101 protein-coding genes (2 of these 101 only partly in view) are annotated in these 112,154 nt (G+C 68.2%); 59 read left to right on the top strand and 42 right to left on the bottom strand.

Translation table 11 applies throughout. The features are described 5' to 3' along the window. The 5 genes from feoB to AC0IZJ_RS02270 form a co-directional block, all read right to left on the bottom strand. Window positions 1–1,152, bottom strand: the 5' portion of a protein-coding gene (feoB, locus tag AC0IZJ_RS02290; RefSeq protein WP_471846229.1) for a ferrous iron transporter B. It extends 720 nt beyond the left edge of the window; only the first 1,152 of its 1,872 coding nucleotides appear in the window; the start codon lies at window positions 1,150–1,152; the stop codon falls past the left edge of the window. Further along, complete coding sequence (locus AC0IZJ_RS02285) at window positions 1,145–1,405, bottom strand: FeoA family protein (RefSeq protein WP_457424529.1); 261 nt, start codon at window positions 1,403–1,405, stop codon at window positions 1,145–1,147. Before AC0IZJ_RS02285 ends, feoB begins: the two co-directional genes overlap by 8 nt. 80 nt (window positions 1,406–1,485) lie before the next feature. Further along, window positions 1,486–5,265: a response regulator gene (locus AC0IZJ_RS02280; RefSeq protein ID WP_471846227.1), complete on the bottom strand. Its 3,780-nt coding sequence runs from the start codon at window positions 5,263–5,265 to the stop codon at window positions 1,486–1,488. Continuing rightward, window positions 5,262–6,506 carry an urea ABC transporter substrate-binding protein gene (locus tag AC0IZJ_RS02275; RefSeq protein ID WP_471846225.1) on the bottom strand — a complete coding sequence of 415 codons (1,245 nt, stop codon included), beginning with the start codon at window positions 6,504–6,506 and terminating at the stop codon, window positions 5,262–5,264. The genes AC0IZJ_RS02280 and AC0IZJ_RS02275 overlap by 4 nt, the downstream gene beginning before the upstream one ends. Next, window positions 6,506–7,672 (bottom strand): response regulator, encoded by a 1,167-nt coding sequence (locus AC0IZJ_RS02270; protein ID WP_471846223.1) that lies wholly within the window; start codon window positions 7,670–7,672, stop codon window positions 6,506–6,508. Before AC0IZJ_RS02270 ends, AC0IZJ_RS02275 begins: the two co-directional genes overlap by 1 nt. Window positions 7,673–7,809: 137 nt before the next feature. Here AC0IZJ_RS02270 and AC0IZJ_RS02265 point away from each other — a divergent pair, with 137 nt between their 5' ends. The 12 genes from AC0IZJ_RS02265 to AC0IZJ_RS02210 all read left to right on the top strand — a co-directional run bounded on the left by AC0IZJ_RS02265 (window position 7,810) and on the right by AC0IZJ_RS02210 (window position 20,308). Beyond that, entirely contained in the window at window positions 7,810–10,167 is a 2,358-nt protein-coding gene (locus AC0IZJ_RS02265) for a hybrid sensor histidine kinase/response regulator (protein WP_471846221.1), read from the top strand. Continuing rightward, window positions 10,167–12,170: an ATP-binding response regulator gene (locus AC0IZJ_RS02260; RefSeq protein ID WP_471846219.1), complete on the top strand. Its 2,004-nt coding sequence runs from the start codon at window positions 10,167–10,169 to the stop codon at window positions 12,168–12,170. Before AC0IZJ_RS02265 ends, AC0IZJ_RS02260 begins: the two co-directional genes overlap by 1 nt. Then, window positions 12,167–13,270: an HD-GYP domain-containing protein gene (locus AC0IZJ_RS02255; RefSeq protein WP_471846217.1), complete on the top strand. Its 1,104-nt coding sequence runs from the start codon at window positions 12,167–12,169 to the stop codon at window positions 13,268–13,270. Before AC0IZJ_RS02260 ends, AC0IZJ_RS02255 begins: the two co-directional genes overlap by 4 nt. A gap of 105 nt (window positions 13,271–13,375) precedes the next feature. Then, window positions 13,376–14,113: a sulfurtransferase gene (locus AC0IZJ_RS02250; protein WP_471846214.1), complete on the top strand. Its 738-nt coding sequence runs from the start codon at window positions 13,376–13,378 to the stop codon at window positions 14,111–14,113. Beyond that, window positions 14,110–15,063 carry an alpha/beta fold hydrolase gene (locus AC0IZJ_RS02245; protein WP_471846212.1) on the top strand — a complete coding sequence of 318 codons (954 nt, stop codon included), beginning with the start codon at window positions 14,110–14,112 and terminating at the stop codon, window positions 15,061–15,063. The genes AC0IZJ_RS02250 and AC0IZJ_RS02245 overlap by 4 nt, the downstream gene beginning before the upstream one ends. Before the next feature lie 26 nt (window positions 15,064–15,089). After that, a complete protein-coding gene (locus tag AC0IZJ_RS02240) occupies window positions 15,090–15,866 on the top strand; it encodes an ABC transporter substrate-binding protein (RefSeq protein WP_471846210.1) in 777 nt (258 codons plus the stop codon). After that, window positions 15,866–16,642 (top strand): transporter substrate-binding domain-containing protein, encoded by a 777-nt coding sequence (locus AC0IZJ_RS02235; RefSeq protein ID WP_471846208.1) that lies wholly within the window; start codon window positions 15,866–15,868, stop codon window positions 16,640–16,642. Before AC0IZJ_RS02240 ends, AC0IZJ_RS02235 begins: the two co-directional genes overlap by 1 nt. Window positions 16,643–16,644: 2 nt before the next feature. Further along, the gene (locus AC0IZJ_RS02230) at window positions 16,645–17,337 is read left to right on the top strand and encodes an ABC transporter permease (protein WP_471846206.1); all 693 of its coding nucleotides are present in this window, start codon (window positions 16,645–16,647) and stop codon (window positions 17,335–17,337) included. Window positions 17,338–17,366: 29 nt separating this feature from the next. Next, window positions 17,367–18,020 carry an ABC transporter permease gene (locus AC0IZJ_RS02225; protein WP_471847125.1) on the top strand — a complete coding sequence of 218 codons (654 nt, stop codon included), beginning with the start codon at window positions 17,367–17,369 and terminating at the stop codon, window positions 18,018–18,020. Window positions 18,021–18,022: 2 nt separating this feature from the next. Then, a complete protein-coding gene (locus tag AC0IZJ_RS02220) occupies window positions 18,023–19,150 on the top strand; it encodes a succinylglutamate desuccinylase/aspartoacylase family protein (RefSeq protein WP_471846204.1) in 1,128 nt (375 codons plus the stop codon). 10 nt (window positions 19,151–19,160) lie between these two features. Then, window positions 19,161–19,931 carry an ABC transporter ATP-binding protein gene (locus AC0IZJ_RS02215; protein ID WP_471846202.1) on the top strand — a complete coding sequence of 257 codons (771 nt, stop codon included), beginning with the start codon at window positions 19,161–19,163 and terminating at the stop codon, window positions 19,929–19,931. 8 nt (window positions 19,932–19,939) lie between these two features. Then, on the top strand, window positions 19,940–20,308 hold the full coding sequence (locus tag AC0IZJ_RS02210; RefSeq protein ID WP_471846200.1) for a YbaN family protein: 369 nt from the start codon (window positions 19,940–19,942) through the stop codon (window positions 20,306–20,308). On the opposite strand, the gene AC0IZJ_RS02205 is transcribed toward AC0IZJ_RS02210, so the two are convergent. The 3 genes from AC0IZJ_RS02205 to AC0IZJ_RS02195 form a co-directional block, all read right to left on the bottom strand. Then, complete coding sequence (locus AC0IZJ_RS02205) at window positions 20,305–21,585, bottom strand: serine hydrolase domain-containing protein (RefSeq protein ID WP_471846198.1); 1,281 nt, start codon at window positions 21,583–21,585, stop codon at window positions 20,305–20,307. The two genes, AC0IZJ_RS02210 and AC0IZJ_RS02205, sit on opposite strands and share 4 nt — an antisense overlap. Further along, the gene (locus tag AC0IZJ_RS02200; protein WP_471846196.1) at window positions 21,582–23,633 is read right to left on the bottom strand and encodes a M3 family metallopeptidase; all 2,052 of its coding nucleotides are present in this window, start codon (window positions 23,631–23,633) and stop codon (window positions 21,582–21,584) included. Before AC0IZJ_RS02200 ends, AC0IZJ_RS02205 begins: the two co-directional genes overlap by 4 nt. 88 nt (window positions 23,634–23,721) lie before the next feature. After that, the gene (locus tag AC0IZJ_RS02195) at window positions 23,722–24,387 is read right to left on the bottom strand and encodes a hypothetical protein (protein ID WP_471846194.1); all 666 of its coding nucleotides are present in this window, start codon (window positions 24,385–24,387) and stop codon (window positions 23,722–23,724) included. A gap of 126 nt (window positions 24,388–24,513) precedes the next feature. Between AC0IZJ_RS02195 and AC0IZJ_RS02190 the strand changes: the two genes are divergently transcribed. Genes AC0IZJ_RS02190 through argG form a run of 3 tightly spaced genes read left to right on the top strand, consistent with a single transcriptional unit; the run spans window position 24,514 to window position 26,669 of the window. Beyond that, entirely contained in the window at window positions 24,514–25,074 is a 561-nt protein-coding gene (locus tag AC0IZJ_RS02190; protein ID WP_471846192.1) for a YaeQ family protein, read from the top strand. Further along, entirely contained in the window at window positions 25,071–25,337 is a 267-nt protein-coding gene (locus AC0IZJ_RS02185) for a GNAT family N-acetyltransferase (protein WP_471846190.1), read from the top strand. Before AC0IZJ_RS02190 ends, AC0IZJ_RS02185 begins: the two co-directional genes overlap by 4 nt. A gap of 15 nt (window positions 25,338–25,352) precedes the next feature. Beyond that, the gene (gene argG, locus AC0IZJ_RS02180) at window positions 25,353–26,669 is read left to right on the top strand and encodes an argininosuccinate synthase (protein ID WP_471846188.1); all 1,317 of its coding nucleotides are present in this window, start codon (window positions 25,353–25,355) and stop codon (window positions 26,667–26,669) included. A 3-nt stretch (window positions 26,670–26,672) separates the two neighbouring features. Here the strand turns inward: argG and AC0IZJ_RS02175 are convergent, their stop codons facing one another. Both AC0IZJ_RS02175 and murB read right to left on the bottom strand, forming a co-directional pair. After that, window positions 26,673–27,500, bottom strand: a complete 828-nt coding sequence (locus AC0IZJ_RS02175) for a DNA ligase (RefSeq protein ID WP_471846185.1) — start codon at window positions 27,498–27,500, stop codon at window positions 26,673–26,675. Between the two features lie 72 nt (window positions 27,501–27,572). Then, complete coding sequence (gene murB / locus AC0IZJ_RS02170; RefSeq protein WP_471846183.1) at window positions 27,573–28,658, bottom strand: UDP-N-acetylmuramate dehydrogenase; 1,086 nt, start codon at window positions 28,656–28,658, stop codon at window positions 27,573–27,575. A gap of 38 nt (window positions 28,659–28,696) precedes the next feature. On the opposite strand from murB, the gene AC0IZJ_RS02165 reads away from it, so the two are divergent. From AC0IZJ_RS02165 to ileS, 10 genes are all read left to right on the top strand, one after another. Continuing rightward, the gene (locus AC0IZJ_RS02165; RefSeq protein ID WP_471846181.1) at window positions 28,697–29,185 is read left to right on the top strand and encodes a YajQ family cyclic di-GMP-binding protein; all 489 of its coding nucleotides are present in this window, start codon (window positions 28,697–28,699) and stop codon (window positions 29,183–29,185) included. After that, the gene (locus AC0IZJ_RS02160) at window positions 29,178–29,834 is read left to right on the top strand and encodes a retropepsin-like aspartic protease family protein (RefSeq protein ID WP_471846179.1); all 657 of its coding nucleotides are present in this window, start codon (window positions 29,178–29,180) and stop codon (window positions 29,832–29,834) included. Before AC0IZJ_RS02165 ends, AC0IZJ_RS02160 begins: the two co-directional genes overlap by 8 nt. 69 nt (window positions 29,835–29,903) lie before the next feature. Further along, window positions 29,904–32,723 carry an XrtA/PEP-CTERM system TPR-repeat protein PrsT gene (gene prsT / locus AC0IZJ_RS02155; protein ID WP_471846177.1) on the top strand — a complete coding sequence of 940 codons (2,820 nt, stop codon included), beginning with the start codon at window positions 29,904–29,906 and terminating at the stop codon, window positions 32,721–32,723. Window positions 32,724–32,845: 122 nt separating this feature from the next. Next, entirely contained in the window at window positions 32,846–33,823 is a 978-nt protein-coding gene (gene xdp1 / locus AC0IZJ_RS02150) for an exosortase-dependent surface protein XDP1 (protein ID WP_471846175.1), read from the top strand. A 149-nt stretch (window positions 33,824–33,972) separates the two neighbouring features. Then, the gene (locus AC0IZJ_RS02145) at window positions 33,973–35,172 is read left to right on the top strand and encodes an acyl-CoA dehydrogenase family protein (RefSeq protein WP_471846173.1); all 1,200 of its coding nucleotides are present in this window, start codon (window positions 33,973–33,975) and stop codon (window positions 35,170–35,172) included. 15 nt (window positions 35,173–35,187) lie between these two features. Next, a complete protein-coding gene (locus tag AC0IZJ_RS02140; protein WP_471846171.1) occupies window positions 35,188–36,315 on the top strand; it encodes an acyl-CoA dehydrogenase family protein in 1,128 nt (375 codons plus the stop codon). Between the two features lie 46 nt (window positions 36,316–36,361). Beyond that, complete coding sequence (locus AC0IZJ_RS02135; RefSeq protein ID WP_471846169.1) at window positions 36,362–36,904, top strand: DUF3617 domain-containing protein; 543 nt, start codon at window positions 36,362–36,364, stop codon at window positions 36,902–36,904. After that, window positions 36,901–37,620 carry a pseudouridine synthase gene (locus AC0IZJ_RS02130; protein WP_471846167.1) on the top strand — a complete coding sequence of 240 codons (720 nt, stop codon included), beginning with the start codon at window positions 36,901–36,903 and terminating at the stop codon, window positions 37,618–37,620. The genes AC0IZJ_RS02135 and AC0IZJ_RS02130 overlap by 4 nt, the downstream gene beginning before the upstream one ends. Before the next feature lie 22 nt (window positions 37,621–37,642). Then, the gene (locus tag AC0IZJ_RS02125) at window positions 37,643–38,671 is read left to right on the top strand and encodes a bifunctional riboflavin kinase/FAD synthetase (RefSeq protein WP_471846165.1); all 1,029 of its coding nucleotides are present in this window, start codon (window positions 37,643–37,645) and stop codon (window positions 38,669–38,671) included. An 82-nt stretch (window positions 38,672–38,753) separates the two neighbouring features. Continuing rightward, window positions 38,754–41,576, top strand: coding sequence for an isoleucine--tRNA ligase (ileS, locus tag AC0IZJ_RS02120; RefSeq protein ID WP_471846163.1), 2,823 nt, complete (start codon window positions 38,754–38,756; stop codon window positions 41,574–41,576). Window positions 41,577–41,581: 5 nt separating this feature from the next. Here ileS and AC0IZJ_RS02115 read toward each other — a convergent pair whose 3' ends face one another. Beyond that, window positions 41,582–42,088 (bottom strand): DUF1269 domain-containing protein, encoded by a 507-nt coding sequence (locus tag AC0IZJ_RS02115; protein ID WP_471846161.1) that lies wholly within the window; start codon window positions 42,086–42,088, stop codon window positions 41,582–41,584. A gap of 100 nt (window positions 42,089–42,188) precedes the next feature. Here AC0IZJ_RS02115 and lspA point away from each other — a divergent pair, with 100 nt between their 5' ends. After that, on the top strand, window positions 42,189–42,680 hold the full coding sequence (gene lspA, locus AC0IZJ_RS02110; RefSeq protein ID WP_471846159.1) for a signal peptidase II: 492 nt from the start codon (window positions 42,189–42,191) through the stop codon (window positions 42,678–42,680). Window positions 42,681–42,771: 91 nt separating this feature from the next. Further along, the gene (locus AC0IZJ_RS02105) at window positions 42,772–44,277 is read left to right on the top strand and encodes a sensor histidine kinase (protein WP_471846157.1); all 1,506 of its coding nucleotides are present in this window, start codon (window positions 42,772–42,774) and stop codon (window positions 44,275–44,277) included. Between the two features lie 107 nt (window positions 44,278–44,384). Here the strand turns inward: AC0IZJ_RS02105 and AC0IZJ_RS02100 are convergent, their stop codons facing one another. Continuing rightward, the gene (locus tag AC0IZJ_RS02100; protein ID WP_471846155.1) at window positions 44,385–45,374 is read right to left on the bottom strand and encodes a quinone oxidoreductase family protein; all 990 of its coding nucleotides are present in this window, start codon (window positions 45,372–45,374) and stop codon (window positions 44,385–44,387) included. Between the two features lie 62 nt (window positions 45,375–45,436). Between AC0IZJ_RS02100 and AC0IZJ_RS02095 the strand changes: the two genes are divergently transcribed. The 8 genes from AC0IZJ_RS02095 to AC0IZJ_RS02060 all read left to right on the top strand — a co-directional run bounded on the left by AC0IZJ_RS02095 (window position 45,437) and on the right by AC0IZJ_RS02060 (window position 53,681). Continuing rightward, window positions 45,437–46,339, top strand: a complete 903-nt coding sequence (locus tag AC0IZJ_RS02095) for a DMT family transporter (RefSeq protein WP_471846153.1) — start codon at window positions 45,437–45,439, stop codon at window positions 46,337–46,339. Next, the gene (locus tag AC0IZJ_RS02090; protein ID WP_471846151.1) at window positions 46,339–46,929 is read left to right on the top strand and encodes an RluA family pseudouridine synthase; all 591 of its coding nucleotides are present in this window, start codon (window positions 46,339–46,341) and stop codon (window positions 46,927–46,929) included. Before AC0IZJ_RS02095 ends, AC0IZJ_RS02090 begins: the two co-directional genes overlap by 1 nt. A gap of 142 nt (window positions 46,930–47,071) precedes the next feature. Continuing rightward, entirely contained in the window at window positions 47,072–48,541 is a 1,470-nt protein-coding gene (locus tag AC0IZJ_RS02085; RefSeq protein WP_471846149.1) for a hypothetical protein, read from the top strand. A 45-nt stretch (window positions 48,542–48,586) separates the two neighbouring features. Beyond that, window positions 48,587–49,243, top strand: a complete 657-nt coding sequence (locus AC0IZJ_RS02080; RefSeq protein ID WP_471846147.1) for a hypothetical protein — start codon at window positions 48,587–48,589, stop codon at window positions 49,241–49,243. 21 nt (window positions 49,244–49,264) lie between these two features. Beyond that, the gene (locus AC0IZJ_RS02075) at window positions 49,265–49,942 is read left to right on the top strand and encodes a hypothetical protein (protein ID WP_471846145.1); all 678 of its coding nucleotides are present in this window, start codon (window positions 49,265–49,267) and stop codon (window positions 49,940–49,942) included. Between the two features lie 32 nt (window positions 49,943–49,974). Then, window positions 49,975–50,679, top strand: coding sequence for an SDR family NAD(P)-dependent oxidoreductase (locus AC0IZJ_RS02070; RefSeq protein ID WP_471846143.1), 705 nt, complete (start codon window positions 49,975–49,977; stop codon window positions 50,677–50,679). A gap of 60 nt (window positions 50,680–50,739) precedes the next feature. Continuing rightward, on the top strand, window positions 50,740–51,585 hold the full coding sequence (locus tag AC0IZJ_RS02065) for a Tim44 domain-containing protein (protein ID WP_471846141.1): 846 nt from the start codon (window positions 50,740–50,742) through the stop codon (window positions 51,583–51,585). A 98-nt stretch (window positions 51,586–51,683) separates the two neighbouring features. After that, complete coding sequence (locus AC0IZJ_RS02060) at window positions 51,684–53,681, top strand: S9 family peptidase (protein WP_471846139.1); 1,998 nt, start codon at window positions 51,684–51,686, stop codon at window positions 53,679–53,681. Here the strand turns inward: AC0IZJ_RS02060 and AC0IZJ_RS02055 are convergent. The 9 genes from AC0IZJ_RS02055 to rpsP form a co-directional block, all read right to left on the bottom strand. Beyond that, window positions 53,656–54,183, bottom strand: a complete 528-nt coding sequence (locus AC0IZJ_RS02055; protein WP_471846137.1) for a histidine phosphatase family protein — start codon at window positions 54,181–54,183, stop codon at window positions 53,656–53,658. The genes AC0IZJ_RS02060 and AC0IZJ_RS02055 overlap by 26 nt on opposite strands. Beyond that, window positions 54,183–54,944 (bottom strand): adenosylcobinamide-GDP ribazoletransferase, encoded by a 762-nt coding sequence (gene cobS / locus AC0IZJ_RS02050; RefSeq protein ID WP_471846135.1) that lies wholly within the window; start codon window positions 54,942–54,944, stop codon window positions 54,183–54,185. The genes AC0IZJ_RS02055 and cobS overlap by 1 nt, the downstream gene beginning before the upstream one ends. A 2-nt stretch (window positions 54,945–54,946) precedes the next feature. Further along, complete coding sequence (cobT, locus tag AC0IZJ_RS02045) at window positions 54,947–55,972, bottom strand: nicotinate-nucleotide--dimethylbenzimidazole phosphoribosyltransferase (RefSeq protein WP_471846133.1); 1,026 nt, start codon at window positions 55,970–55,972, stop codon at window positions 54,947–54,949. Between the two features lies 1 nt (window position 55,973). After that, on the bottom strand, window positions 55,974–56,963 hold the full coding sequence (locus AC0IZJ_RS02040) for a CobD/CbiB family protein (RefSeq protein ID WP_471846131.1): 990 nt from the start codon (window positions 56,961–56,963) through the stop codon (window positions 55,974–55,976). Between the two features lie 23 nt (window positions 56,964–56,986). After that, a complete protein-coding gene (locus AC0IZJ_RS02035) occupies window positions 56,987–57,673 on the bottom strand; it encodes a CoA pyrophosphatase (protein ID WP_471846129.1) in 687 nt (228 codons plus the stop codon). Between the two features lie 66 nt (window positions 57,674–57,739). Further along, on the bottom strand, window positions 57,740–58,093 hold the full coding sequence (gene rplS / locus AC0IZJ_RS02030) for a 50S ribosomal protein L19 (RefSeq protein ID WP_394480002.1): 354 nt from the start codon (window positions 58,091–58,093) through the stop codon (window positions 57,740–57,742). 135 nt (window positions 58,094–58,228) lie between these two features. After that, on the bottom strand, window positions 58,229–58,969 hold the full coding sequence (trmD, locus tag AC0IZJ_RS02025; protein WP_471846126.1) for a tRNA (guanosine(37)-N1)-methyltransferase TrmD: 741 nt from the start codon (window positions 58,967–58,969) through the stop codon (window positions 58,229–58,231). Between the two features lies 1 nt (window position 58,970). Beyond that, on the bottom strand, window positions 58,971–59,561 hold the full coding sequence (gene rimM, locus AC0IZJ_RS02020; protein ID WP_471846124.1) for a ribosome maturation factor RimM: 591 nt from the start codon (window positions 59,559–59,561) through the stop codon (window positions 58,971–58,973). 5 nt (window positions 59,562–59,566) lie between these two features. Next, window positions 59,567–59,824 carry a 30S ribosomal protein S16 gene (rpsP, locus tag AC0IZJ_RS02015; protein WP_457424633.1) on the bottom strand — a complete coding sequence of 86 codons (258 nt, stop codon included), beginning with the start codon at window positions 59,822–59,824 and terminating at the stop codon, window positions 59,567–59,569. A gap of 181 nt (window positions 59,825–60,005) precedes the next feature. Between rpsP and AC0IZJ_RS02010 the strand changes: the two genes are divergently transcribed. Further along, window positions 60,006–60,554, top strand: a complete 549-nt coding sequence (locus AC0IZJ_RS02010) for a GNAT family N-acetyltransferase (protein ID WP_471846121.1) — start codon at window positions 60,006–60,008, stop codon at window positions 60,552–60,554. A 73-nt stretch (window positions 60,555–60,627) separates the two neighbouring features. Beyond that, entirely contained in the window at window positions 60,628–61,059 is a 432-nt protein-coding gene (locus AC0IZJ_RS02005; RefSeq protein ID WP_471846120.1) for a TM2 domain-containing protein, read from the top strand. Here the strand turns inward: AC0IZJ_RS02005 and AC0IZJ_RS02000 are convergent. The 9 genes from AC0IZJ_RS02000 to murJ are packed head-to-tail and all read right to left on the bottom strand — an operon-like array spanning window position 61,053 to window position 69,014. Further along, a complete protein-coding gene (locus AC0IZJ_RS02000) occupies window positions 61,053–62,063 on the bottom strand; it encodes an inorganic phosphate transporter (RefSeq protein ID WP_471846119.1) in 1,011 nt (336 codons plus the stop codon). The genes AC0IZJ_RS02005 and AC0IZJ_RS02000 overlap by 7 nt on opposite strands. A gap of 12 nt (window positions 62,064–62,075) precedes the next feature. After that, entirely contained in the window at window positions 62,076–62,723 is a 648-nt protein-coding gene (locus AC0IZJ_RS01995; protein WP_458232531.1) for a DUF47 domain-containing protein, read from the bottom strand. A 59-nt stretch (window positions 62,724–62,782) separates the two neighbouring features. After that, window positions 62,783–63,139: a DMT family protein gene (locus AC0IZJ_RS01990; protein ID WP_471846117.1), complete on the bottom strand. Its 357-nt coding sequence runs from the start codon at window positions 63,137–63,139 to the stop codon at window positions 62,783–62,785. Window positions 63,140–63,159: 20 nt separating this feature from the next. After that, a complete protein-coding gene (folK, locus tag AC0IZJ_RS01985) occupies window positions 63,160–63,636 on the bottom strand; it encodes a 2-amino-4-hydroxy-6-hydroxymethyldihydropteridine diphosphokinase (RefSeq protein WP_471846115.1) in 477 nt (158 codons plus the stop codon). Beyond that, a complete protein-coding gene (pcnB, locus tag AC0IZJ_RS01980; RefSeq protein ID WP_471846113.1) occupies window positions 63,633–65,204 on the bottom strand; it encodes a polynucleotide adenylyltransferase PcnB in 1,572 nt (523 codons plus the stop codon). Before pcnB ends, folK begins: the two co-directional genes overlap by 4 nt. Then, window positions 65,201–65,869 (bottom strand): histidinol-phosphatase, encoded by a 669-nt coding sequence (locus AC0IZJ_RS01975; protein ID WP_471846111.1) that lies wholly within the window; start codon window positions 65,867–65,869, stop codon window positions 65,201–65,203. Before AC0IZJ_RS01975 ends, pcnB begins: the two co-directional genes overlap by 4 nt. Continuing rightward, window positions 65,866–66,552 (bottom strand): HdaA/DnaA family protein, encoded by a 687-nt coding sequence (locus AC0IZJ_RS01970; RefSeq protein ID WP_471846109.1) that lies wholly within the window; start codon window positions 66,550–66,552, stop codon window positions 65,866–65,868. Before AC0IZJ_RS01970 ends, AC0IZJ_RS01975 begins: the two co-directional genes overlap by 4 nt. A 42-nt stretch (window positions 66,553–66,594) precedes the next feature. Beyond that, entirely contained in the window at window positions 66,595–67,452 is an 858-nt protein-coding gene (locus AC0IZJ_RS01965; RefSeq protein WP_471846107.1) for a SirB1 family protein, read from the bottom strand. After that, complete coding sequence (murJ, locus tag AC0IZJ_RS01960; protein ID WP_471846105.1) at window positions 67,452–69,014, bottom strand: murein biosynthesis integral membrane protein MurJ; 1,563 nt, start codon at window positions 69,012–69,014, stop codon at window positions 67,452–67,454. Before murJ ends, AC0IZJ_RS01965 begins: the two co-directional genes overlap by 1 nt. Before the next feature lie 119 nt (window positions 69,015–69,133). Here murJ and rpsT point away from each other — a divergent pair, with 119 nt between their 5' ends. Further along, on the top strand, window positions 69,134–69,430 hold the full coding sequence (gene rpsT, locus AC0IZJ_RS01955) for a 30S ribosomal protein S20 (protein ID WP_056270726.1): 297 nt from the start codon (window positions 69,134–69,136) through the stop codon (window positions 69,428–69,430). 233 nt (window positions 69,431–69,663) lie between these two features. Here rpsT and AC0IZJ_RS01950 read toward each other — a convergent pair whose 3' ends face one another. Next, window positions 69,664–70,503 (bottom strand): alpha/beta fold hydrolase, encoded by an 840-nt coding sequence (locus AC0IZJ_RS01950; protein WP_471846102.1) that lies wholly within the window; start codon window positions 70,501–70,503, stop codon window positions 69,664–69,666. A 115-nt stretch (window positions 70,504–70,618) separates the two neighbouring features. Beyond that, on the bottom strand, window positions 70,619–70,966 hold the full coding sequence (locus AC0IZJ_RS01945) for a DUF3579 domain-containing protein (protein ID WP_471846100.1): 348 nt from the start codon (window positions 70,964–70,966) through the stop codon (window positions 70,619–70,621). 150 nt (window positions 70,967–71,116) lie between these two features. Between AC0IZJ_RS01945 and AC0IZJ_RS01940 the strand changes: the two genes are divergently transcribed. Together AC0IZJ_RS01940 and argF are read left to right on the top strand one after the other, a co-directional pair. Beyond that, window positions 71,117–72,322, top strand: coding sequence for an acetylornithine/succinylornithine family transaminase (locus AC0IZJ_RS01940; protein WP_471846098.1), 1,206 nt, complete (start codon window positions 71,117–71,119; stop codon window positions 72,320–72,322). Continuing rightward, window positions 72,319–73,281, top strand: coding sequence for an ornithine carbamoyltransferase (gene argF, locus AC0IZJ_RS01935; protein ID WP_471846096.1), 963 nt, complete (start codon window positions 72,319–72,321; stop codon window positions 73,279–73,281). The genes AC0IZJ_RS01940 and argF overlap by 4 nt, the downstream gene beginning before the upstream one ends. A gap of 62 nt (window positions 73,282–73,343) precedes the next feature. Here the strand turns inward: argF and AC0IZJ_RS01930 are convergent, their stop codons facing one another. Next, window positions 73,344–73,925: a PEP-CTERM sorting domain-containing protein gene (locus AC0IZJ_RS01930; protein WP_471846094.1), complete on the bottom strand. Its 582-nt coding sequence runs from the start codon at window positions 73,923–73,925 to the stop codon at window positions 73,344–73,346. A gap of 186 nt (window positions 73,926–74,111) precedes the next feature. On the opposite strand from AC0IZJ_RS01930, the gene AC0IZJ_RS01925 reads away from it, so the two are divergent. The 11 genes from AC0IZJ_RS01925 to atpE all read left to right on the top strand — a co-directional run bounded on the left by AC0IZJ_RS01925 (window position 74,112) and on the right by atpE (window position 85,528). Beyond that, window positions 74,112–74,561, top strand: coding sequence for a copper chaperone PCu(A)C (locus AC0IZJ_RS01925; protein WP_471846092.1), 450 nt, complete (start codon window positions 74,112–74,114; stop codon window positions 74,559–74,561). A 121-nt stretch (window positions 74,562–74,682) separates the two neighbouring features. Next, window positions 74,683–76,962 carry a hypothetical protein gene (locus AC0IZJ_RS01920; protein WP_471846090.1) on the top strand — a complete coding sequence of 760 codons (2,280 nt, stop codon included), beginning with the start codon at window positions 74,683–74,685 and terminating at the stop codon, window positions 76,960–76,962. Window positions 76,963–77,065: 103 nt separating this feature from the next. After that, on the top strand, window positions 77,066–77,917 hold the full coding sequence (locus AC0IZJ_RS01915; protein ID WP_471846088.1) for a peptidyl-prolyl cis-trans isomerase: 852 nt from the start codon (window positions 77,066–77,068) through the stop codon (window positions 77,915–77,917). Next, window positions 77,914–78,873 carry a HupE/UreJ family protein gene (locus tag AC0IZJ_RS01910; RefSeq protein ID WP_471846086.1) on the top strand — a complete coding sequence of 320 codons (960 nt, stop codon included), beginning with the start codon at window positions 77,914–77,916 and terminating at the stop codon, window positions 78,871–78,873. Before AC0IZJ_RS01915 ends, AC0IZJ_RS01910 begins: the two co-directional genes overlap by 4 nt. Continuing rightward, window positions 78,870–79,496 (top strand): putative 2OG-Fe(II) oxygenase, encoded by a 627-nt coding sequence (locus AC0IZJ_RS01905; protein WP_471846084.1) that lies wholly within the window; start codon window positions 78,870–78,872, stop codon window positions 79,494–79,496. The genes AC0IZJ_RS01910 and AC0IZJ_RS01905 overlap by 4 nt, the downstream gene beginning before the upstream one ends. Beyond that, entirely contained in the window at window positions 79,493–81,928 is a 2,436-nt protein-coding gene (locus tag AC0IZJ_RS01900; protein WP_471846082.1) for a spermine/spermidine synthase domain-containing protein, read from the top strand. The genes AC0IZJ_RS01905 and AC0IZJ_RS01900 overlap by 4 nt, the downstream gene beginning before the upstream one ends. Before the next feature lie 43 nt (window positions 81,929–81,971). Further along, window positions 81,972–82,748, top strand: a complete 777-nt coding sequence (locus AC0IZJ_RS01895) for a metallophosphoesterase family protein (RefSeq protein ID WP_471846080.1) — start codon at window positions 81,972–81,974, stop codon at window positions 82,746–82,748. Then, entirely contained in the window at window positions 82,745–84,196 is a 1,452-nt protein-coding gene (locus AC0IZJ_RS01890; RefSeq protein ID WP_471846078.1) for a protein kinase domain-containing protein, read from the top strand. Before AC0IZJ_RS01895 ends, AC0IZJ_RS01890 begins: the two co-directional genes overlap by 4 nt. A 105-nt stretch (window positions 84,197–84,301) precedes the next feature. After that, window positions 84,302–84,751, top strand: a complete 450-nt coding sequence (locus AC0IZJ_RS01885; RefSeq protein ID WP_471846076.1) for an Hsp20/alpha crystallin family protein — start codon at window positions 84,302–84,304, stop codon at window positions 84,749–84,751. Between the two features lie 22 nt (window positions 84,752–84,773). Then, the gene (locus AC0IZJ_RS01880; RefSeq protein ID WP_471846074.1) at window positions 84,774–85,190 is read left to right on the top strand and encodes an Hsp20/alpha crystallin family protein; all 417 of its coding nucleotides are present in this window, start codon (window positions 84,774–84,776) and stop codon (window positions 85,188–85,190) included. Window positions 85,191–85,285: 95 nt separating this feature from the next. Further along, entirely contained in the window at window positions 85,286–85,528 is a 243-nt protein-coding gene (atpE, locus tag AC0IZJ_RS01875) for a F0F1 ATP synthase subunit C (RefSeq protein ID WP_471846071.1), read from the top strand. Between the two features lie 21 nt (window positions 85,529–85,549). Here atpE and AC0IZJ_RS01870 read toward each other — a convergent pair whose 3' ends face one another. Beyond that, window positions 85,550–86,230 (bottom strand): cupredoxin domain-containing protein, encoded by a 681-nt coding sequence (locus AC0IZJ_RS01870; protein WP_471846069.1) that lies wholly within the window; start codon window positions 86,228–86,230, stop codon window positions 85,550–85,552. A 35-nt stretch (window positions 86,231–86,265) separates the two neighbouring features. On the opposite strand from AC0IZJ_RS01870, the gene AC0IZJ_RS01865 reads away from it, so the two are divergent. Next, the gene (locus AC0IZJ_RS01865; RefSeq protein WP_471846067.1) at window positions 86,266–86,592 is read left to right on the top strand and encodes a YkgJ family cysteine cluster protein; all 327 of its coding nucleotides are present in this window, start codon (window positions 86,266–86,268) and stop codon (window positions 86,590–86,592) included. Window positions 86,593–86,640: 48 nt separating this feature from the next. Here AC0IZJ_RS01865 and AC0IZJ_RS01860 read toward each other — a convergent pair whose 3' ends face one another. Then, window positions 86,641–87,858, bottom strand: coding sequence for a tetratricopeptide repeat protein (locus tag AC0IZJ_RS01860; protein ID WP_471846065.1), 1,218 nt, complete (start codon window positions 87,856–87,858; stop codon window positions 86,641–86,643). Between the two features lie 375 nt (window positions 87,859–88,233). Here AC0IZJ_RS01860 and AC0IZJ_RS01855 point away from each other — a divergent pair, with 375 nt between their 5' ends. Together AC0IZJ_RS01855 and AC0IZJ_RS01850 are read left to right on the top strand one after the other, a co-directional pair. Next, complete coding sequence (locus AC0IZJ_RS01855) at window positions 88,234–91,818, top strand: alpha-1,6-glucosidase domain-containing protein (protein WP_471846063.1); 3,585 nt, start codon at window positions 88,234–88,236, stop codon at window positions 91,816–91,818. Between the two features lie 11 nt (window positions 91,819–91,829). Further along, window positions 91,830–92,399 carry a PEP-CTERM sorting domain-containing protein gene (locus tag AC0IZJ_RS01850; protein WP_471846061.1) on the top strand — a complete coding sequence of 190 codons (570 nt, stop codon included), beginning with the start codon at window positions 91,830–91,832 and terminating at the stop codon, window positions 92,397–92,399. Here the strand turns inward: AC0IZJ_RS01850 and AC0IZJ_RS01845 are convergent. Next, complete coding sequence (locus AC0IZJ_RS01845) at window positions 92,393–93,085, bottom strand: hypothetical protein (RefSeq protein WP_471846058.1); 693 nt, start codon at window positions 93,083–93,085, stop codon at window positions 92,393–92,395. The genes AC0IZJ_RS01850 and AC0IZJ_RS01845 overlap by 7 nt on opposite strands. A gap of 198 nt (window positions 93,086–93,283) precedes the next feature. On the opposite strand from AC0IZJ_RS01845, the gene AC0IZJ_RS01840 reads away from it, so the two are divergent. Next, window positions 93,284–94,066 carry a substrate-binding periplasmic protein gene (locus tag AC0IZJ_RS01840; protein ID WP_471846056.1) on the top strand — a complete coding sequence of 261 codons (783 nt, stop codon included), beginning with the start codon at window positions 93,284–93,286 and terminating at the stop codon, window positions 94,064–94,066. A gap of 10 nt (window positions 94,067–94,076) precedes the next feature. Here AC0IZJ_RS01840 and pulA read toward each other — a convergent pair whose 3' ends face one another. Further along, on the bottom strand, window positions 94,077–96,767 hold the full coding sequence (gene pulA / locus AC0IZJ_RS01835; protein ID WP_471846054.1) for a pullulanase-type alpha-1,6-glucosidase: 2,691 nt from the start codon (window positions 96,765–96,767) through the stop codon (window positions 94,077–94,079). A gap of 115 nt (window positions 96,768–96,882) precedes the next feature. On the opposite strand from pulA, the gene AC0IZJ_RS01830 reads away from it, so the two are divergent. From AC0IZJ_RS01830 to AC0IZJ_RS01820, 3 genes are read left to right on the top strand one after another with little or no spacing between them, the layout of a single operon-like run. Further along, window positions 96,883–98,478 carry an alpha-amylase family glycosyl hydrolase gene (locus tag AC0IZJ_RS01830; RefSeq protein WP_471846052.1) on the top strand — a complete coding sequence of 532 codons (1,596 nt, stop codon included), beginning with the start codon at window positions 96,883–96,885 and terminating at the stop codon, window positions 98,476–98,478. A gap of 2 nt (window positions 98,479–98,480) precedes the next feature. Continuing rightward, the gene (locus tag AC0IZJ_RS01825) at window positions 98,481–100,352 is read left to right on the top strand and encodes a glycoside hydrolase family 13 protein (RefSeq protein WP_471846050.1); all 1,872 of its coding nucleotides are present in this window, start codon (window positions 98,481–98,483) and stop codon (window positions 100,350–100,352) included. 25 nt (window positions 100,353–100,377) lie between these two features. After that, complete coding sequence (locus AC0IZJ_RS01820; RefSeq protein ID WP_471846048.1) at window positions 100,378–102,210, top strand: glycoside hydrolase family 13 protein; 1,833 nt, start codon at window positions 100,378–100,380, stop codon at window positions 102,208–102,210. A 59-nt stretch (window positions 102,211–102,269) separates the two neighbouring features. On the opposite strand, the gene AC0IZJ_RS01815 is transcribed toward AC0IZJ_RS01820, so the two are convergent. From AC0IZJ_RS01815 to AC0IZJ_RS01795, 5 genes are all read right to left on the bottom strand, one after another. Next, window positions 102,270–102,938: a PEP-CTERM sorting domain-containing protein gene (locus AC0IZJ_RS01815; protein ID WP_471846046.1), complete on the bottom strand. Its 669-nt coding sequence runs from the start codon at window positions 102,936–102,938 to the stop codon at window positions 102,270–102,272. 109 nt (window positions 102,939–103,047) lie between these two features. After that, window positions 103,048–104,556 carry a 4-alpha-glucanotransferase gene (gene malQ, locus AC0IZJ_RS01810; RefSeq protein ID WP_471846044.1) on the bottom strand — a complete coding sequence of 503 codons (1,509 nt, stop codon included), beginning with the start codon at window positions 104,554–104,556 and terminating at the stop codon, window positions 103,048–103,050. After that, on the bottom strand, window positions 104,553–106,631 hold the full coding sequence (gene glgX, locus AC0IZJ_RS01805; RefSeq protein WP_471846042.1) for a glycogen debranching protein GlgX: 2,079 nt from the start codon (window positions 106,629–106,631) through the stop codon (window positions 104,553–104,555). The genes malQ and glgX overlap by 4 nt, the downstream gene beginning before the upstream one ends. 55 nt (window positions 106,632–106,686) lie before the next feature. After that, window positions 106,687–108,864: a 1,4-alpha-glucan branching protein GlgB gene (gene glgB / locus AC0IZJ_RS01800; RefSeq protein WP_471846040.1), complete on the bottom strand. Its 2,178-nt coding sequence runs from the start codon at window positions 108,862–108,864 to the stop codon at window positions 106,687–106,689. Continuing rightward, window positions 108,864–111,323, bottom strand: a complete 2,460-nt coding sequence (locus tag AC0IZJ_RS01795; protein ID WP_471846038.1) for a glycogen/starch/alpha-glucan phosphorylase — start codon at window positions 111,321–111,323, stop codon at window positions 108,864–108,866. Before AC0IZJ_RS01795 ends, glgB begins: the two co-directional genes overlap by 1 nt. A 353-nt stretch (window positions 111,324–111,676) precedes the next feature. Here AC0IZJ_RS01795 and AC0IZJ_RS01790 point away from each other — a divergent pair, with 353 nt between their 5' ends. Next, window positions 111,677–112,154: the beginning of an ABC transporter ATP-binding protein gene (locus AC0IZJ_RS01790; protein ID WP_471846036.1), read on the top strand. It continues 653 nt past the right edge of the window; only the first 478 of its 1,131 coding nucleotides appear in the window; its start codon is at window positions 111,677–111,679; its stop codon lies off the right edge, out of view.

Genomic DNA, 112,154 nt, shown 5'->3' with positions numbered 1-112,154 from the left:
GATCAGCAGCGCATAGACCGGCAGGCGCGCCGAGCAGGTCATCAGCGGCGCGATCATGATGGTGACGAGCCGGTCGCGCGGGTTGGCGATGGAGCGCGTGGCCATGATGCCGGGGATGGCGCAGGCAAAGCTGGACAGCAGCGGGATGAAGCTGCGCCCGGACAGGCCCACGCTGCCCATCAGCCGGTCCAGCAGCAAGGCCGCGCGGGGCAGATAGCCCGACTCCTCCAGCACGAGGATGAAGAAGAACAGGATCAGGATCTGCGGCAGGAAGACCAGCACGCCGCCCGCGCCGGCGATGACGCCGTCGACGATGAGGCTGTGGAACCAGCCGGCCGGGATGAGGTTGCCCACCTGCTGGCCCAGCCAGGCCATGCCGCCTTCAATGAGCGTCATCGGCGTTTCGGCCCAGGAGAACACCGCCTGGAACAACAGGAAGAGCAGCACCGCCAGGATGACCGAGCCCGCCACCGGATGCAGCAGCACGCGGTCGACGCGGTCGCCAGGGAGGGTGGGCAGTTCGTGGTCCAGGTCTAGCGCACGCAACCAGGTCTTGACGGTCACATGGTCATCAACCTGCTGCTCACCGGCCGGGGCGAGAAGGTTGCCTGCCCAGACCGCCGGTTTGTCCAGCAGCGCGCGCAACTCGTCCAGGCCTTCCTTGTGGATGGCGACGGTGCGCACCACTGGCAGGCCCAGCTGGGCCGACAGCGCCGCAGCGTCGACCTTGAGGCCGCGCCGCGCCGCCAGGTCGGCCATGTTCAGCGCCACGACCACCGGCAGGCCCAGGCGGCGCACCGCCAGCAGCAGGCGCAGGTTGCGGCGCAGGTTGGTGGCGTCCAGCACGCAGACGACGAGGTCGGGCCGCTTCTCGCCCTTGGCGCGGCCGGCCAGCACGTCGCAGGTGACGCGCTCGTCCGGCGAGCGCGGATGCAGGCTGTAGGTGCCGGGCAGGTCCAGCAGGCGCAGCGTCTTGCCGGCGGCTGAAATGACGCGGCCTTCCTTGCGTTCGACGGTGACGCCAGCGTAGTTGGCGACCTTCTGATGGCTGCCGGTCAGGCCGTTGAACAGGGCCGTCTTGCCGCAGTTGGGGTTGCCGACGAGGGCGACCAGCTTGCCGCCGCGGTGGACATGGATGACGCCTTCAACCATGACGTGGTGTCACGGCGATGCAATCGGCCTCGGCATGGCGCAGCGCAAACGTCGACTGCCCGACGCGCACGACCAGGTTGCCCGTGTCGTCGGCGCCCCGGCGCAGCACGCGCACCGCCTCGCCCGGCAGGAAGCCGAGGTCGGACAGCCAGGACGCCCACTCCGGCGAATGCGCGGGCGCACTGACCTGGCTGACGGTCAGCGCCTGCCCGGCAGGGGCGGCGGCAAGGCTGGAAGGCAGCGGCTCGGACATGGGGTCGGCTTCGCGGGCAGGCGTTTGATGAGAATGATTCTCATTGTATGTGCCGACATGCCCCGCAGCGCACGAAACTCTCAACGGGGATTGAGGCTGTGCAGCAGCAGGTCGCAGGCCTTCAGCGCCTTGGCGAAGTCCAGCCGGCCGATGGCCAGCGACAGTGTGGCGAAATCCGGCCCCAGCGCCTCGGCCTGCCCGGCCAGCTGCTCGCACGCCGCCACCGAGCGCATATTGCGCTCCACCAGCAGCAGGCGCAGCCGGCGCAGCGCCTCCAGCGGGTCTACCGCCTCTGCCGCGGCGGCCGGCACGCGCGGCGGCTGTAGCGCGGCAAGGGTCTCGTCGAGCTGGCGCTGCAATGTCTCGACGTCCGCCCCTTGCACGTCGGCCCGGGTGCGCACCGCCTGCTCCTGGGCGCCCGCCACGGCGGCCAGCGCGTTGGCACCGACGGCGCCGGCCAGCCCGCGCAAGGTGTGCAGCACGCGCACCACGTCGGGCACGGACGACTGCCGCAGGTGGCGGCGAAGCGTGTCCATCTCGGCCGGTGCGTCCTGCGCGAAGGAGGTGACCAGGCGGTCGTAAAGCGCCTGGCGCCCGCCCAGGCGCTGCAGCGCGGCGGCGCGGTCCAGCAGCAGCGGCGCCGGGACAGGCACGGCTGACGCCGTCGCATGCGACTGCCCGACATGGCGGCGCAGGCAGGCGACCAGCTGTTCCAGATCCACCGGCTTGGCGATGTGGTCGCGCATGCCGGCGGCCAGGCAGGCCTGACGGTCGGCGTCCATGGCATTGGCCGTCATGGCGATGACGAGGCTGGCGCGCCGGCGCTTGAGAATGCGCTGCGTCGCCTCGAAGCCGTCGAGGTCCGGCATCTGCAGGTCCATGAGGATGGCGTCGAAGGGCGGTTCGGTGACGGTGGCCAGGTGGGCGCCTTCGACGCCGCCGCCGGCCAGCGTGACGACGGCGCCCTCATCCTCCAGCAGCTCCTGCGCCACCTGCTGGTTGAAGCCGTTGTCCTCGACGACGAGCAGGCGCATGCCGGCCAGGCGCTGTGAGCCTCCCTCCGCGCGCGGCGGGCGTGCCTCGCTGCGCGTGGCCTCGGCCACGGCGTCCTGAAGCATCGACGCCGTCACCGGCTTGACGAGATAGCCGCCCAGGCTGGCGATCTCGTGCTCGCTGCGCTCGGCCAGCAGGTCACGGCCATGGGCCGTGACCATGATGATGACCGGCGCGTCGGAATCGTGGCTGTCGCGGATGCGGCGCGACGTCTCCCAGCCGTCCAGCCCCGGCATGCGCCAGTCCATCAAGACCAGGTCGTAGTGCGGTTCGCCGCGCTCGGCGGCCAGGTGCACCAGGGCCAGCGCCTGCTCGCCGCTGGCGGCCAGGTCGCAGTCCCAGCCCAGGCTGTCACCAATGCCCTGCAGCACCTCGCGGGCCATGGGGTTGTCGTCGACGATGAGGACTTTGAGGCCAGGCCGCGTCGTCAACGCGTCCTCGGCCCGGGCCGGCGCCTCGGGCAGCGTCAGCTCGAAGTGGAAGCGGCTGCCCTCGCCGACGCGGCTGTCCACACGCAGCTCGCCGCCCATCAGCGCCACCAGCCGCCGGCTGATGGCCAGGCCCAGGCCGGTGCCGCCGTAGCGCCGCGAGGTGGACTGCTCGGCCTGGCTGAAGCCGGTGAAGATGTGCTCCAGCTTGGCCGACGGGATGCCGATGCCGGTGTCGCTGACCTCGAAGCGGATGCGCGCCCGGCCCTCGCTGTCGCTCAGCAGCGTCACGCCAAGCACCACCTCGCCGTGCTCGGTGAACTTCAGCGCATTGCCGGCCAGGTTGAGCAGCACCTGGCGCAGCCGCGTCGTGTCGCCCACCAGCGCGGCCGGCAGGCGCGGATCGAGGCGGAACAGCACCTCGATGTCCTTGTGGCCGACGTTGGCCGACAGGATGACGGCCAGCTCGCGCATGAAATCGCTGAGCTCAAAGGGGTGCGGGTCCAGCTCCATCTTGCCGGCCTCGACCTTGGAGAAGTCCAGCACGTCGTTGATGACGGCCAGCAGCGCCTGCGCCGCCGTGCGCGCCTTGCTGGCGTAGTCAAGCTGGCGCGGGCTCAGATCGGTGCGCAGCAGCAGGTTGAGCATGCCCAGGGCGCCACTCATCGGCGTGCGGATCTCGTGGCTCATGTTGGCCAGGAAGTCGCTCTTGGCCTGGCTGGCAGCCTCGGCCGTGACGCGGGCGCGCACCAGCTCGATCTCGGCGCGGTGGCGCTCAGTCACGTCAATGAGCATCTGCACGACGTTGACGAGGCGGCCGCGCCGGTCGCGGATGGCGCTGGCGCTGCCGTCGACGAACAGCTCGCCGCCGCCCGGCAGCGCAAAGCCTCGCTCGAAGCGCACATGGTCCATGCGACCGCCGGCCAGGCGGTTCAGCTCGCTGCCGAGCAGGCGGCTGGAGCGGAAGTCCGGCAGGTCGGCCAGCTTGGCGCCGCGCAGCTCCTCGCCCGTGCGGCAGAGCATGGCCGTCAGCGCGGCGTTCACGTCAAGGATGGCCCCCTGCGCATCGCACAGTGCAATGCCCACCTGGCCGCGCTCGAACACACCACGAAAGCGCTGCTCGCTGTCGTTCAGCGCGCGCGTGCGCTGCTCGACGCGCGCCTCCAGCAACTGCTTCTCGACGACCAGCTGCTCGGTCATGTGGTTGAAGTTGCGAGCCAGCTCGCGAAACTCGGCGAAGCCACGCACCGGGGCCCGTTCGTCCAGGCCGCCCCCCGCGATGCGCGCCACGGCGCCGTTGAGCAGGCTCACCGGCTCCACCAGCCGGCGCCCCAGCAGCAGCGCGAAGCCCAGGGCGAGCAGCAGCGCGAAGCCGAGCGCCCCGAGCAGCCGGTTGCGCAACGCGTGCGCGGGCGCGAGGGCTTCGTCGGCATCCAGGTTGACGGAGATGCCCCAGTCCAGCGCCGGCAGATGCCGCCAGGAGGCCACCACCTCCACGCCCGCGTAGTTGCGCGTCAGCCCGCTGCCGCTCTCACCCCGCAGGCCGCGCAGGGCCGGAATGGCGTCAACGGCCTGGGGGTCCAGCGCAGGCAAGGCCGGTGCGAGCGGGCGGAGCAGCTCGCTGACGAAAAGGGCCTGGTCGCCGCTGCGCTGCACCAGCACGGTCTCGCCGCTCAGCGCCAGGCCGGCGCGGTCGGTTGCCACTCGGAGCAGCCGCGTGATGTCGAGCTGCAGCACGATGCTGCCCAGCACGCGGTCACCGTCGACGACGGCATGAACCATGAACATCGTCGGCGGTGTTTCGCCGTTCGGGCCGTTCGGGCCGTTCGGACTGCCGGGGCCACGCAGCCGCATCGTCGGCGTGAGCTGCACGTCCAGCCGGCCGATGGCGCGCCGGTGCGCCGCCAGCAGCTCGCTGCCCGCAAACGCGCCGCCGTCCAGCCGCGCTAGCTCCGGGCTGCTGCCGGCGAGTGGCTTCAGGGCGAAGCTGATGCGGCCGTCGGGCTGCACCAGCAGCAGGTTGACGTATTTGCCGGTGTCATACAGCTGCGCGTAGAAGGCGTGGCTGGCTGCGGGCACCTGGGTGGCGGCGGCATCGCGACGCTGGCCGAGCAGCTCGCGCGTGTCGGCCGCCTTGGCAACGAGCTGGGCGTCGACCTGCACCTCGTTGAGGTATTCGTTGATCTCGGTGACCTTCTTGCGCGCAATGGCAACCAGGCCTTCCGTGACGGTCTCGCGCAGGCTGCGCTCGAAGCTGCCGAGCTGCCACAGCCCCATCACGCCCAGGGGCAGCGCGGACAGCAGCACGAAGCCCAGCAGCAGCGCCGGGCCTATGCGCCAGGCCCGCCGCGCCGACTCTGCGGCCGGCGCGGCGATCAAGGCCGGCCTCCCGCCCGCGCCACGATGGCAGCCCAGTGCTCCGTCGACCGAAACGCCGGCCAGGGCGCCGGCCGGATGTGGCGCGGCACCTGCCACACCTCGGCCAGCTGCCCGTCGGGCTGCACCTGGGCGATGCGCAGCTGGCGCCACAGGTGGCGGGATTGAGCGTCCACCGCCGCATAACCATGCGGTGCGCTGACACTCTGCTGCAGCACATTGGCGTTGACCGCTGCGGTCTGCGTGCTGCGCAGCTCACGCACGGCGGCGGCCCAGAGCTGCACGCCGACATAGGACGACACCGCCGGGTCGCTGACCTGGGTGTCGGCCCCGTTCAACGCGCGCAGCCGCGCCAGGAAGGCCGTGTTGGCCGGCGCCGGCAGCGACTGCAGATAGCTCCAGGCGGTGAAGTGCCGGTCCAGCCGGCCGCCACCGTAGGCGCGCATCTCGGGCTCGGCGGCCGTGAAGGACAGCAGCGGCACGTCGGTCAGCGCGGCGGCGACCAGGGCGTCGAAGAAGGCGCCGTTGCTGTCACCGCTGAGCGTGCTGAGCACCAGGTCGGGCTGCAGTGCCTGCAGCTCGGCGATGACCGCCGCCACGTCGCGCGAGCCCAGCGGCACATAGCGCTCGCCCAGCACCTGGCCGCCGCCCAGCTGGATGAAGTCGCGCAGCATGGCGTTGACGCGCTGCGGGTACAGCGCATCCGTGCCGACCAGGTAGACGCGCCGACCAAAGCCCTGCATGGCCCAGTCGGTGGCCGGCAGCACCTGCTGGTTGGGCGTCGGGCCGGTGTAGATGATGTGGGCCGAGCGCTCCATGCCTTCGTGGGCCATGGGGTAGAAGAACAGGTGCTGCTGCGCTTCGACAACCGACTGCACCTTCTCGCGGCAGCCCGAAGACCAGCAGCCGAAGAGCGCGGCGGCATGCTGGTCCTTGATGAGCCGCGTGGCTGCGGCACCGGCAGTGGCGCTGGCGATGGAGCGGGTGTCTTCGATGCGCAGCTCCACCGGCCGGCCCAGCAGCCCGCCGCCCTGGTTGATCTCGTCCACGGCCAGCTTGACAGCGGCCACCAGCGGCCGCTCACTCGTCGCCAAGGGGCCGCTGAGGGCATGCACCAGGCCGATGACGATGGGGCCGTCTTCCTGGCCGACCCCCTCGTCGGCCGGCTGGCGCCACAGGTAGGCGCCCAGGCCCAGCGCCAGCAGCAGGATCAGCCCCCCCAGCAGCGCGAGCCGGAGCCGCATCAGCCCGCCGCGCGCCGGGCCTCGGGCGATATGAGCGGCAGCGTCAGCCGCACCGTCGTGCCGACGCCTGGCGTGGATTCGACCTGGATCTGCCCGCCCAGGGCGAAGGTGACGAGGTTGCGCACGATGTACAGCCCCGGCTCGCTGCGGTTGGACCCGAAGCGCGTCGAGAAGAAGGGATCGAAGACACGGCCCACCAGGCCGGGCGGGATGCCCACGCCGTGGTCCTGCACGACGATGGTGAGCTGGTCGGTGCCGAGCAGCCGCACGCGGATGTGGACCTCGCCGCCAGCCTCGCGGTAGGCATGCTTGACGGCGTTCTGGATCAGCGTCGCCAGCACCTTGGCCAGTGCGCCGCGAAAGCTCAGCAGATGCAGGTCGTCGCCCATGTCAAGCTCGCAGCGCACCTGATGGGCCTGCAGCGCGTCGGCCAGGCTGGCCACGACTTCATGCACCAGCTCCTGCAGCGAAAAACTGCGGCGCTGGTCGCCGAAGTTGTCGGCGGTGGACTGCAAAAAGGCCTCGACGATCGACAGCGTGCGCTGCAGGTTGGACAGCACCAGGCCGACGCTCTCGTCGCTGATGCGCAGGTGCTTCTCCAGGTCGCTGCGCTTGATGCTGCCGGCGTTGCTGAGGCCGCGCAGATGGGCGAGGTCGTCCTGCAGCGTGCAGGCGGAGATCAGTGCATTGCCCAGCGGTGACGACAGCTCCTGGGCGATGCCCGAGATCGTGCGCCCCACCGAGGCCAGCTTGTCACGCTGGAAGAGCTCGATCTGCGAGCGCGCAAAGCTCTCCGATGCGAGCTTGAGCGCCAGCTGCGTGCGCACGCGCGCCTTGACGACGACATCGACGAAGGGCTTGGGGATGTAGTCGACCGCGCCATGGGCGAAGCCCTCGGCCTCGTCGTCGGCGCTGCCCTGCACGGTGACGAAGATGACCGGGATGCCGCGCGTGCGCGGGTCGGCCTTGAGCCGGTCGCAGACTTCGTAGCCGCTCATTTCGGGCATCAGCACGTCGAGCAGGATGAGGTCGGGCAGCTGCTGGGCGCAGTAGGCCAGCGCTTCGGCGCCGGTCGTGGCCATGGAAACCTCGCATTCGTCCACCAGCAGCTGGTAGAGCGCATGGATGTTGCTCGGCTGGTCGTCGACTACGAGGATGAGCGGCATGGCCGGTCAGAATAACCGCAGCATCCTGCGCCGCGACAGCCACCCGCCCCAGGCTTTCCCCAGGGCGCGGCTGTGGATTCCTCCCCACGTTCGCGCCCACCGGCCACCCATAATCCGCCGGCTCAACGCCTCCCAACATGCCCCAGCGCAAGATCTCGCTCGGCCTTCTGCTGCTCGCCATGGCGGCGCTTCTGGCGCTGCTGGCCCTATTGCTGAGTCTGCGCGGCATGGGCGGCGCATCCCTCGGCGCTTCCGCCGGCGTTTCGCTCGACGCCGCGCTGGCCCTCAACCTGCTGCTGCTGCCCCTGCCGCCGCTGTGCGTGCTGGCCCTGCGCCGCCACGACAAGGACGCCCTGGCCCATGTCGCTGCGGCGCAGGCGGCCACCGACGCCAAGACGCGTTTCCTGGCCCAGATCAGCCACGACATCCGCACGCCTATGAATGCCGTCATGGGCATGACCCAGCTGGCCTTGCAGACCCAGCTCACGGCCGAGCAACGCGACCTGCTGACCAAGGCCGACGCCGCCTCGCGCACCCTGCTCGGTCTCATCAACGACCTGCTCGACGTCGCCAAGATCGAAGCCGGTCATATGCGCATCGAGTCGCTGCCGCTGCGGCTGGAGGACGTCGTCAGCCAGGCCATGGAGCTGGTGCGGCCGCTGCACGCCAACGCGGCCGTCACCCTCATCTGCGACTGGGCGGATGCCAGCCTGCTTGGTGGGCATGGCCAGTTGCAGGGCGACGCGCTGCGGCTGCAACAGGTGCTCGTCAACCTGCTGTCCAACGCCATCCGGTTCACGCCGGCCGGGGATGTACGCCTGCGGCTGTCACGACAGCCACCCGCGGCGCTGGACGGCGTGTCGCTGTTCATCACCGTGCAGGACAGCGGCATCGGCATGGCGCCCGAGCAGGTCGCCGACCTGTTCCGCGAGTTTCACCACGGCGATGTGTCCATGCAGCGCCGCCATGGCGGCACGGGCCTGGGCCTGGCCATCACGCGCCGCCTCGTTGAGCTGATGGGCGGCAGCCTGGACGTGCGGAGCCAGCCCGGCCGCGGTAGCTGTTTCGAGATCCGGCTGACGCTGGCGCTGGATGCCACCGCCACACCGCCCGAAACACTCAAGCCCCGCCGCCTGCTGCTTGCCGAAGGCCACGACGACAGCCGTGCAGCCACCCACGCCTTGCTGGCCCACCTCGGCCTGGAGGATGGCGTGGCCACCAGCATCGACGTTGTCAGCACGCTCGGCGCGCTGGACGCCGCCCGTCAAACCGGCCGGGGCTTCGACTGGCTGCTGCTCGACTGGCATCTGCCCGGCCCCGGACCGACCGGAGCCGACTTGCTGGCCCGGCTGCGCCGCGACCACCCGGCGCTGCGCATTGCCGTGCTGAACCCGCCCGGCCTGGATGACGGTTCGGCCCAGGCCCGCGCCTTCGGAGCCCGCGCGCTGTGCCCGCAGCCGCTGCTGCCGGGCGAGCTGCGGCGCCTGCTGGGTGACTCGGCGGGCGAGCGACCGCTTGCCGCCGACGGGCAGTCGCTGGCCCATCTGCGGGTGCTCCTCGTCGAGGACCATCCCGTCAACCAGGAGATCGCGCTGCGCCTGCTGAGCAGCCGCGGCGCCCACGTCGACGTGGCCGGCAATGGCCAGGAGGGGCTGGACCGTCTGCAGGCCCGCGGCCCCGGCGCCTACGACCTGGTGCTGATGGACCTGCAGATGCCCGTGCTCGACGGCCTGAGCGCGACACGGCGCCTGCGCGCACTGCCCGGCTTCGAGACCCTGCCGGTGCTTGCCATGACGGCCCACGCGCTGGCCGAGGAGCGCGCCCAATGCATGGCTGCCGGCATGCAGGGCCACATCGCCAAGCCGCTGGACGTGGCCCGTCTCGTGCGTGAGCTGCAGCGCTACCGATCGCTGCCGCCGCAGTTACCGCCGCCGTCACCGCCCCAGGCCGTGGCACCGGTGCTGGACATGCCGCTGGGCCTGCGCCAGTTCGACGGCCAGGCCGCGCTCTACCGCCGCACGATGCAGGGCTTTGCCGCCCAGTACGCCGATGGCCTCGCCGGCTGGGCCGGATGGCTCGCGGCCGCGCAATGGGTCGAACTGCGCCGCGCTGCGCACACGCTGCAAGGCCTGGCGGCAACGCTGGGCGCACAGCCCCTGCACCGCCAGGCCCTGGCGCTGGAGCGCAGCGCCGCAGCGGCCGACGCGAGCGCCGCGGCCGGCCAGATCGAACGCGTTGAAGCGGGGCTGGCCGAGCTGCTCGCCGAGATCCGCCAGATCCTGGCAGAGCCGGCCGCCGCGCCCCTGACCCAAGGCCCCGGCGACCTGTCCGACCTGCATCGACTGCTGGGCCAGAGCGACAGCCGCGCGCTGGACTGGTGGCAGGCCCACGGTGCGCACAGTGGCCTGGACGCAGCGACGGTCGGCCGCCTGACGCATGCGCTGGGCGCGCTGGATTTCGACGCCGCCCTGCTGGCGCTGAAGGACCATGCCTGATGGGAGTGGCCACCCTCGTCATCGTCGGCCCGGTTGGCACGCGCTGGCTGTTCGGCCTCATTGCCGCCTCGGCGCTGGGCGCCTGGGCCAGCGAGACGGCGCTCGGTGTCATCGACCCCAACGACCGCGTCGCCTATCCCTGCCTGGCGCTGGCCTTCTCGATGCTGGCGGGCCTGGCCTGGCGGCAGCCGCAGCGGCTGCGCGACTGGCAGCGCTGCGGCGTCACGCTGCTGGCCATGTATTTCAATCTCGGCATGCTGGCCTTCACGCTGCGCCCCGACCCCGGGCCCAGCCTCTACACGCTGGCCAGCCTGGCGCCCTGGACGATGGGCGGCTGCCTGCTGCTCTTCATCACCTGGCGGGCGCGCCAGGCGCTGCTCATCTCGGTGAGCCTGCTGGTGGTGATGCTGGCGCCGCCGACGCTGCTGCGCTTTGCCGGCCGCCCGCCCGCCTGGCTGGTCGAGTCCTGGCCGCTGCTGGCCAACCTGGCGCTGTGCCAGACCATGTTCTGCCTGGCGCTGTGGGGGCTGTCGCGGCAGTTCGCGCGGCTGCGGCTGCTGGCGCCGGCTGGCGACGGCCCGGCCACGCCCGACGACCTCGTCAGGGCGCGCCTGCTGGAACTGGAGCGCTCGCGCGCGGCGGCCGAGGCGGCCTCACGGGCCAAGTCCGATTTCCTGGGCAACATCGGCCATGAGATCCGCACGCCGATGAACACGGTGCTCGGCCAGACGCGCCTGCTGCTGGCCAGCCGCCTGCACGCCGGGCAGCGCAGCCAGCTGCAGGAGGTGGCCGAGGCCGGCGAGGCCCTCGTCAAGCTCATCGACGGCCTGCTCGACTACGCCGATCTCGATGCCGGCCGCATGCAGCTGGCCTCCGAGCCGCTGCTGCTGGAGCAGTTGCTGGGCAGCGCTTTCGACGCGGTGCGTCCGGCCGCCCAGGCCAAGCAGCTGGAGCTGCTGTGCGACGTGGCTTCGCCCGAGCTGCTCGGCGAAGCCGGCGCCCGGCGTGGCGACGCGGTGCGGCTGACCCAGCTCATCACCGAGCTGCTCGTCAACGCCGTCAAGTTCACGCAGGCCGGCCAGGTCAAGCTGAGCGTCAACCTGGAGGCGGACGGCGCCTGGCGGCTGCGTGTGCGCGACAGCGGCGTGGGCATCTCGCCCGAGCAGCTGGCCCATCTCTTCACGCCGTTTGCGCAGGCCGAGGCCAAGGCCTCGCGGCGCTTTGGCGGCACGGGCCTGGGTCTGGCCATCTGCCGGGCGCTGGCCGAGCGCATGGGCGGCACGCTGACCGCCCGCAGCACGCCCGGCCGCGGCAGCGCCTTCGAGCTGACGCTGCCACTGCCGCCCTGCCCCGGACTGCCGCTGCCGCCGCTGGCCGATCTGCGCAGCGTCCTCGTCGTGCAAGCGGCGCACAGCCCGGGCCATGACGCGCTCGTGGGCCTTGTCAAGGCGCTGGCACCGGCGGTCCGCCTGGAGCTGCTGACACAGGGCAGCCAGGCCCTCATGCGGCTGGCGGGCGCGCCCTGCGACCTGCTGCTGGTCGACTGGGTGCTGCCCGACATGGAAGGCGGCGAGCTGCTGCGGCGCCTGGCCGCTGTCGGCGCCACCGGCAGCGCCCGGCGCATCGTGCTGATGAGCGCCTTCGACACGCCGGTGCTGCGCGCCCGTGCGCTGCGCCAGGGCGCCCACGCGCTGGCCGCCAAACCGCTGCTGCCGCACACGCTGCGCCGCCTGCTCGACCTGAACCGGCCCCTGCCCGCTGAGGCACCAGCGGCCGCCCTGCCCGACCCGCAGGCGCCGACCACCGACCCGGCGACGCTGATGAGCGAGCTCGACAGCCTGCTGGGCGAGGCCGACAGCCATGCGCTGACGCTGTGGGAGCAGCACGGCTCGGCCTTCATCGACATGCTGCCGGCGCGCCAGGCCAAGGCCCTGGCCGGCGCGATGCAGCGCTTTGATTTCGACGAGGCCCAGGCCGCACTGCGAGGCGAGAGCACATCATGATCCCGCACGACGACCTTGTTCTGCCGCAGGCCACCATCCTCGTCGTCGACGACACGCCGGCCAACCTGACGTTGCTGGCCCAGGTGCTCAAACCCGATTACCGCGTGCAGCTTGCCGTCAGCGGCGCCAAGGCGCTGGAGATCTGCCGCCGCCACCCGCCCGACCTCGTCGTGCTGGACGTGATGATGCCGGAGATGGACGGCTACGAAGTCTGCCGCCTGCTCAAGGCCGACCCGGCGACGCGCCGCGTGCCCGTCATCTTCCTGACCGCGCTGACGCGCACCGAGGACGAGAGCAGCGGCTTCGAGGCCGGCGGCGCCGACTTCATCCACAAGCCCTTCAACCCCGCCACCGTGCTGGCGCGGGTGCGCACCCACCTGCGGCTCAAGCAGGCGGAGGACCATCTGCTGCACCACAACGCCCAGCTCAGCGGCGAACTGGAGGCACGCCGCCGCGAGGTGGAGCGGCTGCGCGACACGACCCTTTTCGTCATGGTCGGCCTGGCCGAGTTCCGCGACGCCGACACCGGCAACCACATCCAGCGCACCCAGGAATACGTGCGCACGCTGGCCCGCTGGATCGCCGACCAGCCCGACAGCCCCGCCGACCTGACCGAGTTCGCCATCGACGAGCTCGCCAAGGCCGCACCGCTGCACGACATCGGCAAGGTCGCCATCCCGGACGGCATCCTGCTCAAGGCCGGCAGGCTGTCGGCCGACGAATGGCGAATCATGAAGACGCACGCCGAGCATGGTGCCGACCTGCTGCAGCGCGCCATTGACCGCCTCGGCGACGACGCCGGCCTGATGCTGACCTACGGCAAGCAGATCGCCCGCCACCACCACGAGAAATGGGACGGCAGTGGCTACCCCGACGGCCTGGCCGGCGAGGCCATCCCGCTGTCGGCGCGGCTGATGGCGGTGGCCGATGTCTATGACGCGCTGATCAGCGTGCGGCCCTACAAGCAGGCCATGACGCACGACGAGGCGCTGGCCTTCATCCGCGACGGCAGCGGCAGCCACTTCGACCCGCGCGTGGTGGAAGGGCTGGAGGCCTGCGTGGGCGAGTTCCGCCAGATTGCGTCGAGGTGGGCCGATTGATTCGGTTCATTGCGCGTTGGTGGTTGGCGTGACGAGTGAGGCAGACCGAGAGCCCTTGCGCGAAAGCGGTTCACGCGCAATGAGCCATTGATAATCGGCCCCCTCATGCAGTCCGGTTCCGTTCTCAACATTTCTTGCTACCTCTTCGTCTCGCTGACCGACACGGGAGCGCTGCGCGACCGCCTCGAAGCGCGAGCCGAATCCCTGGACCTCAAGGGCACGGTGTTGATCGCCGAAGAGGGGATCAATCTCTTCCTGGCCGGCCCGGCCGAAGCCGTCAACGCCTGGGTGAACGAGTTGCGCACCGATGCCCGCTTCGCCCCGCTGACGCCCAAGGAAAGCTGGAGCGAGGTGCAACCTTTCCAGCGGCTCAAGGTCAAGGTCAAGCCCGAGATCATCCGCATGAACCGGCCCACGGTGCGCCCCGACCAGGCGCCCCGCGCCCCGGCGCTGGCGCCAGCCACGCTCATGCGCTGGCTGGACCAGGGCCATGACGACGCCGGCCGCCAGGTCGTGCTGCTGGACACGCGCAACGGCTTCGAGGTCGATGAGGGCGCCTTTGACGGCGCCATCGACTGGCGGCTTCACAAATTCAGCGATTTCCCGGACGCACTGGCCGCGCACAGACAGGAGCTGGACGGCAAAACCGTGGTGAGCTATTGCACCGGCGGCATCCGCTGCGAGAAGGCGGCCATGGTGCTGAAAGATGAAGGACTGACGGCCTGGCAGCTGGATGGCGGCATCCTCAAGTACTTCGAGGACACCGGCGGCAAGCACTACCACGGCAACTGCTTCGTCTTCGACGATCGCAGGGGCGTCAACGCCGATTTGAGCCCCACGTGAGTCGTCGGTTCGGTGACGTCGCACTGAAGGCCGTCGGCATCCTGCTGATGCTGGCAACGCTGGCCTTTGCCGTCGGCAAGGCGCCCGACCGCTCGCTGGAAAGCCTCATCCAGCGCTGGGCGCCGCCGCCATCGGACTTCGTCGAGCTTGACGGCCTGCTCGTCCACTACCGGGACCAGGGCCCCAGCAGCGACCCCCTGCCCCTCGTCCTCATCCACGGCACCGGCGCCAGCCTGCACACCTGGGAGGGCTGGGCGACGGAGCTGGCGCGGACGCGCCGCGTCATCAGCTTCGACCTGCCCGGCTTCGGCCTGACGGGCCCCAACACCGACGGCGACTACCGCGAGGCTCGTTACGTGGCCTTCACGCGCGGCCTGCTGTCACGCCTGGGCATCGGCCGGGCCATCGTCGTCGGCAACTCCCTGGGTGGTGGCGTGGCCTGGGAGCTGGCGCTGGCGGAACCCTCACGAGTGGCCGGCCTCGTGCTGGTCGACGCCACGGGCTACGACTTCGTGCCCGAGGTGCTGCCGTTGGGTTTTCGCATCGCCCGCACGCCGGTGCTGCGCGAGCCCATGCGCTGGGTGCTGCCGCGCCGCGCCATCGAGCAGAGCGTCGCCCAGGTCTACGGCGACCCGTCGCGCATCAGCGCCGCACTGGTGGACCGTTATTACGAGCTGGCGCTGCGCGAAGGCAACCGCGTGGCGCTGATGCAGCGCATGGACCAGATGGCCCCCGGCCCGGTCGAGCGCCTGGCCGAGATCAAGGTGCCCACCCTCATCCTCTGGGGTGGCCAGGACCGCCTCATCCCGCCGCGCTGGGGCGAGGCCTTCCACCGCGACATTCCGGGCAGCCGGTTGGTGGTGTTTCCCAGCCTGGGCCACGTGCCTCATGAAGAAGGCCCGGCTGCTACCCTTGCGGCCTTGCGCGATTGGCTACCTGCCGTCCACTGAACACCGTCCCACCCAAAAGGTCCGACATGAAGAAAACCGCCCTGTTTGTGCTGGCCCTGGCTGCATCCGTCGCCCAGGCTCAGGCCCCCGAGTGGAAGAAGCTGCGCATCGGTGTCGAAGGCGCCTACCCACCGTTCTCCGAGATCGGCCCCGACGGCAAGTTGAAGGGCTTCGAGATCGAGCTGGTGCAGGCCTACTGCGCCGAAATGAAGGCCCAGTGCACGCTGGTGCAGCAAGAGTTCGACGGCCTCATTCCCGCGCTGCAGTCGCGCAAGGTGGACGCCATCTTCGCGAGCGTTTCCATCACCGCCGAGCGCCAGAAGGTGATCGGCTTCAGCAAGCCCTACTACGCCACGCCGGCCCGGCTCGTCGCCAAGGCCGGCGCCAAGCTGGAGCCCACGGAGGCCGGCCTGAAGGGCAAGAAAGTCGGCGTGCAGCGCGGCACGACGCACGAGACCTATGCCGCCGCCACCTTCAAGCAGAGCGAGATCGTGCGCTACGGCAGCCAGGACCAGGTCTTCCTCGACCTGAAGAGCGGCCGCCTGGACGCGACGCTGATGGATTCGCCGGCGGCCGACTTCGGATTCCTGAAGAAGCCCGAAGGCAAGGGCTTCGCCTTCGTCGGCGGCGCCGTGCTGGACGACAAGATCTTCGGCGTCGGCACCGGCGTGGGCATGCGCAAGGCCGACGAGGCGACGCTGGGCAAGAAGTTCAACGCCGCCATCGACGCACTGCAGGCCAACGGCACGTTCAAGAAGCTGGCCGACAAGTATTTCGACTACGACATCTCGCCCAAGAAGTGATGCGCAGGCGCTCCGCCCTGACCGCCGGACTCCTTTGGGCAGCCGCCGCCCGCGCTCAGGCGCCACAGCGCCTGCGCATCGGCTTTGCCGTCGGCTATGCGCCTTTCAGCGAAGTCGGCACCGACGGCCAGCTCAAGGGCTTCGAGATCGACGTGGCCCAGGCGCTGAGCCGGCAGATGGCACAGCAGTTCACGCCCGTCATCCTCGACTTCGACGGCCTCATCCCGGCCCTGCAGTCGCGCAAGATCGACGCCATCATGGCCTCGATGTCCATCACGCCGGAGCGCCAACAGCTCATCGCCTTTTCCTCGCCCTACTACTTCTCGCCGGCGCGCATGGTCATGCGCAGCAACGCCGGGCTGGACGTCAGCGCGGCAGGTTTGAAGGGCAGGCGCATCGGTGTGGAGCGCGGCACCATCCATGAGCGCTTCCTTGCGGAGCAGTTCAAAGGGAGCCAGGTGTTGCGCTACGCGACGCAGGATCAGGTCTTCCTCGACCTCAAGTCCGGCCGCCTGGATGCCACGCTCGTGGACGCCGTCATCGCCCAGTTCGGCTTCCTCAACAAGAGCGACGGGCGCGGCTTTGGCTTCTCGGGGCCGGACTTCGGCCGCGACGAGCGCTACTACGGCAAGGGCATCGGCGTGGGCCTGCGCAAGGCCGACGCGCTGACGTTGGGCCGGCGCATCGACGAGGCGCTCGCGGCCCTGCGTGGCAATGGCACGCTCAAGGCACTGAACGACCGCCATTTCGATTTCGACCTCGTCACACCGCGCTAGACATGTTGCTGCACGGATTCCTTCCCAGCCTCATCGAAGGCGCGGCCGTCACGCTCGGCGTGGCGCTGTCGTCGCTTGCCGTCGCCGTCGTGCTGGGCCTGGCGGGCGCCCTGGCCAAGTTGTCGCGCTCGCGCTTCGCCCAAGGCATCGCGGCCATCTACACGACGCTGATCCGCGGCGTGCCCGACCTGGTGCTGATGCTGCTCGTCTTCTACGGCGGCCAGGTGGCCATCAACACCCTGGCGCCCATGCTCGGCCATGAGGACTACATCGACATCGACCCCTTCGTGGCCGGCTCGCTGACCATCGGCTTCATCTTCGGCGCCTACCTGACGGAGGCCTTCCGCGGCGCCTTCCTGGCCGTGCCGCCGGGCCAGCGCGAGGCCGGCCTGGCCTACGGCATGAGCCCGCGCCAGGTGCTGTGGCGCATCACGCTGCCGCAGATGCTGCGCCATGCGCTGCCGGGGCTGTCCAACAACTGGCTGGTGCTCGTCAAGAGCACGGCCATCGTCTCGGTCATCGGCCTGTCTGACCTGATGACGCGCGGCCAGCAGGCCGCCGGCAACACGCGCGAGCCTTTCAGCTTCTACCTTGCCGTGGCGCTGATCTACCTCGTCTTCACCAGCGTGTCGGAGCTGGGCTTCAGCTGGGCGAAGAAGCGCCTGGCCATCGGCGTGCGGGAGGGCAGTCTGTGAACTTCGAGGCTGTCCTTGAGAACCTGCCGATGTATCTGTCGGGCCTCGGCATCACGCTGAAGCTGCTGGCGTTGTCGCTGCTGTGCGGCCTGGCGTTGGCGGTACCGCTTGCGGTCGTGCGCACGGTCTCCAGGGGCTGGGGCTCGCGGCTGGTTTGGGCCTACACCTACGTCTTCCGCGGCACGCCGATGCTGGTGCAGCTCTTCCTCTGCTACTACGGCCTGGCGCAGTTCGATGCGGTGCGCGAAAGCGTCGCCTGGCCCTGGCTGTCGTCGGCCACCTTTTGCGCCTGGCTGACGTTCACGCTGAACACCGCCGCCTACACGACCGAGATCATCGCGGGCAGCATCCGCGCGCTGCCGGCCGGCGAGATCGAGGCGGCCAAGGCGCTGGGCATGGGCCGCGGGCTGCTGGTGCGCCGCATCGTGCTGCCCGCCGCCCTGCGCCGCGCGCTGCCGGCCTACGGCAACGAGGCCATCTTCATGCTGCACGGCACGTCGCTGGCCAGCGTCGTCACGCTGCTGGACCTGACCGGCGCCGCCCGCGCCGTCAACGCCAAGTACTACCTGCCCTTCGAGGCCTTCATCACCGCCGGCGCCTTCTACTTCGTGCTGACGCTCAGTCTGGTCGGGCTGTTCCGCTGGGCCGAGAACCGCTGGCTGAAACCCATGATGAGCCGTTGATCATGCAAACCATTCGCCATCCCCTCATCTCTCCCGCGCCCGGCACGCAGCGCGAACTCGTCTCGCTGCACTACGGCAAAACTGGCGGCCCTTCATCGACAGGAAAGGCCTATATCCAGGCCTCGCTGCACGGCGACGAACTGCCCGGCATGCTGGTCGGCTGGCATCTGCGGCAACAGCTCGATGCGCTGGAGGCCGCCGGCCAGATCAGCGGCGAAATCGTCCTCGTGCCCATGGCCAACCCCATCGGCCTCTCCCAGTTCCTGCTGCATGCCCACCTGGGCCGCTTCGAGCTGATGTCGGGCGAGAACTTCAACCGCCATTACCCGGACCAGGTCGACACCGTGGCCCGTGCAGTCGAGTCGCAACTGGGCAGCGACGCCGCCGCCAACGTCGCCCTGCTGCGCCGCGCACTGAAGGCCGCCGTGCTGGCGTCGCCAGCCGACACCGAACTGCAATCGCAACGCCGCACGCTGCTGGCACTGTCCTGCGACGCCGACATCGTGCTGGACCTGCACTGCGACGCCCAGGCGCTGATGCACCTCTACACCGAGACGCCCTGCTGGCCCGATTGCGAACCGCTGGCGCGCTTCCTCGGTTCGCGCCTGACGCTGCTGGCCCAGGACTCGGGCGACAACCCCTTCGACGAAGCCTGCTCGCAGGTCTGGTGGAAGTGGGACAAATACTTCGGCGGCAGGTTCCCCATCCCGCAGGCCTGCCTGTCCGTCACCGTCGAGTTGCGTGGCGCCTGTGACGTGACGCATGAGCTGGCGGCGGCTGACGCGAAAAACATCGTCGACTTCCTGCGCTGGCGGGGCCTGATCACCGGCGACAAGCCCGCCCTGCCCGACGCGGTCGGCGACGCCCGCCCGTTGGCCGGCAGCATGCCCATCAAGTCGCCCGTGGCCGGCGTGCTGACCTTCCTGAAGGACGTCGGCGCCGAGGTGAGGGCCGGCGAGGTGCTGGCCCATGTCATCGACCCCGTCACGGCCGAGGTGACCGAACTGAAGAGCCCCGTCGACGGTCTTTTCTTCGCGCGCGATTTCCTGCGCTTTGCCAACGCCGGCATGCGCGTCGCCAAGGTCGCGGGTCGCGAAGCGCTGCGCACCGGCAAACTCCTCGGCGCCTGAACAGACCAGCATGAGCGACATCCAGCTTCAAGCCACCAACATCCATAAGCGCTTCGGCGAGCGTGAGGTGCTCAAGGGCATCTCCTTCGCGGCCAGCCGTGGCGACGTCGTCACGCTGATCGGCTCCTCGGGCTCGGGCAAGAGCACGCTGCTGCGCTGCCTCAACCTGCTGGAGCAGCCGCACGAAGGCGAGATGAGCCTGTGCGGCGAAGCCCTGAAGCTGACCCGCGACCGCGACGGCACGCTGAAGGCGGCCGACGCCAAACAGCTGCAGCTCTGGCGTGCCAAGCTGGCCATGGTGTTCCAGAACTTCAACCTCTGGGCCCACATGACCGTGCTGGAAAACGTCATCGAGGCGCCCATCCATGTGCTCGGCAAGCCCAGGGCCGAGGCCGTCGAGCGTGCGCAGGCGCTGCTGGCCCGCGTCGGCGTGTCCCACCGCGCCAGCGTCTACCCGGCCCAGCTCTCGGGCGGCGAGCAGCAGCGCGTGGCCATTGCCCGCGCGCTGGCGGTCGACCCCGAGGTGATGCTCTTCGACGAACCCACATCGGCACTGGACCCGGAACTGGTGGGCGAAGTGCTCAAGGTCATGCGCGACCTGGCAGCGGAGGGCCGCACGATGATCGTCGTGACGCACGAGATGGGCTTTGCGCGCGAGGTGTCCAACCACTGCCTGTTCCTGCATCAGGGCAAGGTCGAGGAAGAAGGCAATCCGAAAGAGATGCTGCTGCGGCCGCAATGCGAGCGGCTGCAGCAATTCTTGTCGGGCGGGTTGAAGTAGGCCTCGGCATGCACCGCGCGCTGGCCCGGATGCTGTGGCGCGCACTGGCGGTGCTCAGTGTCGTGCTCGCCGTCATCGGCGCCGTGCTTCCCGTCCTGCCGACGGTGCCCTTTTTGATCCTTGCCGCCTGGGCCGGTGGCAAGGGCTGGCCAGCGCTGGAAACCTGGCTGCTCAATCATGCGCACTTCGGTCCCGGTATCCGCCGCTGGCGCGAACGCGGCGCCGTGCCGCGGCGTGCCAAGTGGCTGGCCACCGTGATGATGACGGGCAGCGCCGTCATGCTGGCGTTCTTGCCTTTGCCGCTGGCCGTCCAGATTGGTGTGCCCGCCGTGATGGTGGCCGTGGCGATCTGGCTCTGGCGCCGGCCTGAGCACTAGGGCGCCGGCTTGTTGCCGGCGAAGGCTTCGGCATCGTCGGCATAGACCGCATCGCGGAAGGTCCGGTTCAGCTTGCCGTCGCCCGATGGGAAGAACTGCGTGAACAGCACCGCTGCGATGCCGTGCCTGGGGTCGACCCAGAACAGCGTGTTGGCTGCGCCGTCCCAGAAGAACTCACCCGGCGCGCCGGAGAACTCGCCTGAGTTGCGCGGTGGTCCCACACGCACACCGAAATTGATGCCGAAGCCGACATTGCCCTTGCTCGGCAGCCAGGAGCGGTCGGCCAGGTCGGGCGGCAGCGCGTCAGTCGCCATCAGTCTGGCCGTCTCGGGCTTCAGCATCCGCTGGCCATTGGGGGCGACGCCGCCGTTCAGCAGCATGCGGGCGAAGACCATGTAGTCGTCCAGCGTCGACACCAGGCCGAAGGTGCCGGGCTTGAGACGCCAGTCGGTGTCGTTGTAGGCATGCGCCTGGGCATCGGGCATTCGCTTGAAGCTGCCGTCCGCAGCGCGCGAATAGCTGGCCGCGAAGCGGGGCCGGTCGGCGGCGTCGGGCGCCACGTGGAAGCGCGTGCTGGCCATGCCCATGGGCTTGAACAGGTGCTCGCGCAGATAGTCCTCGAAGCGCTCGCCGGACAGGGTTTCGACGAGGCGTGCCTGCACGTTCATCGCACGGTCGTAGGTCCAGCGCCGGCCGGGGTGGTCGACCAGCGGCGCGGAGGCGATGCGGCCGACCAGCTCGTCCATGCCTGAGCTGAAGCCGATGCTTGCGTAGTGCCTGCCATTGAAGCGCTCCAGCGCGGGCGGCCCGCCGAAGCTGGCGGCAAAGCCGGCCGTGTTTCGCCCCAGGTCGAGGATGGTGATGGCGCGCGCGGCCGGTTCCGTGATGGGTTGGCCGTCTGCCCCCTCACCGACCCAGACGCGCGCATTGGCGAACTCGGGCAGGTACTTGGCCACCGGGTCGTCGAGCTGGAACCTTCCCTGCTCGTAGAGCTGCATCAGCGCCACGCCGGTGATGGGCTTGGTCATCGAATAGATCTGCACCAGCGTGTCGCGCGCCATCGGCCGGCCCGCCTCGCGGTCGGCCTTGCCGAAAGCGCCGAAATAGGCCTCGCGCCCGTTTTCGTAGACGAGGGCGGTGACGCCGACCAGCTCGCCGTGCCTGACCATGCCGCGCAAGGCGCTGTCGATGCGGGCCGGCTTGACGAGCGGCTCCGCACTCGCTGACGCAGCCAGCAGCGCCAGGCCGCCCGCCAGCAGCCAAGCAGGCGTGATCAAACCGCCGGTTCCACCAGCAGGCCGCGATCCTTCAGCATGGGCTCCACGACGGGGTCGCGGCCACGGAACGCGCGGAAGGCCGCACCCGGTTCGCGGCTGTTGCCGGCCGAGTAAATGCACTCGCGCAGCCGCGCGGCCACGCCGGCATCGAACACATTGCCGGCCTCGACGAAGGCATCGAAGGCGTCGCAGTCCAGCACCTCCGCCCACAGGTAGACGTAGTAGCCGGCCGCGTAGCCGGCGCTGCTGAAGAGGTGCTGGAAATGCGTCAGCCGGTGGTTCAGGCCCACCTCGGCCGGCAGGCCCCACCTGGCCAGCGTCTCAGCCTCGAACGCGACCACATCGGCAGGAGCGTCCGGCAGCGCGTGCACCGCCATGTCGACCAGCGCGCTGGCCGTGTAGCGCAGCGTCTCGTAGCCCTGGCCGAACTGGCGCGCGGCCTGGAGTTTGGCCAGCAGCGCGTCGGGCAGGGGCTCGTCGGTCTGCCAGTGGCGGGCGAATTTCTTCAGCACCTGCGGCTCGGCCATCCAGTGCTCGTAGAGCTGGGACGGCAGCTCGACGAAGTCGCGCAGCACCTGCGTGCCCGCCAGGCGCTCATGCTCCACGCTGGAGAGCAGCCCATGCAGGCCGTGGCCGAACTCGTGGAAGAGCGTGCGCACGTCGTCGAAGCTGAGCAGCGTCGGCTCCCCCGCCGCGCCACGGGCGAAATTGTTGTTGTTCAGGATGACGGGCGTGGTGCCCAGTGCGCGGCTCTGGTTGCGCAGCGCGTTCATCCAGGCGCCGCTGCGCTTGGTGGGGCGCGCGAAGTTGTCCTGCAGGAACAAGCCACGCAATGAGCCGTCGGCATTGAAGACCTCGTAGGCGCGCACGTCCGCGTGGTAGCCGGCAATGTCGGGCCGGGGCTCGAAGCGCAGGTCGAACAGGCGGCTGGCGCAGTCGAACATGGCGGCGACCATGCGCTCCAGCGGGAAATAGGGCTTGAGTTCGGCCTCGTCCAGCTCGAAGCGGGCGCGCCGGGCCTGTTCGGCATAGAAGCGCCAGTCCCAGGGCTCCAGCTCATGGGTGGCGCCGGCCGCAGCCATGGCGCCCCGAACCGCCTCGCGCTCGCGCGCCTGTGCCGCCAGGGCCGGGTGCCAGACGCGCTCCAGCAGGTCCATGACGGCGCCCTGGCTGCGCGCCATCGTGTCCTCCAGCGCGAAATCGGCATAGCAGGCATGGCCATGCAGGCGGGCCTGCTCGCCGCGCAGTTCCAGGATCTCGCGGCAGATGGCGCGGTTGTCTGTTTCACCGGTGTTGTCTCCGCGACCGACCCACGCATGCCAGACCTGCTCACGCAGGTCGCGCCGCGTGCTGAAGCTCAGGAAGGGCACGATCAGCGAGCGGGACAACGTGATGACGTGCATGCCTTCCGCCAACTCACGGTCCACGGCGGCCTGCCGGGCGGCGGCGCGCACGAAGCCCGGCAGGCCGGCAAGCTCGTCCTCGCTCGACAGGCGCAGTTGGTAGCCGTTCTCAGCCGCCAGCACGTTCTGCGCAAAGCGGGTGTTCAGCTCGGCGAGCCGTGCCATGACGGCGGCGTAGCGGGCCTTGGCCTCCGGCGCCAGACGAGCGCCGGCACGAAGGAAGTCCAGGTGCACGCGCTCGATCAGGCGGCGCTGCTCGGCCGTCAGGTCCAGGCGCTCACGCGCCTCGAACAGCGAATCGATGCGCGCGAACAGGCCGGCGTGCATGTAGACCGCGCTGTTGTGGGCTGCCAGAGGCGCCGCCAGCGCCCGTTGCGTCGCCTGCAGATCGGCTGACGTCGCAGAGGCGGCCAGTGTGTAGAAGAGGTGCTCCAGCCGGGTCAGCGGGCGACCACTGGCGTCGAAGGCAGCCAGTGTGTTGGCAAACGTCGGCGCCTCGGCCTGGCAGGCAATGGCCTCGATCTCGGCGCGGTGGGCAGCCAGTGCTGCGTCGAAGGCGGGTTGGAAGTGCGCCGGGTGAATGTCGGCGAAGGGCGGCAGGCCGTGTGGGCCGGCCCAGTCCTGCAGCAGCGGGTTGTTGCTCATGCGGGGGCCTTTCGAAAGCAGAAATAAACAAGGGCCGCTTCCTGCCGGAGGCGGCCCATCGAATCATCGGTTCAGGCGCTGGTCCGGGTTATTTGCCCGCGGCCGCTGCCATTTCCTTGCGGATGGCCTTTTCGTCGTTCTCGTCGTACAGCTTTTTACTGCACTCAGCCTTCCACTTGTCGTCAGCGTCGAAGTACTTTTCCTCCCGCTCTTTCACGGTCTTGAAGTGCGCATCCCGCGCATCGATTTTCTCGTTGAAAGCCTTGCGCTTGGCGCTTTGCTCGGCGTCGGCCGCCTTCACGGCGTCGAACATCGTGTTGAAGGCCGTGGTGCGGGCCATGTAGGCCTCGTTGCGGGCCTTCAGGGTGGCCTTGTCAAGCTTGGGCGCCTCGGCCGTCAGCGCGGCATGCGCTTCCAGGATGCCTTCCTTCTCGGCCTTCACTTCGGAGAACTGCTTGCTCAGCGCCGCTTCGCCGGCATCGAGCGTTGCCTTCTCGGCCCTGATCTTTACCTCATTGGTCTCGAACGCGGTCTGTTCGGCCTTGAGGGCCAGCGCTTCCTTGGTGTTGTCTTCCTGCAGGTTGAGACAGGCGCGCAGTTCTTCGCGCGACATCACCTTGGGCTTGGGTTTTTCGACAACCGGGTTGCTGACCTTGTTGTTCTTCGGGTCGACCTTGGCCTTGGTGTTGTTGATGACCTGTGCCTGGGCAGAAACGGCGAAGACCAGGACCAACGGAAGAAGAATGCGTTTCATGACGGTGGTGCAACTCGGGTTGCGAAGGTTCAAAACGGGAGGCGGCATGATGCCACGAGGGCTTCACCGCGATAATCGTCGGCTGCGCTTCGTTACCACCTCGTACCTCCACCGAACCTCCACCGAATGGCGCTCAAAGCCACCATCCACAAAGCCCAGCTGCAGATCGCCGACATGGACCGCCATGTCTACGGCGATCACGCGCTCACGATTGCCCGCCACCCCAGCGAGACCGACGAACGCATGATGGTGCGCGTTCTGGCCTTCGCGCTGAACGTGACCGCCGACGACCTCAACGGTCGGCTCGAGTTCACCAAAGGTCTGTCGGACGTTGACGAGCCCGACCTCTGGCAGCTCGACCTGACGGGCGAGGTGCAGCACTGGATAGACCTTGGCCAGCCCGATGAGCGCCGCCTGATGAAGGCACACGGCCGCGCCCGCCGCGTCAGCGTCTACAGCTTCGCCTCCAGCACGCCGGTCTGGTGGGCCGGCATCGAGAACAAGCTGACGCGCGCGCCGCGCCTGGCCGTCTGGCAGATCCCCGCCGAGCAGTCGCAAGCCCTCATTCCGCTGGCCGAGCGCAGCATGCAGCTGCAGATCAGCATCCAGGACGGCAGCATCTATGTGTCGACGGCAAACGCGTCCGTCGAGATCCACCCGGTTGCATTGAAGGTGGCTGCCGAATGACGCCGCTGCACGAGCCCGCTCAGCATCGCTTCACGCTCGCAACCACACCCGCCAGCGTGCTCGACTATCAGCTCAGCAGCGGCCAGGTCGTTTTCACGCACACCGGCGTGCCGCCCGCCTACCAGGGCCAGGGTCTGGCTGCGAAGCTCATCGAAGCCGGCCTGCAATGGGCCAGGGCGGAAGGCCTGAAGGTCGTGCCCGCCTGCAGCTACGCCCATGCCTACATCCAGCGCCACCCCGAGTGGCAGAACCTCGTCGCTTAAGAGAAGACCGACACCATGTCCACGATCCTGCAATCCGTTCCCGTCGGCCAGAAGGTCGGCATCGCTTTCTCCGGCGGCCTCGACACCTCGGCCGCCCTGCACTGGATGAAGCTCAAGGGCGCCCTGCCCTATGCCTACACGGCCAACCTGGGCCAGCCCGACGAGCCGGACTACGACGAGATCCCGCGCAAGGCCATGCTCTACGGCGCCGAGAAGGCCGTGCTGGTGGACTGCCGCGCACAGCTGGTCGCCGAAGGTATTGCCGCGCTGCAGGCCGGCGCCTTCCACATCAGCACCGCCGGCGTCACCTACTTCAACACGACCCCCATCGGCCGTGCCGTGACCGGCACCATGCTGGTGGCTGCGATGAAGGCCGACGGCGTCAACATCTGGGGCGACGGCTCGACCTACAAGGGCAACGACATCGAGCGCTTCTACCGCTACGGACTGCTCACCAACCCGGCGCTGAAGATCTACAAGCCCTGGCTGGACCAGACCTTCATCGACGAGCTGGGCGGCCGCGCCGAGATGTCGGCCTTCATGACGGAGAAGGGCTTCGCCTACAAGATGAGCGCAGAGAAGGCGTACTCGACCGACTCCAACATGCTGGGCGCCACGCACGAGGCCAAGGACCTGGAGCACCTGAACAGCGGCATCAAGATCGTCAACCCGATCATGGGCGTGGCCTTCTGGCGCGACGACGTGGTCGTCAAGGCGGAGACCGTGTCGGTGCGCTTCGAAGAAGGCGTGCCGGTCGCGCTGAATGGCATCGAGTACCGCGACCCGGTGGCCCTGCTGGCCGAGGCCAACGTCATCGGCGGCCGCCACGGCCTGGGCATGAGCGACCAGATCGAGAACCGCATCATCGAGGCCAAGAGCCGTGGCATCTACGAGGCCCCGGGCCTGGCGCTGCTGCACATCGCCTACGAGCGCCTCGTCACCGGCATCCACAACGAAGACACCATCGAGCTCTACCGCGACAACGGCCGCAAGCTCGGCCGCCTGCTCTACCAGGGTCGCTGGTTCGACCCGCAGGCCATCATGCTGCGCGAGTCCGCCCAGCGCTGGATCGCCCGCGCCATCACCGGCGAAGTGGCCTTGGAGCTGCGCCGCGGCAACGACTATTCGCTGCTGGACACCAAGAGCCCCAATCTGACCTACGCGCCCGAGCGCCTGAGCATGGAAAAGGTCGAAGGCGCCTTCAGCCCGGCGGACCGCATCGGCCAACTGACCATGCGCAACCTCGACATCAGCGACACGCGCGGCAAGCTGGGCGTGTACAGCGACGTGGGCCTGCTGCCGGGCGGCGGGCTGCCCAAGCTGGAAGCCTGAGCGTCAGAAGGCCTCGGCGACCCGAAGGAAGCTAGCGAACCGCGGCTTCCCTGAGGGCGTCAGGTCGCGATAGCGGTAGGTCACCGTGGCGCCGATGGCGGGTGGGTCACGGCGCTGGGCATCGGTGAAGCCGGTGCCCAGCTTGAAGCGAATACCCTCTGGCGTTTGCAACTCCAGTGCGCCGAGCTGGCCTGTCAGGCGGCCCCTGCCGGGCTCGTGGCCGACGACGGTGGCTTCGGCGTCCGCAAGCGGCTTGAGCTTGAGCAGCAAATCGCTGCGGCCCGAGGCCAGCGGCGCGTCTGCTCGGTGAAGCATCAGCCCCTCGCCGCCGGCATCAACGACCTGCTTGAGCTTCGCCCTCAGCTCGGCGTTCGATCCGAAGCGCTGCTGCTCGACGGGCACGACGATGTCGCTTGCCAAGGTCTTGAGCTTGTCGGCACGCTGCTCGAACGTGCCCTCGCCTGCCGGCAGCTCGAACACGCGATAAGTGATGCGGCGCCATTCGGCGTCGACCGGCTCGGCCCGCCGCACTGCGGCCGACAGCGCATCGAAACTGCGCCGTCCCATCCACAGCTCGCCGTCCAGCGCCGTCTTGGGCAAGGCGGCCAGGAACCAGGCCGGCGCAGACACCGTGCGGCCACTGCGAAAACGCAGCGTCGTACCGTCCCACAGCGCGCGCACGCCGTCCAATTTCTCGCTGACGAGATACGGCTGCGGGTCGACGCCCGCTAGCGCGTTCTTCGCCAGCAACGGCTCCAGCGCCAGTGCCGGCGCCCCCAGGCTGCCCAGCCAGGCCAGCAGCATGCGCCGGCTCAATGTCTTCCCGCTCATCGCCATCCTCCCGTTTGGACCGGAACGGCATGATCGAGCCGGCCCGCCGCCCGCGGACGGCAGGATTCACGTCTAGACGACCACCGGTTCCGGCTCCAGCCGGATGCCGAAGCGCCCGTAGACGCTTTCCTGGATGGCCCGCGCCAGCGTCACGACTTCCGCGCCGCGGGCGTCCGCCTTGTTCACCAGCACCAGCGCCTGCTTCTCGTAGACCGCCGCGCCGCCCACCGTCTTCCCCTTCCAGCCGCAGGCGTCGATCATCCAGCCGGCGGCCAGCTTCACGCTGCCGTCCGGCATGGGGTAGTGAACGATGCCGGGGTCGCGGCCGATGATGTCCTTGCACTGCTCGGCCGTGACGACCGGGTTCTTGAAGAAGCTGCCGGCATTGCCGATGACCGCCGGGTCCGGCAGCTTGGCGCGGCGCACGGCCACGATCCAGTCGTAGATCTGGCGCGCATCGGGCGCCGTGATGCCCGTCTCGGCCATCTTGCGTTCCAGCTCCAGATAGCCCAGCACCGGCTGCCAGGGCTTGGGCAGGCGAAAACGCACGCGCGTGATGACGCTCTTGCCCGCCAGGCCACCAAAGTCGCGGTGCTTGAAGACGCTGTCGCGGTAGGCGAAGCGGCAGACCTCGGCCGGCAGCAACGCCGGCCGGCCGGTGATGAGGTCCATGACTTCGACGGCCTCCAGCCTGTCCTTGACTTCGATGCCGTAGGCGCCGATGTTCTGAACCGGTGCCGCGCCGACGGTGCCCGGGATCAGCGCCATGTTCTCCAGCCCCGGAAAGCCGTGGTCCAGCGTCCAGGTCACCAACTCATGCCAGACCACGCCCGCGCCGGCTTCGACAATCCAGGCGTCGTCGCGCTCTTCCAACAGCCGGATGCCGGCAATTTCCACCTTCAGCACCACCGCCTCCACGTCTTTGGTCAGCACGAGGTTGCTGCCGCCGCCCAGCACGAACTTGGGCGCCCTGCCCAGCTCCGGGTGGTCGACGACACGGCGCACGTCCGCAGCCTCGCGGATGCGCACGAGGCGCTTCGCGACGGCGGGCAGGCCAAAGGTGTTGTAGGGCCTGAGATTGACGTCCGTCTCGATGGAGAGGGGAATCGGCACGCCCGGAGGCACTCCGTTCGAGGGGGGCTGTGAAGGCGTGAACATGGGAAAATTTTCGCAGACCCTTTACCCCCCGACCGCAAATGCCCAGCTTCGACACCGTTCTAGAACCCGACCACGTCAAGATCCGCAATGGCGTGGACAACGCCATCAAGGAAATCGGCACCCGTTTCGACTTCAAGGGAACCGGCGCCAAGGTCGAGTTGAAAGAGAAAGAAATCCATTCGACCGGCGACAGCGATTTCCAGCTCGAACAGATCGAAGCCGTTCTCTACGGCAAGCTGACCAAGCAGGACGTGGTGATCAGCTTTCTCGACAAGCAGGAGAAGGTCGAGAAGCTGGGTGGCGACAAGGTGCGACAGGTCTACAAGATCAAGGAAGGCATCGAAGCGACGCTGGCCAAGAAGATCGTGTCCTCGCTGAAGGAAAGCAAGCTCAAGGTTCAGGCCAGCATCCAGGGCGACGCCGTGCGCGTGACTGGCAAGAACCGCGACGACCTTCAGACGGCGATTGCCCACCTGAAGAAGAACTTCGCCGACACGCCGCTGACCTACAACAACTTCCGTGACTGAAATTCTTCGCTACCTGCTTCTGTCCGCGCTGCTCGGCCTGGCGGTTGCGGCGCAGTCGCAGACGCCGCCCGCCCAGGTCCAGCTCAACGGCATGCTGGGCTCGCGCGCCGCCCTGCTGCTCATCGACGGCGAGCCGCGCACGATGGAAGTCGGCGCAACCGCCAAGGGTGTAAAGCTTGTCGCGCTGGAGGACGGCCGTGCCGTCGTCGAGGTTGCAGGGCGACGCCAGACGCTGGTGCTGGGCGCCGCACCCGCACGCATCCTGTCCGGAGCGGCAGCGCCACGGCAGATCGTCATGGCACCCGGCCAGGGTGGGCACTACACGACCATCGGCACCATCAACGGCCAGACCACCAGCTTCCTGATCGACACCGGCGCCACCAGCGTGGCCATCAGCCAGATCGAGGCTGAGAAGCTCGGCCTGCGCTACCTCTACGGCCGGCGCATCGTCACCCACACGGCCAACGGCACGGTGCCGGCTTTCATGATCGAACTGGCGAGCATCCGCATCGGCGACGTGGAAGTCCGCAACGTCAACGCCATCGTCATTCCCGGCCAGATGAGCCATGTGCTGCTGGGCAACAGTTTCCTGACGCGCTTCCAGATGCGACGCGAGAACGATGTCATGACACTCGAGCTGCGCTACTGATCCGGGGCCGCCCGGCCGGGTGCGCTTCTGCAAGAATCCGGCGCCCCCACCAGCAGCCCGACCGCCTCGATGACTCTTCGCTCTGCCTCACATCGCGCCTCGCTCTCCGGCCTGCTGGTCGCCCTGCTCCTCACCGCATCGCCGGCCGTGCTGGCCCAGGACGCCGCCAAGGCCTCGCGCTTCTATGAAGACGCGCTGCAGCGCTACGAGAAGCGCGACATCCCCGGCGCCATCATCCAGCTGAAGAACGCGCTGCAGGCCGACAAGAGCCTGCTGCCGGTCCATGTGCTGCTCGGCCAGGCCCTGCTGGCCGACAGCCAGCCTGCGGCCGCCGAGTTCCAGATCAGCGAGGCTCTGCGCCTGGGCGTCAATCGCGCCGAAGTCGCCGTCGCCCTGGCCATCGCCATGAACGCCCAGGGCAAGCAGCCGCAGATGCTGGAAGACCCGCGCCTGCAGATCGCAGGGCTGCCGCCGGGCATTCAGCAACAGGTGCTGCTGGAACGCGCGCTGGCGCAGTCAGACCTGGGTGATACCAAGGCGGCGCTAGCCAGCGTGGCGCAAGCACGCGCGCTCAACCCTGGCGATGCCAACGTCTGGCTCGCGGAGGTGCCATTGCGCATACGAAACCGCCAGTTTGTCGAAGCGACCGCCGCCGTCGACCAGGCACTCAAGCTCGCGCCCGACAACGCCGAGGCGCTTTACCAGAAGGCTGCCATCTACCACGCCAACAGCCAGATTGCGCCCGCGCTGGCCGGCTATGAACGTGCGCTCAAGGCCCAGCCCAAGCATGCCGAGTCGCACCTCGCCCGCGCCGGCCTGCTGGTCGACCTGAACCGCGACGCCGAGGCGCTGGCAGAGGTCAATGAGCTGCAAAACCTCAAGCCCAACGATCCGCGCGGTTCTTATCTTCGCGCGGTGCTGGCCGAGCGCGCCGGCGACATGCAGACGTCCAGGGCTGCACTCAAGAAGGTCACCGACCTGCTGGACCCCGTTCCCATCGAATACATCCGCTACCGCACCCAGTTGCTGATGCTCAACGGCCTGGCTCACCACAGCCTGGGCGAGTTGGAAAAGTCCAAGCCCTTCCTGGAACTTGCCTCGCGCCAGCAGCCGGGCAGCCCCTTGATCAAGCTGCTGGCCCAGATCGCGCTGGGCGAGCCCAACGTAAACCGCGCGGTCGAGTTGCTCGAGGGCTACGTCAAGGCCCGCCCCAACGACGGCCAGGCGCTGCTGATGCTGGCCAATGCCCACATGCGCCAAGGCCGCCATGCGCGCGCCGTGCAACTCATGCAGGACGCCCTCAAGGCCAAGGATTCGGTCGAGTACCGAACCGCACTCGGCCTGTCGCTGCTGCAATCCGGCCAGGCCAGCCTGGCCGAAGACCAACTCGCCAAGGCCTACAAGGCCGATCCCAAGCAAACCTATGCCGGTCTTGCGCTGGTCACCGTCCATCTGCGTGACAACCAACCCGCCAAGGCCCTGGCCGTCGCTGAATCCCTCGCCCGCGCCAACCCCAACAACGCCACCGTGCTGATGGTGCAGGCCTACGCCAAGACCCAGGCGCGCGACTATGCCGGTGGCCGTGCCGGCTACGAGAAGGCTCTGAAGCTGGATGCCAACCAACTGGAGGCCAAGCTCGGCCTTGCCCGCGTCGATGCCGTCACCGGTAATTACGACGCTGCGGAGAAGCGCCTCAAGGCCGCACTGAAGGATGACGAGCGCAACGTCAACCTGCTCTTCGAGCTGGCCCTCGTCAACGAGTTGCGTGGCAAGGATGACGAAGCGCTGAAATGGCTGGAAAGCGCCGCTGCGGCCAGCAGCGCACGCGAGACACGGACCAACTTCGCCCTCGTCGCCTGGCATCTGCGCAAGGGGCAGCCAGCCCGTGCAGTCGAGGCGGCCAAGGTGCTGCTGTCCAAGCTGCCCGAAGACGTCGAGGCGCTGCAGGCCTATGCCGCAGCTCAGCTCGCCAATGGAGATCCCGCCGGCGCCAAGACGACGCTCACCAACGCATCGCGCCGGGCGGGCTTCGACACGCCACGCCTGGTCGAGGTTGCCCGCCAGCAGGTTGTCGCGCAAGACCTGAAAGGCGCCGCCTACACGCTTGAAAAGGCTCTCAACGGCAAGCCGAATGACCCTGCTGCAATCGCCATGATGTCCAGCGTCGAACTGGCGCAAGGCAACCTCTCCCAAGCCGAACAGCGCGCTCGACAGGTCGTCGAGGCCAGCCCGAAGTCCGCGCTGGGCTACAACCTGCTCGCTGAGGTGGCAATGCGGCGCGGCCAGGCCGCTGCCGCCCAGGAGGCGCTGCGCAAAGCTCATGACATCGACAAGTCGGCAACGACGTTGACGCGGCTGATGCGGGCACAAGCGTCATTTGGCGGACACAAGGTGGCCGTCGAGTCGGCGGAAGCCTGGCTCCGCAAGAACCCGAGTGACAACGTCGTGCGCAACGCGCTGGCTGAACTGCTCGTGCGGTCTGGCGACTATGCCGGCGCCCGCCGGCAATACGAGTCGGTCATCAAGACCCAGCCGGCTGATACGGCCGCGCTGAACAATCTTGCCAACGTGCTGATCGAATTGAAGGATGGCAGCGCGGTGGAGATCGCCGAGCGCGCCTTAAAGAATGACCCGCGCAACCCGACGCTGCTGGACACGGCTGGCTGGGCCAACCATCGCAACGGCCAAGCGGGGCGCGCCCTGCAACTGCTGCGCGATGCCCGCTTGCGTGCACCGGACCATCCCGACATCCGCTATCACCTGGCCGCAGTGCTGGCCCAGGCCGGCCGCCGGGCCGAGGCGCGTGACGAGTTGAACGCTGCACTGCGGCACAAGGACACGGCGGCTACGGCGGCAGAGGCCAAACAATTGCTCACCACCCTTAACTGAGGGGGCGTCGGCACCGTTCTGTCTGTCGATTCTTCTTACAATTCATCGCGCAGTACAAAAAGCGCTTTACCAAAGCATTGATTCATAAAGAGTTATTGGGCTGGCATAAAGACTGCTTTGTGATGCACATATCCGAAGGAAAAAATATGAAGACGCGCGTATCTCGCTGGATTGCACTAAGCACGCTGATTGCCGGCCTGGCAGCCAGCACCTCCGCGCATGCGGTTTGGACCTTTGGAGGCTATACGAACGGACAGGTGGTTGCACCCACCAACGTGGCAGCTACAACGCCGTTCGATCTGATTGCGGGCACCGATCCCACCGTGAGCCTGAGCGGCGTCACAGCCACGAACACCGGTGGCGTCGTTGGCGGCAACTGGTCCTCCGCCAATTTGATTTCCTGGGGTGGCAGTGGTCTGGGCATGCAGCAGACCGGCGAGACTGCCAATGGCGGCGTCCCGAACCATGCCATCGACAACTACGGCAAGACGGAAGCCGTTCTGCTGAACTTCTCGTCCAGCGTCATCTTGTCGAGCATTGGCATCGGTTGGTCGTCCGACGGCACTTGCAGCGGGACCGGCGGCACCAACCTCGCTGTTAACGCTGCCACCAACCAGTGCCCCACCAACACCACACTGAACACGAACCGCGCGGTCGACCTGTCGGTATTCCGCTGGGTCGGCCCCGGCACGCCGCCGGACCTGGTGGGCAAGAGCGCCGCAGCGAACAGCGGCTGGCAACTGGTGGGCAACTATGGCGACATGGTCGTCGACACCACCGCTGATCCCAACTACAACAAGGTCAACACGGGAACCGTGGGCGGAACCGGCAATGCCGGTGCTGGCGCCAAGGGTTCCAGCTGGTGGCTGATCAGCGCCTACAACAGTGGTTTCGCCCAGAGCTCTGGTGCGGAAAACCGCGGCACTTTGGACAACAGCAACGACTACTTCAAGCTGTTTGCCGTCGCTGGATCGGCCTGCGTGACCGGCCAGGATTGCGGCCCCAAGAAGACGCCCGAGCCGGCCACGCTGGCCCTGACCGGCGTCGCCCTGGTCGGTATGGTTGGCCTGCGCCGCCGCAAGGCCAAGATGGCCGCCTGATCACAGGCGTCCGTCACCCCAGGAAAGGCACTCTTCGGAGTGCCTTTTTGCTTTCTGGCCCTGACGTCGCCGAACTGTCCCTGGCCGGACAGCAAGGATGCGAACGACCGTGCTAAAACCTGCGGCATTCACATCACCAAACGCGAGACATGGACCTCAACTTCACCGATGCGGAGCTGGCCTTCCGCGCCGAAGTGCGCGAATGGGTGCGCGCCAACCTGCCGGCTGACATCGCCCACAAGGTGCGCCACGCGCTGCGCCTGAACAAGGACGACCTGCAACGCTGGGCCAGGATCCTCGGCGCCAAGGGCTGGCATGGCTGGGCCTGGCCCAAGCAGTTCGGCGGCCCGGGCTGGAACGCCGTGCAGCGCCATCTGTTCGAAGAGGAATGCGCGCTGGCCTGTGCGCCGCGCATCGTGCCGTTCGGACCGGTGATGGTGGCGCCGGTCATCATGGCTTTCGGCACGCCCGAGCAGCAGCAGCGCTTCCTTCCCGGCATCATGAGCGGCGAAGTCTGGTGGAGCCAGGGCTACAGCGAACCCGGCTCGGGCTCCGACCTCGCTTCGCTGAAGTGCCGCGCCGAGCGCCAAGGCGACAAATACATCGTCAACGGCCAGAAGACCTGGACGACGCTCGGCCAGTACGGCGACTGGATCTTCTGTCTTGTGCGCACGTCCAGCGAAGGCAAGCCGCAGACGGGCATCAGCTTCCTGCTGATCGACATGAAGACGCCCGGCGTCAGCGTCAAGCCCATCATCATGCTGGACGGCGAGCACGAGGTGAACGAGGTCTGGTTCGACAACGTGGAGGTGCCGGCCGCGAACCTGATCGGCGAGGAAAACAAGGGCTGGACCTACGCCAAGCATCTGCTCTCCCATGAGCGCACCAACATCGCCGACGTGAACCGCGCCAAGCGCGAACTGGAGCGGCTCAAACGCATTGCCAAAGCCGAGGGGCTGATGGACGACCAGCGCTTTCGGGACCAGATCGCGCTCTGCGAAATTGACGTCGTTGCACTGGAAATGATGGTGCTGCGCGTGCTGTCGGGCGAACGTACCGGCAAACAGCCGCTGGACGTCGCAGGCCTGCTGAAGATCCGCGGCAGCGAGCTGCAACAGCGCTATACCGAACTGATGATGCTGGCCGGTGGCCCGCTGGCGCTGCCCTACATCCACGAGGCCATGGAGGCCGGCTGGCAGGGCGACCAGTGGCTGGGCGGCGCCTGGATCGGCGGGGCGCCGCACGCGATTCCGCTGACCGGAAATTACCTGAACGTCCGCAAGACAACGATCTACGGCGGCTCGAACGAAGTGCAACGCAACATCGTCGCGCAGACGGTGCTTGGCTGAGCGGGAGACAGGAACATGGATTTCGATTTCTCTGAAGACCAGGAAGCCCTGCGTGACGCCGTGCGCCGCTTCGTCGAGAAGGACTACACCTTCGAGCGCCGCGTGCAGATCGCGCGCGCGGGCGGCTTTGACCGCGCCGTCTGGGACGGCCTGGCCGGCCTGGGCCTGACTGCGCTGTCCGTGCCTGAGGCTCATGGCGGCCTGGGTTTCGGTGCCGTCGAGGCGATGGTGGTCATGGAAGAACTCGGCCGCGGCCTCGTCATGGAGCCCGTGGCCCAGGGCGCGCTGATCGCGCCGGCCATGCTCAGCCATGGGCCGGACGAACTGCAAGCCGCCTGGTTGCCGCGCATTGCCGGCGGCGAGGCGCTGGTCGTGCTGGCCCACCAGGAAGCCAAGTCGCGCTACCGCCTGAACCGGGTCGCGACGCGCGCCGTGGACGGCAAGCTCACCGGCGTGAAGAGCCTGGTGCCCGCCGGCGACATCGCTGACGCCTTCATCGTGCCGGCGCGCGTCGCCGGCACTGACGACGCGCCGCACGGCGTGGCTCTCTACCTCGTTGAGCGCTCAGCCACCGGGGTGCAGACACGGCCCTATTCGATCTACGACGGCTCCCGCGCCGCCGAGGTGCACTTCGAAAACACGCCCGCCCAGCTCATCGCCGGCCCGGACCAGGGACTCATGCTGCTGGAACTGGCGGCGGACATCGGCATCGCCGCGCAAGCCGCCGAGGCCATCGGCGTCATGGAGAAATACCTGGCCTTGACGGTCGACTACATGAACACGCGCAAGCAGTTCGGTGTCGTGATCTCCAGCTTCCAGGCGCTCAAGCACCGCATCGCCGACGTGAAGATGCAGCTCGAACTGGCCCGCTCCATGAGCTACTACGCCACGCTGCGCCTGGGCGACGTGCCGGCCGTGCGACGCCGCGCGCTGTCGCAGGCCAAGGTGCAATTGGGCCACGCCATGCGCTTCGTCGGCCAGCAATGCACGCAGCTGCATGGCGGCATCGGTGTCACCGACGAATACGTTGGCAGCCACTACTTCAAGCGCCTGACCGTCATGGAGATGCAGTGGGGCGACACGCTGCATCACCTTGGCGAGGTCAGCGCCCGGATGCAGGACACTGCGGGGGTGTTTGCCTGAGCAGCGCCAGCGGCGCTGCCCTCTCAGCCCTCGTGGAGGTCACCCGATGAAGCTCACTGCCTTGCTGGCGGCCTGTCTGGCCGCTGTCATCCCTGCTGCTCACGCCCAGACAATCAAGCCCGGGCTGTGGGAGTTCAAGCAATCGCCCCAGCTCGACCCGGCGCGCCAAGCCCAGATGGCGCAGGCGCAGAAGGCCATGGAAAGCATGCCGCCCGAACAGCGCAAGATGGTCGACCAGATGATGGCCCAGCAGGGTGTCAACGTCAGCATGGCTGGCGGCGTCATCTCGGTGAAGACCTGCATCACCAAGGAGCAAGCCGAGCGAAACATGGCTCCGGTCACTCAGGGCAAGTGCAGCCAGGACGTGAAGCGCAGCGGCAACGTCATCCAGACGCACTTCGTCTGCACCGACCCGGCCTCCGAGGGCGACGCAACTGTCACCCTGCGCGGCAGCGAGGGATTCACCAACGACGTCACCATCCGCCATCAACGCCAGGGCAAGACAGAGACGACCAAGGTCAGCGGCGAAGGCCGCTGGCTCGGCGCCGACTGCGGCACGGTGCAGCCAGCCAAGCCCCCAGCCAAGTGAAGCAGAAACTCTCCCAGATCCTGTTCAGCCAGGGCTTCGGAACGCGGCGGCTGTGCGCCGGCCTCGTGTGGAACGGCGAGGTCACGGTCAATGGCGAGGTGGTTGAGGAACCCAACACCGAATTCGAGACCGACGGCCTGCGCTTCACGGTCGACGGCCTGGAATGGCCGGTCTTCGACAAGGCGCTGATCCTGCTGAACAAGCCCGCCGGCTATGAGTGCTCGCAGAAGCCCAAGCACCACCCGAGCGTGCTCAGCCTGCTGCCGCGGCCGCTGCGCGAGCGCGGCGTGCAGCCCATAGGCCGGCTGGACGAAGACACGACCGGCCTGCTGCTGCTGACCGACGATGGCACGCTGATCCACAAGCTCACCTCGCCCAAGCACCATGTGCCCAAGGTCTACGAGGCACGCTGCAAGCATCCGCTGACGGCGGAGATGGTGGAGCGGTTGAAGACCGGCGTCGAGCTGCGCGAGCCCGAAGGCAAGCCGGGCAGCGAGGTCACGCATGCCGAGGGCGCCGAGATCGTCGACGAGACGTTGCTGCGCCTGACCCTCATTGAAGGCAAGTACCACCAGGTCAAGCGCATGGTCGCTGCCGTCGGCAACCGCGTCGAGGCCCTGCACCGGCCGCAGTTCGGAGCGCTGACGCTGCCGGCCGATCTGAAGCCGGGCGAATGGCGGTGGGTGTCGAGCCCGGCAGAGGTCTGGGGCCAATGACGCAGCAGGGACAATGAGCCCGATGCGAGTTTTCAGAGGCTTTCACCATCCCGGCATCGCCCCGGCCTGTGCGCTGACCATTGGCAATTTCGACGGCGTGCACCGTGGCCACCAGGCCATGCTGGCGCTGCTGCAGTCCGAGGCCCGGCACAGAAGCCTTCCGACTTGCGTGCTGACCTTCGAGCCGCATCCCCGCGATTTCTTTGCCGCCAAAGCCGGGAAGCCGGAGCTCGCCCCCACCCGCATCGCCAACCTGCGCGACAAGCTGGTGGAACTGGAGCGCTGCGGCGTCGACCAGGTCGTCATCCTGCGCTTCGACGAAGCCCTGGCTTCACTGCCGGCGCAGGACTTCATCCGCCAGGTGCTCATCGAGGGCCTGGGTGCAGGCTACGTGCTCGTCGGCGACGACTTCCGCTTCGGCGCCAAGCGCCAGGGAGACTATGCGACGCTGGACGCCGCCGGCCAGGCGCGCGGCTTCGACGTGGCACGCATGATGAGCTACGAAGTGCACGGCCTGCGCGTCAGCAGCTCGGCGGTGCGCGAGGCACTGGCATCGGGCGACATGGCGGCCGCCGCCTCGCTGCTCGGCCGGCCCTATGCCATTTCGGGTCATGTCACGCATGGCCGCAAGCTGGGCCGGCAACTGGGCGAAACGACGCCAGGCGCCGCCGACGGTTTTCGCACGCTGAACCTGCGTTTCGAGCATGACAAGCCGGCCGCCAGCGGCATCTTCGCGGTGCAGGTGCATGGCCTCGCGTCGCGGCCGCTTCCGGGCGTCGCCAGCCTCGGCCGCCGGCCCACCGTCGAGGACGCCGGACGCGTGCTGCTGGAGGTCCACTGCCTGGAATGGCCCCTCAGCCCCGAGGGGGGCTACGGTAAACTCGCCCGCGTGGAACTGCTGCACAAACTTCGCGACGAAGCCAAGTACGACGGGCTTGACGCGCTCACGGCCGCGATTGCCGCCGACACCGAGGCAGCTCGCGCCTTCCTGGCCACTCACGCCGCCTCGCACGCCCAGGTCAGCCGCCAGACCACGCGCGACCGAATTTGAAGCGGCTCCCCGCCGCTCTTCGCTCCGCCCTCCCCGTTTCGCTCGTTTTTGAATCGCCAGGCTTGCCGCCTGGCCGCATGCCATGACCACGCCCGACTACCGCGCCACGCTGAACCTGCCCGACACGCCTTTCCCCATGCGCGGCGACCTGCCCAAGCGCGAGCCGGGCTGGGTCAAGGCCTGGGACGAGCAAGGCCTGTACAAGCGGCTGCGCGACGCACGCTGCGGCGCGCCCAAGTTCGTGCTGCACGACGGCCCGCCCTATGCCAACGGCCAGATCCACATCGGCCATGCGGCCAACAAGATCCTGAAGGACATGATCGTCAAGGCGCGCCAGCTGGCGGGCTTTGACGCGGCCTACATCCCCGGCTGGGACTGCCACGGCCTGCCGATCGAGAACCAGATCGAGAAGACCTTTGGCCGCGGCCTGCCGCGCGACGAGGTGCAGGCCAGGAGCCGCGCCTATGCCGGCGAGCAGATCGACGGCCAACGCGCCGACTTCAAGCGTCTGGGCGTGCTGGGCGAGTGGGACAACCCGTATCGCACGATGAACTTCGCCAACGAGGCGGGCGAGATCCGCGTGCTGAAGCGCATGTTCGAGCGCGGCTTCGTCTACCGTGGACTGAAGCCGGTGTACTGGTGCTTCGACTGCGGCTCGTCGCTGGCCGAGTTCGAGATCGAATATGCGGACAAGGTGTCGCCCGCCGTTGACGTGGCCTTCCTGTCTGCCGAGCCGGAGAAGCTGGCCGCCGCTTTCGGTGTCGCACCGCTGACGAAGGACGCCTTCACCGTCATCTGGACGACGACGCCCTGGACCATCCCGGCCAACCAGGCGCTGAACCTGAATCCTGAGCTGCCCTACGCGCTGGTCGACACGCCCAAGGGCTTCTTCGTCGTCGCCGAAGCACTGGTGGAGAAGTGCCTGGCGCGCTGGCAACTGGAAGGCAGCGTCGTCGCCACGGTGCCGGGGCGTGCGCTGGAGCTGCTGAAGTTCAAGCACCCACTGGCCCACGTCGACCCGGGCTATGACCGCGAAAGCCCGGTCTACCTGGCCGACTATGCGACGGCCGAGGACGGCACCGGCGTCGTCCACTCCGCGCCCGCCTACGGCCTGGACGACTTCCAGTCCAGCGTCGCCCACGGCCTGGCCTTTGACGACATCCTCAACCCCGTGCAGGGCAATGGCGCCTACGCGGCCGATCTGCCGCTGTTCGGCGGCCAGCACATCTGGAAGGCCAACGCCGTCGTTGCGCAGACGTTGTTGGACGCCGGCCGCCTGATGGCCCAGAGCAAGCTGACTCACAGCTACCCGCACTGCTGGCGCCACAAGTCGCCTGTCATCTACCGCGCAGCGGCTCAGTGGTTCGTGCGCATGGACGAAGGCGACGGCCTGTTCACGACGGACAAGGCGCCCAAGAGCTTGCGCGAAACGGCGCTTGCCGCGATCGAGGCCACCGGCTTCTACCCCGAGAACGGCCGCGCCCGCCTGCACGACATGATTGCCGGCCGGCCTGACTGGTGCATCTCGCGCCAGCGCAGCTGGGGCGTGCCGCTGCCCATCTTCCTGCACAAGGACACCGGCGAGGCGCATCCGAACACGCTGGAGTTCATCGAGCGGGCTGCGCAGTTGGTGGAGGCCAACGGCATCGAAGCGTGGTCCAAGCTGGACGCCGCCGAATGGCTGGGCGACGAGGCCGCGCAATACAGCAAGGGCCAGGACATCCTCGACGTCTGGTTCGACTCCGGCTCCACCTTCGAGCATGTGCTGAAGGGCAGCCACAAGGGCGCAGGCCACGAGACCGGCCCCGAAGCGGACCTCTACCTCGAAGGCCACGACCAGCACCGCGGCTGGTTCCACTCGTCGCTGCTGATCGCCTGCGCCCTCTACGGCCGCGCGCCCTACAAGGGCCTGCTGACCCACGGCTTCGTCGTCGACGGCAAGGGCCGCAAGATGAGCAAGTCCGACGGCAACGTCGTCGCGCCCCAGGCCGTGTCGGACAAGTACGGCGCCGAAATCCTGCGGCTGTGGACGGCCGCGACCGACTACTCGGGCGACCTCGGCCTGGACGACAAGATCCTCGCCCGCGTCGTCGACAGCTACCGCCGCATCCGGAACACGCTGCGCTTCCTGCTCGCCAACGTCAGCGACTTCGACCCGTCAACCGATGCCGTTTCGCCGGCAGATCTGCTGGAAGTCGACCGCTATGCGCTGGCCCGCGCCGCCGAGCTGCAGGCCGACATCCTGGCCCACTTCGAGCGCTACGAGTTCCACCCGGTGGTCTCGAAGCTGCAGGTCTACTGCTCCGAGGACCTCGGCGCCTTCTACCTGGACGTGCTGAAGGACCGCCTCTATACGACCGCGCCCAAGAGCCTGGCGCGCCGCTCGGCGCAGACGGCCCTGTGGCAGATCACCCACGCCATGCTGCGCTGGATGGCGCCCTTCCTCAGCTTCACCGCTGAAGAGGCGTGGCAGGTCTTCGGCAACGGCGAGAGCATCTTCACCGAAACCTACTGGGACTTTGGCAAGACCGACTCAGGCCTGCTGGCCAAGTGGCAGCGCATCCACGCCATCCGCGACGAGGTCAACAAGGCCATCGAGGCGGTGCGCGTGACGGGTGCGGTGGGTGCGTCGCTTCAGGCGGAGCTGGTGCTCAAGGTCGACGAGCAGGATCAGGCCCTGCTGGCCAGCCTGAGCGACGACCTGCGCTTCGTCTTCATCACGTCCGCGGTCCGGCTGGTGTCGGCGGCTGAGCTCGGCGTCACCGTCACGCCCAGTAGCCACGCCAAGTGCGAACGCTGCTGGCACTACCGCGCAGACGTGGGCAGCATCGCGGCCCACCCGACGCTGTGCGGCCGCTGCGACAGCAACCTGCACGGCGCCGGCGAAACCCGCACCGTGGCCTGACCCCGTCAGGGGAACGCGGGAACGTTGGGCTCCAGTCCTTCGAAGTGCGCCTCGGGGTGGGTGCGTTCGAGCAAGCGCTCGATCTCGCCCACCCGCGTGCGCGGCACGTCGACGATGAGCAGGTATTGGCCCTCGCCGATGGCCCGCTCGAAGCGCCGCAGCCGCCGGCTCGGCGTGGAGCTGCCGATCATGCTGGACGACCAGGTGCCCAGCATCGCGCCCACGGCGGCAATGCCGATGACGATGGCCGCAGGCGAGGTCGGGTCGAACGCGAACGAGGCCGCCACGCCACCTGCCGCGCCCAGACCCGAGCCGATCAAAGCCCCGCTCTGGGCCGCCTCGACAAGGTCCGAGGTCTGCAGCACGTTTGCCGCATGCAGGCCATCCATGGCCGCGCCCTCCTGCGCGACGAAGTGAATGTGGTGCTCGGTGATGCGGGCGAGCAGCAACTCGTCCATCGTCCGCCGCGCGCTGCCCAGGTCGGGCAACAGCCAGTAGATGCGTTTGCGCATGAGGTACTCCAAGGGGACAGTAGAGGTCTGCTTCTACGCCCCTTCACCCGCGTCGACAAGCCCCGGGTACATTGACGCCCCCGTCTGATCGTCCCAGCACATGCCCTCCCGCTCCTCCTCCACACCCGGCCTCGCCCAATGGCTGCTCATCGCCGCGTTGATCATCGTCGCCGACCAGTTGACCAAGATCCTCGTCATCGGCAGCTTCCAGCTGGGTGACGTGCGCCCCGTCACCGGCTTCTTCAATCTCGTGCGCGCCCACAACTACGGCGCGGCGTTCAGCTTCCTGCACGGTGCCTCGGGCTGGCAGCGCTGGTTCTTCATGGGGCTTGGCGTGGCAGCCGCAGTCTTCATCACCTGGATGCTGCGCCGGCATGGCCAGCAGAAGCTGTTCGCATGGGCCCTGACCCTCATCCTCGGCGGCGCCATCGGCAACGTCATCGACCGTGCCATCCACGGCTATGTCGTCGACTTCATCCAGGTCCACGCCGGCGGCTGGTTCTTCCCGGCCTTCAACGTGGCCGACAGCGCCATCAGCGTCGGTGCCGTCTTGCTGGTGCTGGACGAATTGCGGCGCGTGCGCCGGGCATAGATACGAGCCGACCCAGGGAAAGCGTGTGCACTAGTTCACGCGCTGAGGTGTGACAAAAGGTGAGAATTACCGGCCTCATTTTCTGTCCCTCATGCTCCTCGACTTCGCCAGCCTCAGCCACTACGACTGGCTCGACGTCCCCTTGTGGGTCTTCGACCCCGACCATCAGCGCAACCTCTGGGCCAATGCGGCCGCCCTGCGTTTCTGGCATGCGGACAGCGCCGAGGAGTTCCTGTCGCGCGACTTCTCGGAGCACGGCGACGCCGTGCAGGAGCGCCTGGCCGTCACGGCGGCCGACCACGCCCAGGGCAAGATCGTCCGCGAGCTGTGGACGCTCTACCCCAAGGGTGAACCCACCTCGGTGATGCTGGTCTCGCGCGGCATGCGCACGCCCGACCGCCGCCAGGTCATGCTGTTCGCGGCGGACTCGCTGGGAGGCGGTGCCGACCTTTCCATGCTCCGCGGTGTCGAGGCCCTGCAGCACACCTCCGCGCGCATCGGCGTGTTCACGCTGGAGCGGGGCGACCTGCTGATGCGCAACCCGGCCGCCGCAATGACCTTCGGCGACACACCACCGCCCGCCGGTGGCAGCGAGTTCAGCCGCCTGTTCGCCCACTGGCACGACGCCGCCGGCATCCTGGCCCGCGTGCAGCGCGGCGAGGCCTGTCGCCAGGATGTCGAGCTGCAGACGCTGGCCGGCCCGTGCTGGCATGCGCTGGACGCCCGGCCGATGCGCGACCCGATCACCGGCGACACGGTGCTGCTGCTCAATGCACGCGACATCGCCGACCTCAAGGCCAGCCAGGCCGCCCTCGTCGCCGCCCGTGAGGCCGCCGAAGCGGCCAGCCAGGCCAAGAGCAGCTTCCTGGCCAATATGAGCCACGAGATCCGCACCCCCATGAACGGCGTGCTGGGCCTGACCGAGCTCGTGCTGCAGACCGATCTGACCGAGCGCCAGCGCCGCTTCATCGGCCTGGCCCACCAGTCGGCCAAGGGCTTGATGACCATCATCAACGACGTGCTGGACGTGGCCAAGATCGAAGCCGGCCGCATCGTCATGGATGAGCAACCCTTCAGCCTGCACGATTGCCTGAGCGAAGCCGTGCAGCCGCTGCTGTTGCAGGCCCATGACAAGGGCATACAGCTGCACGCCCTCGTTCAACCCGGTGTGCCGGCCGACCTGGTGGGCGACGCGCTGCGGCTGCGCCAGGTGCTGATCAACCTGATCGGCAACGCGCTGAAGTTCACCGAGCACGGCGAAGTGCGCGTCGAGATCGCACTCGCCGACACCCATGCGGACGATGGCCCCGAACGGCTGCGGCTGCGCGTGGCCGTCACGGACACCGGCATCGGCATGACGCGCGACCAGATCGGCCAGATCTTCGACCCCTTCACCCAGGCCGACGGCAGCATCACGCGCCGCTACGGCGGCACGGGCCTGGGCCTGACCATCGTGCAGCGCCTGGTCGACCTGATGGGCGGCACGGTGGCCGTGGAAAGCGCGCCGGGCGTGGGCTCCAGCTTCAGCTTCGAGATTGCAATGGGGCGGGTGGCGCAGCGGGTGTCGGAACGCGTGGCCGAAGCACGGGCCGCTTAGGCAAGCCACGTGAACCTGAGCGCGGGCGGCTTCCTCGCGCGCCGCCGCAGCGCCCGCTGAACGCCTGCTCCACTGAGAAGGCCGGCCAAGCGCCAGCCCTTGTCATTTCAAGGCAGCAACACGGCGCTGCCCGTCAGCAGGCGCGCCTCCAGGTCGCGATGCGCCTGCGTCACGTCGGCCAGCGCATAGCGCTTGTCGATGCGCAGCTTGACCTGCCCGCTGCTCACCACGGCAAAGAGTTCGTACCCCATGGCCTGTGTGCTTTCCAGCGTGGCGGTGTGGGTGAAGAGCGTCGGCCGCGTCACATAGAGCGAGCCCTTGGCCGCCAGCGTGCCGATGTTGATCGGCGGCACGGGCCCTGAGGCACCGCCGAAGCTGGCCAGCAGGCCGAACGGCGCGAGGCTGTTCAGCGAGCCTTCCCAGGTGTCGGCGCCGACCGAGTCGTAGACCACCTTCACGCCCCGACCGCCGGTGATCTCGCGCACGCGGGCCGCAAAGTCGGTGTCGCGGCGGTAGTTGATGGCGTGCGTGGCGCCATGTTCCAGCGCGAGGGCGCATTTCTCGTCGCTACCCGCCGTGGCAATGAGTTGAAGGCCCAGCGCCCTGGCCCACTGGCAGGCAATCAGGCCGACCCCGCCTGCCGCTGCGTGGAAGAGCACATGGTCGCCCGGCTGCAACCCGCCTTGAGGCAGCGTCTTGCGCAGCAGGTATTGCACGGTCAGGCCCTTGAGCATCATGGCCGCAGCGGTGTCGAACGCAATGCCGTCGGGCAGCCTCAGCACGGCTTTGGCGGGCATGACGCGCGCCGTGGCATAGGCGCCGGGTGGCCCGCTGGCGTAGGCGGCGCGGTCACCCGGCTGCAGGTGGGTGACCCCCTCGCCCACCGCCTCGACAACGCCCGCGCCCTCCATGCCCACGCGGGCCGGCAGCGGCAGCGGATAGGTGCCGTTGCGGTGGTAGACATCGATGTAGTTCAGCCCGCAGGCCTCGTGACGAATGCGGATCTCGCCCGGGCCCGGAGCGCCAACCTCCACATCCACCAGCTTCAACTGCTCAGGCCCGCCGGGGGCCTCGATGACAACGGCCTTTTCGCTCATGCGACATCTCCAATTGCAAGGTCGGCTATCGTGCCAGCCCTTTGCACGCCGCGCCGCCGTTGATGAAGCTGACCCCACGTCTCGCCCTGCTGTTGACGCTGCCGCCGCTGCTGTGGGCCGGCAATGCGGTCGTCGGGCGGCTGGTGCGCAACGACATCCCACCCATGACGCTGAATGCGCTGCGCTGGGGCCTGGCCTTCCTGCTGCTGGCGCCGCTGGCCTGGCGGCTGCTGGCGCGGCCGCGTGAGGCGCTGGTGCGCTGGCGCAGCCTGGCCTGGCTGGGCTTTCTCGGCATGGGTTGCTACAACGCGCTGCAGTACCTGGCCCTGCACACCTCGTCGCCGCTGAACGTCACCCTCATCACGGCCAGCATGCCGGTCTGGATGCTGGGCGTGGGCGCCCTCTTCTACGGCGTGAAGCCGTCCCGCCGCCAACTCGCCGGCGCTGCTCTGTCGCTGGCCGGCGTGGCCCTGGTCATCGCGCGGGGCGACCCGGCGGCGCTGCTGGCCGTGCATTTCGTGCCGGGCGACCTGCTGATGCTGTTGGCCATCTTCACCTGGGCCATCTATTCGTGGATGCTGGCGCGGCCGATGAAAGGCATGCGTCCCGGCGAAAAGCCGGACTGGAATTGGGCCGAGTCGCTGATGGCGCAGCTGATGTTTGGCGTCGTCTTCTCGGGCGTTGCCGCCGGCGTGGAGCAGGTGGTGGCGCCGGCCGCCATCCACTGGAGCCCCATGCTGGTCGCGGTGCTGGTCTATGTCGCCGTTGGCCCTTCGCTGATCGCCTACCGCTGCTGGGGCATGGGCGTGGCCGAAGCCGGGCCGGCGCTGGCCGGCTTCTTCGTCAACCTGACGCCGGTGTTCGCCGCCATCATCTCGGCCGCGCTGCTCGGCATCGCGCCCGCCTGGTACCACGGCGTCGCCTTTGCGCTGATCGCCGCCGGCATCGTCGTTTCTTCGCGGTGATGCGCATCGTGTACGCGGACGACCGCCTGGTCGTCATCGACAAGCCGGCAGGGTTGCTCAGCGTGCCGGGCCGCACCGATCCAGATTGCGCCAGCTCGCGCGTGCAGCAGCTTTACCCGGATGCCCTCGTCGTGCATCGCCTGGACCAGGCCACCTCCGGCCTTCTGCTGTTCGCGCGAGGTGCCCAGGCGCAGCGCGAGATCAGCGCCGACTTCGCCGAGCGGCGTGTCGGCAAGGTGTATATCGCGGTGGTGGCCGGGCGGCTCGAAGGCGAAGGGCTGATCGACCTGCCGCTGGGTGCCGACTGGCCGAACCGGCCGCGCAAGCAGGTGGACATGGCGCGCGGCAAACCGTCGCAGACGCGCTGGCGCGTGCTGGCGCATGAAGGACCTCACACGCGTGTGCAACTGGAGCCGCTGACCGGCCGCAGCCACCAGTTGCGCGTGCACATGGCGGCGCTGGGCCACGCCATGCTCGGCGACACGCTGTATGCCGCGGCAGACATTGCTGCCGCCAGTTCGCGACTGCTGCTGCATGCCAGCGAACTCCGCATAAGCGGCAAATACTTCACTAGCGCTGCCGAGTTCTGAGGCGAACCGCCCCAACCCCATTTTTAAGATACCCCCCGTTACCAACGCGTGATGTCGTACCCGGTCCATCGAGCCGGGCGCATTGAGGGACCCGGGGCGAAGAATGAAGAATGGTGCCAGGAGCTTGTGGGCTGCGCTTTGCATGGCGTGTCTGTTGCCGCTCAGCGCGCGCGCGCAGCAGGCGGACCCGGCGGTCTGGGGTGTCTATGCCCGCCTGATCGGCGCCACGATGGCCTACGAGCGGAACGAGTCCCTGACCTTCAGCTGGTACTGGAACGGCGACAAGACGGCCATCGTCGAGGATCAGGGCAAGCACCTGGACACCGGCGAGATCAAGTCGCTGGGCGGAGGCAGACTGGCCCGCTTCGTGAAGGGCGATCTGATCTGGAGCGGCACCATCCAGCCCGATGGCTCGGTGGTCTGGGATGCGGAGGGCAACTTCTTCACCAAACGCGCGGGCGGCCCCTTCCGGATCCGCCTGGACGGCGATTCGGCGCTGATCGAAGAAAGTGTGGAACTGGAGAACGGCAAGGTCACCTGGACCTCTAAGCGCAGGCGCTGGGTCGGCAGCCTGCCCGCTGCAGCTCCGGTGGTCGCTGCGGCATCGGCGCCCGACGCCGCCGCAAGTTCCCCACTGATCGTGGCGGACGCGAAGCCGGTTGAAGAGAAGGCCGGCCCTCGTGAGCTGTCCGAGCAGGACCTGGCGAAGCTGCGCGCCAGCATGGCCCGCGACAAGCTGCAGCGCGCGGAACTGCTGAAACGCCAGCAGGAAGAGGCGCGTCGCCAGGAAGAGGCCCGACGCCAGCAGGCCGAATACAACGCAAGGATGGCGGCACAGCGGGCCATGGAAGAACGCGAGGAGGAACGCGCCTCCAGCGACGCCTTTGCCGGTGCGCTGATGAGCGGCCTGAACACCTTCAAGAACGAGGTGGCGAAGAACCAGGCGCAACAGGCCCAGCAGCAGGCCTTTCTGGCGAACCTCCAGCGCCAGCAGAACGAAGCGGCCGCACAGCGGCAGCGCGAGCAAGATCGCCAGCGTCAGGCTGCGGCGCAGCAACAGGCGCGCACCGTCGTACCAGCGGGCACCACGGCGGCGCCCCCTGGCGGCCGCCCCGCTACTGCGCCTCACGGCCAGTCCGCGCAGTCCGCGCAGGCGAGCCAGACCGAGGCCGCCGAACGGCAGTTGCGCGAGCGTGCTGCGGCCGAACGGCTGCGACTTCAGCAGGCCGCGCTGGCGCCCGTCGCAACAACCGGCATCGCCCCTGCTGCCCCGTCAGCGCGTCAGGAGGCCACCACGCGGCCGCCGACGCCCTATGCCGCCGTGCTCAGGCACAACATGGCCAAGGGAAGCAAGTCCAACACCTATCCCACCTGCTACTCCAACGTGCTGCGGCTGAGCATCCCCCATGGCCAGTCGCCCGGCAGCGTCATCGAGCCGCTGTATGCCCAGTTCGTGGCGCTGTGCGAGCGCCAGGTCGACGGCGTGCTGCGTGGAGCGCTGACCGCCCAGCCGTCCTGGTTCAGCGACATGCAGGGTGACGACTTCCGGAGCCTGCTGCAGGGTTGGCAGGGCTCGAAGGAAAACGTCCAGGTCCAAGTGGCAGGGCCCTGAGACGCGCCCGCTTCATTCTTCAATACACACAAAGGAATAGACGAGATGCGATCCATCGCCAACCTGCTGATGCTCGCCTGCGCCATGGCGCCGCTGGTGGCAGTGGCTCAACAGGCCCAAACCGCCGAAGGGGCGCAAAAGTTCCTGGCGGCGGTAGCGAGGAAGGGCAATGCGCATGCATGGTTCGTCGACGCCCAGGGCCGGACCAACTACGTGCGCGGCAAGGCGACCAGGACCACGACCCATGTCGGCGTTCTTGGTACCGATGAACAGAAGTCGCAGCACGCGGTCGAGAAACAGCTGTCCGCCTTCACCGTCGGCGAGATCGACACCCAGTCTGCGGACGGCAGGCCGGACGCCTGCCTGACCCGAATTCCCAGATGGGAGGCCCGCGAGCCGCTGACCGAGACCCGCAACTGGACCACGACCGATGAAGGCATCCTCATCGACACACCCATCGTTCATGCCGAAACCAGCACCTACGAGCCGGCGCCGGAGCTGCTGGCGCCGCACTGGATCGATTGGCGCAACGTCAAGCTCAGCCGCGCGACGAACGGTGCCCAGATGACCGCGTCGTTCAAGGAAAAGCTCTACACCGCCCACCTCGCCTTCACGGGCGAAGCCGAGTTGCTCGACCGCATCGAGTACGCGATGAAGTTCCTCAAGCTGAGCTGCGACGACACGTCGGCCACGGGCTTCTGAGCCAGCGGAGACCGAGCTCCGATGAACAAGATGCGATCGCTTGCGATGCTGAGCGTGCTCGGCTGCACGCTTTGTGCGACGCTGGCCGAGGCCCAGCAGCCCGCACAGACAGCCGACGGCGCACAAAAATTCCTGGCAACGCTGGTCGCGAAAGGCAACGCAACGGCCTGGTTTATCGATGCCCAGAACCGGCGCAACTACGTGCGGAACATGGCGAAGGTGACCACCGTCGAATTCGCCGCCGTGTTCTTCGACGACCCCGTGGAGTGGCAGAAGCCGATCGAGAAACAGCTGTTGCCCTTCACGGTCAGCGAGATCGACACGCTGGGGCCGAGAGGCAAGCCGGACGCCTGCATGACGCGGCTGGCCAAGTGGCGCGTGAACGAGAAAGAGCAACTGGTCGAAACCCAGACCTGGCGGACCACGAAGCCAGGCTTTCTGAAAGACCAGCTCTACGAGCACAGGCTGAGCGGCAGCTATGAGCCGTCGCCCGAACTGCTGGCGCCGCACTGGATTGACTGGCGCAACGCCAAGCTTGCGCGCACGCCCGAGGGCACGCAGATGACGGTGTCGTTCAAGGCCATGGACCTCACCGCCAACCTGGCCATCACCGGCGAGACTGAGCTCATCGACCGCGTCGAGTACGCAATGAAGTTCCTGAAAATGAGCTGCGACGACAGCACGGCCACCGGCTTCTGACCTTGACGCCTGCGGGCCGCTAGAGTCGGCCCATGCACCTCTACATCGTCACTGGCAGCTCGCGCGGCCTCGGCGCCGCCCTCGCCGAGCAACTGTCCAGGCCCGGCAACGCCGTCATCGGCATGGCCCGCCGCCAGAACCCGGCGCTGAAGGCCGAGCAATGGACGCTCGACCTCGCCGACCCCTTATCCGCCGCTGAACGCCTGCAGGCCTGGCTGCGTGCCAACACGAGGTGGGCCAGCGCCACGCTGATCAACAACGCCGCGCTGCTGAGTGCCCCCGGCCCTTTGGCCGCGACCGAGCTCGCCGAGCTGTCCGCTGCACTGCGCGTCGGCCTGGAGGCACCAACGCTACTGAGCCGTGTCTTCCTGGCCGAGACGCCCGGCGTGCCCGCGCGACGCATCCTCAACATCTCGTCGGGCCTGGGCCGCCGCGCCATGGCCGGCAGTGCTGCCTACTGCGCCATCAAGGCGGGGCTGGACCATCTCAGCCGGGCGCTGGCCCTGGAGGCGCCCGACGTGGGCGTCGTGTCCCTGGCGCCCGGCGTCATCGACACCGACATGCAGGTGCAGCTGCGCGGCGCCGACCCGACGCAATTCCCGGAGCAGGCCCGTTTCCAGGGGCTCAAGGACGGCGGCCAGTTGCAGACGGCCGCAGCAACAGCGGCATCCATCATTCAGTTTTTAACGCGGCCAGACTTCGGAAAAACCATCGTCGCCGACATCCGGGATGCTTGAAAATCCTGAATCTAGCCCTCAGGTACGCTGGGCTCGTTCCCTATCTTCTGGAGACTGCACATGAACCGCATCCTCGCCGTGAGCCTGGCCGCCCTGCTGGCCTTCGCCCTGCCCGCCCACGACGCCGAGGCCAAGCGCCTGGGCGGCGGCGGCATCAAGCGCACCACGCCCACGCAGACCACGCCGCAGACACCACCGGCGCAGCAGGCCGCACCGGCCAAGCAGGCCGCCGCACCCGCTGCGGCGCCCGCTGCTGCAGCGCCCAAGCGCTCCTGGATGGGCCCCATCGCCGGTCTCGCCGCCGGCCTCGGCCTGGCCGCGCTGGCAAGCCATCTCGGCTTCGGTGCCGAACTGGCCAACATCATGACGATGGTGCTGATCGGCCTGGTCGCGGTCTTCGTGATCGGCTTCCTGGTGCGCCGCTTTGCCAAGCCCAAGGCGCAACTGGCCGGTGCCAACGGCGCCAACTTCCGCGCCGCCCAGCCGGAATGGGCGCCTCAGGCTGCTGCCCCGGTAGCGGCCGCTTCGTCGATGGCCAGCGTGCCGGCTGACTTCGACACCGCAGGCTTCGAGAAGCTGGCCAAGCAGGTCTTCCTGCGCCTTCAGGCCGCCAACGATGCCGGCGATCAGGCCGACCTGCGTCGCTTCACCACGCCGCAGATGTACGCCAGCATCCAGCACGACCTGTTGGAGCGCGGCAGCCAAAAGCAGCAGACGGAGGTGCTGCAGCTGAACGCCAGCGTTGTCGACATCGCCACCGAGAACGGCGAGCAGATCGTCTCGGTGCGCTTCTCCGGCCAGGTGCGCGAAGACGGCGCCCCGACGGCCGAGGACTTCGACGAGATCTGGCATCTGGTCAAGGCCGGCGAGGGCTGGCTGATCGCCGGCATCCAGCAGACGGCATGACCGACACCGTGACCAAGGACATGGCGGGTTAGACCCGAGTCCGACTGGCACGAAAATGGGCGCTTCAAGCGCCCATTTGCCTTTCTGAGGCTTTGACCATGATTCGTCTTTCCCTCTGCGCCCTCGGCACGACCCTGCTGGCGGCCTGCGCTTCCGCGCCTACCGCGCCGGAAGCCACCATCACCCCCAACGCCAACCTCGTCGTGCAGGGCATTCCCGCCGTGCCGCAGAGCCTGGCCGACGCCATCGGCCGCTACAACGACTTCCGAGGCCACGCCTTTTCGGACTGGCATCCGACCCAGCGCGAGATGCTTGTCAGCCACCGCAAGGCCGGCGCCAACACGGCGCAGATCTTCCGCGTGACGGCGCCGCTGACCGACGGCGAGCAGCTCACCGACGGTATCGACCCTGTGGCCCGCGCGACCTATGAGCCACGCACCGGCCAGTACATCGTTTTCGAGCGCGCCACCGGCGGCAACGAGGTCGCGCAGATCTACCGCCTGGCGCTGAACCAAGCCGGCTCCCAGCCGGTGCTGCTGACCAGCACCGACGAGCGTCATTCGATCAACACCTGGCTGCGCAAGAGCGGCCAGCTCGTCTACTCCGCCGTGCCCATCGACCGCACGGCCCAGGGCGGCACGCGCACCAAGATCACGACGACGCTGTGGCTGATGGACCCGGCCAAGCCCGAAGGCCGCCGCAAGCTGGCCGAGCTTGACGGCGGTGGCTGGGCCGCGAGCCGCCCCTCGCCCGACGAACGCCTGATCTCGTTGACGCGCTATCTGTCGGCCAACGAATCGCAGATCTGGATGCTGGACCTGGACAGCGGTGTGGCCAAGCAGGTGGCACCCGCCGCCGGCAGCCAGGAGGCCAAGGCGACCTACTCGCCGGCCGGCTGGGCGCCCGATGGGCGCACGCTGTGGATTGCCAGCGACCGCGCCGGCGAGTTCCGCGAGCTGATGAAGCTGGACCTGGCCAGCGGCCGCATCGACCGCGTCAGCAGCCACATACCGTGGGACGTCAGCGGCGTCACGCTGACCGAGGACGGCAGCCGCCTGGCGGCCCAGTTCAATGTCGACGGTCGCGACGAATTGCGCTTCTTCGACACGACAACGGGCAAGGAAGTCCCGGCCCCGGCCGCGCTGCCGAACGGCACCGTCGGCACGGCTTCATACCACCGCGCCCGCAGCGAGCTGGCCTTCTCGATCAGCAATGCCCAGGGCCCCGGCCAGATCTACTCGCTCGGCACGGACGGCAAGGTCCAGCAGTGGACACGCGCCTATGCGCCCCCGGGCATCGACACGTCCGCATTCACCGAGCAGAAGATCGTGCGCTGGAAGAGCTTCGACGGCACCACCATCTCCGGCCTGCTGACGCCGCCGCCAAAGAAATTCACCGGCAAGCGCCCCGTGTTGATTGCCATCCACGGCGGCCCGGAGTCGCAGGCGCAGGTCGGCTTCCTCGGCCGCAGTGCCTACTACGCGCAGGAGCTTGGCATGGCGGTGATCCAGCCCAACGTGCGCGGCTCCAGCGGCTACGGCAAGAGCTTCCTGGCCATGGACAACGGCTTCAAGCGCGAGGACTCGGTCAAGGACATCGGCGCGCTGCTGGACTGGATCGCAACCCAGCCTGACCTCGACGCCTCACGCGTTCTGGTCACCGGCGGCAGCTATGGCGGCTACATGACGCTGGCCGTGTCGACGAATTACGCGGACCGCATCGCCGGCGCCATCGACGTGGTCGGCATCTCGCACTTCGTGACCTTCCTCAACAACACCGAGAGCTACCGCCGCGACCTGCGCCGCGTCGAGTACGGCGACGAACGCGACCCGGCGATGAGGGCGCATCTGGAGAAGATCTCGCCGCTGACCAACGTGGCCAAGATCAAGAAGCCGCTGTTCGTCATCCAGGGCAAGAACGACCCGCGGGTGCCCTACACCGAGGCCGAGCAGATCGTGGCCAAGGTGCGCGAGGGTGGCACGCCCGTCTGGTATCTGCGCGCCGAGAACGAGGGCCATGGCTTCCAGAAGAAGGAGAACCAGGACTTCCAGTTCTACGCGACCGTACTTTTCATGAAGCAGACGGTACTGAAGTAGGCCGTCCGTAGGCGGGTGGCGGGGGCCAGTTCGACGGCGTCGGCGGCCCGCCCTGCCAGTGCCGGGCGTTGATCCAGCCGCCATGCCCCACGGCCAAGGCACAGGGCGGCTGCCACGCGCGGGCACGTGCCAGCAGCGCATTCAACGACTCGCCACCGTCGAAGTCGAAGCGGCAGAAGTCGCCCATCCAGCGCTCAAACTCGGCCGCTGCGATGTTGCTCCAGGACTGTCCGTCCCAGGCTCCAAAGTCCATCTCCGCCAAGGCCGGGTCGACCCGCCAGGCGAAGCCCCAGCGAGACAGCCAACGCCCCACCGCAGCGGCACGCACCAACGGCGATGTGACGACCTCGCGTGGCAGGCCGTGGCGGCGCGCGTGGGCGCGGATGCGGTGGGCCAGACGCTTGGACTTTCGCGGGTCGACGGCCAGGTCAGTCCGGCCGCCAATGCAGCGGCCCTCGGCGCCACGCGGCCTGGGGTGGCGCCAGATCGTCAACGCCGGCATCAGAACGAGGCGGTGAAAGCCAGCAGCACGGCTATTTCCGCCAGCTGCTCGGTCGCGCCGAGGCCATCACCGGTGTAGCCGCCCAGGCGGCGCTTCAACCATTGGCGCATCAGCAGCGCGACAACGGCGGCGGCTGCCACGGCGGCGCCCAGCTTGGGCAGGTAGACGCCGCTTGCTGCCAGCGCAACCACCAGCAGCCCGCACCAGCCCAGCGCGATGAGGAAGTTGCGCGGCGCCACAGCCAGCGCCAGCGGCTTGGCCTTGGCATGCTCCGCATCGCCGCCATAAGGCAGGCTGACCATGACGCCCACAGCCGCCGCGCGGGCCAGCGCGTGGCTGGCCAGCAGGGCCGCCACCGCGCCCAGCATCGGCCGCGCCGCCAGCACGGCCAGCAGCGCCGCGCGCAGCAGCAGGCTCAAGCCCAGCGCCAGCGCGCCGTAGCTGCCGATGCGCGAGTCCTTCATGATGGCCAGCGCTCTGTCGCGCGGCACGACGCCGCCCAGCGCATCGAAGGTGTCGGCGAGGCCGTCCTCGTGGAAACCACCGGTCAGCGCGACCGTGCCGGCCAATGCAAGCGTGGCGGCCACCCAGGCCGGCCAGAGATGCGAGGCGCCCACCAGCACCGCCGCCCCGGCCGCGCCCACCAGCGCACCGACCAGCGGGAAATGCCGCACGCAGTCGTTCAGCCAGCCCGGCTCGAAGCGGTCGAGCCGCACCGGCAGTCGGGTCAGGAACTGCAGAGCGACGAGGAAGAGCTTCATGTTCAGTCGCGCTTGCTGACGCCGGCGCTGTCGAAGCTGGCCATGTCGGCCAGCAGCGCGCAAGCGGCGGTCAGCAGCGGCCACGCCAGCGCCGCGCCACTGCCCTCGCCCAGGCGCAGCTCCAGGTCCAGCAGCGGGCAGGCGCCCAGGCGCAGCAGCCAGCGCGCGTGCGGCCCTTCGGCCGAGCGGTGAGCGAACACGCAGGCTGCCAGCACGCCGGGCCGCAGGGCCTCGGCCAGCGCGACGGCGGCCGTCGTGATGAAGCCATCGACCAGCACGACCCGGCGCTGGGCCGCAGCGGCAATGACACTGCCGGCCATCGTGACGATCTCGAAGCCGCCCAGCGCGGCGGCGATCCGCAGCGGCGTCTGCGCCCCTGCGTTCACGGCCAGCGCCTCGGCCAGCACGGCCAGCTTGCGCGCCATGCCGGCGTCGTCCAGACCGGTGCCACGCCCGACGCAATCGGCCAACGGCAGGTCCGTCAGGCGCTGCATCAAAAGGCTGGCCGACGAGGTGTTGCCTATGCCCATCTCGCCCAGCAGCAACGCGTTGCCGGGCAGGCCTTCGACGAGCGCCATGCCGTTGCTCAGTGCACGTTCGGCCTGGTCGCTGGACATCGCCGGCCCGGTGCTGGCGTCCGCCGTGCCGGGCGCGATGCGCAGGTCCACAGCGCCGTCGGCCAGCGGGGCATCGACGCCGCAGTCTGCAATCGTCAACGCCAGGCCCTGCTGGCGGGCCAGCACCGACACGGCCGCACCGCCCGCCAGCATATTGGCCACCATCTGCGGTGTGACCTCGCGCGGATAGGCAGACACGCCGCGCCGCGACAGGCCGTGGTCGGCAGCAAAGACGACAAGCTGCGGCTCGCGCAAGGCCGGCCGCTCGATGCCCTGGATCAGCGCGAGCTGCAGGGCCAGCGCTTCGATGCGGCCAAGCGCGCCCAGCGGCTTGGTCTTGTGGTCCAGCGCATGCTGCACACGAGCGCCCAGACCGGGCTCGGCCAGCGCCGGCAGTTCAGGCAGGTTCATGTCAGCCGACGAGATTGGCCAGGCTCAGCAGCGCCAACAACAACATCCACAGCACGACCGAACGCCAGACCAGACCGACGACGCTCTGCAGGTGACCCAGCTGCGGCGGCGCACCGCCGGTCGAGCCGGCGGCGCCCGTGGTTTCAGGCTCGGAGCCGGCATCGAAGGTGCGGCTGCGGTCGGGCGTGATGCCAGGGGCCGCAGCGCCGCCCAGTTGCAGGCCGACGGCGCCGGCCGCGGAGGCGAGGATGATGCCCTCGTTGGGATGCAGCCACAGGCTGGCATCGCGCCGCCAGGCGTTCACCGCTTCCTCGAAATTGCCGACGATGGCAAAGCCGGCGGCCGTCAGCCGCGCGGGCACATGGTCGATCACGACGAAGGCCTGGCGCGACAGGGCCAGCAAGCGCTGGTTGGTGGGCGCGTCCAGTGTGCGGCTCCGGAAGGCCCAGTAGCGGCTGGCGAACTCGGCCATGCGGTAGAGCACCGCGCCCGCCGGGCCCAGGCCCAGCGTCGAGCAGACGATGAACCAGAAGAACACGCCGAAGACGTGGCGGTGCGCGGCCAGCAGCGAATGCTCGATGACGTGGCGGATCAGCTCGTTGCGCGGCAGCTCGCTGGCGTCCAGGTGGCGCCAGTCGGCCAGCAACTGTCGCGCCGTCAGATCGTCACCGCGTTCCATCGCGTCACGGATGTCGGTGAAGTAGTGGCTGAACTGCCGAAAGCCCAGCGTCAGGTAGAGCACGAGCACGTTCAGCCCCAGCGCCAGCAGCAGACTGAAGTGACGCAGGCCCCAATAGGCGAGCGTGAGGACCAGGCCAGGCACGATGACGGTGATGGCCCAGACGATGACGGCGTGGTGCTCGTCACCGGCGTCGAAGTTGCGGCCCGTCCAGCGCACCCAGCCGATGACCGACTCATGCACGCGATTGCCGTGCCTCAGGGGCTTGAGTTGTTCACACAACAGGGCCAGCAGCACCGCGAAGAAATTCATGGGCGGGGATGATAGTGGCGCGCTCAGGCGGCAATCAGAAGTCGGTAGAGGTTGCGCAACATCGCGGCGGTTGCACCCCAGATGAAGTACTCGCGCCCGGCCGCCTGCCACGGCATGGACAGGAAGCGGCGCTGGGTGCCAGCGAACTCAAAGGCGTGGTGGCGGTGGTGCGCCGGATTCATCAGGAAGGCCAGCGGCACTTCAAAGGCTTCTGCGACCTCGAAGTCGTCCAGCTTGAGCGTGAAGCCCGGCTCGACGAGAGCGACGACCGGTGTCACCTGGAAGGCCGTCACCGTCGAATAGATCGGCAACTGGCCGATGACGTGGATGTAGTCGCTCGACAGGCCGATCTCCTCTTCAGTCTCGCGCAGCGCCGTCGCGACGGGGCCGTCGTCCTCGGGCTCGACGCGGCCGCCGGGAAAGCTGATCTGGCCCGCGTGGTCGCGCAGGTGGTCGGTGCGGCGGGTCAGCAGCAGCGTCAGGCCTTCGGGACGCTGCACCAGAGGAATGAGCACGGCGGCGCCGGCCGGCTCTCTATCCGAGAAGAGGCCACCGTCGCCTGCAAATTCTGGCGTCCAGGCCGACAGCGCTGCGACTCGGGCACGGATGGCCTCGGCCGTCAGCGCCGCAGCGGGCACGGCGGGCAGGTGGTCATCGACGCCCGTGATCGGCGCGAGTTGGGGCTGGGTGATGGCGGGGCGGCGAGTCATGAGTCGGAAAAACAAAAGCCGCCGAGAGCGTAGCTCCGGGCGGCCTTGGCGGTGGGAACCGGCTGATTAAGCCAGCTTCTCCTTGATACGTGCCGACTTGCCCGAACGCTGGCGCAGGTAGTACAGCTTGGCGCGGCGGACATCGCCACGGCGCTTGACTTCGATGGTCGCGATCAGCGGGCTGTACAGCTGGAACGTGCGCTCCACGCCTTCGCCGCTGGAGATCTTGCGGACGATGAAGCTGCTGTTCAGGCCGCGGTTGCGCTTGGCAATCACGACGCCTTCGTAAGCCTGCACGCGCTTGCGGGTGCCTTCAACGACGTTGACGCTGACGATCACGGTGTCGCCAGGGGCGAAGGCCGGGATGGTCTTGTTCAGGCGAGCAATTTCTTCTTGCTCAAGGGTTTGGATCAGGTTCATCTGTACTCCTGGGATCTTGGCGGGACGCTATTTATGGGGATGTTTGCAGCCGGAGTGCTTTTTCAAGCATTGCAGCCACTCGACCCGCCAGAGGATCGGACAGCCCGCTAGTGTAGCTCAAGCCAAGGGTTTTGCCTAGAGCTTGGCCAGGAAGGCCTCGTCGGCTCTGCTCAGTTGACCAGCAGCCCGGGCAGCCACGATCAGCTCCGGTCGGCGCGCAGCCGTCAGCGCCAAAGACTGCTCACGGCGCCAGCGCTTGATGTCGGCGTGGTGGCCGGACATCAGCACGCCCGGCACGGCTCGGCCGTCGACAAGCGCCTCGGGCCGGCTGTAGTGCGGGCAGTCCAGCAGGCCGTCCGAAAAACTGTCCTGCTGGTGCGACTGGGCGTCGCCGAGCACGCCGTCCTGAAGGCGCGCGACGGCGTCCAGCAGGGCCAACGCCGGCAGCTCGCCGCCGGACAGCACGAAGTCCCCCAGGCTGAGCTCCAGCGTCACATGCCGGTCCAGCACGCGCTGGTCTATGCCCTCATAGCGGCCGCACAGCAGGATGGCGCCGGGGCCGGTCGCCAGTTGCTGCACGAGTGCCTGGTCGATGCGGGCGCCGGTGGGCGTGAAGTGGATGACGGCGGGCTCTGCCTCGCCACGGTCCGCCCTGGCAGCCGCCAGCGCCTTCTCAAGCGGCTCGACCAGCATGACCATGCCAGGGCCGCCGCCATAGGGCCGGTCGTCGACGCGGCGGTAGTTGTCGTCGGCGAAATCGCGCAACGACCACAAGCGCACATCGACCTGACGACTCTCGAAGGCCCGCCGCGTGACGCCATGCGTCAGGTGCGGCGCGAACAGCTCCGGGAAGATCGTCAGGACGTCGAAACGCACGTCAGTAGTCCACGCCCCAGTCGACGCGGATCTGTTTCGCTTCCAGGCTCACGTCGTCCACAAAAGCGCCAACGAAGGGAATGAGCTTCTCCTGATCAGGCTTGGCCGGCTGCTCGATGCCCGGCGGCAGGATGCGCAGCACGGCATGCGGCCCGGTGTCGATGAGACCGATGACACGACCCAGGGCCTGGCCCTCGCGGTTGACGACGTCCAGGCCGATCAGGTCGACCCAGTAGTACTCGCCGTCACCGGCGCGCGGGAAGTCGGCGCGCGAGATCCAGATCTCGAAACCGCGCAGCGCTTCGGCGCCATTGCGGTCGACGACACCATCGGCGCTCGCCACGAGACCCTCGCCGTGCTCGCGCATCGACAGGATCTTCAGCTCGCGCTGACCCGTCTTGGGCGCGACGGCCTTCAGGAACCACCGCTTGGCGGAGGACAGCGCGTCGGCCTGGTTCGAGTAGGCCTGGACCTTGAACCAGCCCTTCACGCCCCAGGCGTCCAGGATGTGGCCGACCTGGATCAGGTCATTGGGCTCAGAAGCAAAAGACGGCGCCGAAGCGCCGTCTTGTTGAGGCTTGTTGCCAACCACGAGGGTCAGGCGGCAACAGCAGCCGTCTTGGCGTCACCCACGAGGCGGGTCACGGTGGGCGACAGCTGGGCGCCAACGCCGATCCAGTACGCGACGCGATCCTGCTCGACACGCAGCTTTTCGGCGGCGCCAGAGGCGACGGGGTTGTAGAAGCCGACGCGCTCGATGAAGCGACCGTCACGGCGTTGTTGGCTGTTGGCGACGACGATGTTGTAGAAGGGGCGCTTCTTGGAACCGCCGCGAGCCAGACGAATGACAACCATGATGTTTCCTAAATGTTGGGCGACCACTGCACGAGGAGACACTCAGGGCTAGCAAGTCGAATAGCAGGAACCCCTGCCGGGGGAGGCTCTGTAGATACGCCGCAGCCAATCTGCGACCAGCGCCAAAACCCAGCATTATAAACTCGTCCGCGCCCGTTTTTGCTTAGCCTCAAGCCAACAGATGTCACAGCCCTCCGCCGCCGCCCTGCCTTTGACGATTCGCCCGAGCACAGACGCCGACCTCGCCACCATCCAGGCCATCTACGCCCACGCCGTCGAGCATGGCACTGGCACCTTCGAGACCGAGGTACCGAGCGTCGACGAAATGGGCCGCCGCCGCGCCGAGGTGCTGGGCCGAAACCTGCCTTGGCTGGTGGCCGAGCGCAACGGCGAGCTGCTGGGCTATGCCTACGCCAATTACTTCCGGCCGCGCCTGGCCTATCGCTTCTGCGTCGAGGATTCCATCTACCTCGCGCCCGCCGCCCAGGGCCAGGGGGTGGGCCGGCTGCTGCTGGCCGAGTTGCTCGCGCGCTGCGAGGCAGCCGGTGCCCGCCAGATGCTGGCCGTCATCGGCGACGCGGCCAATGCCGGTTCCGTCGGCGTGCACACGGCGCTTGGCTTCGAGCACACCGGCGTACTCAAGAGTGCCGGTTGGAAGTTCGGCCGCTGGTTGGATGTGGTGCTGATGCAGCGCTCACTGGGCCTGGGCGACAGCGCCAGCGCTGAATGAGCGCCGCGCCGGGCCGCCCCAAGCAAGCTCGCTCCCGCTTGGCGGGACAGGCCGCAGGCCGAAGGGTGCGTCGATGAACGCGGCGATCAAGCACAAGGCCGTCGCGACCTGGCTGGCCCTTCTCGGCGGCATCTTCGGTGCTCACCGCTTCTACCTGCACGGGTTCAAGGACCGATGGGCCTGGCTGTTTCCGCTGCCGACGTTGCTCGGCTTGCTCGGCCTTCAGCGCATGAACGCGCTTGGCCAGGACGACCGCCTGGCCTGGCTGCTGCTACCGCTGCTGGGCATCAGCTTGGTGGTTGCCCTGCTCGGCGGCATCGTCTACGGGCTGATGCCCGACGAGCGCTGGAATGCCCGCTTCAACGCCGGCAAAGCCGCCGCGCCGAGCAGCGGCTGGGGCGCCGTCATCGGCGTCGTCCTGTGCCTGTTCATCGGTTGCACAGCGCTGATGGCGACCATCGCCTTCAGCGCCCAGCGCTACTTCGAATCCCAGGTCGATCAGTAGAGTGCGAAGCTGACCCAGTAGCAGAGCGCAGCCACCAGTGCCGCCGCCGGGATCGTGAAGATCCAGGCCCAGACGATGGTGCCGGCCACGCCCCAGCGCACGGCCGAGGCCCGCTGCACCGAGCCCACGCCAACGATGGCGCCGGTGATGGTGTGGGTCGTCGACACCGGGATGCCCATCGCCGTGGCAAGGAAGAGCGTGATCGCGCCTCCGGTCTCGGCGCAGAAGCCGCCCACCGGCTTGAGCTTGGTGATGCGCTGGCCCATGGTCTGCACGATGCGCCAGCCGCCGAACATCGTCCCAAGGCCGATGGCGATGTAGCAGGAGACGATGACCCAGGCCGGCGGCGAGGCCTCACCAGCCGAGAGCATGCCGGCGGCGATGAGCAGCATCCAGATCAGGCCGATCGTCTTCTGAGCGTCGTTGCCGCCGTGGCCGAGGCTGTACAGCCCCGCGGAAACCAGTTGCAGCCGCCGGAACCATCGGTCGACCCGCAACGGTGACTTGTTTCGACAGACCCAGGCGACGAGGACCATCATCAGCGAGCCCAGCAGGTAGCCCAGCAGCGGAGAAATGACGATGAAGGCGACGGTCTTCCAGATGCCACCCGCGACCAGAGCCGACGGGCCCGCCTTGGCGACGACGGCGCCGGCAATGCCGCCGATCAGCGCGTGCGAGGAGCTTGACGGGATGCCCCACCACCAGGTGATGAAGTTCCAGGTGATGGCCCCCATCAGCGCACCGAACACGACGTGATGATCGACGATGCCTGGCTCGACAATGCCCTTGCCGATGGTCGCAGCCACACTGAGCTGGAAGAAGGCGATGGCCAGGACATTGAAGAAAGCGGCGAACAGCACCGCCTGCTGGGGCTTCAGCACGCCGGTGGAAACGACGGTGGCAATGGAGTTGGCCGCGTCGTGGAAGCCGTTCATGAAGTCGAACAGCAGCGCCAGCACGACGAGCAGGGCCACCACCCAGAAGGCGATCTCAGCGGATGCCATGGATGCGCGGGCTCAGGAGTTCTCGAGGACGATGCCCTCGATCAGATTGGCGACGTCTTCGCAACGGTCCGAAATGGACTCCAACTGCTCGTAGATCGCCTTGAGCTTGATGAGTTCGCGCACATCCGGCTCCTCGCGGAACAGGCGCGACATGGCCGAACGCATGACGCGGTCGGCATCGGACTCCAGGCGGTCGATCTCCTCGCAGGTCTTGATGGCGGCCTCGGTCGTGGCCGGCTGGCTCAGGTGAGGCAGCAGCGTGACGGCGTGCTGCACACGCTCGCAGCAGCGCACCGACAGCATGGCCAGCTGCAGCACCTGCTCCGGAACGGCACGCACGTCGTAGAGCGACAGGGTCTCGGAGGAGTCCTGCAGCAGGTCGACGATGTCATCCATCGCGTTGATCAGGCTGTGGATCTGCTCGCGGTCGATGGGCGTGATGAAGGTGCGGTGCAGCAGGCGGTTCACCTCGGCGGTGACACGGTCCGCGGCGTGCTCGGCCTTGTCGACCTCGTCTGCATACTGTTGGCGCAGCGTCGGATCGTTGTAGTTCTCGATCATTTTCTGGAAGGCGCGTGCGCCTTCCAGGATGAAGCCGCCATGCTCGTTGAACAGCTCAAAAAAATTGCCCTCACGGGGCAGCAGCTTGCCAAACAGCATGGACGTCCTCGGATCTCTGGAAACCGCGCAGTTTACCGGGCGCGGTCACCGAAACGTCATCAAGCTGACCGGAAGATGAAGTAGACAGCACCCATCAGGCACAGCCCGGCCCAGAGGAAGTCGAGCTTCAAGGGCTCGCCCATGTAGTAAAGGCTGAAGGGCACGAAGACGGCCAGGGTGATGACTTCCTGCGTGATCTTGAGCTGCGCAAGGCTGAAACCGGCGCCATGCCCGATGCGGTTGGCCGGCACCTGCAGCAGGTACTCGAACAGCGCGATGCCCCAGCTGATGCCAGCGGCGATCCACCACGGCTTGGTGGCCAGCCCCTTGAGGTGGCCGTACCAGGCAAAGGTCATGAAGACGTTGGACAGCAGCAGCAGGCCCACGGTCTGCCAGCCGGCGAGGGTCGAAAACATCGCTGGGCCTTTTTGAAGGATCAGTAAGGGATGGGGTCACTGCGCTCGATGCGCTGATCCCGCCAAGTGTCACCCTCCGCGAGGTAGGCCAGTTCGGGCGCAATCTCCAGCAGCGGATGCAGCACGAAGGCGCGTTCGCCCAGGCGCGGGTGGGGCAGCGTCAGGCGCGGCGTGTCGACAACGAGCTCGCCGTAGAGCAGCAAGTCCAGGTCGAGCGTGCGCGGCGCATTGCGGTAGGGGCGCTCGCGGCCATGGGCCAACTCGACGGCCTGCAATGCGTCCAGCAGCTCGATGGGCGCAAGCGCCGTGTCCAGCGCCGCGACTGCGTTCAGGAAGTCCGGCCCGCCGGCGTCGACCGGCGCGCTGCGCCAGGCTCTGGACAAGGCCACGAGGCGGGTGCCGGGCAACGCTGCGAGAGCTTGGGCAGCCTGCGCCAAGCTGGCCAGCAGGTCGGCGCCGAGGTTGGCACCGAGGCCGACGTAGGCGCGCGAACTCACTCCGCTGCGGGTGCCGGCGCGGCGCCCTCGCCGCCTCCGGCGGGTTTGCGGCGACGGCGACGGCGCTTGCGGGCCGGTGCGTCGGTGGCGGCTTCGGCCTCGTCACCGGCACCAGGCGCTTCGGCGTCAGCGTCGGTTGCTTCGGCGGGGCGCGGCGCACGCACGACACGCGGCTGCTTCTGCTGGGCGGCGCGGGCATCGGCCAGCAGGGCCTGACGGTCATCGTCGCTGCCCAGCGCAAAGTCTTCCCACCAGTCGGCCAGCAGCGGGTCGATCTCGCCGGCATCGGCGCGCAGGCGCAGGAAGTCGAAACCGGCGCGGTAGCGCGGCTGTTCGATGAGGCTGAAGACGCCCGAGCCAGTGCGGCGCTCGAAGCGGGTCTGCATCATCCAGATCTCGCGCATGTCGCCGGCCAGCTTGCCGCGGCCGGAGATGTCGCCGATGCGCGCGTCGAAGACGGCGTCGATGGCCTGGGCCAGTGCCGGCACGGGCGCCTCGCCGCTCTCGCGGATCTTGGTCCAGCGGTCCAGCACTTCATGCCAGAGCATGCAGGCGAGCATGAAGCTGGGGCTGACGCCGCGGCCTTCGGCGACGCGGCGGTCGGTGTCCTCGAAGGCCTGGCGCACGAACTTGCCGCGGATGCCGTCGTGCAAATCGCCCGTCTCGGTCAGCATCGCGTCCAGCACGGCGAAGATGCCGCGCGCCAGGCCGAGCTTCTTGAGCTGCGCGATGCTGGCCAGCGAGTGGCCGGTCTGCAGCAGCTTGATCATTTCGTCGAACAGGCGCGACGCCGGCACGTTGGCCAGCAGCGCGGCTGATTTCTTCACCGGCGACAAGGTCTTGGGTTCGAGCGTGAAGCCCAGCTTGGCGGCGAAGCGCACGGCGCGGATGATGCGGACCGGGTCTTCGCGGTAGCGGGTCTCGGGGTCGCCGATCATGCGCAGCAGCTTGGCGCGCGCGTCGGCCAAGCCGCCGTGATAGTCCACCACCAGCTGGCGCTGCGGGTCGTAGTACATCGCGTTGACGGTGTAGTCGCGGCGGGCGGCGTCCTCGATCTGCGGGCCCCAGACGTTGTCGCGCAGCACGCGGCCGCTGGCGTCCACGGCGTGGGACTTGCCTTCCAGCTCGCTCTTGGACGTCTTCTCGTTGCCGGCCACGGCATCCGCGGCGTCCGCCTCGGTCGGCAGCGCGCGGAAGGTCGAGACCTCGATGACCTCGTGCTCGCGGCCACGGCCGTAGACGACGTGGACGATGCGAAAGCGCCGGCCGATGATGAAGGCGCGGCGGAACAGGCCCTTGACCTGCTCGGGCGTCGCGTTGGTGGCGACGTCGAAGTCCTTGGGCCGCACGTTCAGCAGCAGGTCGCGCACGGCGCCGCCGACGATGTAGGCCTCGAAGCCGGCGTCGGTCAGCGTCTTGACGACCTTGACGGCCCGCTCGTCGAGCAGTCCGGGGTCGATGCGGTGGACATCTGCCGCGATCTCGACGCGCTGACCGAGCGGGCTGGGCTTCTTGGCGGCGGCTGCGGCAGGCTTGCCGAGCAGTTTGTCGATGAACTTCTTGATCATGCGAAGAGTTGGAGCTGGGGCCAGCCGCGTTCGCTGGCGATCCGCGCGAGCGAAGGGCTTGGATTGGTCGCCACCGGGTGGCTGACGCGTTCGAGCAGGGGCAGGTCGTTGGTCGAGTCGCTGTAGAACGTCACGCGCTCGAAACCGGCCGATTGTGCCCCCAGGCTCCGAAGCCAGGATTCGACCCGTTCGATCTTGCCCTCGCGGAAGCTCGGCACGCCGTGGATGGCGCCGGTGAAGCGACCTTCAACGTCGCGCTCCAGTTCGACCGCGATCAGGTGCTCGATGCCGAAAGCCTCCGCGATGGGCGCGGTGACGAATTCATTGGTGGCCGTCACCAGCGCAATCAGGTCGCCGGCAGCGCGGTGCTTCTCGACCAGCGCCCTCGCCTCGGGCCGCAGCGCGGGCTGCATGACCTCGGCCATGAAGCGCTCGCGCATCGCCAGCGCCTCGGCCTGCGGCCGGCTGCGAAAGGCCGAGGTGGCGAACTCCACATAAGCCGGCAGGTCCAGCGTGCCAGCGTTGTACTGGGCGAAGAACTCGTCGTTGCGCTTGCCCCAGACCTCGCCGTCGACCCAGCCGACCTCAACCATGAAGGTACCGAAGGAATGGTCGGAATCCACCGGGATCAGCGTCCCGTCCAGGTCAAACAAGGTCAGATTCATAAAGTGGGGTCAGAGTCAGTTTTTTCGTCGGCCAACATGGCCTTCAAGAGCGGCAAGGTCAGCGTCCGCTTGCTGGCCAGGGCGAATTCGTCGAGGCGCTCCAGCAGCGTCATCAAGCCCTTGAGGTTGCGCTCGAAACGTGTCAGCAGATAGGACAGCACGTCGTCGCCAAGCAGCAAGCCGCGCCGGTCGGCTTCGCGGCGCAGCACAGCGCGCATCTCAGCCTCGCGCAGCGGCTCCAGCGAAAAACTGGGCCCCCAGCCGAGGCGGGTACGCAGGTCCTCGCGCACGGTGAGGTCGACAGCCGGCGCATCGGCCGTGGCGACGACGGTATAGCCCTGCCCTGCCGATTCGACGAAGAGCGCGAAGGCCGCGTGCTGCTGGCCGGCGTCGAAGCGCTGACAGTCGTCCAGCAGCAGCAGGCTCTCGTGGGCGGGCAGTTCCCAGGGCAAGGCGGTGTCGGCGTCATACCAAGCGACACGCTGGCCAGCGGCCTGCCAGCGTTCGGCCAGGGCGTGCAGCAGGTGGGTCTTGCCCGAGCCCGTTGGTCCCCACAGCAGCGCCGGCGGGTCGCCCGGCATCAGGCCCAGCAGATAGGCCAGGGCCTCGGCATTGGCGCCGGGCAGGAAGTTGTCGAAGCTGTGCGCGGGCGGGGCGAGCAGCGCGAGCGGGATCTGCCTCATCGAGCTTTCAACGGAACGGGGAGCTGGCGAGGGCGCGGATTGTCACTGAAGCGGGCGCGGGCGCTGTTCGAGCAGCACGGCCAGACGCCTGCGCAGCGCGTCGGCATCGGGCGCGTCGCCGCATTCAGCCAAGTAGAAAGCCAGGTCCTCGGCGGCGGCGGCATGTGCCCCGACAGCCTGGAGCGCCAGTCCACGGTCGCGCCGCTCGGCGGCGTCATTCGGCAGCAGCACGACAAGACGCTGCTGGACGGCCAACAGGCGCGGCCAATCATGAGCGGCGCGGTGCACTTCACGCAGATTGCGCAGCATGCGGGCGAGGATCTGGCGCTTGGTGGCGGCGCGCAGGAAGAACTCCAGCGGCAGCTCCAGGTCGTTCGGCAGCTCGCTGCCCTGGCGGTAGACAGCCAGGAGCTCGTCCAGCCGACTGGCCGACAGCGCCTCGCCGGTGAATGGATCGATGACGACCTCACCCAGGCCGATGCGGCATTTGACGAGGAAGTGTCCGGGGAAAGCCACGCCCGCCATGCGCAGGCCGGCCTGCTCGCCCAGCTCCAGCAGCAGCAGGGCCAGCGTGATCGGGATGCCGCGCCGCGTTTCCAGCACGCGATGGATGAAGCTGTTCTCCGCAGCGTAGTAGTTGTTCAGGTTGCCAGCGAAACCCAGCTCGCCGTGGAAGAAGCGCGTCAGCAGGCGCAGGCGCTCCGGCGGCGCCGTCTCGGGCGTGATGCGCTCGCGCAGCCGACGCGCGAAGGCGTCCACCTGGGCCAGCGAGGCCTGCACGTCAAGCTGCGGATGCTCATCCTGCGCAAGGCTGATGGCGGCTTCGAGCAGGTTCAGGCTCTCCTCCTCGGCCACCAGCGTGGCGAAGTAGTCCAGCGGGGTAGGCGCGGCGTACTTCATCAGCTCGGGCGGCCCAGGGCCTTGGGCCGCATGCCGGCCAGCAGCAGCACGGCGAAGTAGACGATGGCACTGCCGCCCAGGCTGGCGGCCATCACGAGGGCACGCTGCATCTCATGCGCGCCCAGCGCGATCCAGTCCAGCCGCGTGGCCAACTGCCATTGCAGCAGGCCCATGGCCGCGCAGCCCAGGCCAACGCGCAGGGTGAAGCTCATCCAGCCCGGTTCCGGGCGGTAGCTGCCCAGCCTTCTGAGCCCCCACAGCAGCCAGCCGGCGTTGACCAGGGCGCCCACACCAATGGACAGCGCCAGCCCGGCGACGCCGAACTGGGGCACGAAGACGAGGTTGAAGCACTGCGTCAGCACCAGCACGGCGATGGCAATCTTCGCTGGCGTGCCGGTGTCCTGGCGAGCATAGAAGCCCGGTGCCAGCACCTTGATGGCCACCAACCCAAGCAGGCCCACGCCCCAGCCCATGACCGACTCCGCCGTGTGGCTCACATCGGTCGCGGTGAAGGCCCCGCGGTGATAGAGCACAGTCGTCAACGGCGTGGCGAAGACCAGCAGCGCCACGGCACAGGGCAAGGCCAACAGCATCACCATCCGGAGGCCCCAGTCTAGGAGGCGGCTATAGCGCTCGCTGGCGCCCGAAGCCTGGGCGGCAGACAACTGCGGCGTCAGCACAGCGGAGAGCGCCACACCGAGCAGGCCGATGGGGAACTCCATCAGCCGGTCGGCATAGTTCAGCCAGGACGTGGCGCCCTCGGCCAAATGGCTGGAAATTTGCGTGTTGATCATCAGTGACAGCTGCGACACACCCACGCCGAGCAGCGCCGGGCCCATGCCGCGGATGACGCGGCCGACCCCCGGATTGGCGCGCGATTCCTGGAAGCCGCGCCAGCTCAGGCGCATGCGCGGCATCGCGCCGATAGCCCGCAGCGCCGGCCACTGCACCACAAGTTGCAGCACGCCGCCAAGCATGACACCCATGGCCATTGCATAGATGCCGGGGTAACCGGCGCGCTCAAGCGGCCCGGCCAGCGCCCAACCCACGGCGATGACGCTGAGATTGAGCAGCACCGGTGTGATCGCCGGCACGACGAAGCGGCGCCACGTGTTCAGGATGCCGGCCGACAGCGCCACCATCGACATGCAACCAATGTAGGGAAACATGACGCGTGTCATGACGACCGAGGCGTCGAAGGCGTCGCCAGGCAGGCCCGACCCCAGCAGCCAGACCAGCAGCGGCGCCGCAACGACGCCGAGTACCGAAGTTGCCACCAGGGCCCAGAGCAGCACGGTGGCCACAGCGTCGATGAGGCGCTGTGTGGCTTCGTCGCCTTCAGTCGCCTTTGTTCCGGCCAGCAGCGGCACGAAGGCCTGGGAGAAGGCGCCCTCGGCAAACAGCCGGCGCAGCAGGTTGGGAATGCGGAAGGCGACGAGGAAGGCATCCGTCATCGCCGTGGCACCGAACAGGCCGGCCACCATGGTTTCGCGGACGAGGCCGGTGATGCGCGAGGTCAGGGTCAGCAGGGAAATGGTTGACGCAGCGCGCAGCAGATTCATGCGACGGATTATCTGTGTGGAGAATCGCGTCTCTTTTGAAACTCCGGCCGGGTGCTTGGCTTCAACCCTGATTCCGGGCTATACTCGCTGTCTTTGCACCAACTGGGTATAGACACAGCATGGCAACCAGCTCCAAAGCCAAAAAGAAGACCGTCCGCCTTGCATCGGGCCTGAAGCGCGTCCGCCAGGACGCCAAGCTCAATGCAGCCAACACGGCTCTGCGCTCCCAATTCCGCACGGTCGTCAAGAACGTGCAAAAGGCAGTGACTGCGGGCGACAAGTCCAAGGCCGCTGACCTGTTCAAGAATGCCCAAGCTGTCATCGACTCGGTCGCCGACAAGGGCATCTTCCACAAGAACAAGGCCGCTCGCCACAAGAGCCGCCTGTCCGCCAAGATCAAGGCGCTCGCCGCCTGATAGAACAAACCAGCTCTGGTGCAAAGCCGAAAGCCCGCGAAAGCGGGCTTTTTGTTTTTGGGGCCCGCTCTGCGGGCCTTTTGCATTGAGTTGCGGGCCGAGCGCCGGGCCGCTCCCAAGCCGGCCCGCCTTAGGCGATGTGCGCGCGGCTCAATGCCGCAAGCATCGCCGTCCCCTCGGGGGACCGATCAGGCCGCCCGCGTTCAGCGGGGCGGACTGAGCGAGGGGCGTGCTCAATGCCACTCGCCCGGCCCTACGCCCTGGATGCTGCGGTCACGCAGCCACTCCGCCACGGCGCGGGCGACCCATTGCGGATCGTCCAGCGGCAGGTCGTGGCCAGCCTTGGTGTGCATGCGCAGCGGCGCTCCCCAGGCGCGGCTGATGGCCTGTGAGCAACGCCAGTCGACCAGGCTGTCAGCCTTGCTGCATAGCAGCAGCATCGGCGCCGCCGGGCGAGTGCGGCTGGCGCGGTAGCGCACGCTGGCGAGCAATTGCCGCGCGGTGTTGCGTACACCCAGCGGGTGCTGGCGCTGCAGTTCCAGCCAACGGTCGATGACGGCCTGGGGCGGCGTGAGCCGCGTCGTCATCATCAGCACGCGCTCCTCGCGCAGCCGGGCGCTGAAGCGGCTCAGCGACAGCAGCGCCAGGCCGAGGTAGTTCAGGGGCCGCGTCTTGCGAAAGAGTTCACTGAAGGGTCGCAGGCTGGGGTTGATGAGCACCCCGGCCTCGACTTCAGCGGGGTAGCGGCTGGCCCAGTCGCTGAGCACAGCGCCGCCGAGCGACATGCCGACGATGGACATCGGCCCGCTGACGCCCCGGCGCTGCAGTTCGGCGCGGCATGCGTCGACGATGGCCGACACCTGCGTCGGGCTGGGCTGGCGGCGCATCGTGCCGGTTCCGGGCAGGTCCAGCGACAGTACCTGCGAACCGGGTTGCAGCGTGCGCAGTTCGCGCAGCAGATGCTCGGGGAAGACACCCCAATGGCCGCTTTCGCGAGATAACCCGCGCAGCAGCACCCAGACGCCGGTCATCGTCGGCCGCGCCTCTGCCGGGCTTGCTGCGGACGCAGGCATCGGGACGGCAGTAGCGCTGAGGTTCATCGGCCTGTGTCAAAAGGTAGCAGGCGAGGATAACGGCGCGTCGCACCGCTGCGGCATGGGAATGTCGCTATGTCGTTAAGGATTGGGATCAGGCACCCGGCTTGTCGCCCGGCCCATCCGGCCCGTCAGGCAAAAGGCAGGCCTCGGCGACTTGCAGGTTGTTGTCGCGCGCGAAATTCATGACGAAGTCCCAGGCCATCGGCTCCAGGCGCTTCAGTTCCTCGTTGACGATGACGCACTTCACGCCATTGATGATGTTGGGCACGCACAGCGGCGAATAGCCGATGTGGGCGCCAATGCCGCCACGCACGCCGCCGGGCCGAAAACTGGACATCGCACCGGCCAGGCGCTCGGCCCAATCGCTGGGGCGGAAGGTGCGTCCATCGAGCGTCACACCCTGGATGAAGACTTCACGCGGCGGTCGGACAACGGTCATGTAGAGGTCGGCTTTGCGGTACAGCGGAGCATCGCTGCCAAAGGCGACTATTGTGCCTCGGCTCATCGCTATCTGTTGCGCCGCAGCAATCGCCGGCGCATCGACTCTAGAATCGAAAACTCGCTTTTCCACCACCCAATCGGAGACCCGATGAACGCTGATGCCTTCCCGTCTGACGCCCATGTGATGCCGACCTATGGCCGCCTGCCCGTTGCGCTTTCGCACGGCCAGGGCTGCTGGGTCTGGGACACGAACGGCCGACGACTGCTGGACGGGCTGGGCGGCATCGCGGTCAACACGCTGGGGCACAACCACCCTCGCCTGGTGCCGGCGCTGCAGGACCAGATCGCCAAGCTCATCCACAGCAGCAACTACTACCGCGTGCCGCTGCAGGAGCAGCTCGCCGACAAGCTCTGCGAGCTTTCGGGTCTCGCCAATGTCTTCTTCTGCAACAGCGGGCTGGAGGCCAACGAGGCGGCCTTGAAGATCGCCCGCAAGTTCGGCCACGACCGCGGCAATACATCGCCGGAGATCCTCGTCTTCGAGGGCGCCTTCCATGGCCGCTCCATCGCCACGCTGTCGGCCACGGCCAACCCCAAGATCCAGGCCGGCTTCGGCCCGCTGGTGCAGGGTTTCGTGCGCGTGCCGCTCAACGACATGGCCGCCGTCGAGGCCGCGATTGCCGCCCATCCCAATATCACGGCCATCTTCCTGGAGACCATCCAGGGCGAAGGCGGCATCAACCCGGCGCGTGTCGAGTTCCTGCAGGCGCTGCGCCGCGTCTGCGACGCGCACGACCTGCTGCTGATGCTGGACGAGGTGCAGTGCGGCATCGGTCGCACCGGCAAATGGTTCGCGCACCAGTGGGCCGGCATCCAGCCGGACGTGATGCCGCTGGCCAAGGGCCTGGGCTCGGGCGTGCCCATCGGCGCCGTCGTCTGCGGCCCGCGTGCGGCGGGCGTGCTGAAGGCCGGCAACCACGGCACGACCTTCGGCGGCAACCCGCTGGCCATGCGCGCCGGCGTTGAGACGCTGAAAATCATGGAAGAGGACGGCCTGCTGACCAACGCCGAGGCGGTCGGCGCGACGCTGCGCGATGGCTTGGCCGCAGGCCTGGCCGGCGTGGCCGGTTTCGTCGAGATCCGCGGCCAGGGCCTGATGCTGGGCGTCGAGCTGGATCGCCCCGCAGGCGTGCTGCTGACCCGCGCCCTGGAAGCGGGCCTGCTGATCAGCATCACCGCCGACCGCGTCGTTCGCCTGCTGCCGCCGCTGATCCTGACGCATGACGAGGCGAACCAGATCACGGCCCTGCTCGTGCCGCTGATCAAGGCCTTCCTGGCCGAACCCAAGCCATGAAGCCGGGGGACGCACTGATGCGCCACTACCTCCAGTTCAAGGACCTTCGGGCCGAGGAATACGCCCACCTGTTCGACCGCGCCGGCATCATCAAGCGGCGTTTCAAGAACTACGAGAAGTACCAGCCCCTGCAGGACCGCACGCTGGCCATGATCTTCGAGAAGGCCAGCACGCGCACGCGCGTCAGCTTCGAGGCTGGCATGTACCAGATGGGTGGCTCCGTCGTGCACCTGACGACCGGCGACAGCCAGTTGGGCCGCGCCGAACCGGTGGAAGACTCGGCGCGCGTCATCAGCCGCATGGTCGACATCGTCATGATCCGCACCTACGAGCAGAGCAAGCTCGACGCCTTCGCGGCGCACTCGCGCGTGCCTGTCATCAACGGCCTGACCAACGAGTACCACCCCTGCCAGATCCTGGCCGATCTGTTCACCTTCATCGAGGCCCGCGGCATGGACCGGCGCGGTTCCATCGACATGGACTGCCTCAAGGGCCGTGTCGTGGCCTGGGTGGGCGACGGCAACAACATGGCCAACACCTGGCTGCAGGCGGCGGAAATCCTGGGCTTCACCGTGCATGTCAGCACGCCGAGTGGCTACGAAGTCGACCCGGCGGTGGCGGGCATCAAGGACGCCGGTTGCTACAAGGTCTTCAAGGACCCGCGCGAAGCCTGCGTCGGCGCCGACCTGGTGACCACCGACGTCTGGACCAGCATGGGCTACGAGGCCGAGAACGAGGCGCGCAAGGCGGCCTTCAAGGACTGGTGCGTGGACACGGCCATGATGGCCCGCGCCAAGCCGGACGCGCTCTTCATGCACTGCCTGCCGGCGCACCGCGGCGAGGAGGTGGCGGCGGACGTCATCGACGGGCCGCAGTCGGTGGTGTGGGACGAGGCGGAAAACAGGATGCACGTGCAGAAGGCACTGATGGAGTACCTGCTGCTGGGCCGCATCGGCTGATCGCGACTCCCATGAAAAAAGCCGGCTGCGAACAGCCGGCTTTTCTTTTGGGCAATCGCCGATCAGGCGCGACGGCGGCGGGCCAGCAACAGGGCGCCACCGGCGAGCATCAGGGCAACGCTCGTGGGTTCCGGGACGGCGGCGATGTTGTCCAGGGCGACGAGGTTGGCCGTGCCGGTGAGGTCGAACGACAGAGCAGTGCCACTGAAGCTCAGGACCGCCTTGTTCCAGGTCGTGTACTCGCCGGAGTTGTTGGCGCTGAGGTCGATGGTGCCCAGCAACGTGCCGGTGCCGTTGGCGCCCGAGTACGCCTTGATCGCGCCAGCGGCGGCGGTCGGCGTGGAGTAGAAGAAGCTCAGGCCGCCCGTCACGCCAGCAGCGACGTTCATGAATGCGGCCGTGTTGGACACCCCATCCAGATCCACCATGGCAACACCCATCAGGGACGGCGCATTGCCGTAGTAGGTGAAGTCGGCGTCGTTGGACAGACCCAGCACATTGGTGAAGGTCACGCCGGCGGCGGCGTAGGTGTCGCCAACTTCGGTGCCGTAGTCCCAGCTCTTTTCAAAGTCGATGGACAGCGGCGTGGCTGCGAAGGCGGGGGATGCGAGGCCGAGGGCCAGGGCGAGGGTGGCGAGCTTCATCGAGAACTCCAGAGCTTGGAAGTGTTGGGGCGGCCGGGGCCGCAGCGTCTTGCGGTGGCGCAGTGTGGTGGGCAATGACGACAGGCTCGTGACGATCCCGAGGCACGCTCCGTAGCCACATTCACGTCACGCCGCTGTCATCGGCGGCTGTGATGGTCCTGGGCCTTCGCTCACTTCACGCGCCACATGCATCCGCCCGCCCTGCACCGCCGCCACCTGCTTATCGCACTGGGCACTGCCATGGTGGCGCGCCAGGCGCCGGCCTGCGAGTTCTTCAGCAGCCATATGCGCATCTGGCATCCATGGACTCGCGCCACGCGGGTGGATGCCGACACGGCAAAACTGTTCATGCGCTTCGACGAGGTGCAGACCGCCGACCGCCTCATCGGCATCGAGACCCCCGTGGCTGCGGGGGCCAGGCTGGCCGGTCCCGGCGCGCCGGTTGATGCGAAAGACCTGTCCCTGCTCATCCGCGCGGGTCAGGAACTCACGCTGACGGAGGACGGCCTGCACATCGAGCTGCTCGACCTCCAGCAGCCGCTGCAGGTGGGCCGCAGCTTTGCGCTGCGCCTGCTCTTCGAATCGGCCGGACCGGTCAACGCCACGCTCAACGTCGACTTCGCCGGCCTGCGCTGAGGCCTTGGCACCCGGCCCGCGCAACCGTCGCCATACCGTCACGCCGGGGTCACGCCCCGTCCATAGCATGCGCCCGGTTTCAAGCCCCCTCTTTACGACCGTCCCCATCCCCGGAGCCTCCATGACTCACTTCTTTACCAAGAGCCAGCTCGCCCTGGCCGCCGTCGCTGCGCTGGGCAGCGCCGCCATCATTGCGCCCAACCTCGCAACCGCCGCCGGCAAGACGCCGGGCAAGTACGTGTCCGGCGACTTCCACAACCACACCACCTGCTCGGACGGCGCCATCTCCATGCAGAAGCTGGTGAAGAAGGTGACCGACAAGACCGAGACGCCCTGGGGCCTCGACTGGTTCGTCCAGGCCGGCCACGGCGGCACGGGCAACCGCAACTGCACGCTGGTCGAGGACGCTTCGCTGTCCACGCCGGCCTATCCTTTCGTCGAAGGCAAGGGCCCGACGACCACCTGGGCCAACAGCATCGGCGCGGCCAACATCAAGGGCAACAACGGCGGCGTCGGCGGCAACGGCAACATGTGGCGCTGGCAGTCCCTGCAGGAATACCAGTACCCCGTCGTCGAGTACCTCGCCGCGCAGAAGAACCTGCCGCTGTTCATCGGCCTGGAGTCCGTCGTCGCCGGCCATGAGCACAGCTCCATGTCCGTCATCACCGGCCAGATGCCCGCCTCGGTCGACAGCGTCACGCTGCCCACCGCACCTGGCTACACGCCGCTCGGCAACGCCAACGCGCTGGCACAGTGGTCCTACTGCTTCGACCGCAACGACACCGACACCAGCCGCGGCAACGTGACCGGCTCGGCCACCGGCAACAACTGGAACTGCGCCAATCCGGCCAGCGCCGACTCGACCTCCGCCGCCCTCGGCTGGAGCGCCACCGGCCAGAAGTTGATCCCCGCCACCGGCAACGGCGTCGGCACGCGTGGCCACCTGAAGACCGTCGAAGCGCTGAAGTGGATGGCCAACTTCCACGGCCAGCAAAGCTACTACGTGCCGGCCCACCTGGAGCGCGCCGGCCCGTTCAATCCGAACGGCAACAACGGCTTCAACATCGAGCACCTGCGCAACTTCAACAACGCCGCCCCGGCTGTCGCCTTCGGCTTCGAGTCGCAGCCCGGCCACGGCGCGTCCGACAACCGCGGTGAGTACCAGGTCAAGCGCAACAGCATCAGCGGCGTGCTGACCGACTCCGTTGGCGGCACCACCTTCGGCGGCACGGGCGTTTACGCAGCCCAGGTCGGCGGCGTGTGGGATGCGCTGCTCGGCGAAGGCCGCAACTGGTGGTTCTTCGCCAGCTCCGACTGGCACAACCGCGGCCAGTTCGGCCCGGACGACCGCCGCTCCTCGCAGGACTTCTACCCCGGCGAATACCAGCGCACGCACGTGCTCGTCCGCAACGGTGCCGACAAGCTGCGCCCGCAGCCCATCGTCGACGGCCTGCGCACCGGCAACGTCTGGGCGGCCTCCGGCCAGCTGATCGACCGCCTGGCTTTCGTGGCTTGCGCCTCCTACGCCGGCGTCGGTGCCCGCACCAACGCCGCAGTCGAGGCCATCGCCGTTGCCGCTGCCACCAACGCCACCGACATCGACAAGGCCGGCTGCGCGACGATGGGCGAGAAGCTCGCCGTCCGCCCGGGCGCCGAGATCGTCGTGGCCGTCGTGCTGCGTGATCCGGAAGGCACGAACTTTGCGCCCTACAGCTTCGCCAACCCGTCGCTGGCCCAGGTCGGCATCAACCAGCCGATCAACAAGCCGGTGCTCGACCACGTCGACGTGATCCGCGGCCTCGTCACTGGCATGAGGGCGCCCGGCGCTGCCGACTACGCCGGCGAATGGCCGCGCAACGAAGCCTGGCTGAAGGCCGACGGCACGACCACCGGCCTGGCCGCCGTACCGGCCGCCGCGAAGAACATGACCGCCACCATCCTGAAGACCTTCAGCGGCAACGGCGGCTCGGCCTGGACGCAGGTCCAGTCCGGCGTGGACAACACGGTGTTCCTGAAGATGAGCTTCCGCATCCCGGCAGTGCAGGCGTCGCAGTATGTGCGCTTGCGCGGCACCAACATGCCGGCTGCTGTGCCCTACGAGACGGACCTGAACGGCAACCCGCTGGCCGACGTCTACACCAACGCCAACGACACGGCGATGCTGCGCATCCCCTGCACGACGGTGGCCACCAACCAGCCTGCCGCTGGCGTGACCTGGTCGCAGGACAAGGGCACGATCAACGGCTGCCCGGCCCACCTGGCCACGGCCACGGGTGCCTCGCCGATCGCCGGCCAGAAGGCGGTCTCCTATGACATCGCCGCCTGGGCCGACCTCTGGTTCTACAGCAACCCGATCTATGTCGAAGTGGCCAGCTCGGTGGCCGTGGCAGGCGTGAAGTAAGCCCTCCGAGGTGCCTCCGGACAGCGGCGGGTCGAAAGACCTGCCGCTGTCGTCGTTTTGACTTGTTGGATCTCTAGCATGGCGGGCTCACACCGCACCCGCCATGTCCAGCGTCCTCCCTCCCCTCCCCCTCTCCACCACCTCGCACCGCACGCTGCCCGCCTGGGCTCGCGAGCCGCTGCTGCACTTTCTGCTTATCGGCGCGGCGCTGTTCGGCGTCGACCGCCTCGTCAATCGTGGCGCCGCGTCGTCCGACGAAATCATCGTCACCGCCGACGTGCAGAAGGAAGCACGCGAGCTCTTCAAGGCCAAACGCGGCCACGAACCGAACGCCGAGGAGATGGCCGCGCTGCGCAAGGTGTGGCTGGACAACGAGGTGCTCTACCGCGAGGGCCTGGCCCTGCAGCTGGACAAGGGCGACACCGCCATCCGCGAGCGCGTCATCTTCAAGGCGCTCAGCGTGGTCGACGGCGCCACCAAGCTGCCGCCCGTCACCGATGAAGTGCTGCGCGACTGGTTCGAGAAGCGCCGTGCGCGCTACGACGAACCGGCCCGCTTCGACTTCCAGGAGGCGGTCCTGGCCGGCGAGAACAGCGAGGCGGCGGTACGCGCCTTCGTGGAGACGCTGAACACCGGCACGCCGGGCGACGCCAAGGCGGGGCTGCGCGTGTTCAAGGGCCGGCCGCACAGCAACCTGCTGCAAAGCTACGGCGAGGATTTCGCCAAGTCGCTGGAAGGCGCCGCGCCCGGCCCGTGGCTGGCACTCAAATCGCGCGAAGGCTGGCACGCGGTGAAGCTGGACGCCAGCAGCGCCGCCAGGCCCGCCAGCTTCGAGGCGCTGCGCGGCGTGATCATGCAGGACTGGACGGACGCGACGCTCTCCGAACAGCGCAGCGCCGCCGTCTCGGCGCTGGCGAAAAAGTACACCGTCAAGGTCGAGGCCACGGCGCCATGAAGCGGTTGCTGACGTGGTGGCGCGCAGCCCTGCTGTTCGCGCTGGCGGCGGCCGTGCAGCCCGCCTTCGCCCATGAAATGAGCATGGCCGAGCTGCAGCTGCGCGAGACCCAGCGCGGCGACTTCGTCTGGGCCTGGGCCGCCGGCGAAAAGCGCCCGGTGACGCAGGACCTGACCCCCGTCTGGCCGGCGGCCTGCAGCGCTGAAGGCAACCTGCTGCGCTGCGGCGAGCAGGGGCTGGCGGGCACGATGTCGGTCAAGGGCGTCGGCGAGCGCTATTCCGCCGCCATCGTCAAGGTCGTCTGGATGAATGGCGACAACCGCGTCTACACGCTGACCAAGGCCCAACCCGCCGTGCAGCTCTACGGTGCCGCCGACGATCCGCGCGGCATGGGCGAGATCGCCAGCGCCTACACGCTGCTCGGCGTCGAGCACATCCTGGGCGGCATCGACCACCTGCTGTTCGTCGTCGGCCTGCTCTTCCTTGTCGGCTTCCGACGCCGGCTCGTGTGGACGATCACTGCGTTCACCGCCGCGCACAGCCTGACGCTGGCCAGCAGCGCCCTGGGTTGGCTCACGCTGCCCTCGGCGCCGGTCGAGGCCAGCATCGCGCTGTCCATCGTGCTGGTGGCGGGCGAGGCGCTGAACAAGCGCGAGACCCTCGCGCGGCGCTGGCCGGCGCTTGTCGCTTTCCTGTTCGGCCTCGTGCACGGGCTGGGCTTTGCCGGCGCTCTGAAGGAGATCGGCCTGCCCGACAACCACCTCTTCGTCGCGCTGCTGACCTTCAACGTCGGCGTGGAACTGGGCCAGCTGATGACCGTGGGAGTCTGCTGGGGCGTGTGGCGCCTCAGCGCACGCTGGCCGGCGGTGCAACGGGCGCGCACGGTGCTGCTGTATGGTATCGGCGGCATGGCGGCCTACTGGTCGTGGCTGCGCGTGGCGGCGGTGCTGGCATGACGGACGAAGTTCTCGGGCTGTTCCCTATCCCGCTGCAACGCTCACCGAGCGCGCTGCCGCTGCCGCTGGTCAACGCGCTGGTGGACCATTTCACGACCCGCGCCCTCGAAGCCAACAACAGCTCCGATGCGCTGTCGCACACGCGCATGCTGCAGCCGGCCGACAGCCCGCTGCTCGTACAGGCCGCCACCCTCCTCACACCCAGGATCGCCGCGTTCGGCGCGCTGCTGTTTGGCGAGCAACTCGGCTGGGCCATCAAGGAGATGTGGGTCAACGTGCTGGACACCGGCGGCCGCCAGGCCATGCACAACCACGCCAACAGCTTTGCGTCGGGCGTCGTCTATCTGACCGAGACGCACGACTCGGCCCGCACCGTCTTCATGAAGTCGCCCGGCGGCCATGATTTCGCGCTGAAGAACGACCACGCCGGCGTGGCCACCGGGGCCTACAACGCCGAGAAGTGGGTCAGCCCCTCGCCCGCGCCCGGCGACCTGATCCTGTTCCCCAGCTACCTGATGCACGCCGTGCCGCCCAACGCCGGTGGCCGGCGCATCAGCCTGGCCTTCAACGCCATTCCGACGCGGCTGGAGAGCTGGGGCTACACACTCAGCTTCAACGCTTGAGGTCGCTCGCGCTGCTGCTGATGGCCGCGTCCGGCTTCGCCGGGCTGGGCTATCAGGTCGTCTGGACGCAGCAGTTCGGCCTCGTGCTGGGCCACGAGTCGGCGGCGGTGCTGGCCGTCGTCGCGGCCTTCTTCGGCGGCCTGTCGCTGGGCGCGCTGTGGCTGGGCCGGCGCATCGAAGCGAGCGACCGGCCGCTGCGCTGGTATGCCGGCTGCGAGGCGCTCATCGGCCTGTGGGGCGCCGTGCTGATGGCGGTCATGCCGGCGGCGAGCAATGCGGCGCTGGCGCTGATCGGGCCGGACGCCGCGCCCGCCTGGCACTGGAGCGTCGCCTTCGGCGCCAGCTTCCTGCTGCTGCTGCCCGCCACGGCGGCGATGGGTGCCACGCTGCCCGCGATGGCCCGTCTCGGCACCACCCGGCTGGCGCCGCTGTACGCGGCCAACACGCTGGGTGCCGTGGCCGGCGTGCTGGCCACGGCGTTCTGGCTGATTCCGGAGCTGGGCCTCACGCGCAGCGCGGGCCTGTGCGTCGCGCTCAACCTGGCCTGCGCGCTGCTGGCTGGCCTCGCGCTGCAACCGGCGCCGGTGACCGCTCTCAAGCCCGGCACATCGAACCGCCCGTTGTGGATGCTGGCAGCGACCGGCCTGCTGGGCATCGCCTACGAAGTGCTGGCCGTGCGCGTGCTCAGCCAGGTGGCCGAGGACACGGTCTACACCTTCGCGCTGCTGCTGGCCGTCTACCTGGCCGGCACCGCGCTCGGCGCCGCAGCCTTTGCGCGCTGGCCCCGGCTGCACAACACCAGTCGGCTGCTCCAGGGCCTGGCCATCAGCGTCCTGCTCGGCATGGCGGCGCTGTGGAGCGCCGAGGCGATCAAGGCGGCACTGCAACCCGAGACGCTGGCCGCAGCCCTGGCCGCCGAGGCGGTGCTGGCACTGGCTGCGTTCGCCCTGCCCACGCTGCTGATGGGCGCCCTCTTCTGCCAGCTCAGTGCGGACGCCGCCGACGCCGGCATTCCGTTCGGCCGGGCGCTGGGCATGAACACGCTGGGGGCGATGGCGGCGGCACCGCTGTTCGGCGTGGCGCTGGCCTCGGCGCTCGGCCCCAAGCTCGCACTGCTGGGGGTCGCGGCCGGCTATCTGCTGCTGGCTCCGGCGTGGCGCAGCCCGGCCTGGTGGCTGCCGGCCGGCGCCACGGCGGCATTGGCCTTCTTCGCGCCGCCCATGGCCTTCATCGACCTGCCCGAAGGCGGCCGACTGCTCAGCTACCGCGATGGCACGATGGCCGCCGTCAGCGTTGTGGAAGACGCGGCCGGCGTGGCGCGGCTGCGCATCAACAACCGCCAGCAGGAGGGCAGCAGCGCCACCGTCCTTGTCGATGGCCGCCAGGCCCTGCTGCCGCTGCTGCTGCATGGCGAGGCGAAGCGCGCGCTCTTTCTCGGCGTCGGTTCGGGCGTCACGTCGGGCGTGGCGGCGCAGGTACCAGGCCTGCAGGTCGACGCCGTCGAGCTACTGCCCGAAGTCATCGAGGCCTCGGCGCTGTTCCGCCCGGCGTTCGTGAATCTCGGCAATGGCCCGTCACCACGCATGCACACCGCCGACGCACGCCGTTATGTGCGCACCGCCACGCAGCGCTACGACGTCGTCGTCTCCGACAACTTTCACCCTGCCCGCAGCGGCTCCGGTGCGCTCTACACGGTCGAGCACTTTCAGGCCGTGCGCGAGCGCCTCTCGCCTCAGGGCCTGTTCTGCCAATGGCTGCCGTTGCACCAGCTTGATCTGGACACGCTGCGCAGCATCACGGCCGCCTTCCTGCAGGCCTTCCCGGACGGTGCCGCGCTGCTGGCCAGCAACAGCCTGGACACACCCACCGTAGGCTTGATCGGCCGCGCCGGCGCCACCCGCTTCACAAGCGGCATGACCCGGCCCGAAATGGCCGCGCACTTCGGTCTGGCCGACGACTTCGCCGTGCTCGGCAGCCTCATCGTCGACAGCGCCGCACTGCACCGCCTGGCCGGCAAGGCGCCGATCAACACCGACGACCGCCCCTGGGTGGCCTACCGCGCGCCGCGCATCACCTATGCGCCCGACTCCGCGCCGCGCGACCGGCTCCTGGACCTGCTCGGCCGGGTCAGCATCGACACCGCCACGCTGCTGTCCACACCCGAGCTCGCCCCGCGCCTGAACGCCTACGCACGGGCGCGGCACAGCTACCTGGACCTGGGCCGCCGCACCATGCCCAGTGCCGACCCGGCCGTCATGCTGGCCCGCGTCGGCACGCCGCTGCTGGCCGTGCTGCGCCAGAGCCCCGACTTCCAGCCCGCCGCCGAGCCGCTGCGCCGGCTGGCTGGGGCGCTGGCTTCTCGCGACCCGGCGGCTGCGCAGGGGCTGCGCCATTCGCTCGCCGCAATACGCGCGGATCTGACTGGTTTCTGATCTGTCGGCGCAACGTCAGCGCGGCATGGCAAGCTGTCGGCCTATGCGCTGGGCTTTCATCACCGACATTCACGCCAACCGTCAGGCCTTCGAGGCCGTTCTTGCCGACGCCCGCGCCCAGGGCGCCACCCGGTTCGCGCTGCTGGGCGATTTCGTCGGCTACGGCGGCGACCCCGCCTGGGTGGCCGACCAGGTCATGGCCCTGGCCACCGACGGCGCCATCGCCGTGCAGGGCAACCACGACGAGGCCGTCGCCCACGGCAGCATGCCGGGCATGCACCCGGACGCCCGGGCCGTGGTCGACTGGACGCGCTCGCAGCTGAGCGAGGAGCAGCTGCGCTTTTTGGCCCGGCTGCCGCTGCAGGCCCATGGCGAGCCCGGCCAGGTCCTGTTCGTGCACGCCAACGCCTTTGATCCCAGCGGCTGGGACTATGTGCAGGGTCGTTCCGAGGCGGTGAAGAGCCTGCATGCCAGCAACGCCCGCATTCAGGTCTGCGGCCACATGCACGAGCCCATGCTCTACCACCTGTCGGGCACCGGCAAGGCGGGCGACTTCAAGCCGCTGGCCGGCGTGCCCATGCCGCTGCCCGGCCACCGCCAGTGGCTGGCCATCCCCGGCTCCTGCGGCCAGCCGCGCGACGGCAACCCGGCGGCCTGCTATGCACTGCTGGACCCGGCCAAGTCCGACCTCGACGACGCTCGCATCACCTTCCAGCGCGTGGCCTATGACGTGGATGCGGCCTGCGCCGCGCTGCGCGCCACGTCGCTGCCGCCGCAGATCGTCGAGCGCCTGGCCCGCCGTCTGACCATCGGCGAATGACCGCAACAATCGCCACACCCGCGCCGCACTCGCCGCTGGAGGTGGGCCAGGTGCTGGATGGCTTCCGGCTGGAGGCGCGGCTGCACCAGGGCGGCATGGCCAACCTGTGGCGCGTGAGCCGCGTCGACGGGTCGGACGACGCTGATGGCGGTATTGAACTGCTGATGAAGGTGCCGCGCATCAAGGGTGGCGAAGACCCCGCCACCATCGTCGGCTTCGAGGTCGAGCAGATGCTGATGCCGCAACTGAGCGGCCCCCATGTACCCCGCTTCGTCGCCCGCGGCGACTGGACGCGCCAGGCCTTCATCGTCATGGAGCGCATCCCCGGCGACACGCTGCGCCCGCGGCTGGACGACGCGCCGCTGCCGCCCGAAGAGGTCGCCCATATCGGCGCCAGCGTGGCCACGGCGCTCGCGGCGCTGCACCGCCAGCATGTCGTGCACCTGGACATCAAGCCCAGCAACATCATGTTCCGCCCCGACGGCACGGCGGTGCTGGTGGACTTCGGCCTGAGCCGCCACGAACAGCTGCCCGACCTGCTGGAAGAAGAGTTCACGCTGCCCATGGGCACGGGGCCTTACATGAGCCCGGAGCAGGTGCAGTTCGTGCGCAGCGACCCGCGCAGCGACCTGTTCGCGCTGGGCGTGATGCTCTACCACCTGGCCACTGGCGAGCGCCCGTTCGGCCAGCCGGACTCGGTGCGTGGCCTGCGCCGTCGCCTTTACGTGGAGCCGGTGCCGCCGCGCGCCATCCGGCCGGAGCTGCCGCCGTGGTTGCAGGAAATCATCCTGCACTGCCTGGAAGTGAAGCCCGAGAAGCGCTATCAAAGCGCCGCCCAGCTCGCGCTCGACCTGCGCGAACCCACCGGCGTGGTGCTGACGGCGCGGGCCGAGAAGCTGCGTGTCAGCGGCGCCATGCTGCGGCTCAAGCGCTGGTTCTTCGCCCTCGGTTCCGAGCCCACGCCGGTCGCGCCGGGCGGCGAGCAGCTGGCGCGCAGCCCCATCGTCATGGCGGCGGTCGAGGTGGACCGCGGCACGCCCGAGTTGCGGGCGCAGCTGTGCGAGACCGTGCGCCGCATCGTGCAGACCGAAGCCGGCGCACGCCTGGCCTGCGTGGCCGTCATGAAGATCAACCGCATCGGCATCGACGAGCTGACCGACCAGCACGGCCAGAGCCTGCACGTGAAGCAGCTCATCGCCCTCAAGCACTGGGCCCACCCAATCAGCAAGGCCTTGAACCTGGCCGACGGCCGGCTCACCTTCCATGTGCTGGAGGCGCCCGACGTGGCCGATGCGCTGGTGGATTTCGCGCGCCGCAACGGCGTGGACCACATCGTCATGGGCGCGCGCGGCGCGTCGGCGCTGCGGCGCTACCTGGGCAGCGTGTCGAGCCAGGTGGTGGCCGAGTCGGACTGCACGGTCACGGTGGTGCGCGAGCCGGTCGTCTAGCCTGCGTACGGGCTTACAAAAAGCCCTCTTGAAACTCCGCGAGCCGCTCTTAATTCGGGCGCTGATGCCGCCTGTCTGGGCATCACGACTTGAAAGGAGGCTTGTATGTACTCGTCACTCTGGACCTTTCCTTCCAGCTTCTTCTCCGACTTTGATCGCCTGCACCGCGAGATCGATGAGCACTTCGGCGGCGGCTTTGGCGCGCCATCGAGCATCCGCTCGACGGCGCCCGGCACCTTCCCGGCCATCAACGTGGGCAACACGCCCACCAGCGTGGAGATCTACGCCTTCGCACCCGGCCTGGACGCGTCCAAGCTGGACGTGAGCGTCGACCGCGGCGTGCTGACCGTGGCCGGTGAACGCGCCGCCACGCCGCAGGAGGCGGGCGCCCGCAGCTACAGCCGCGAGCGCTTCAGCGGCAGCTTCCGCCGCGCCATCAGCCTGCCCGACGACGCCGACGCCGCCCAGGTCAAGGCCAGCTACCGCGATGGCGTGCTGCGCATCAGCGTCGCCCGGCAGGCCGAAGCCCAGCCGCGCCGAATCACGATCCAGTGAACTTCGACACAGGAGACCCATCATGAGCAATGCAGTTCAAACCGACAACAGCGCCAGCCGTGCGCCGGCACACGCCCGCAGCCGCAACGGCGCCGATGGCGAGGCGCAGCGCGCCCTGACGCCGCGCGTGGATGTGAGCGAGGACGACACCGGCATCACGCTGCTGGCCGACCTGCCCGGCGTCGCCCGTGAGCAGCTCGAGCTGCGTGTCGAGGCCGACACGCTGCACATCGAAGGCAACGTCGACGCGGCGGCACCGGGCAACCTGGAGGCGGTCTACGCCGAGGTTCGCCTGCCGCGCTACCGCCGCTCGTTCACGCTGAGCCGCGAGCTCGACGCCTCGAACATCGAGGCCCAGCTCAAGGACGGCGTGCTGAGGCTGCGCATCCCCAAGCAGGCCCATGCGCAGCCCCGGCGCATCGAGGTGTCCGCGGCTTGAGGTGGTGATGCGCTGATGGCGATGACTTGCCAGGTCATCGACGCGCCGCGGGCGTGGTTTCAGACTCCTTGGCATCAACACCAGGAGTTCAGACCATGCCCGCTTTCGATTCGCTTCCTCTCGCCGTCGCGCTGCTGATCGGCATTCCCGCCTTCGGCTCCTGCATCGGTATCGGCATGGCCAGCATGAAGCTGCTGGAGGGCATCGCCCGCCAGCCGGAGATTGCGCCCGAGCTTCAGACCAAGTACTTCCTGGCCGTCGGCGTGACGGATGGCGCCTTCATCATCGCAACGGGCATCGGCCTGTGGTTCGCGACGGCGAATCCCTTCGCAAGGTAAGCGAGATGGGCCTCCGAAGCGTCAGAGGCCCGGGTAGTTGTTGTCGGCCGCGGGCGCCGAGCGCTTCTTGCGCGCCGCGGCGATCTGCGTCGTGATGGTCACGGCATTGCCACCGGCGGCGATCTGCACGGCCGTCGGCGTGCCGTCGACGAGCTGGTCCGGGTGCCAGATGCGCACGCGCGCGGCGCCCTCGGGCACGCCGTTCAGAACGGCCTTGCCGTCCTCGCCACCGAGCTTGGCCCAGGGCGTGTCGGCCACGTAGACATGGCCGCGCATGGAGCTGTGGATGTGGCAGGCCAGCAGATAGGGGCCGGGGCGGTTCAGCAGCTTGCTGTCGCTGGCGGGTGCCCGGCTGCCGACTCGGCCGGCGAGGCGGAACTGGGTGTTTTGACCCGGGTCGACGAACACCCCGCCAGCGCCCATCACGCCGAGGATGACGTGATGGTCCCAGGTGTCGAGGTTGCTGAAGTTGACCTTGGCACCCAGGCCGACGACGGTGATGGTCGGCACGAAGCGCAGCTTCTCTTGCGCCACGCTGGCCTCCATGACCGGCGCCGGGCGAGCGCCCTGGGCGCTGCTGTCGACGAGGACAACCGCGTCGGCCAGCGGCTTGCCGCTGCGGTCGAGCACGGTGACGGTCAGGTCGGCAGCCTGGGCCGAACCCATGCAGAAGACCAAGGAGGCAATGAGTGCGGTGCGCATGGCGGCCAGTGTCACCCGCTGCCTACACTGCTGAGATGAGTGACAACCCCTGCCTGAGCTGCGGCGCCTGCTGCGCGAGTTTTCGCGTCGATTTCGACCGCAGCGAGCTGGAAAGCGAAGGCGGGCGTGTGCCCGACGGCCTGGCGGTGGAACTGACCGGCCGCCTCATGCGCCTGCGCGGAACCGACCACGCCCAGCCGCGCTGTGCGGCCCTCAGCGGCAAAGTCGGCTTGAAAGCCAGCTGCGGCATCCACGAATGGCGGCCGTCGCCATGCCGCGAGTTCGGCGAACGTGCGCCCATGGGCATCGGCGATGACGCCTGTGCGCGGGCCCGAGCCCGGCACGGGCTCCGGCCGATTTAACCCGGCACGGGCTCCGGCCGATTTAACCCGGCACGGGCTCCTGCCGATCTAGGACCCGACTCTCTGCGTCAGCGGCTCCCGGCGCCGCTGCTGTTGCTGCTGCTCGCGCAGCTCGTTCAGCCAGGCCAGCTTGGCGCCATACATCTGGCGGTCCTGCACGGTGGCGCTGTTCTCCAGCGCCTTGGCGATCTCGCCGCGCGCGCCGGGCAGGTCGCCCAGGCCATAGCTGGCCAGGCCCAGCCAGAAGTGGAACTCCGGCACATAGGCGGCGCGCGCCACCTCCTTGCGGAAGAGCTGGCGGGCCTCAGCGAATTCGCCCGCCTTCATGGCCGCAACGCCCTCGTCGAAGAACTTGTAGGGCGGCACGGGCTGGATCTGCGCGAGCTGGTTGGACCAGACCTGCGCCTCCTCGCGCCGGCCGAGGTCGCTGAGCACGAGAACGAGATTGGACATGGCCTGCACGTTCAACGGCTCGCGGTCCAGCACCAGGCGCAGGGCGTTTTCGGCAGGGCCGAACAGGCCCTTGCGGCGGTAGAGCACGGCCAGCGTGTTGTAGGCGGCCAGCCAGCGCGAGTCCATCTGGATGGCGGCGCGCGCCCACCAGTAGGCGTCGTCCACCTGGCCCTGCATCAGCGCCTCGGCGGCCCGGTTGTTCATGAACATGGCCAGGATGGTGGATTCCTCGACCGCGCGGGCGCGGTGGCGGCGGATTTCCTGGGGCGGCAAGAAGTCGATGGTCAGCAGGTCGGCCTCGCCAAACACCGTCACGCGCGGCGCCGTGCTCGGCGGCCGGCCCAGGCTGATGTTGACGTGGCCGGCGACGAAGAAGATGCCGTTGTTGCGTGTCCAGGACTCTTCGAGGTAGACGCTGTTGAGGCGCACAGGCAGCTTCAGGTGGCGAGCAAATGCGGCCGTCATCATCACCAGCGACATGCAGTTGCCGCGCCGCGCGTCGAAGGCCTCGCCGGCGGTGCGGGTGATCTCGCTGTCGTAGTCGAGCTGCAGGCGGCCCTTGGTGTAGAGGGCGTCGATGAGGCCGTCGCGCACGCCCTTCTTGCGGATCTCGGCGGCCATCTCGGTCTCGGCGAAGTGCTTCATCGCCGGGCTGAGCCGCAGCGCCGCCTCGGGGTCGATCTGCATGCTGGCCGGCTTGAAGGCCGCATCCAGAAAGACGTCGGAGCGCGGCGGCGCCATGGGTTCGACGGCACAGCCGCTCAGGCCGGCCGCCGTCAGGGCCAGCACCACCATCAGGGCGGGAACTTTCATGGCTGTCTCCTCGCTGGCCACTCATGCGTTGGCACTGCCATGAGCTTAGCCCCGCCGCGCCCTGATGTCTCGAGTCATCCTTCTCGCTTTCAGGGCAGGACGAACACCAGCGCCCGAACACTCCGGCAGCGTGAAGCGGCCGTCGACCGGGACTGACGAGAGGCGAGAGGGCAAGACTTCTTGGACGCCAGACCATCGCCGCCAGTCGGCCCAGTCAACGAAGCAAAACTACATTTATCACCGTGATCACACCTCAATTCGTCGGCCTGTCGCGAGTTACCTCACGAAAGTTGCGCGAATTCCATCGGGATTCCACTAGCTTGGATATGTAGTTTTACTTCAATAGCATGCGCGCAAATCCAAGGAGACACTGGCATGAAAGCATGGGCGAACGGAGTCGCGCGCCAGGCGCGGCGGTTGATGGGGGCGGCGACGCTAGGCCTGTTCGGGCTGCTGGCGGCCTGTGGCGGCGGCGGCGCGGAAGCTCCGCAGCAGGGGCCGACCAGCAGCATCGGCGCCGCAGCGGCGGCGGACGAAAACGGCGTTGAACTGCTGGCTGGCGTGCCGGCGGCCCCCGTGCCCCGCGCGAAGACCGCCGCCGTCGCCTCGCCCGCCGAGCCGGCCACATCGCTGCGCGTGCACTACCGCCGCGCTGACGGCAACCATGCCGGCTGGCAGATCCATACCTGGAATGCTGCCCAGAGCCCGAACTGGAACGGCGGCTGGAACGCGGCGGGCAGCGACGACTTCGGCGTCTATTACGACGTGCCACTGGCCTCGGGCAGCGGCTCGGTGGGTTTCCTGCTGCACAACGGCGACAACAAGGACAACGGCGGCGCCGACCAGAGCTACACGCTCCAGGCCGGCGCCAACGAGATCTGGCGGCTGGAGGGCGACGGCGTCAATTACGCCAGCAACCCTCTGCTGCTGCCCGCGCCAGACATCAAGACGCTGCGCGTGCACTACAAGCGCTTCGACGGCGGCTACGCCAATTGGGGCCTGCACCTGTGGAACGGCAGCGGGCTGAACGCCGCGGCGCTGCCGGCCGGGGTGCAGATCGAGAACTGGGGCCAGCCCGTGCCGCTGAGCGCGATGGCCGGCCATGCGGCCGCTGACGGCGAGGTCGTCTTCGACATCCCGGTGCTCAACCCGCAGGGCGACGTCAACCGCAAGGCGCTGGAATTCATCATTCACGGCATGCCGCCCAACGAGAACGACAAGGACGGCCGCAACGACAACATCCGCGTCGAGTTCGCAGCGTTGAGCATCCAGAACCAGGTCGGCCAGATCTGGCTGGTGGAGCGCGACGCCACCGTCTACTTCGCACCGCCCGACCTGCGCAGCGTCTCCAGCAACGACGCCCGCGCCGTGTGGCTGAACAAGACGCTGGTGAAGTGGCCGCGCGTCACCGCCTCGGGCGTCGTGCGCCTGTACCACTCGGCCACCGGCCAGATCAGCGTGGCCGCCGACGCGCAAGTGCAAGGCGCCGACGGCTTCATCACGCTGGACCCCTTCACCGGCACCGTGCCGGCCGCCGATGCGCTGCACTTCAAGTACGTGGGCAACGGCGCCGTTTTCAGCGTGCGCAGCGCTGACCTGGCCCGCCTGCCCTCGCTGCACCAGCAGCAACTCGTGCTGGTGCAGCAGGACGCGGCGGGCAAGGTGCAGAACGCCACCACCGCGCAGATTGCCGGCGCGCTGGACGACCTCTATGCCGCTGCCAACAACGTGCCCGACCTGGGCGCCGTCGCCAGCAACGGCAACACACGCTTCAAGCTGTGGGCGCCGACCGCGCAGAACGTGTCTCTGGTGCTGACGACGGCCCTGGGCAATTCGGGGCTGACCCGCACGACCACGGAGCCGATGACGCGCGACGCTGCCACCGGCGTGTGGGGCCTGACCAAGCAAGGCCATCTGCAGGGCGCCACCTACCGCTACCAGGTGCAGGTGTTCGTCAAGGGCACGGGCCTGGTGAAGAACCTCGTCACCGACCCCTACTCGCTGGGCCTGACGATGGGCGGCCAGCAGAGCGTCGTCATGGACCTGCAGGCCCAGGCGACCAAACCCAACGGCTGGGACCAGAGCGCCCCACCCGCCACCGTGGCCGCGCCGTCGGACCTGAGCATCTACGAGCTGCATGTGCGCGACTTCTCGATCAACGACGCCACCGTGCCCGCCGCCAGACGCGGCAAATACCTGGCCTTCGCCGAGAGCAACTCCAACGGCATGAAGCACCTCACGGCGCTCGCTGCCGCCGGCCTGACCGACGTGCACCTGCTGCCGGTGTTCGACATCGCCAGCGTCAATGAGAAGAGCTGCACGACGCCCTCGCCCGCCGGCACGGCCGACAGCGAATCCCAGCAGGCGACAGTGGCTGCCACCGCCGGCACCGACTGCTTCAACTGGGGCTACGACCCGCACCACTTCACGACGCCCGACGGCGCCTACGCCAGCAACGCCATCGACCCGCTCGCCCGCGTCGTCGAGTTCCGCCGCATGGTGCAGGCGCTCAACGCCGCCGGCCTGCGCGTGGGCATGGACGTCGTCTACAACCACACGACGTCCTCCGGCCAGAACGCCACCTCGGTGCTCGACAAGGTCGTGCCCGGCTACTACTTCCGCTACAACGCCACGGGCGGCATCGAGCGGTCCACCTGCTGCGAGAACACCGCGTCAGAGAACCTGATGATGGCCAAGCTGATGGTCGACTCGGCCGTCACCTGGGTGCGCGACTACCGCATCAGCTCGCTGCGTTTCGACATCATGGGCCACCACCCGCGCTCGGTCATCGAGACGCTGAAGGCCCGCGTCGAGGCTGCCGCCGGCCGCCCGGTGCAGATCGTCGGCGAGGGCTGGAACTTCGGCGAGGTCGCCAACGGCGCGCGCTTCGTGCAGGCCGAGATGCTGTCGCTGAACGGCTCGGGCATCGGCAGCTTCAACCCGCTGATCCGCGACGCGGTGCGCGGCGGCGGCTGCTGCGACTCAGGAGCCGCCGTCGTCGCCAACCAGGGCTATGTCAACGGCTTCTTCTACGACAGCAACGCCAGCGCCTCCGGCCAGAGCCGGGGCGAGCTGATGTGGTTTGCCGACCGCCTCAAGGCGACGCTGGCCGGCTCCATCCGCAGCTTCCAGATGCAGACAAGCTGGGACGCCACGCTGCGGCTGGACCAGATCGACGTGGGCGGCATCCCGGCCGGCTGGGTGCTGGAGCCGGGCGAGGTCGTCAACTACGTGGAGAACCACGACAACCTGACCCTGTTCGACAACAACGCCTTCCGCCTGCCGACGAGCACGAGCAAGGAAGACCGCGCCCGCGTGCAGATCCTGGCCAACGCCATCAACGCGTTCAGCCAGGGCGTGGCCTATTTCCACGCCGGCACCGACACGCTGCGCAGCAAGTCCCTCGACAGGAACAGCTACGACAGCGGCGACTGGTTCAACCGGCTGGACTGGAGCTACGCGGACAACAACTTCGGCGCCGGCCTGCCGCCCTCGCGCGACAACGCCGACAACTGGGCGCTGGCCCGCCCGCTGCTGGCCAACCCGCTGATCAAGCCGCACGCCAACGACATCGCCTGGACGCGCGACGCCTTCCGCGACCTGCTGAAGATCCGCAAGAGCACCACGCTGCTGCGCCTGCGCACGGCCGAGGACATCAAGGCGCGGCTGACCTTCCTGAACACCGGCTCGGCGCAGGAGGCCACGGTGCTGGTGGGCCGACTGAATGGCGTGGGCTACCCGGGCGCCAACTTCGACGAACTCGTCTATCTGATCAACGTCGACAAGACGGCGAAGCAGCTGACGTTGCCGACGCTGGCCGGCCATGCGCTGGAGCTGCACCCGGCACACATCGCCGACCAGCGCGCTCGGTCCACGACGTTCGACCGCAGCACCGGCGCCTTCAACGTGCCGGCCCGCACGGCCGTCGTCTTCGTCGCGCGCCCTGCCGCATCCAATTGAGCACACAAGCCATGAAACAACTCCAACTCCAACGCCTGGCCGCTGCGGCCGCCCTCGCGGTCGCCAGCCTGACCGCCCAGGCCGCGCCCGTCGTCGTTGATGTCAGCGGCGCGCAAAGCATCAACCTGCAAGGCGAAGCCGGCAACGCCATCTGGCTCATCGACATCGGCGCCAACGCGATGCTGAACTCGTTGAACTGGACGGTCGACCTGAACGCCTTCGCGCCCAGCAGCCTGGCGGAGATGCAGGTCAGCTTCGGCAGTTCCAGCGGGCTGGACCTCGTCACCTTCGCGCCGGGCAGCGCCGACTTCGTCAGCGGCACCGGCAGCTACGCCGGCTCGCTGGACCTTGCTGGCCTGGGCCTTGGCGCCGGTGCAGACGGCAAGCTGCGCATCGAGTTCAGCGAGGGCTTCAAGGACTTCGCCGTCGGCGTGGCCGAAGGGCAGTGGGTCAGCGGCAACCTGACGTTTGATGTGACCGCGGCGGCCGTGCCCGAACCGGGCAGCGCGTGGCTTGTGTTGCTGGGCCTCGCAGGCTTGGGCGCCGCGTCACGCCGACCACGCGTCGAGTCGCATCAATGAAATAACGCGAAACCGACGCCCGAGGCGGCAATTGCACTGCCGCCCAGTTGCGGCAGCACCGCGCCGGCAATGCCGATCAGCGTCGCCCACTTGACGCGCCGGTAGGTCAGCAGGTCGTAGGCCACCACGCACGCCATCAGCAGCATCGTGCCGCCGCCGGCGAAATACTCCACGGCGGCTGGGTCACTGATGCCGAATATCGGCGGAAACCGCGCGAGCGCCGGGCCGAGAATGGCCGCGGACGCAAAGAAAACCAGGCGGTGATGCGTGATGAATCGGCGCCGATAAACCACGCCCGCCGCCACCAAAATAACAAACGACAGCAGGCTCAGATAGTTGCCCCAGACAAACGCGTTTTCGGGGCTCTCAGTCGATGTCAAGCGGAGGACGATTTTGGAATTGATCCACAAGCCACTGGCAACGGCAAACGCAATGACGGGAATTGCGAGCCAGGCCAGCTTAACGTGCCACTGCCGCTGGCCTGTCACGACGAGCCCGCCTTGCACCGCGACCAGCGTGAACCACAGCGTCAGCGCAATACCATGCAGTTGCGCCGCGAGCGGCAGGGGCTGGCTGATAAATAGGCTGCGCAGATAAAACGTTCTGCCAAAGCCAAACAACACGATTAGCAGCACAACCACATGCCCGAGGAGGAATATTCTTGTTTCCTTCGAGCGTGGATTCATGCCAATTCCCCGGACTCTGATTTTTAGCAGCGCCGAATGTGCGCGTGCAGCTTCAGCTTGTCAATTGAACGGCCCACGCTGATTTTCTGGAAGCAGTATTCGCAGTAAAACTGCGCCTGAGCGTTCAATCAAAAAATCAGGCTGCCACCTACATGCCTCGCACTTGCGGCGTTAGCGCGACGCTGAGACGATGCTGCGGTGCAACCTACCCGCCGTGCCACTCTCGCCGCCCTGCCCTCGCTGCTGCTGCCCGCAGCGGCACTGCCGGCAGCCCAGTTCCAGCCCCCCGGCCTCCCGCTGACCTTGGTCACCAGCGACCTGCCGCCGATGACGATGCCGGGCAGTGCCGGCCAGCGAGGCGTGCTGCTGGACATGGTGGAGGTGATGCTCAAACAGGCCGGGATGTCCACCCAGCCTGAGTTCTTCCCCTGGGCCCGCGCCGTCTTGTTGGCGAGCGACAAGCCGAGAACGCTGATCGTGCCGCTCAACCGCACCGCCGACCGAGAGGCGCGATTCCAGTGGCTGGTGAAGCTCTATGCCCAGCGCTTCAGCTTCATCACGCTGACCGGCAAGCCACGCGTGGACACCATCGAACAGGCACGCAACCTGCGCATCGCCGGCCTGCGCGCCTCGTCCAACCTCGACCAGTTGCAAAAGCAGGGCGTGCCCCTGGCGCGGGTCTACCAATCCACCAGCGTTGCCGACATGCAGCGCGCGCTGGAGCAGGGTCTGGTCGATGCCATCTATGGCAGCGAACTGATCCACGCGGACACGTGGCGGCGCAGCGGCCGCAACGTCGCACTGCTGCAGACGGGGCTGGCCCTGGAGACCGCCGAGATCTGGCTGGCCGCACAGAGCGGCATCACCGAGGCCGAGAAGGCGCGGCTGCAGCAGGCGCATGACGCGCTGCTGGCCGACGGCAGCGTGGAACGCCTGTTCAAGCGCTATGGCCTGAAGTTCAGGCCGGAAGATGCGCGCTAGGAATCGACCGTCAGTCCAGCACGAAGACTGCTGCGCTGCGTGCCGGCACCTCGAACCGGCCTGCCTGGAAGCGCGCCTCGCGCTTCAAGCGCTCGTCGGCGCCCCGGCGCTGCACCGGGTGCAAGGCCCAGCGCGCCCTGGCCTCGTCGGGCAGCGCGAGCACCTGGGCGGTCGGCGCGACGTTGATGAGCGTCAGCACCGCCTTGTGCCCACCCAGCCCGCGACCGTCGATGCGCGTCGCCACCAGCACCGGGTTCTGGCCCGGGCCGCTGCCGGGGAAGCTCAGGCGCTTCTTGATCTCCGCCGCGCTGGACAGCCGCAGCAGCGGCGTGCTGGCGCGAATCCTCAGCAGGTCGCGGAAGACGTCGCGCGCCCAGCTGATCTCGGCCGGGCCAGGGGCGATTGATTCGTCGGCCAGCCGCTCGCGCGCCAGCGCCCAGTCGCGACCGTCCTTGCCGAAGTTGTCCTGCCTGGGCGGCAGGCCGGTGCCGAAGTGATTCGATTGATAACTCCAGTCCAGCCGGTTGAACCAGTCGCCGCTGTCGTAGCTGTTGCGGTCCAGGCTCTTGCTGCGCAGGATGTCCTGGCCGGCGTGGAAGTAGGCAATGCCCTGGCTGAAGGCGACCACCGCAGCACCCAGCATCTGCACGCGGGCGCGGTCCTCGCGGCTGGTCGCCAGCGGCAGCTTCAGCGTGTTGACGTCGAAGAGCGTCTGGTTGTCGTGGTTCTCGACGTAGTTGACGACCTCGCCGGGCTCGGACGCGAAGCCGGCCGGCTGGTCGCCGCCATAGGGGATGGCGTCCAGGCGCTTCCTGTCGCCACGCCAGGTCGTCAGCTCGTAGCCGCGCAGCGAGCCGGCCAAGCCAACGCGGATCATGTCGGCTGCCGCCAGCAGCGCTTCCGGCTTCGCGTTCGACAAGGCATTCGGTGCGTACCCCAGGCCGTTCAGCCAGCCCTGGTTGCGCACGCTGTCGTCGCCGCCCTCGCCCGCACCGCCGCCGCGCGCCGCGTCGCGGCTGCGGTCACTGAACGAGCCGATGCCGCTGCCGTTCAGGCTCAGCTGCGACGCCTGCACGAAGCGCGCGCCGCTGGCCACCTCGCCGAAGTTCCAGCCCTCGCCCAGCAGCTGCACCGGCCGGCCGGCTTCGGCGTCGACGCGCTTCTGGAGCTTCTCCATCGCCTCGCGCGGCTGGTGGCCCATCAGGTCGAAGCGCATCGAGTCGATCTTGTATTCACGAACCCACAGCGCTGCCGAGTCGATCATCAGCTTGGCCGTCATGCGGTGCTCGGTGGCCGTGTTGTCACAGCAGGTGGAGCGCTCGATGGCGCCCTTGGCGTCGAGGCGGTGGTAGTAGCCGGGCACAAGCCGGTCCAGCACGGACTTGGGCGCCTGGCCGGCGGCGGCCATGTGGTTGTAGACCATGTCCATGCCCACGCGCAGACCGGCCCGGTGCAGTGCCATGACCATCTGGCGGAACTCGACGACGCGCTGGAGCGGGTCGGTCGCGAAGCTTCCTTCGGGCGCATTGAAGTGCCAGGGGTCGTAGCCCCAGTTGAAGCAGTCGTCGGCGGCAACGGCCATGACCGCGGCTTGCTGCGCTTCACTGTCAGCCGGAGCGTTCGGCACGGCCGGCGTCTTGCAGCCGCGCTCCGGCACGCTGGCGAGGTCGAAGACGGGCAGCAGGTGCACGTCGGTCATCCCCGCCTGGGCCAGCGCCTTCAGGTGCTTCATGCCGTTGGACGCACCCTCAGTGAAGGCCAGGTACTTGCCACGCCAGGCGGGTCGCACCGTCGCGTCGCTGATGGAGAAGTCGCGCACATGCAGCTCGTAGATGAGCTGGTCGGTGGCCGCCTTCAGTCGCGTCGGACGCGGCCCGCTGTCCCAGCCGCGTGGCTTCAACGCTGAAGACGCGAGGTCGGCGACGACGCTGCGTTGCGAATCGGCCGTCAGCGCCACTGAGTAGGGATCGGTGACGAGGTTGCGCACGCGGCCGTGGGTGGGCGTGACGACATCGACAAGGTAGCGGTAGGCCTGGCCGCTGACGTCACCCGCCAGCGTGGTGCGCCAGACGCCGGTGGCCGTGTCGAACTGCATCGCATCGGCGGCGACCGCAGGAGACTCCGCGCCGCCGTGACGACACAGGAGCACGCGCTGGGCCGTCGGCGCCCAGACGGCAAAACTTGTCCGCGCCTGGGTCGGATGGGCGCCCAGGTCGCTCACGGCTTCGGCAGCTGCGTAGCGGTCGTCCAACGCGCCGGGCGTCTGTACGCCGGTGGACGCGATGACGCGACCGTCCGCCGTCTCATGCACGAGAAGCACCTGCTCGCGCAAAAGAGCAGCAACGTCCACGCCGCTCACCGCAAAGCGCGGCCCGTCGCCGATGAAGCGGAAGCGCACCGGCAGCGCAGCGGCGCTCGGCTTCAGCTCGACCGCACCGTCACTACCCGCCACCACTTCGCCCACCACTGCGCGCAGGCCGGCCGCCCGCGCGTGATGCAGGCGCAGCCGCTCGCCCACCTGCAGCTTCAGCCCCGGCCATTGCAGCGTGCGCGCGTCCAGCCAATAGGCCTCGGCCAACGGTCGTGCCGCCGCTGACAGCTGCGGCACCGGGGCGTTGCAATCCTCCAGATCACCGGCCCGCGCAGCCCCGGCGAGCAGAAGCAGACCGACCAGAACGATGGGCGCCGGGCGTGTAGTCATGCAGTCTCCTTGTTGTCTTTGAATGGTAGCAAAACTACATCCATGGAAACCTCAGTAGAAGCCACTCCATGAAGCTCGATATGCTCAGCGCACGGAGACAAAGTAGTTTGAATACATGATCGCCTCGAAATTGCTGACGAGCGCGGCCCTGGCGGCCGCTGCATGGGCGGCTCAAGCCCAGATCGACACCCGCCCCGTGCCCGCCCAGCCCCGCGCAAGCACCTTGCCGGCCAACTGGCAGCAAGGCGTGTTCATGGAAGTCTTCGTGCGTGGCTACCAGGACAGCGACGGCGACGGCATCGGCGACCTGCGCGGGCTGACGAGCCGGCTGGACTACCTGAAGAAGCTCGGCGTCAGCGGCCTGTGGCTGATGCCCATCACCGCCAGCGCCGACCATGACCACGGCTACGCAACGACCGACTTCCGCGCCATCGAGCCGCAGTACGGCACGCTGGCCGACTTCGACGAGCTGATCCGCGAATCCCACAAGCGCGGCATCGGCATCGTCATGGACTACGTCATCAACCACGCGGCCGCTGAGTTCCCGCCCTTCCAGGCCGCCGTAGCAGACCGCAACAGCCCCTGGCGCAGCTGGTTCGTCTGGGACGCCAATCCCGGCCCCGGCTGGGACATCTGGGGCAAATACCCCTGGTACGACGCCGCCACCAAACCCTGGGACTGGGCCGGTGAACTGAAGGACCTGCCCGCCCCCACGCCTGGCGCCCCGGGCGTTTTCTTCGGCACCTTCGGCCCGCACATGCCCGACTTCAACATGCGCAACCCGGCCGTGGTGCAGTACCACGAGGACTCGTTGCGCTTCTGGCTCAACCGCGGCCTGGACGGCTACCGGCTGGACGCGGTGCCCCACTTGATCGAGAACAACGCCAAGGACTGGAACGACCAGCCCGAAAGCCGCGTGCTGACCAAGCGCTTCCAGGACCTGATCAAGAGCTACCCCGGCCGCTACGTCGTCTGCGAGGCCACGGCCGAGCCCATCGCCTACGGCAAGCCGGAGCTGTGCGGCGGCGCCTTTGCCTTCAACCAGAACTACGAGCTGATGAAGGCCGCCAAGGGCGAGGCCGCTGCCGTGCAGAAGGTGGCCGACTACTACCGCGCGATGTCGCCGACGATGGCGACCTTCCTGCACAACCACGACATCTTCACCGGCCAGCGCGTGTGGGACCAGCTCCACGGCGACGAAGCGCGCTACCGCCTGGCTGCCGCCAGCTACCTGTTGCTGCCCGGCACGCCCTTCGTCTACTACGGCGAGGAGATCGGCCTGCCCGGCATCGACGGAAAGGACGCGAAGGACGACGCGCCGCTGCGCTCGCCGATGAGCTGGACCGCGGCGGGTGGCTTCTCCACCAACCCACAGCCCTTCCGCCCGCTGGCGCTGAACCGCAGCCGAAACAACGCTGAGAGTCAGCAGCGGGACGCGAACTCGCTGTTCCACTTCTACCGCGAGCTGATCGCACTGCGCCGCGCCTCACCTGCGCTGACGCTGGGCCGCTACGAGGCCGACAAGGTCGACGGCCAACTTTGGACCTTCCAGCGCGTGCACGGCCGGGAGCGCGTGCTGGTGGCCATCAACTACGGCGACACGCCGGCCGCGCTGGAGCTGCCGACCCACGCCCGCGCCCTCTTTCCCAAAGCCGCCGCCCGCACCGCCACGCTGGCGCCGCTGTCCGTCCGCGTCTACACGCTCAACTGAACATGAACCGACACATTCCCCGCGGCCTGTTGGCCGCCCTGCTGATTGCTTCCTGCTCCGCCTGGGCGGGCGGCGTCGACCGCATCGAACCGCCGCACTGGTGGGTCGGCATGCGCGACACCCAGCTCGAACTGATGGTGCACGCGCCCGGCATCGCCAACACCAAAGTCAGCCTGCACGCGCCACCGGCTGGCGTGCGCCTGAAGGGCAGCAGCCGCCTCGACAGCGACAACTACCTCTTCGTCGCGCTGGACATCGCCCCCACGGCCAAGCCCGGAACACTCAACCTCGAATTCGTCGACACCGACGGCAAGACCGTCGCCAGCCACGCCTACCCGTTGCGCGCCCGCGCGCCCGGCTCGGCCCAGCGGCAGGGCTTCGACAGCCGCGACGCGATCTACCTCGTCGTGCCCGACCGCTTCGCCAACGGCGACCCGGCCAACGACAACGCCGGCAACCTCGGCGACCCTGCCAACCGCGCCAACGTGGACGGCCGCCACGGCGGCGACATCAAAGGCATCGCAGACAAGCTCGACTACATCGCCGGGCTCGGCTTCACGCAGCTCTGGCCCACGCCACTGGTCGAGAACCGCCAACCCGAGTACAGCTACCACGGCTACTCGCCCACCGACCTCTACAAGATCGACCCGCGCTTCGGCACCAACGACGACTACCGCGCGCTGGTCGCCAAGGCGCGCGCCAAGGGCATGGGCGTCATCCACGACATCGTGCCCAACCACATCGGCTCGGGGCACTGGTGGATGAGCGACCTGCCCTCGCGCGACTGGATCAACCAGCACACGCAGTACACCGAGACCAACCACCGCCACGTCACGCAGACCGACCCCTACATGGCGCCCAGCGACCTGGAGCGCTTGGCCGGCGGCTGGTTCGTGCCGACGATGCCCGACCTCAACGGCCGCCAGCCGAAGATGGAGCGCTACCTGATCCAGAACGCGATCTGGTGGGTGGAGGACGCGGGCCTGTCCGGCCTGCGCGTGGACACCTACCCGTACTCCGACAAGGCCTTCCTGGCGCGCTGGTCCGGCGCCGTCATGCGCGAGTACCCCAGGCTCACGCTGGTGGGCGAGGAGATGACGGCCAATCCGCTTCAAGTGAACTACTGGCTGGCCGGCAAACCCAAGCACGACGGCTATGTGTCGCACATGCCCAGCATGATGGACTTTCCGCTGCACTACTGGCTGCGCGAGGCGCTGATGGAGCCCGACGACAAGGGCTACGGCACCGGCTGGGGCAAGCTCTACGAGGCCATGGCCAATGACGCCCTCTACCCGGAGCCCGCGCGCATGGTGCTGTTCGAGGGCAACCACGACACCAACCGCATCTTCTCGGCGGTCGGCGAAGACGTCGGCCTGAACCGCATCGCCATCACCTTCATCGCCACGACGGCGCGCACGCCGCAGTTCTTCTACGGCAGCGAGATCCTGATGAAGAGCCCCATCGAACGAGCGGATGGCGCCACGCGCGCCGACTTCCCCGGCGGCTGGGCCGGCGACGCGGTCGACGCCGTCTCGGGCCGTGGCCTCAGCGATGCCCAGCGCGACGCCCAGAGCTATCTGCGCAAGCTGCTGACCTGGCGCAAGACCGCGCCGGCCATCCACCACGGCAGGTTGATGCACTACAACCCGCTGGGCGGCGTCTACGTCTACTTCCGTACCACGGACAAGCAGAAGGTGATGGTGGTGCTGAACAAGAACACCGCCGCGACCGAGATCGACACGCGGCGCTTTGCCGAGCAGCTGACGGCACGCTCCAGCGGCATCGATGTCATCACCGGTGAGCGCCGCGAGCTGGGCCGCACTCTGAGCCTGGCGCCCCGCTCCGCCCTCGTGCTGGAAGTCACCGAACGCTGACGCATCGTCGCCCAGGAAGCGCCGCATGAAAGCCCTGATCACCCTCGCTACCGCCCTTCTGATGACTCTGCCCACGACGGCCGCCGAGCCCTCCCACCGTGTCGAACCACCGAACTGGTGGGTCGGCATGCGCGACACCTCGCTGCAACTGATGCTGCACGCACCTGGCATCGCCGACGCCCAGCCGACGCTGGCGCCCTACCCCGGTGTGACGCTTCAACGCAGCCACCGCGCCAGCAGCGCCAACTACCTCTTCGTCGACCTCGACATCGCGCCCGGCACCAAGCCGGGTGAGCTGCTGCTCACCGTGGCCGGCAAGACGCTGCGCTACCCGCTGCTGGCGCGCGCGCCGGGCTCGGCGGATCGCCAGGGCTTCGCCCCCAAGGACGCGATCTACCTGGTCGTGCCCGACCGCTTTGCCCAGGGTGGCAGCGGCCGCCAGGCCGACATGACGGAAGGTGCCGACCGCAAGGACCACGGCGGCCGACATGGCGGCGACCTGGCCGGCCTGCGCCAGCACCTGGGCTACATCGCCGGCCTGGGCTTCACGCAGGTCTGGCCCACGCCGCTGGTCGAGAACAACAGCGCCCAGTACAGCTATCACGGCTATGCGGCGACCGACTTTTACAAGATCGATCCGCGCTTCGGCACGAACGACGACTTCGGCGCCTTCGTGTCGGAAGCGCGCGCAAAGGGCGTGGGCGTCATCCACGACGTGGTGCTCAACCATATCGGCAGCGGCCATTGGTGGATGAAGGACCTGCCGGCGCCCGACTGGGTCAACAAATGGCCTGAATACACCGAGACGCACCATGCGCGCATGACGCTGCAGGACCCATACGCGTCGGCCGCCGACCGCAAGCGCTTCACCGACGGCTGGTTCGTGCCCGGCATGCCCGACCTGAACCAGCGCCGGCCGGAGCTGGCCAGCTATCTGACGCAGATGACGCTGTGGTGGATAGAGAGCTACGGCCTGTCCGGCCTGCGCACCGACACCTACTCCTACAGCGACCGGGAGTTCCTGAGCCGCTGGTCAGCCCGTGTCATGCAGGAGTACCCGCGACTGAACATCGTCGGCGAAGAGTGGAGCCCGCACCCCGCCGTCGTCTCCTACTGGCAGCGCGGCAAGAAGAACCACGACGGCTATGTGTCGCACGCGCCGAGCATGATGGACTTCCCGCTTCAGTCCAACCTGCTCCTCGCGCTGACCGAGGAAGACGGCCAGTTCACGGGGCTGACGCGGATCTACGAAGGTCTGGCGCATGACTTCGTCTACCCCGACCCGGCCAACCTCGTCCTCTTCGACGGCAACCACGACACGCCGCGCATCCACTCACTGCTGAAGAACGACGTCGGCCTGACGAAGATTGCGCTCGCCTACCTCGCCACAACGCGACGCATCCCACAGCTCTTCTACGGCAGCGAGCTGTTGATGCAGAGCCCCGTCGAACGCGACGACGGCCGCGTGCGAGCCGACATGCCGGGTGGCTGGAAGGGCGACGCGGTCGATGCGTTCACCGGCGCGCGCCTGACCGCCGAGCAGCGCGACATGCAGGACTGGGTGCGCCGCCTCTTCAACTGGCGCAAGGGCGCGACCGTCATCCACGACGGCGCGCTGATGCAGTTCGCGCCGATGGAGGGCGTTTATGTGTTCTTCCGCTATGACGCAGGCTGCACGGTGATGGTGGTGCTGAACAAGACGGCCAAGCCGGTGGACCTGCCTACCGCGCGCTTCGCCGAACGTCTCGCTGTGGGCGACCGCGCGCGTGACGTGCTGGGCGGCGAATCGTCCACCCTTGGCGAAACGATCCGCGTGCCGGCGCGCAGCCCGCTGATCCTCGAACTTTCGCGCCCCTGAAGCGCGTCCGCAAAAGCAAAGGGCCCCGAGGGGCCCTTTTCAATTTGCGCGAGACGCGATCAACGCTGGCGGCGGCGGGCCAGGAAGCCCAAGATGCCCAGACCGGCCAGCATCAGCGCGTAGCTTTCGGGTTCCGGCACGGGGTTGGCCACGAAGCTGAAGCTCAACTTGTTCTGCGTCTGGCCTGTGATGGTGGCAAAGCTGTCAGCCGACGCGCCCAGCGTGATCGAAGCGTCCTTGATTTCCACGCTGTTGATACCGACGAGCGGGAGCGAAGCACTGCCCGCGAAGTAGCCAGAGAACGGAGGATTCGTCACGACCTTTGCCAGCGGCGTCGTCGGCAACACGAAGTCGGATCCGCCGTTCACGCTCACCGTGGCGTTCGCCGTCACGGACGTCGAGCCGTTGAACTCGGTGTAGACGAGATTGCCGAAGCTGCCTACCAGCGCACCGCTCAGTACATAGCCGCTGTTAGCGGTCAGCGTGAAGCTCGGCAGCGCGAACGAAGCAGAAGAGGCGGCCCCGCCGTTGTGAGCCAACGCCACGGAAATGGGCACCGACCAGTCGAAGCCGACAGCGCCACCGCTGCTGGACCAACTGCTAAGCCAACCGAACGTGGTCGTTTCGTCGTAGGTGACCGTGTATGCGCCCGCGTCGTAAACGGTGGTGGCAGAGGCCAGACCGGAAGCCAGCAGGGCTACAGCGGCGGCAAGAGTCTTCAATTGCATAGGTGTCTCCTTTTATGGTGGGGCAGAGCCCCCCGTACAAACCTGAAGGATGCTAAAGGGACAGGCCTGGCAGGAGTTCCCCCGATTCACGGGGCGATCTTTCACCGCCTTAGGGCAAATGCAGCAGCTCGAACGGCCCCCGCCCACTCGCGGCCGTGATCAGCCCCAGCACGCGCGTCGGCTCGCTGCCGATCCAGTCCCAATGGAAGCGCCAGCCCCAGTTGCCGCCGAGCACGCCCGGCACGTTCATGCGGTGGCTGCCGTTCAGGCCGAGCACGTCCTGCAGCGGATGCACGGCGATGTTGGCCACCGAGTTGGCGCAGGCGCGGATCATGGCCCAGTGGATGTCGTGGTCACCGCAGGCCAGATACGAGCCGGCGAACTGGCGCTCGCGCGGCCCCGCCTGCTCCCACCAGCCGCGCACGGTGTCGTTGTCGTGCGTGCCGGTGTACGCGACCGAGGCCCTGGGCCACATGTGCGGCAGGAACTCGTGGTCGCCTTCGCCACCGAAGGCGAACTGCAGGATCTTCATGCCGGGGAAGCCACAGCCGTCGCGCAGCTCGTGCACGTCGTCAGTGATGAAGCCCAGGTCCTCGGCCACGATGGGCAGCGGGCCCAGGGCCGCCTTGATGGCATCGAACAGCGCCATGCCCGGGCCAGGGAGCCACTGGCCCTGCCGCGCGTCCGGGCTGCTGGCGGGGATCTCGTAATAGCCGGCAAAGCCGCGGAAGTGGTCGATGCGGAAGACGTCGGCCTGGCTCAGCGCACGCTGGATGCGCGCCGTCCACCAGGCGTAGTTTTCGGCGGCCATCTTGTCCCAGCGGTACAGCGGGTTGCCCCAGCGCTGGCCCAGGGGCCCCAGGTCATCGGGCGGACAACCGGCGACGACGGTGGTCTGGAAGTCCTCGTCGAGGAAGTACAGGTCGGGGCGTGACCAGCAGTCGGCGCTGTCATGGGCGACGAAGATGGGCAGGTCGCCCATCAGGTGCACGCCACGCTCGTTGGCGTAGGCCTTCAGCGCGCTGCCCTGCACGTCGAACTGCCACTGCACGAACTGCCAGAAGGCGATCTCGTCGGCGTAGTCCTTGCGCGCCTTGGCCAATGCAGCGGGATCGCGCTTCTTCAGGCCGTCGCTCCATTCCCACCACGGCTGGCCGTTCAGCGGCGAGCGGATGGCCATGAAGAGCACGTAGTCGTCCAGCCAGCTCTGCTGCGACAGGCACCAGGCGGCGAAGGCGATGCGGTCTGAGTCGAGCGCGCCCGCAAAGAAGCCGGCCGCGGCGGCACGCAGCTGCTGCTCGCGCCAGGGCGTGACGACGCCGTAGTCGATGCGCTCGCCGTTGAAGTTGGGCACCTCGGGCTGCTTCAGCCAGCCTTTGGCGATCAGCGGCTCCAGCGCCACCATCCACTGGCTGCCGGCAAAGGCCGACACGCCCTGGTAGGGGCTGTCGCCGGGGCCGATGGGCGTCGTCGGCAGCAGCTGCCAAACGGACTGGCCGGCTGACTCCAACCAGTCGACGAAGCGGTAGGCATCAGGGCCGAAGTCGCCCATGCCGTGCGGGCCGGGCAGCGAGGTGATGTGCAGCAGCACACCGGAGGCGCGTTGATCGAGATTCATTGATGTCTCAAGACAAGGAGAGAGCGAGCCGGCACGTTGAGCGGCTGGCCAGGAAGAACGAGCGGCGCGGCCGATTCGCCGCTGCTGTCGAGCACGAGCTGCCAGGGGCCGTTGCAGAGCAGGAAGGGCAGCGGCTCCGGGTCGGGGTTGAAGACGATCATCAGCCGCGGCGATGTCGCGCCGGCCTCGCGCAGCTGGGCGCCAAACGCGCGCTGGCCGGCGTCGTGCCATTCATGCGGCGTCATCTCGTGGCCGCTGGGCGCGTACCAGGCGATGCTGGCCTCGCCCGGGCTGCTGGCAAACCAGCGCGGGTGGCGCAGCAGCGGCTCGGCGGCGCGCAGGGCCAGCAGCTCAGCGACCAGTTCGGTCGTCCGGAAGTCGGCCTGGTCCCAGTTGAGCCAGGTGGTCGGGTTGTCCTGGCAGTAGGCGTTGTTGTTGCCGCCCTGGCTGTTGGCGATCTCGTCGCCGGCGCACAGCATGGGCGTGCCCTGGGCCAGCAGGGTCGTCGCCAACAGCGCGCGGCGCACGCGTTCACGGGTGGCGTTGATGGCGGCGTCGGCGGTCGGGCCTTCGGCACCGAAGCTGGCGCAGAGTTCGCCGTCGCGGCCGTCGCGGTTGTCCTCGCCGTTGGCGTGGTTGTGCTTGGTGCTGTAGCTCGTCAGGTCGGCCAGCGTGAAGCCGTCGTGCACGGCGACGAAGTTGACCGAGGCGGTGGGCAGGCGCTGGCCGTGGTGGAAGACGTCGCTGGAAGCCATGAAGCGGCGCGCAAATTCGCCACGGCCGACACCCGCCCCCGCACCGAGCCAGTAGCCGCGTACGGCGTCGCGGAACTTGTCGTTCCACTCCAGGAAGCGGCCGGGGAAGCGGCCCACCTGGTAGCCGTCGTAGGCCGCGTCCCAAGGCTCGGCGATGAGGTGCACGCCGGCCAGCACCGGGTCCTGCCGCAGCGCGGTGAAGAAGGCGGCGTTCGAGTCATAGCCCTGACGCGTCCGGCCGAGCACGGGCGCGAGGTCGAAGCGGAAGCCGTCCACGCCCATCTCGGCGACCCAGTAGCGCAGGGAGTCCAGCACGAACTGGGTCACGCGCGGCTGCGAACAGCGGATGGTGTTCCCGCAGCCGGTGAGGTTCTCGTAGCGGCCCTTGTCATCGGCGGCGAGGCGGTACCAGGTGATGTTGTCCAGGCCGCGGAAGGACAGCGTCGGGCCGAACTCGTTGCCTTCGGGCGTGTGGTTGTAGACGACGTCCAGCACGACCTCCAGGCCGGCTTCATGAAGCGCCTCCACCATCTGGCGGAACTCGGCCGTCACGGCGGTCGGGTCCTGGCGATGCGGGCGCTGCGCCCAGCGCGGGTCGGGGCAGAAGAAGCCCAGCGTGTTGTAGCCCCAGTAATTGCGCAGGCCGCGCTCGGCGAGGTGAGGCTCATCAATGCAGTACTGCACCGGCAGCAGCGACAGCGTCGTCACGCCCAGGCGCTTGAAATGAGCTATCGACGCCGGGTGGGCGAGGCCCGCATAGGTGCCGCGCAGCTCCTCCGGCACGCCGGGCAGCAGCTTGGAGAAGCCCTTGACGTGGACTTCGTAAAGCACCACCTCGCCAGGCGCACGGCGGGGTTTGTGAGCGCGCGAATGGGCCACAGGGGGCGGCGGCACGCGAGCCTTGAGCGCCTGGGTGGCGTTGTCACGGTGGTCCAGCGAGCGCGGGCCGTCCGGGTGGCCCAGCTCGTAACCGTGGTGCTCGGCGCGCCAACCGAAGTGGCCGACGATCTCGCGCGTCCAGGGGTCGAGCAGCAGCTTGTGCGGGTTGAAGCGATGGCCCGTCTCGGGTGCGTAGGGGCCATGGGCTCGGATGCCGTAGACGAGTCCTGGGCCGACGCCGGGCAGGAAGCCATGGAAGACGCCGTCATGCGGGCCGTCCAGCGTGTAGCGGCGCAGCTCGCGCTGGCCTTCGCCATCGAACACGCACAGCTCGATGCGCGTCGCGTGCTCACTGGCGATGGCGAAATTGACGCCGCCATCGCGGGCGAGGGAGCCCAGTGGCTCATGCCAGCCGGGTTGGAGATCGGGTAGGTGTGCCATCAGCGAACCGCTAGCAAGCACGATGCCGAGGAAACCGCTTTGTCGAGCATGGAGATCAGATCGGAACGAAAAACACCGTCGCCAGCGGCGGCAGGTTGATCAGGATGGAGAGGCGCTTGCCATGCGCCGGCACGGCCTGCACCGGCAAGCCGGCGGCGGCGACGCCGTTGCCCATGTTGCTGCCGCCGTAGTAGGCGGAGTCGGTGTTCAGCGCCTCGCGCCACGCCGTCACGCCGTCCGGCACGCCAAGCGAGTAGCCCTCGCGCGGCACCGGCGTCATGTTGCTGACGACGATGACCATGCGCCCGGTGCCGTCGCGCCGCACCCAGGCGTAGATGGAATGCTCGGCGTCATGCGCGCTGATCCACTCGAAGCCGCCCGCCTCGCAGTCCAGCCGGTGCAGCGCGCTGTGTTCGCGGTAGAGCTTGTTCAGGTCGCGCACGAGGCGCTGCACGCCGGCATGGCGGTCGTCTTCCAGCAGGCCCCAGGGCAGGCCTTCGGCATGGTTCCACTCGTTTCGCTGCGCGAACTCCTGGCCCATGAAGAGCAGCTTCTTGCCCGGGTGGCCCCACATGAAGCCGTAGTAGGCGCGCAGGTTGGCGAACTTCTGCCAGTCGTCGCCCGGCATCTTGGCCAGCATGCTGCCCTTGCCGTGCACCACCTCGTCGTGCGAGATCGGCAGCATGAAGTTCTCGCTGAACGCGTAGATCAGGCCGAAGGTCATCTTGTCGTGATGCCAGCGGCGGTTGATCGGGTCCTCGGCGATGTAGCGCAAGGTGTCGTTCATCCAGCCCATGTTCCACTTGTAGTGGAAGCCCAGGCCACCGGTGTAGGTGGGCGCCGAGACGCCGGGGAAGCTGGTGCTTTCCTCGGCCACGGTGATGGCGCCTTCGATCTCGCCGACGTGCTCGTTCATCTCGCGCAGCATGGAGATGGCTTCGAGGTTCTCGCGGCCGCCGCGGATGTTCGGGATCCACTCGCCCGCCGGCCGCGAATAGTCGCGGTAGAGCATGCTGGCTACGGCGTCCACGCGCAGGCCGTCGACGCCCCAGCGCTCGATCCAGTACCGCGCGCTGCCGACCAGGAACTGGCGCACCTCGGTGCGGCGAAAGTTGTAGATCAGCGTGTTCCAGTCGCGGTGGAAGCCTTCCTTGGGGTCCGCATACTCGTAGATGCGCGTGCCGTCGAACTCGGCCAGGCCGTGCGGGTCGGCGGGGAAGTGCGCCGGCACCCAGTCCAGCAGCAGGCCCAGGCCCGCGTCGTGGCAGGCCTTGACGAAGCGGGCGAAGCCCTCGGGCGGGCCGAAGCGGGCGCTGGGCGCGTACATGCCCAGCGTCTGGTAGCCCCAGGAGCCGTCGAAGGGATGCTCGGAGATGGGCATCAGCTGCAAGTGCGTGAAGCCCATGTCGGCCACGTAGGCGGGCAGCTGCTCGGCGAGTTCGTCCCAGGTCGGGAATTCACTCGTCAGGCCACGGCGCCAGGACGCGGCATGCACTTCGTAGACGCTGATGGGCGACTCACGCCGGTTGGCGCGCTCGCGCTGGCGCGGCAGCGGCGTGACCTCGGGCAGCGGCGCCACGATGCTGGCCGTGTCGGGCCGCAGCTGGGCGCGGCGGGCGTACGGGTCGGCCTTCAGCGGCAGCAGCGTGCCGTTGCCGCTGACGATCTCGAACTTGTAGAGATCGCCTTCGGCCGCATGCGGCACGAAGATTTCCCACACGCCGGCCTGGTGGCGCAGCCGCATCGGGTGGCGGCGGCCGTCCCAGTTGTTGAAGTTGCCGACGACACTGACGCGCCGGGCGTTGGGCGCCCAGACGGCGAAGCGCACGCCGCTGACGTCGCCGTACTGCACGAGGTGGGCACCCAGGCTCAGGTAGGGCCTGAAGTTGCGGCCCTCGGCCAGCGCCTTCAACTCGTCGTCGCTGAGCTGGGGATAGAAGTTGTAGGGGTCGGCATAGACACCCTCCCCGCCACCGGTCCAGCGCACGGCCAGCCGGTAGTCGAAGCGGTGCTTGCGCCGGGGCACCAGCGCTTCCCAGAGGTCGCCCCGGCGGCGCTCCAGCTCGACGATGCGCTTGCCGCTGCCGGCATCCAGCAGCGCCACCTCGTCGGCCCCCGGCAGCAGCACGCGCACCCACAGCCGGCCGTTGTCGTCCGCGTGAAGGCCGAGCCGGCCGAAGGGGTCGGCGTGGCGGCCCGACAGGAGAAGTTCAACGTCGGCGTCGTTCAGCATCAGTTCAGGGATTTGACGGACCAGACCCGGTCCACGTACTCGGCGATCGTGCGATCGGACGAGAACGGACCCATGCCGGCAATGTTGCGCAAGGCGCGTTCAGCCCAGGCGGCGCGGTCGGCGAACAGCGTGTCGACCTTGGCCTGGGTGGCGACGTAATCGGCGAAATCGGCCATCAGCAGGTAGACGTCGCGGTGGAGCAGGCTGTCGACAAGGGGGCGGTAGCGCTCGGTGTCGCCATTGCTGAAGACGCCGGCCGAGATGGCGTCGATGACGCGCTTGAGCTGGCGATTCTCTTCGACGTACAGGCGCGGGTCGTAGCCTAGCTGCTTGATCTTGGCGACGGCGTCGGCGCGCAGGCCGAACACGAACATGTTCTCCACGCCCATGGCCTCGGCCATCTCGATGTTGGCGCCGTCCCAGGTGCCGATGGTCACCGCGCCGTTCATGCCGAACTTCATGTTGCCGGTGCCCGAGGCCTCGGTGCCGGCCGTGGAGATCTGCTCGGACAAGTCGGCCGCCGGGATGATGCTCTCGGCGAGCGTGACGCTGTAGTTGGGCAGGAACACAAGCTTGAGCTTGTCGCCCACCCGCGGGTCGCTGTTGATGACGCGTGCCACGTCATGCGCCAGGCGCACGATGCTCTTGGCCGTCTGGTAGGCCGAGGCGGCCTTGCCGGCAATGATGACGGTGCGCGGCACCCAGTTCAGCTCGGGGTTGTCGCGGATCGCCTGGTAGCGGCTGATGACGTGCAGCAGGTTCAGCAGCTGGCGCTTGTACTCGTGGATGCGCTTGATCTGGATGTCGAACAGGCTGTCGACGTTGACGGCCAGCCCCAGCTCGCGGCGAATGACCGCTGCCAGGCGCTCCTTGTTGGCCCGCTTCACGGCCAGGAATTCCTCACCCAGCTCGCGGTTGGCGGCCAGCGGCGCCAGTTCGCCGAGCTCGGCCAGGTTCTTGCGCCAGCCTTCGCCGATACGACCATCCAGCAGCGTCGACAGCAGCGGGTTGGCCTGCTCCAGCCAGCGGCGCGGCGTCACACCATTCGTCACGTTATGGAAGCGCTCGGGCCAGACGCGGGCGTAGTCCGCAAAGATGGTCTGCACCATCAGCTCGGAGTGCAGCGCCGCGACGCCGTTGACGCGGTGCGACGCGACCAGCGCGACGGACGCCATGCGCACGCGGCGGTCGCTGCCGTGGCTGCCTTCATCGATGAGGGACACGCGCGAGGCAAAGGCGTGGTCGCCGGGGAAGCGCTCTTCCAGCTCGGCCAGGAAGCGGTGGTTGATCTCGTAGATGATTTCCAGGTGGCGCGGCAGCAGGGCCTCGAACATGCGCACCGGCCAGGTTTCCAGCGCCTCGGGCATCAGCGTGTGGTTGGTGTAGGCCACGGCCTGGCGCGTGATCCTCCAGGCCTCGTCCCAGCCCAGGCCCTGCTCGTCCAGCAGCAGGCGCATCAGCTCTGCCGGGGCGAGCGCCGGGTGGGTGTCATTCAGGTGGATGGCGTTGCTCTTGCCGAGGTTGTGCAGTGAGCCGAACTCGCGCAGGTGGCGGGCCACCAGGTCCTGCAACGAGGCGCTGACGAGGAAGGCCTCCTGCTTCAGGCGCAGCTCGCGGCCGGCCTCCGTGGAGTCGTCCGGGTAGAGCACCCAGTTGATGGAATCGGCCAGCACCTGGTGGCGGGCCGCGCCGACATAGTCGCCCTCGCAGAAGGGCTTGAAGGCGATGGGCGAGGCCGTGGCCTGCCACTGGCGCAGCGTGGAGACGCGCTCGCTGTGGTGGGCCGGCACGATGAAGTCGTAGGCCTGGGCCTCGATCTCGTAAGCCGGCTGCCAGCGGCGCACGCCGGTGGCATCGGCCTCTACGCGGCCGCCGAAGCCGACATGGAAGCGCAGGTCGTGGCGCGGCAGCTCCCAGGCGGGCGTGTCACGCGTCCAGTCGTCGGGCTGCTCCAGCTGGCGGCCCTGGCTGATGATTTGCGCGAAGGTGCCGTAGTGGTAGCGCAGGCCATAGCCGAAGGACGGGAGTTCCAGTTCTGCGAAGGAATCAAGGAAGCAAGCGGCCAAGCGGCCGAGGCCGCCGTTGCCCAGGGCGGCGTCCGGCTCCCGCTCCAGCACGTCGCCGAGGCTCAGACCCTGCTCGGTCAGCTTGGCCTCCAGCGGCTCGGTGAGCTTGAGCGCCGCGAGCGCGTTGGACAGCGCGCGACCCATCAGGAATTCCATCGACAGATAGTGCACGCGGCGCACCGGCGCCTTGTCGCCGCGCCGGGCGTCGGCGGCTTGCGTGGTGGCCCAGCGGCGGGCCAGCGTCTCGCGGCAGGCGATGGCGGCGGCATGCAGCGCGGCCTGCGGCGTGGCACCGTGGCTGGACTGCGAGAGCTCGCGCTCATACGCGGTCTCGAACGCGGCGCGCAGGGCCAGGGTTTCGGCGGTAACGGCAGGGGACGCGAGGGGCTTCATCGCAGGGGCCTTGGAAGTGCGTTCAACGTTCAGCGGCGAGCTGAGGCGGGTTCGGGTGTTCATCAGTGCCAGCCCTCGGGGACGAGGGAAGAATGCTACCGGACCGGGAGCGGTGCCTGAAGTATCGGCCAGCTCCGAAGCATCGTGTAGTTTGACTACATCGGGAAAACCCGGGACGTTTTGCAAATCATTGATACGTAAGGACTTCATGAAGAAATCCGCGCGTATCCGCTGTTGTTACCAGCACACCAAGCGCTGTATATTGTCTACAAAGCATGGCGAAGCAAGAAAATCTCGCCGTCAAATGATGAGACAAGCCGGTCGTTGGACGCCCGGCGACTGAAAGGTTAGAAGTGGCAGACGTTCGACTCACCGGCGTTGAAAAAGCCTATGGCGACATCCGCATCCTGCATGGCATCGACCTGGAGATTCGCGACGGCGAGTTCATGGTGTTCGTCGGCCCGTCGGGCTGCGGCAAGAGCACTCTGCTGCGCACCATCGCCGGCCTGGAGGAGATCACCGGCGGTGAACTGACCATTGGCGGGCGCGTCGTCAACGACGTGCCGCCTAGCGAGCGCGGCATCGCGATGGTGTTCCAGTCGTATGCGCTCTACCCGCATATGAATCTGTTCGACAACATGGCCTTCGGATTGAAGCTGGCCAAGGTGCCGAAGGCGGAGATTGAGACGGCGGTGCGCACGGCGGCAAAGATCCTGCACATCGAGCATCTGCTGGATCGCAAGCCCAAGGACCTGTCCGGCGGTCAGCGTCAGCGCGTCGCCATCGGTCGCGCCATCGTGCGCAAGCCTGAGGTGTTCCTGTTCGACGAGC

It is taken from the genome of Roseateles sp. AC306 (assembly GCF_979253795.1).
The sequence above is the reverse complement of the archived record's forward strand: the minus strand, read 5'-3'. Positions and strand labels throughout refer to the sequence as shown.

What these genes read in the sequence shown, in the direction of transcription:
- AC0IZJ_RS02010 (WP_471846121.1), top strand. Translation starts at nt 60,006, where the DNA reads ATGTCACAGCCCTCCGCCGCCGCCCTGCCTTTGACGATTCGCCCGAGC.
- AC0IZJ_RS01845 (WP_471846058.1), bottom strand. Translation starts at nt 93,085, where the DNA reads ATGAATCCACGCTCGAAGGAAACAAGAATATTCCTCCTCGGGCATGTG.
- rplS (WP_394480002.1), bottom strand. Translation starts at nt 58,093, where the DNA reads ATGAACCTGATCCAAACCCTTGAGCAAGAAGAAATTGCTCGCCTGAAC.
- AC0IZJ_RS02270 (WP_471846223.1), bottom strand. Translation starts at nt 7,672, where the DNA reads ATGCCGCTCATCCTCGTAGTCGACGACCAGCCGAGCAACATCCATGCG.
- AC0IZJ_RS01815 (WP_471846046.1), bottom strand. Translation starts at nt 102,938, where the DNA reads ATGCAATTGAAGACTCTTGCCGCCGCTGTAGCCCTGCTGGCTTCCGGT.
- cobS (WP_471846135.1), bottom strand. Translation starts at nt 54,944, where the DNA reads ATGAAGCTCTTCCTCGTCGCTCTGCAGTTCCTGACCCGACTGCCGGTG.
- AC0IZJ_RS02000 (WP_471846119.1), bottom strand. Translation starts at nt 62,063, where the DNA reads ATGGCATCCGCTGAGATCGCCTTCTGGGTGGTGGCCCTGCTCGTCGTG.
- AC0IZJ_RS01975 (WP_471846111.1), bottom strand. Translation starts at nt 65,869, where the DNA reads ATGAATCTGACCTTGTTTGACCTGGACGGGACGCTGATCCCGGTGGAT.
- AC0IZJ_RS02060 (WP_471846139.1), top strand. Translation starts at nt 51,684, where the DNA reads ATGATTCGTCTTTCCCTCTGCGCCCTCGGCACGACCCTGCTGGCGGCC.
- AC0IZJ_RS01795 (WP_471846038.1), bottom strand. Translation starts at nt 111,323, where the DNA reads ATGAAGCCCCTCGCGTCCCCTGCCGTTACCGCCGAAACCCTGGCCCTG.
- AC0IZJ_RS02235 (WP_471846208.1), top strand. Translation starts at nt 15,866, where the DNA reads ATGCGCAGGCGCTCCGCCCTGACCGCCGGACTCCTTTGGGCAGCCGCC.
- AC0IZJ_RS01965 (WP_471846107.1), bottom strand. Translation starts at nt 67,452, where the DNA reads ATGAAGTACGCCGCGCCTACCCCGCTGGACTACTTCGCCACGCTGGTG.
- AC0IZJ_RS02175 (WP_471846185.1), bottom strand. Translation starts at nt 27,500, where the DNA reads ATGAGCGGGAAGACATTGAGCCGGCGCATGCTGCTGGCCTGGCTGGGC.
- AC0IZJ_RS02185 (WP_471846190.1), top strand. Translation starts at nt 25,071, where the DNA reads ATGACGCCGCTGCACGAGCCCGCTCAGCATCGCTTCACGCTCGCAACC.
- AC0IZJ_RS01885 (WP_471846076.1), top strand. Translation starts at nt 84,302, where the DNA reads ATGTACTCGTCACTCTGGACCTTTCCTTCCAGCTTCTTCTCCGACTTT.
- AC0IZJ_RS02055 (WP_471846137.1), bottom strand. Translation starts at nt 54,183, where the DNA reads ATGCCGGCGTTGACGATCTGGCGCCACCCCAGGCCGCGTGGCGCCGAG.
- argG (WP_471846188.1), top strand. Translation starts at nt 25,353, where the DNA reads ATGTCCACGATCCTGCAATCCGTTCCCGTCGGCCAGAAGGTCGGCATC.
- AC0IZJ_RS01895 (WP_471846080.1), top strand. Translation starts at nt 81,972, where the DNA reads ATGCGCTGGGCTTTCATCACCGACATTCACGCCAACCGTCAGGCCTTC.
- argF (WP_471846096.1), top strand. Translation starts at nt 72,319, where the DNA reads ATGAAGCCGGGGGACGCACTGATGCGCCACTACCTCCAGTTCAAGGAC.
- AC0IZJ_RS01905 (WP_471846084.1), top strand. Translation starts at nt 78,870, where the DNA reads ATGACGGACGAAGTTCTCGGGCTGTTCCCTATCCCGCTGCAACGCTCA.
- AC0IZJ_RS02190 (WP_471846192.1), top strand. Translation starts at nt 24,514, where the DNA reads ATGGCGCTCAAAGCCACCATCCACAAAGCCCAGCTGCAGATCGCCGAC.
- AC0IZJ_RS02080 (WP_471846147.1), top strand. Translation starts at nt 48,587, where the DNA reads ATGCGATCCATCGCCAACCTGCTGATGCTCGCCTGCGCCATGGCGCCG.
- AC0IZJ_RS02065 (WP_471846141.1), top strand. Translation starts at nt 50,740, where the DNA reads ATGAACCGCATCCTCGCCGTGAGCCTGGCCGCCCTGCTGGCCTTCGCC.
- xdp1 (WP_471846175.1), top strand. Translation starts at nt 32,846, where the DNA reads ATGCACATATCCGAAGGAAAAAATATGAAGACGCGCGTATCTCGCTGG.
- pcnB (WP_471846113.1), bottom strand. Translation starts at nt 65,204, where the DNA reads ATGATCAAGAAGTTCATCGACAAACTGCTCGGCAAGCCTGCCGCAGCC.
- AC0IZJ_RS02070 (WP_471846143.1), top strand. Translation starts at nt 49,975, where the DNA reads ATGCACCTCTACATCGTCACTGGCAGCTCGCGCGGCCTCGGCGCCGCC.
- AC0IZJ_RS02075 (WP_471846145.1), top strand. Translation starts at nt 49,265, where the DNA reads ATGAACAAGATGCGATCGCTTGCGATGCTGAGCGTGCTCGGCTGCACG.
- AC0IZJ_RS01915 (WP_471846088.1), top strand. Translation starts at nt 77,066, where the DNA reads ATGTCCAGCGTCCTCCCTCCCCTCCCCCTCTCCACCACCTCGCACCGC.
- AC0IZJ_RS02040 (WP_471846131.1), bottom strand. Translation starts at nt 56,963, where the DNA reads ATGAATTTCTTCGCGGTGCTGCTGGCCCTGTTGTGTGAACAACTCAAG.
- AC0IZJ_RS02285 (WP_457424529.1), bottom strand. Translation starts at nt 1,405, where the DNA reads ATGTCCGAGCCGCTGCCTTCCAGCCTTGCCGCCGCCCCTGCCGGGCAG.
- AC0IZJ_RS02260 (WP_471846219.1), top strand. Translation starts at nt 10,167, where the DNA reads ATGGGAGTGGCCACCCTCGTCATCGTCGGCCCGGTTGGCACGCGCTGG.
- AC0IZJ_RS01930 (WP_471846094.1), bottom strand. Translation starts at nt 73,925, where the DNA reads ATGAAGCTCGCCACCCTCGCCCTGGCCCTCGGCCTCGCATCCCCCGCC.
- rpsT (WP_056270726.1), top strand. Translation starts at nt 69,134, where the DNA reads ATGGCAACCAGCTCCAAAGCCAAAAAGAAGACCGTCCGCCTTGCATCG.
- pulA (WP_471846054.1), bottom strand. Translation starts at nt 96,767, where the DNA reads ATGACTACACGCCCGGCGCCCATCGTTCTGGTCGGTCTGCTTCTGCTC.
- AC0IZJ_RS02100 (WP_471846155.1), bottom strand. Translation starts at nt 45,374, where the DNA reads ATGAGCGAAAAGGCCGTTGTCATCGAGGCCCCCGGCGGGCCTGAGCAG.
- AC0IZJ_RS02140 (WP_471846171.1), top strand. Translation starts at nt 35,188, where the DNA reads ATGGATTTCGATTTCTCTGAAGACCAGGAAGCCCTGCGTGACGCCGTG.
- AC0IZJ_RS01830 (WP_471846052.1), top strand. Translation starts at nt 96,883, where the DNA reads ATGATCGCCTCGAAATTGCTGACGAGCGCGGCCCTGGCGGCCGCTGCA.
- AC0IZJ_RS01860 (WP_471846065.1), bottom strand. Translation starts at nt 87,858, where the DNA reads ATGAAAGTTCCCGCCCTGATGGTGGTGCTGGCCCTGACGGCGGCCGGC.
- rpsP (WP_457424633.1), bottom strand. Translation starts at nt 59,824, where the DNA reads ATGGTTGTCATTCGTCTGGCTCGCGGCGGTTCCAAGAAGCGCCCCTTC.
- AC0IZJ_RS02115 (WP_471846161.1), bottom strand. Translation starts at nt 42,088, where the DNA reads ATGCGCAAACGCATCTACTGGCTGTTGCCCGACCTGGGCAGCGCGCGG.
- AC0IZJ_RS02255 (WP_471846217.1), top strand. Translation starts at nt 12,167, where the DNA reads ATGATCCCGCACGACGACCTTGTTCTGCCGCAGGCCACCATCCTCGTC.
- murB (WP_471846183.1), bottom strand. Translation starts at nt 28,658, where the DNA reads ATGTTCACGCCTTCACAGCCCCCCTCGAACGGAGTGCCTCCGGGCGTG.
- AC0IZJ_RS02125 (WP_471846165.1), top strand. Translation starts at nt 37,643, where the DNA reads ATGCGAGTTTTCAGAGGCTTTCACCATCCCGGCATCGCCCCGGCCTGT.
- AC0IZJ_RS01970 (WP_471846109.1), bottom strand. Translation starts at nt 66,552, where the DNA reads ATGAGGCAGATCCCGCTCGCGCTGCTCGCCCCGCCCGCGCACAGCTTC.
- AC0IZJ_RS02005 (WP_471846120.1), top strand. Translation starts at nt 60,628, where the DNA reads ATGAACGCGGCGATCAAGCACAAGGCCGTCGCGACCTGGCTGGCCCTT.
- AC0IZJ_RS02240 (WP_471846210.1), top strand. Translation starts at nt 15,090, where the DNA reads ATGAAGAAAACCGCCCTGTTTGTGCTGGCCCTGGCTGCATCCGTCGCC.
- AC0IZJ_RS01880 (WP_471846074.1), top strand. Translation starts at nt 84,774, where the DNA reads ATGAGCAATGCAGTTCAAACCGACAACAGCGCCAGCCGTGCGCCGGCA.
- AC0IZJ_RS02215 (WP_471846202.1), top strand. Translation starts at nt 19,161, where the DNA reads ATGAGCGACATCCAGCTTCAAGCCACCAACATCCATAAGCGCTTCGGC.
- ileS (WP_471846163.1), top strand. Translation starts at nt 38,754, where the DNA reads ATGACCACGCCCGACTACCGCGCCACGCTGAACCTGCCCGACACGCCT.
- lspA (WP_471846159.1), top strand. Translation starts at nt 42,189, where the DNA reads ATGCCCTCCCGCTCCTCCTCCACACCCGGCCTCGCCCAATGGCTGCTC.
- AC0IZJ_RS01865 (WP_471846067.1), top strand. Translation starts at nt 86,266, where the DNA reads ATGAGTGACAACCCCTGCCTGAGCTGCGGCGCCTGCTGCGCGAGTTTT.
- AC0IZJ_RS01995 (WP_458232531.1), bottom strand. Translation starts at nt 62,723, where the DNA reads ATGCTGTTTGGCAAGCTGCTGCCCCGTGAGGGCAATTTTTTTGAGCTG.
- AC0IZJ_RS01945 (WP_471846100.1), bottom strand. Translation starts at nt 70,966, where the DNA reads ATGACCGTTGTCCGACCGCCGCGTGAAGTCTTCATCCAGGGTGTGACG.
- AC0IZJ_RS02220 (WP_471846204.1), top strand. Translation starts at nt 18,023, where the DNA reads ATGCAAACCATTCGCCATCCCCTCATCTCTCCCGCGCCCGGCACGCAG.
- AC0IZJ_RS02230 (WP_471846206.1), top strand. Translation starts at nt 16,645, where the DNA reads ATGTTGCTGCACGGATTCCTTCCCAGCCTCATCGAAGGCGCGGCCGTC.
- AC0IZJ_RS02195 (WP_471846194.1), bottom strand. Translation starts at nt 24,387, where the DNA reads ATGAAACGCATTCTTCTTCCGTTGGTCCTGGTCTTCGCCGTTTCTGCC.
- AC0IZJ_RS02145 (WP_471846173.1), top strand. Translation starts at nt 33,973, where the DNA reads ATGGACCTCAACTTCACCGATGCGGAGCTGGCCTTCCGCGCCGAAGTG.
- AC0IZJ_RS01940 (WP_471846098.1), top strand. Translation starts at nt 71,117, where the DNA reads ATGAACGCTGATGCCTTCCCGTCTGACGCCCATGTGATGCCGACCTAT.
- murJ (WP_471846105.1), bottom strand. Translation starts at nt 69,014, where the DNA reads ATGAATCTGCTGCGCGCTGCGTCAACCATTTCCCTGCTGACCCTGACC.
- AC0IZJ_RS01925 (WP_471846092.1), top strand. Translation starts at nt 74,112, where the DNA reads ATGCATCCGCCCGCCCTGCACCGCCGCCACCTGCTTATCGCACTGGGC.
- prsT (WP_471846177.1), top strand. Translation starts at nt 29,904, where the DNA reads ATGACTCTTCGCTCTGCCTCACATCGCGCCTCGCTCTCCGGCCTGCTG.
- AC0IZJ_RS01910 (WP_471846086.1), top strand. Translation starts at nt 77,914, where the DNA reads ATGAAGCGGTTGCTGACGTGGTGGCGCGCAGCCCTGCTGTTCGCGCTG.
- glgX (WP_471846042.1), bottom strand. Translation starts at nt 106,631, where the DNA reads ATGGCACACCTACCCGATCTCCAACCCGGCTGGCATGAGCCACTGGGC.
- AC0IZJ_RS02275 (WP_471846225.1), bottom strand. Translation starts at nt 6,506, where the DNA reads ATGCGGCTCCGGCTCGCGCTGCTGGGGGGGCTGATCCTGCTGCTGGCG.
- malQ (WP_471846044.1), bottom strand. Translation starts at nt 104,556, where the DNA reads ATGAATCTCGATCAACGCGCCTCCGGTGTGCTGCTGCACATCACCTCG.
- cobT (WP_471846133.1), bottom strand. Translation starts at nt 55,972, where the DNA reads ATGAACCTGCCTGAACTGCCGGCGCTGGCCGAGCCCGGTCTGGGCGCT.
- AC0IZJ_RS02035 (WP_471846129.1), bottom strand. Translation starts at nt 57,673, where the DNA reads ATGACTCGCCGCCCCGCCATCACCCAGCCCCAACTCGCGCCGATCACG.
- AC0IZJ_RS02225 (WP_471847125.1), top strand. Translation starts at nt 17,367, where the DNA reads ATGTATCTGTCGGGCCTCGGCATCACGCTGAAGCTGCTGGCGTTGTCG.
- AC0IZJ_RS02265 (WP_471846221.1), top strand. Translation starts at nt 7,810, where the DNA reads ATGCCCCAGCGCAAGATCTCGCTCGGCCTTCTGCTGCTCGCCATGGCG.
- AC0IZJ_RS02200 (WP_471846196.1), bottom strand. Translation starts at nt 23,633, where the DNA reads ATGAGCAACAACCCGCTGCTGCAGGACTGGGCCGGCCCACACGGCCTG.
- AC0IZJ_RS01855 (WP_471846063.1), top strand. Translation starts at nt 88,234, where the DNA reads ATGAAAGCATGGGCGAACGGAGTCGCGCGCCAGGCGCGGCGGTTGATG.
- AC0IZJ_RS01950 (WP_471846102.1), bottom strand. Translation starts at nt 70,503, where the DNA reads ATGCCTGCGTCCGCAGCAAGCCCGGCAGAGGCGCGGCCGACGATGACC.
- atpE (WP_471846071.1), top strand. Translation starts at nt 85,286, where the DNA reads ATGCCCGCTTTCGATTCGCTTCCTCTCGCCGTCGCGCTGCTGATCGGC.
- AC0IZJ_RS02250 (WP_471846214.1), top strand. Translation starts at nt 13,376, where the DNA reads ATGCAGTCCGGTTCCGTTCTCAACATTTCTTGCTACCTCTTCGTCTCG.
- AC0IZJ_RS02135 (WP_471846169.1), top strand. Translation starts at nt 36,362, where the DNA reads ATGAAGCTCACTGCCTTGCTGGCGGCCTGTCTGGCCGCTGTCATCCCT.
- AC0IZJ_RS02165 (WP_471846181.1), top strand. Translation starts at nt 28,697, where the DNA reads ATGCCCAGCTTCGACACCGTTCTAGAACCCGACCACGTCAAGATCCGC.
- glgB (WP_471846040.1), bottom strand. Translation starts at nt 108,864, where the DNA reads ATGCTGAACGACGCCGACGTTGAACTTCTCCTGTCGGGCCGCCACGCC.
- AC0IZJ_RS01825 (WP_471846050.1), top strand. Translation starts at nt 98,481, where the DNA reads ATGAACCGACACATTCCCCGCGGCCTGTTGGCCGCCCTGCTGATTGCT.
- AC0IZJ_RS02090 (WP_471846151.1), top strand. Translation starts at nt 46,339, where the DNA reads ATGCGCATCGTGTACGCGGACGACCGCCTGGTCGTCATCGACAAGCCG.
- AC0IZJ_RS02085 (WP_471846149.1), top strand. Translation starts at nt 47,072, where the DNA reads ATGGCGTGTCTGTTGCCGCTCAGCGCGCGCGCGCAGCAGGCGGACCCG.
- AC0IZJ_RS01990 (WP_471846117.1), bottom strand. Translation starts at nt 63,139, where the DNA reads ATGTTTTCGACCCTCGCCGGCTGGCAGACCGTGGGCCTGCTGCTGCTG.
- AC0IZJ_RS01870 (WP_471846069.1), bottom strand. Translation starts at nt 86,230, where the DNA reads ATGCGCACCGCACTCATTGCCTCCTTGGTCTTCTGCATGGGTTCGGCC.
- AC0IZJ_RS01890 (WP_471846078.1), top strand. Translation starts at nt 82,745, where the DNA reads ATGACCGCAACAATCGCCACACCCGCGCCGCACTCGCCGCTGGAGGTG.
- AC0IZJ_RS01850 (WP_471846061.1), top strand. Translation starts at nt 91,830, where the DNA reads ATGAAACAACTCCAACTCCAACGCCTGGCCGCTGCGGCCGCCCTCGCG.
- AC0IZJ_RS02095 (WP_471846153.1), top strand. Translation starts at nt 45,437, where the DNA reads ATGAAGCTGACCCCACGTCTCGCCCTGCTGTTGACGCTGCCGCCGCTG.
- AC0IZJ_RS01820 (WP_471846048.1), top strand. Translation starts at nt 100,378, where the DNA reads ATGAAAGCCCTGATCACCCTCGCTACCGCCCTTCTGATGACTCTGCCC.
- AC0IZJ_RS01920 (WP_471846090.1), top strand. Translation starts at nt 74,683, where the DNA reads ATGACTCACTTCTTTACCAAGAGCCAGCTCGCCCTGGCCGCCGTCGCT.
- AC0IZJ_RS02105 (WP_471846157.1), top strand. Translation starts at nt 42,772, where the DNA reads ATGCTCCTCGACTTCGCCAGCCTCAGCCACTACGACTGGCTCGACGTC.
- AC0IZJ_RS02210 (WP_471846200.1), top strand. Translation starts at nt 19,940, where the DNA reads ATGCACCGCGCGCTGGCCCGGATGCTGTGGCGCGCACTGGCGGTGCTC.